Here is a 115,343-nt window from a genome sequence, read left to right on the forward strand (position 1 = left end):
TAATTTGAAAATAAGAAATAAAATTATTTATATTAAGAAAAACTAATCAAACATCTTCTAACTGCTCCCATAAAGTTATTAAGTTATTGAAAAATAAAAACTCCCTCATCTCATTAGAGTTTTTTTACCCATAGACAATCAACTAGATTCATATACATTTAACTGCGTTTGGAATGTTTATTTCACTGACATCGGGTGCGTAAATAAAGTGCTTAACCTTCTCTTAGGTAAAGATTTTTCAAAATGGCGCTTATTTTTGTACCAAAGACTCCTTAATTTATGGTGGTTATAATGAAAATCGTATTATCTTCATTTGTAGCAGCGGCACTCTCCTCATCATCAGTTTATGGAACAACACAATTTGGGAATGATTCATTTCTTGGTAAGCGATTAATTACAGATTCAAACTCTGTATATGTTAATAGCGAACAAGTTAATTCCAGTGATATAAGGCTTATACGAGATAAGCTCAGCAAAGGTTATACCCTAGTTATTGATAATAGTGATGCTTATAATGCTGATTCAGCGAAAGAAAATACCAGGAATATTTTAGGTGTTGGCTTTGCAAGTCCATTTGTATTGGCAAGAATGGTAAACGGCCAGCTTGATTTCGAAACCATCAATGTAGAGGGTGATGACTCGACACCGTATAACAATATCTTATCCTCAGCAGCAACCAAAAAAACCATTTCTGCTGCTGTTAATGAAGCAAGCAAGGAAAAATCAAGAGATTCAACCTACCAATTCGCTAAATCTTTGACACGAAATAGTGCTTCAGGTCCTATCGTTGGCTTACCTGAAGGGCAATCTGAGACAAATTCATACACGTTTACGGTGAAGGCTAAAAAATACAACATAAGATGTATAACGCCTTCATTAGAGTACAACTGGTGGAAGGGACATCATGAGTTTAGAGGGCCTGGAGAAGATGTGTGTGGAGGGAAAGCAAACTCGAACATCAGATATACCGTCGACTTAGTGAGATCTGAAGGTGTGAATGGCATCAGTGGCGTTGCTGAAAATAAAAAATATGTTCGTGTCTCAGTGCTTCCAGAGTCCGGCGGTACGGGAATACATTTGACTAATACGTTGCATGAGAAAACAGTAAACGTCTCACAGACTTTACTTTCTCCTTTTGCAGATAACTATTCGTTCTCGGTCGGAACAAACGATATTGATATCGAATTGATTGGACATACGCCCAGCCAAGCCAACCCTGATACAACTCGCAGCGAGACTAACGGATTTACGGTTGGCGTTTCTCTGAGTGCAGGTGCTAATGGAAGCGGTGGCAGTTCTGGAGGAAGTGGTGGTGGTGACGTTAGTGCGTCTGTCAACTACTCGTATACTCACCAGAGAACAATCACAGTAGTAACCAATGAATATACACTTGAAAACCAATCTGGGTATAAACCTGAAAGGGCTGCTTGGACATGGAACCGAAAGTACGGTCTCAACAAGTGCGATTGGTTGAAGAGGCGAGACCATGGCGTCATGTGTAAGTTTACAGGTGGCTTTTGGGAAAAAGGGGCGTTCAATTTAAAAATGTTCTCTGCGATTTCCCACAAAAACTTTGTTCCGGGTTTCAGCGCATCATTTGAAGCTAGCCCGGATAAAGAGGGAATATCTACTTTTGATATAGAGGGCTCCGTGGGGGTAATGTCTTTGCTTGCTACTTCGTACTACCCACTTCTTCGAGTAACTAAGATTACTGATGAACATGTAACAAACGTTGCGCTCAATACGTCTTTTGATATTGATTGGAACAAGGGTGTCTTCTCAGATGAGACCGTGACAGACTAAAGCAAAAAGCCGGGACTGCCCGGCTTTTTCGTTCACACGACATGACTGCAATTCAAGATGATTGCTTGGTATGTGTCTTAAATACCGAGAGTGAAGCAGTTTTCAGCTGATGTTCGATACCGATAATGGCTAACAGGTTTGCGTCAAACATTTTGAACATATGGGTTTCCAGTTCTTCACTTGCTTCTGTCAGCATCATCATTTTGCTTTTTGTCTGTTCGCCGGTGAGCTCTGTCAGCGCGGTCAGTCTGTTGGCAATGCTATCGAGCTTTCTTTTGTCTTTGATTAATGCAGCGTCATGGAGTTGGAAAATACGTTTCAATAACACCTTGCTCTGCAAGTTGACGGACTGGCAAGACGCTACGGCTTTATGCTCATAACGCAAGATTGCACGTTCAAGCCGGAACTGAGTCTCTTTACAGTCCATCCAACACTGCCAAAACAGGGTGTAGTCAAAGTAGTCGGTTTCCCTATACTCACCCAGCAGGTAAGGGTGAATGACCTCATCGATAATGTAAACCAGCTGCTCGTTAAGTTTTCGCGATGCGCCAAGCCATTTGTCACAGCTTTTGTCTTCAAGTTCATTGAGTGTAGTATGAATTCTCCCTCTTAGTACACGAAACATAAGTAACTGTCTTTTATGACAGTCCCTAATGAGCTTATTGCAGATTTTGAGCATACTCTTATACGCCAATCTGTGTTGTGCGTTGTTTCCTTCCTGCGGCAATTGAGAAAGTTCGTGAAGATTGATGAGGAGTTGTCTTAGACGTAACAGCTGCTTTTGTTGGACTTTCTGTTTGTCAGGTGCGTTGAGAGACTTCAGAAGGTTTGACACAGACCGTTTCAACCATGCTGAGAAAAGTGATTGCGTATTCATTGTCTTTATTCCTCATCAGAAAAACTAATGAGAAAGCAGCATGAACAGTGCCAAATTTAAGTCATTGAAAATGTGTAGCTTTCAATAACTAAGTCAGAAGTAAGGGGTGAAAATGGCGCAAAGATGCACCAGTATGGGAAAAAATGAAACGCACATAAAAAAGGAGCTCAGTTAGGCTCCTTTGTTTTTATCATCAAATCAGCGAATTACATCACTCGCATTCCTGCCTGAGCGCCTTCGTGTGGCTCAAGCAACCACAAATCTTTACCACCTGGGCCCGCAGCGAGAATCATTCCCTCTGACATACCAAATTTCATTTTACGAGGTTTCAGGTTAGCGACAACGACGGTGTATTTGCCGACCAAGTCTTCAGGTTGATAAGCGGATTTGATGCCAGAGAATACCTGACGTGTTTCACCGCCAATATCCAGCTGGAATTTGAGCAGTTTGTTGGCTTTTGGTACTGATTCACACGACACAATCTTAGCGATGCGTAAGTCGACTTTTGCAAAGTCATCGAATTCGATTTCATCTGCAATTGGTTCTGCTTCCAGAGGGCTTTTCGCACTTTCAGCGGCTTTCTCGGCAACTGCTTTTTCTGCTGCAGCATCTTCTTTCGATGCTTCAATCAACGCTTCCACATTTTTCGGGTCAATGCGGCTGAACAAGGCTTTGAACTTACTGATCTTGTGAGACGTCAGCGCGGTTGCGACACCATCCCAAGTCAACGTCTCGTTCAGAAACGCTTCTGAGCGCTCAGCCAGTTCAGGCATAACCGGTTTGAGGTAGGCCATTAATACGCGGAACAGGTTGATGCCCATAGAGCAGATGGCCTGCAACTCAGCGTCTTTGCCTTCTTCTTTAGCGATAACCCATGGTGCTTTTTCGTCAACGTATTGATTGGCCTTGTCAGCGAGCGCCATAATTTCACGAATAGCACGGCTGAATTCACGGTTCTCGAACAGCTCGCCAATACGGTCTGCGGCGCCGGCAAATTCAGCATAAAGAGCAGGCTCTGCAACATCTGCTGAAAGCTCACCATCAAAACGTTTGGTAATAAAACCAGCATTTCGAGAGGCAAGGTTTACCAGCTTGTTGACGATGTCTGAATTCACACGTTGAACAAAGTCATCAAGGTTCAGATCAAGATCGTCGATACGGTTATTGAGCTTGGCTGTGTAGTAATAGCGTAAGCACTCCGGGTCGAGGTGCTTAAGGTAGGTGCTCGCTTTAATAAAAGTGCCCTTTGATTTCGACATCTTTGCACCGTTAACGGTGACATAACCATGAACGAACACGTTGGTTGGTTTGCGGAATCCCGCACCTTCCAGCATTGCTGGCCAGAACAGGCTGTGGAAGTAGACGATATCTTTTCCGATGAAGTGGTAAAGTTCAGCATCGCTGTCTACTTTCCAGTATTCATCGAAATTGACGCCGTCGGTTTTGTCACAGTAGTTCTTGAATGAGCCCATATAGCCAATCGGAGCATCCAGCCAAACGTAAAAGTATTTGCCTGGCTCACCCGGAATTTCAAACCCGAAGTACGGCGCATCGCGAGAGATATCCCACTGCTGAAGGCCTGACTCGAACCATTCATTCATTTTGTTGGCCATTTCTTCTTGCAGTGCGCCAGATGTGGTCCACGCTTTCAGCATGTCTCCAAACTGTGGAAGATCGAAGAAGAAGTGCACAGAGTCTTTCATGACTGGTGTCGCGCCACTCACCGCTGATTTTGGATTCAGCAGATCGGTTGGGCTGTAAGTCTCACCGCAGTTGTCGCAGTTATCGCCATACTGGTCTTCGGCCTTACACTTCGGGCAGGTGCCTTTGACGAAACGGTCCGGCAGGAACATTTCCTTTTCTGGGTCAAACAGCTGAGAAATGGTACGACTGTTGATGTAGCCATTGTTTTTGAGCTGCGTATAGATGTGAGACGCCAGTTCGCGGTTTTCTTCGCTGTGAGTGCTATGGTAGTTGTTGTAACTGATGTCAAAACCCGCGAAATCAGTCTGATGCTCTTTTTGCATGTCTGCAATCATTGCTTCTGGCTCGATGCCCAATTGCTGGGCTTTCAGCATGATTGGGGTACCGTGTGCATCATCAGCACAGATGAAGTTTACGGTGTTGCCACGCAGGCGCTGGTAGCGGACCCACACGTCAGCTTGGATATGTTCCAACATGTGGCCGAGGTGGATAGAGCCATTTGCATAAGGCAGAGCACAGGTAACCAGAATTTTTCTAGGATTTGCAGCCATAATTCAGATAATTCGCTTTTGACAGGGTTAATCTAAGTAATCGTCGAATCTTACCTGATACAGGGTAGAATGCCTAGACGGAGTCAGTGAATCCTCTCTGTTTTCCGCCTGATAGCCGCAGTAGGGTGCAACTGCGAAAGAGATAAAGGAGTCGTCGCCGACCATGTTTTTTGGACGAAATAAAAACCAGCCAGTGGATCTTGCTGCCGTTACATCATCACTCAGAGAATTCCACCATCCGATGTTAGTGGAGGGATGGTCAGAGCAACCCGGTATTGTTTCTTTGAATGAAGATAAAAACATCGCCCAAGTCATTCTTCCTTTTGCCAGCCTCGATATCAGGTCGGAGCTGGCGCAATGGCTTGATGCCAACAACGCCGAATTCCCTGAGTCGTTGGTTTTTGAGGTCAGCCAAAAGGTGGCGACGCTAAAATCAGGGGAAAAAACCAAGATCCGTGGTGTGAAGAATATTATCGTGGTCAGCTCAGCCAAAGGCGGTGTGGGTAAATCGACGACCTCGGTGAACCTTGCATTGGCGCTCTTAGCGCAAGGTGCCAAAGTTGGCATTTTGGATGCGGATATCTATGGGCCGTCAGTGCCTCTGATGTTAGGTACCACGGGAAAACAGCCAATTTCCCATGACGGCAAGATGATGGAGCCAATTGAAGCGCACGGTTTGTTCTCTAATTCAATTGGATATTTAGTGCCTGAAGATAACGCTATGGTATGGCGTGGTCCTATGGCATCGAAAGCTTTCGGGCAGTTGATAAATGAAACGAACTGGCCATCACTGGATTATCTGGTTGTCGACATGCCACCGGGTACAGGTGATATCCAGCTCAGCCTTGCGCAGCAATTTCCTGTCACCGGTGCGATTGTAGTCACCACGCCTCAAGATCTTGCACTGGCGGATGCCAATAAAGGCATCATCATGTTTAACAAGGTCGAAGTGCCTGTCGTCGGTGTGATTGAAAATATGAGTTATCACGTTTGCAGCCAATGCGGTCATCAAGAAGACATTTTCGGTCATGGTGGTGCTGAGAAACTGGCGCAGGAGCAGGGAATCGCACTACTCGCCAAAATTCCTCTGCATGTATCGATAAGAGAAGACATTGATAATGGCAAGCCTACGGTCGCTGCGCGTGAAGACGATATTCACAGCCAAATTTATCGTGAACTCGCGCTCTCTGTTGCCAGCCGGCTATATTGGCAAGGAGAGACAGAGGCAGAACAAATAGCGGTGAAATTCACCGATTGAATATATTATTTGTCGAAGAAATATGTCTAAAATATGCACATCTGACAAAGATAATGTGCTCTAAGTCTTATTTTTGTGGCGAAAAGGAATTCAACTCCCTATAATCAGGCGGTTTTATTTTCTCCTCGCTACATATTTTCCGGGTATGCATTTATGAGTGACAATAGCCAGTGTGTGATTATCGGCATTGCAGGCGCTTCTGCTTCAGGTAAAAGCCTGATTGCAAGAACTATCTATCAGGAACTGAAAGAAAAAGTAGGCGATCACCAGATTGGTGTGATCACTGAAGACAGGTATTATCGCGATCAAAGCCATTTGAGCCTCGAAGAGCGCACTAAAACCAACTACGATCATCCACAGGCTTTTGACCACGATCTTCTGTGCCAGCACTTGTCTGAGTTAATGGAAGGAAAATCTGTAGAAGTCCCGCAGTATAGCTATGCTGAACACACGCGTATGGCAGATACCACGACGATGACACCGAAGAAAGTGATCATTCTTGAAGGTATCTTGTTGCTGACTGACCCGCGCCTGCGCGAATTAATGCATGCCACCATTTTTATGGACACACCGCTCGATATCTGTCTGCTTCGCCGGGTTAGCCGCGATGTGACAGAGCGGAGTCGAACCATGGAAACAGTATTAGAGCAATACCAAAAGACAGTTCGTCCCATGTTTCTTCAATTTATTGAACCGTCTAAACAGTATGCTGATATTATCGTGCCACGGGGCGGAAAAAACAGGATAGCAATCGATGTGTTGAAAGCACATATTGCCAAACTGCTCAAAGCATAATAAAAAGCCGGATTAATCCGGCTTTTTCTCTATTTACCTCTGGAACCGTCATCATTCTTCGTCAAAATAGTGTGCCAGCAGGTATCGATTTATATTTTTCAGGAGTTGCGCAATGAGATTATGCGACAGGCATATCGTAGAACACCTCGATCAGGGGAAGATCGTTATTGAGCCCCGCCCGGATGTGGCGTCTATTTCAGGTGTAACTGTGGATGTCTCTCTGGGTAATGAATTTCGCGTATTTAATGATCACGGTGCGCCATATATTGACCTCTCTGGTCCAAAAGAGCAGGTATCGGCACAGCTTGAAAAAGTCATGAGTGAAGAAATTCACGTCGATGACGGCGAGTCGTTTTATCTACATCCGGGGCAGTTAGCATTGGCGGTTACTCACGAATCTGTGACGTTACCCGCCGATATTGTTGGTTGGCTAGATGGTCGTTCATCATTGGCCCGTCTGGGATTGATGGTGCACGTCACAGCACACCGTATTGATCCGGGTTGGTCAGGTAAAATTGTTCTTGAGTTTTATAACAGTGGTCGTTTGCCGTTGGCACTGAGACCTAAAATGCCGATTGGCGCACTGAGCTTTGAGAAAATGTCTGGTGAAGCCGACCGCCCTTATAACAAGCGCGATAATGCCAAGTATAAGAATCAACAAGGTGCTGTTGCTTCTAAGATTAATGAAGATTAATTGAGACACAGGCAAGGCAAAAATGACGGTTGGCTGCGAGGTCAGCCGTTTTTTTATTTTTGGGAGAGTGCAGCACGTTTACTATCTGGTATGGTGAGAAAAATTTATCAGTTTCCATTATTAGCTTGCTGCTCTTTATTCGCAGCGAAAGGATGATTTTCTCGTCATGAAAAAAATACTATCAGTCATTGTCGGCTTGTTCGTTGCGCTTATTGTTGGCGTCGTGATTCTGGTTAATGTCATCAACCCGAATCAATTCAAGCCTCTGCTGGTCGAGCAGGTTAAAAATCAAATCAATCGTGATCTGGTGATTGAGGGAGACATCAGTTGGCGGTTCTGGCCAAGTCTCGGTTTCTCTATCGACAAGCTTGCCCTAAAAAATCCTCAGGGCTTTGCTGAGTCTGACTTGATCAGTATCGGTCACGCTGAAATGTCTGTGGCGGTAATGCCGTTGTTATCTGATACGTTAGAAGTCGGCCTTGTTAGCCTGAAAGATTCAAGGGTGTATATTCAGACGCTTGCCAACGGGGAAAGTAATTTTGATGGCATGAGCGCGACATCACCCTCTGCTTCCTCCACCGAAAGTGCGCAAAGCCCGACGAAGGAAAGCTCTAACACGGAAAATCAAGCTACTGAAAAGTCCCCAAGTAATGAGCCAGCTTTAGCGTGGAAAATCGAAGTCAAAGGTGTTGAGTTGCTCAATGCCAGCGCAGTCCTTCGTGACGATAAAGCGGCATCTCTTACTGAACTGTCGGACATGAACCTGACGATTGGCGAAGTGAAGTTTGGTGAGTGGGTACCTATTGCATTTGATATTCAGGGTAAGCAGAACACGATGCGTTTCGCCGCTAAAGGGGCCGTAGAGGCGAAACTTGCGCAAGAGATAATGGAAAGCCAGTTAAAAGATTTGACCTTTAATGCCGACCTAAATGATGCCGCTATGCGACTGGATAGCGCCAGTATTGATATTGATCAGCTCGCGCTAGGCTCTGTGTCCAAGACACGTTTTTCGGCAAAGGGTGAAGCCTCGGGTATGTCGTTTGACAGCGCAGGCGAGCTTTCTTTTAGCCTGAACTCAGCGATGACCCTCGTCAGTGCGACAGGCATCGAACTGAGTGCTGACTTGGCAGGTGATGCATTGCCGAAGAAAGCCATGAAAGTGGCATTCATGGGTGATGCGGCGTACGACCTTAACAAAAAAAGGGCAGACCTCAGTTCACTGTCACTAACGGCGGATAATATTGAGGTTAACGGTAATGCCAATGTGACACTTAACGATATTCCTGCCATTCGCTTTGCGCTCTCAAGCAACGATGTTGATTTGGATGCATTCTTGGGCCTCAAAAGTAAGTCTAGCGAAACACCACCTGTCTCGGACGAACAAGAAGGTCGTTCTGAAAACGATAGAGCCGAAGGCACCAAAGAGAGCGTCGCCAAAAAGCCAGTCTCTGACGTTGAGCCTGATTTGTCAGCTTTGAAAGGCCTAGACCTTGCCGGTCAATTTACGCTGGGCAAGCTGAAGGCAGCAAATGTTAAGGTTTCCGATGTCGCATTGGATCTGGCTGTAAATCGTGGCTTGGTATCTATTAAGCAGTTCAACGCGAAATTGTATGAGGGGACTGTGTTAGCCAAAGCGAAACTGGATGCCAGAAAAGCGATCGCAAGTCATAGCGTCAATTTCAGTGCCAAAAGCATTCAGATTCAACCTTTGCTGATGGATGCGGCTCAGCAAGATATCTTGGCGGGTAAAGGCAACGTCACGGCCAATGTTCGCGGTGTAGGTCTCTCGGAGAAAAAGCTGAGAAGTGGCATCACTGGCACTGTTGATCTGAATCTTGCTGATGGTGCGGTGAAAGGTATCAATGTGGCCGAAATGATTCGTGAAGCGAGAGCGGCGATAAAAGGACAAAAAGCCGACTACGTGAAAGAAGAGAGAAAAACAGATTTCAGCGGCCTAACAGCGACCTTTAAACTGGGTAAAGGTGTTGCTTCTACCAACAATGTCAAATTGGAAGCTCCGCTCGTCAGGGTGCGTAGTGAAGGGCAGACATCGCTGGTCAAAGAGACCCTCGATTTTGATGTGTTTGTGTCCGTTGTGGAGACAAGCAAAGGGCAGGGTGGTAAAGACATTGATGAGCTAAAAGACGTCACTATTCCGGTTAATGTGTTCGGCACATGGCAGGCGCCAGACTACAACATCGATTTCAAGACGCTTTTAAAAGCCAATGCCAGTAAAAAACTTGAGGATAAAGCCCGTAAAGAAGCCGAACGCGGTCTGAAGAAACTGCTCGGTGACAAGGTCGGTGAAGACGAAACGAAGGATCTTGCGGATAAGCTATTGAAAGGGCTGTTTAATTAATTCATAAACGCGCGTTTAAATACTGACAAGACTTCAAGCTGTCAGTACAATAACGCGCTTTGCTGAAACACAGGAAGTTACCCAGATATGGATTCAGTCACTCAGGCGGCACTCGGTGCCACTGTTGCCGGTGTCGTTGCAGGAAAAAAGTGTCGCCCTAAACACCTCCTCGCAGGGGCATTGTTAGGGACATTACCTGATATGGATGTGGTGCTTCAGCACGGCGATCCTATCAGTGACATGATTGGCCATCGCGGTTTTAGCCATTCGATTTTTGTTCTTGCGCCATTTTCAGCCGTTTTAGCGTGGCTTTGGAAACGGTTAACGGCGACGTCTTGGTCCTTGGGGCATGTCTTTGCATTTTGCCTGCTGATATTGACGACGCACCCGATGCTGGATGCGTTCACCAGTTACGGAACTCGTTTCTTCTGGCCTATCTTCCCCGAACCGATATCGGTATCGAGTATTTTCATTATTGACCCAGCTTATACATTACCCCTCCTGATTACGCTGGTGGGTGCGTTGATCTGGCGTAGCGTGCTGCCCGATTGTGCTCCGTGGGTTTGATTATTTCTTCTGCCTATTTGCTTTGGTCAGTGTTTGCGATGGAGACAATTCAGGAACAGGTCGAACAGGAGCTCGCAGGCACTGAAATGGCCGATAAGCCTATTTTTTTATCGCCAACACCTCTCAATACTGTGTTGTGGCGGGTGATTGTCCGTGATGATGAACAACAGTGGGAAGCCTTGGTTTCACTGCTAGATGACGACAAACGTATTAGTTGGATGAAGCAAAAGGCGGGTAAGTGGCCTTTATCTGATAAGCCATTACGGATTCAGAAATTTGAAGCATTTACTGATGGCTTTGTGCGTTATCAGGAGGAAGGCGATACATTAACGGCGACGGATATTAGGCTTGGTATGGCAATGTACCACCCGTTTCGCTTTGTCGTTGCTGATAAAGCGGCCGATGGTCAATGGCAGGAAGTACACCCCACTCAACTGGACCCAGGCATTATTGTGCCTCGTACGATTCCGGCGTTGTGGATGAGATTGTTAGGAAAACAAGATATAGATGCAAGACTCTGTAATCGATTTGATTGTTACGACTGAATAGGATCATGTCGATCCAAATAGTATTTAAAGACAAAAAAGGCTGCTTCGTGCAGCCCTTTTTATTAGGTAATACTTCAGTTACCAATCAATTCCCTTACGGGCTTTTACGCCTGATTCAAAGGCATGTTTGATACTGCGCACTTCAGAGACAGTATCTGCCAGTTCAACCAATGTACGGTGCGCGGCTCTTCCCGTAATGATGACAGACTGTTCTGCCGGGCGGTTATTTAAAGCCTCTACAACTTCGTCTAACGCGATATAGTCATAGGTCACCATATAAGTCAGCTCATCAAGCAGTATCACATCATAGGCAGGGTCGGAGAGCATTTTCTTACACTCCTGCCAGACAAGCTGTGCAGCATCTGTGTCGGCGGTCTTATCTTGTGTATCCCACGTAAAGCCTGTCGCCATAACGTGAAAATCCACTCCATTATTGGCTAACAGATTACGCTCACCGCATTCCCAGTTACCTTTGATGAATTGAGCAACACCACACTTTTGGCCGTGTCCGGTTGCACGGGCAACCATACCGAATCCAGAGGTTGATTTGCCTTTTCCATTACCTGTAATGACAAGCAGTAAGCCTTTTTCAATCTGAGCAGCGGCAACTTTTTCATCAACTTTTTCTTTGATTTTACTTTGGCGGGCTTTATAACGCTCATCACTCATGGGAGAACAAATCCTTTAAGTTCGGGGAATAATCAAAACAATGCTGAGCACATGATAACGGAGGTTACCTCGTAGGTGCCAGTAAGCGTTGTGTTCAGCGTGTCGATTTTGACATACTCGTTGTGATTCGATGTATTCGGACGATATGCAAGGTAAAATAAAACATAGAAGTGATAGGAAGGAAGCGAATCGATCATGGAAATCAAAACCCCGTCAGTGCTGGTTGTGTGCATGGGAAATATCTGTCGCTCACCGACAGGTGAGGCGGTTCTGAAAAAGCGGGCTGCAGAACGTGGTCTTGAGTTGATTGTGGATTCCGCCGGAACAATCAATTATCACGAGGGCAACGCGCCAGACCCGCGCTCGGTATTGGCGGGAGAGGGGCGAGGGTATAGTTTTAAGGGAATGAAATCGCGCCCTGTCGTTACAAAAGATTTCAGCCAGTTTGATATGATTCTGGCGGCAGACAAGGATAACCTGAAAGATCTACTGGCGATGTGCCCGCAAGAATCGAAGCATAAAGTCAGCTTATTTTTGAGCCATGGTAATGGGCATGTGGATGAGATCCCCGATCCTTACTTTGGTGGAAGTCGGGGTTTTGAGGATGTGCTTGACCTGATCGAAGAAGCGTCTGACTGTATTCTCAACAGACTGGAGAAGGATTGATCGTATTGTTGGTGGCAGATTAATGCGTATAAAATGTACGTCTACTGCTAACACGTAGGATTAACCCCTGTTTTTCCCTCATAATTGCTTGTTTGTGAGCCGTGCCTCTTATACTCTCAAAAGAAGCCGCTCTTTCTGGAACAAGAGGTAAGAGATTGAAACTGCAACAACTAAAATATTTGAAGGCGATTAAGGATAACAACCTCAATGTCTCTGCCGCCTCTCAGTCTATGTTTACGACCCAGCCCGGCGTTAGCAAGCAGGTTGGCTTGCTTGAGAAAGAGCTAGGTGTTCGTATCTTTGAACGTCGGGGCAAGAACCTCAGCGGTATCACGCCAATTGGTGAAAAGATTCTCGATCAGGTAGAACGCATGTTGGCGCTTGAGCAAAAGATTAAAGCGTTAGCGAATGAGCACCTTGACCCAAGCATAGGTACGCTGAACATCTACACCACGCATACCATTGCGCGGTATCTGCTACCAAGTAGCGTTTCGTACTTCACGCAGAAGTACCCGAACATTAACTTTCATCTGCATCCTACAATGCCTTTGCAAACCAAAGGTGTTATCAGTAAAGGCCATTCCGATTTCTCTATCGTGGCACATGATGTCGGTATGGATAATGATTTAGTGATGTTACCTGCGTACCTTTGGACGTTGGGGCTTGTCGTGCCTGAGGATCATCCGCTTGCTGAGATTGATCAACCGTCGCTAGAGCAGCTTTCAGAGTATCCAATACTGAGCTATGAGCCGAGTGCCACAGGCCGGCAGGTTCAGGATGCGGCATTTGCTGACGCAGGCGTTACGCCTAATTACTTTATGACGGTAATGGATGCTGATGTGATCAAGCGCTACGTTCAGCTTGGATTTGGTATCGGTATTATTTCCACGCTTGCCGCGAGAGATATCGATAACACAGGGTTGAAGTACATTAACCTCGATCATCTGTTTGAGCCGTGTAAAGCCTGGATTTGTTTCAGTAAAGACATACTGCTGCAAAACTACATGTATGATTTTCTATCCTCTTTTTCTCCTCATCTTACGAAAAGCCTGATGGAGAATGTACTGATGCAACAGCAGAGCAGTGAGAAGCTAGAACGCTTGTTTGATGGTATTGAGCTGCCTGTCTACTAACCGTCGAGTTAGATGTGTTTAATGAAAAATGCATCTAACTCACACCCACCTAATCAAGAAAAATATGCTATTTGCCACAATTAATATAATTGAGTGTTTTTTCTAATATCAGAATAAATTAATTATTAAATCGATAATAAAAATTAACTATTTTCTTGATGAAAAATGCATCTAATTCAAACCTATCTAAATAATGAAAAGTGATACTAGTTCCAAATAATGTAATTGAAATTTTGTTTTAATGTCTGAATAATATATTTGTCAATCACTAATAAAATAACTTATCAAATAATAAAAATTAACTATTTTCTTGATGAAAAATGCATCTAATTCAAACCTATCTAAATAATGAAAAGTGATACTAGTTCCAAATAATGTAATTGAAATTTTGTTTTAATGTCTGAATAAGATATTTATCAATCACTAATAAAATAACTTATCAAATAATAAAAATTCACCATTTCTATTGTTATTTAATAATCACTAAGTTAACCCAAGATGAATTATCTAAATGGAGTGAATTTATGAGTAGCACATTAGAAAGAGCGGGCTTTTACCAAAAAGATGCATCTAAGGTTAGCGAAAATACTTCTAGCAATGAACGAAACAATGGGAATAGCTCTTCAGAAAATACTGGAGGAAGAAGAAAAAAACGTCCATCAAGCACGCGAACGAAAACGCCAGACATGCTGAGACGGCCCACCGAGAAAATGAGAATAAAGCTAGGGCGGCTAGACAAGGAAAAAACCTCTGGCAAGAATCATCCAGCGGTCATCATCGCAACCCAATACTCTCAGCTGTACAAAATTCTATTGCTCAGAGTACCCAAAGTGGTGGAGGGCAAAACCACCTTCAGCTGACGCAAGGGATTAGTAATAGCCTCAATACCGTAAATAACGCACCTTTTGCAGTAGGTGTTTCTTCTGATTGGGCAAGGGGGAAAGGAGAGAACAAACCTCAGGGAGCCAACGTAAGGCATATTGCACGTCCTTTTGCTCAGATTAATGCAATCGGTAACACAGTCACTGCTTTTGCGGATCCCAACGCTTCTGGTACGGAACAAGCACAAAATACTCTATCGGCTCTTGGGCAAGGTTTTATTAATGGTTGGGCTGTGCAAGACGTCCACGACCAAATTCAAGCCAACCAAAGGGAGCCGGAAACGCCACCACCAAGACGACAGCCAAGTAGTAGTCCTAATCGAGCACCTTTGCAGCATGGGCAGATAACTCACGATCAATTTATGAATCCTCCTAGGGATAATAACAGACCGACGCAGCAAAGAGCCCAACCGTCACCAAGTAATAGTCCTAACCGAGCAAATAATTTGCAGTCTGGACGTATAAGCTACGGTCAATTTATGAATGATACTAGTCCTAATCGAGCACCTTTGCAGAATGGGCTGATAAATCACGATCAATTTACGAATCCTCCTACTAGGCCTAATAACATACCGCCGCAGCACAGAACCCCCCCGGTCCCTACACAAAAACCCACCAGTACTCTTAGGGGGGTTGCAAACGTTGCTGGCGTTGTAGGGCCAGCAGTACAGGGTGTTGCTTCAGGATTTGGTGCGTACAATGGCATTCAAAACTGGCATCAATCTGATCATTATCAACGAACTCAAACCGCACTAGATACAGCAAATACGGGAATTTGGCTAACAATTGCTGGAGCCGAAGCAGCGGCACTTGCTGGTTCAGCTGTCGCTAGTAGGATGGCTGGTCGTGCTTGGTCTCTTCTTGGCTTTACCTCTGGCATCGCTTCAGGTGCGCAGTTTGGAAAGGGAATATATGACATTACTCAAGGGCAAGGCTTTTCCGCAACTACTAACATCATCGGTGGCGTAGGCGGGTTGGTCGCAGGAGGGTTGGCTGTTAAGGGCAAGGTTGGCGCTGCGACGGCAATTGGAACAGCTGCAGCGGCGCTTCCTGCTGCCGCTGGCATTGCTAATGCTGTGCAAAATAACAAAACGCAATGGGGCGCGAATAATGCATCGGTTGTCGGCACAATTGAAAAACAGGTATTTGATGAAGCAGTAAAAGCGACGGGGAAGGACCAGAAAACAACATTTGAGTCAGTAGCCAATGAGTATGAACAAAGATTACCTTTTACCTTCGATAGTGTTTGGAATAACAGTCATCAGGCTGATTTTTTGGCAAATCAGAACAACAATACCCGTTTTGTCCCTCCACGTTACCATGAGGCTGTACTTGGGTCGCACCCACAAGCCGACCGATTTGGGGGGCATAGGCCAGTAGGTTCAGAAGATAGTTCGTAGATTTAGATCTTTCTAGTAACAGGCCTGCGGCAAAAGAGCGTCAGAGAGCTCCTGCCTATAAAGTATGGGGAAATTTATCAAATAACTTCAACTACAGGGGTGTTGAGTTCCAGAAGATTGATGAATTAGAGCTTAAAACCGAACGTGATTATGTAGGGCGAGGAAGGCAAAGTGCTCCGGGTAAACAAAAGGCAAATCTTGTTGTGATCAATGGCAATGATTGGCGACATCGTAACGTGTCGCGACCTGGCATACCGACTACGATCGGGGAAGGTGCGGCAGCTGAAAGGCGAATTGTGACTGACCCTACTAAACCCACAGTGATAATTGCGGGACGGGATTTTCACGATACACAGATACGTCTTCGTAACAAGGAAGATAGGGTTATCTTTAGAGAGCCACCGACTAAAAATATAAATATAATCAGTGACTACCCACCAAATATACAATTTGAATTTGAAGAGGGGAGGAGTGATGTTTCTATGAACTCAAAGAAAGATCAAATTGTTAGATGGTCTTCTAGAGATAATGATAATAGATTTCATGGAAGGGTAGGGCAAACTCACGATACATACTCCTTCAACAACGAGCCGCTAGTTAATGTTTACTATGATAACACGGTAACATAAATTAGACTGATGTTCGGCTAGGTTCGCCTGCTTACTTTGAGTAAGCAGGCTTCTTTGTCGTTACAGAGCCTCACACTCTTCAGCAGTAAGTTTCTTCTTTGCATTCTTTTGTGGCAAATACCACCGAGAGACACCTCGATATAATTTGGAAACAGCCATCTCGGGTGACATAGTTTTATTTATCACACCAATGCTGGTTTGCCAGATGTCTCTTTCCATTCTTGACAAGTGCTGAGCTGTACTACGAATAGTAGAATCGCACTCGTCACGCCATGACATCATCTCTTGCGCTATTGGGTCGCTTACGTCAAAGAAGTGATTGGACAGCGAGAAAAAGCCAGACATTTCGTTGGTGAGGATATTAGCGAACTCCGCAGTAGTCATCCACTCGAGGAAAATCTGAGCTGCCTCGGCGTTTTTACTTTTTGCATTCAGGCCCATACCCAAGTCTGTGTGATCACTGAAATAACAGGCATCGCCACGTTTTTCGACAGGCGGCTTAAATACTCCGAGATTGATCTTATCTTTGAACGTAAGAATATCCCAAGAGCCCGCTGGATAAACGGCTGCTTTTCCTTCGGCGAAGAGTGATATCGCATCTGCATAGGTGCGAGAACTATATCTATTACCAAGATATTTTGACCAGCGTTTAAGGTGATGAAAGGTGTTGAGATAGGCTTCACTATCGATGCGTTCTTTACCTTCAATCAAAGCGAAACGGCCATCTTCTCCTTTCCAAAAGTTAGGGCCAATATTTTGAAAGCCCATGGTTGCTGCTTCCCACTTATCTTTGGTACCCATTGCAAGGGGGACATAACCTTCTTGTTTTGCACGCTCAAGAACATTAAAGAATTCGTCGTTGGTTTCAGGTCTGGTGACACCAAGTTTTTTGAAGATGTCTTTGTTGTACATGAAGCCATGAATGACAGACGCCATGGGTAAGCAGAATGTTTGCGCACCGGAATCTGTTTGCCATGGTGCTTGTGCAAAACTCGGGAAGTTTTCGATCCCGTTCATCTCGGTGATTTCTTTCAGGTACCCTGCTTCGAAAAGAGGGAGAGAACCATCAAAAGGACGACAGGCAATCAAGTCGCCAGCTTTGCCGTTTTCGAATCTGCTTTTTAATTCGGAATCAAATTGAGCTGAGTCATCCGATGAACGATAAACAACGGTAATTTCCGGATGATGTTTATTGAACGCGGGAATGATCTTTTGTTCCCAAATTGCATCGTCTTTTCGCCATGAATCGACAGTAATAGTAGTTTGCGCCATGACTGGCGCAGCAATATTCAGTAACACTGAACCGAGCAGGCTTAGAGATAAATATTTCTTCATGTCATGTACCTCAGACACGGAATTTAGAGATGAGAGACTGTTGACCGACTGCGAGCTCGGACAACGAAGCACTGCTGCTTGCTGAGTCTTTGGCATCTCGCTCGGCATCAGTCGCAACAATTGCAATACCATGGATATGTTCTGCCACATCGGTACTGACTTTGATTTGTTCTTCCGTCGCTTGTGCTACGTGAATGGCCATTTCCTGAATCGCGGCCATACGCCCAGCAATATCTTGCAGCATATCATCTGTGATACGTGTCTGTTGCAGACAGTCAGACATTTGATCCTGACTATGGCTCATGGTTTCAGCCATATTGGTGGCATTGTTTTGCAGCTGACTGATCATCGACTTAATCTCTTCTGTCGATTGTTGTGTTCTGTTTGCTAATGCACGTACTTCATCAGCAACAACAGCAAAGCCTCGACCCTGAGAGCCGGCTCGCGCAGCTTCAATGGCAGCATTGAGTGCCAGCAGGTTGGTCTGCTCAGCAATCTCTTCGATGACATAGAGTACTGAACCGATATTTGACGAGTAATCCTTCAATTGCTTCATGTTGATAGCAGCTTGTTCAACATTTGCCGACAGAGACTCGGTTAGCTTACGACTCAATGTAACCTGCGCTCTGCCTTTATCTGCAGCATCATTAGCTCCATCAACCTCAGCGACTGCCATTTCTGTTGCGCGAGAGATCTCTTTGGCGCTGACTTCCATTTGCGCTATGGCAGCGGCAACTTGTTCTGTGCGTGAGCGCTGATCTTCAGCTCGCATCTGGGAGCTTTCGCTGACTGATGCTGAACGTTGAGCCTCATCAAGCACCTGTTTTGCACCAACATTAAACTCTGACAGCGTAGAAGCCATCGTATCTGCCATGCTGTCTATGGCGGTACTTAGCTCACCAAATTCATCATGACTGATGTAGTTGGTACGCTTTCTCATGTCGCCGTTTTTCAGCTCGTTGAGTACGCGTCTGATTTTAGATAACGGCTTCTGAATCTTTCTCGTTGTGCTTACAACGACAAATAACCCGATTACAGCAGCGATAAATGTCATCGACAATGTTGAGTAAAGTGCGTCATTGAGGGCCTCATCGGCCTCTATCATACTCTGCTCAGACTGCTGATTAGCATAAATGACATAGTCATTAAGTTTGTTACGAATGGTATTGAGCTGTGCCTGTGTTTGTTCGTTTGCTGTGGTCCAAACCTGTTGCTGCGATTTTTGCTGTGACAATATCGCAATAAGGCCATTCTCACCCAGAGTCAACTCGCTCATGCGATTCAGGTTTCGGGTAAACCGGGTTTTCACGTCCTCTGGAACAGAGATTCTTTCCAAGCGTTTGAAGGCGATTTCAATATCTTTTGTGAGCGTCTTTTTCAGAGTCTCCAAGTCGGTATTCCTGTCTGCACGCCTAAGGGCTTTTAAGTCACGTGCAATCCCGCTGGTAATAAGCTCGGCTCTGTTTCGCAAGGAACGTTTCACGGCGGCCTTTTGTAAGAGCAGATTAGCAGCCCAATTGTACGTGTCTTCAAGTCTCATAAACTGCAGCATCAATGTGTCTTGCTGGTTTTCGAGCTGGAGAAGGGTGGTCTTTACGGTGAGCAGTTGCTCTGCTCCTGAAAAATAGTCACCTGACGCGACTTCAATATCTCTCAAGGTACGTTGATCTCTTGGAGACTCAATTTTCACCGCAATGTTGTCTAAGGTCAGTTTGTACTGCTGATGCAGTTGTTGAAAGGCGCTTGTATCTTCAGGTTGACCTGAGCTGCCGTATGTTTGTACGAAAAGGTTGGTCTCGGCAAGTTTGTTAATAAGTTGCCCAGATGCGACAACAACGGGGGTAGATTTTTGAGTGATATGCTCGACCTTCTCTTGCATCGTCTTTGCGTTGAAAAAACTGACGCTGCTGATTAAGGCCATCAAACAAAACATCAACGCAAAACCGATAACGGTTCTCTGTACTACTGATATTTTCATGGCGTATGAGGTCCACCTGATTGAAATGATTGCTACGATGTCAAAATAACAATAATTTTATACGAAAAATAACTCTTTTGAATCGCGAATAATAATTGTGTAACACATCAATAAATGTACTTACTTCTACTTGATGAGTGACTTTTGCGATAAAAGTGCTGCTAATGTCACATATTATTTTTCGATATAAACTAACGCAATGGGGTTGGAGTGATTTTGAGTGAAAAGTCAAAAAAGCCTGTTAAACAGGCTTTAGAAGTGGAAGATAAGCTTAATATCAGTAACGTGTTACCACTTTTTCTTCGGTGCAAACAGCTCGTCAAGCTCTTCGTTTGATTCGTCCTTGGGTTTAGCTTCTTCAAAGCCTTTATTGAGGCTGTCAGTGATTTCCTGATACGCCTGAGTGAGACTTTCTTTTGCCTGCACGCAATAAGGGTCATTTTTGGCGCTGACCACATCAATCGCTTTTTTGAGTAGCTGCTGAGCGGTACCCATTTGGCCCTTGATTTTGGCCTCGTTGACACGCTTCATCACGTTTTCGACGTTAATCTTCATTTGCATTTGCTCAAGACGAGAATTTTCTGCAACAAACTCTTGGGTATGCATATGACCTTTGGTGTGCTCAGCTTTAATCACTGCACGAAGGCGTTTGACCAGTTTCAGCATAGATATTGCGTCGCGATCGTTATCCGGTACGCGGAAAGCTGTAGAGTCTTTATTTTGGTAACTCTGCTGAAGCTGATTAATCTGGGTTTGAACATCTGAGATGCGTTGTTGAACAGATTTGTCAGACGAATCTATCGAGTACATCGATTTCAATGCATCAAGGATCTTTTTGTTCAGGCAAACCATAAGCGCGCCGCTGTATGGCAAGTTGTGGGCATTACCCACCAGCTCTTCTGTCGCATCGACGACAGCAATATATTTTGCTAACTCCTGACGTTTGGAAGATTCGACACGTTGGCGCTGCTGGGCGATCATGTTGTAGCCCACGATGAGGCCGAGGAGGATGACGCACAGGCCGACAATTAAGATGATATTACTAGGCAATGTCCGGTTTCCCTGTAAAAACTAAAAGTGGCAGGAATGAAGTCCCACCGAATTATATACTTTATTTATACTACTTTCGATCTTAGCTAAAAACTGCCGTCCTGTCGGACTTTTATTGGCTTCTTTGTCTGCTACTTTAAGAATAATCAATAATTTGGAACACGCACTACGCAATGTGAATGAACCTGTAAAGCAGGGTAGGATTCGCCCATAGGGCTTTGTTCTGATTTTTTTCAAATGTCAGTGAATAATTTTGCTTTAGCGAGCTGACTTGAGCATCGTTCGTGACGGTTGCGATCTCTGTGCATTTCATTCATTTACGTGTATATACTTTCCACTTCTTGTTTTGTCCGTTATCAGCTAATTAGAAAATTTCACGGAGTATATCAGTGGAACCAGATGCGTGTCCTTTTGAAACTGGCTTTAAAGTGCTCGATCATTTTTTGAAACAGCATCAAACCTTGTGGAGGGAAAAGCCATTTGAAGCTGAGCGCTTGCTTTGGAGTGAATCTTATCCGGCCTTGTGTAATTGGCTTGATATGCAGACTCTTTCAGATCTCGCAGTTTGGAAACAGTCACCACGGCAGTTGAATGATGTGGTGTCTGAGATGGTTTCTGGGCTTGATAAAGTAAACGATATTATTGATTTACCTCGACGCCGCTTTACTAAAGAGCCAAAAGACTTAGGTAGGCTTTCTACAGGTATCCCCGGGCGGAAATGGTCTCAGATCCTAGCTTTTGATCAATCCCTAGAAGCAGGAGGAAGCCAATGGCTCGAGTGGTGCGGCGGAAAAGGGTACTTGGGCCGATTGCTAGCCGTAACTCGGGGCGCGGACGTACGACTCTGGAGTGGCAAGAGTCTCTTTGTCAGGCTGGTCAGGAATACGCTGATAAACATAGTTTGCCAATGAAATTTGTGCAGGGAGATGCTTTCTCCCCCAAAAGTGGCGACCACGTGTTGAAATGTGACCATGCTGTTGCCCTTCATGCCTGTGGAGATTTACACGTGAGACTAATACAACACGCTGTTAATGCGCGAACAGCGGCTGTGAGCATTTCTCCCTGTTGCTACCATTTGATTAATGATGAGTACTACATGCCTCTCTCATCAATAGCGAAAGCGTCACATCTGAAGCTGGACAAAGACAACCTCAAGTTACCTTTGCAAGAGTCAGTCACTGCAGGCCAAAGCGTCAGAAGCAAGCGATTTGTCGAGGTCAGTTTCCGGTTAGGCTTTGACTCTTTGCTGCGTGATCGCTTGGGGATTGCCTCATATGTACCAGTTCCAAGTATTCAGAAATCTCTATTGGGTGAGGGCTTTGAACGTTTTTGTATTTGGGCGGCAAAGATTAAAGGTATTACGTTACCCGAAGGAATCGACTATCACGGCTTCTTAGCTCATGGTGAGGAACGCTTCTTTCTTGTGGAGCAAATGGAAACTGTTCGGACGATTTTCCGCCGTCCATTAGAATTGTGGCTTGTTTTAGACAGAGTATTGTTTCTCAAAGAGCAAGGGTATGAGGTGTCGCTGGGAGAGTTCTGCGAGCGCGAACTTACGCCAAGAAATGTGCTGATTCAGGGAAAATTGGCGCAGTGACCACTGAAATTTTCGATTACCTATTTGTTGCTCTGCTTCTCTCTATTGGTGCCTTTATTCAGAGCCTAGTTGGGTTTGGATTGGCGATCGTTGTCGCCCCAGTTTTACTCATTATCGATTCGAGCCATGTTCCTAGTACGATTACTGTTGTTGCGTTGTATCTAGGTCTGATTAATGCCTGGCAGTATCGCGGACACCTATCTTTAGGTGGTTTGACGTGGGCTTTCTTGGGTCGTGTGCCAGGTAGCATCTTGGGTGGGGTAGTGCTTACCGTTTTTTCATTGACGGTTATTGAAATTACTCTGGCGTTGCTTGTGCTTTTTTCTGTCATGATCAGTCTGTCAAAAGTGAGTGTCAGACCTAGTAATCCAAACATGTTGATTGCTGGCTTTTTTTCAGGGTTGATGGGCACAACTACAAGTGTTGGCGGGCCACCAATGGCATTGGTCCTCCAAAATGCGAAAGCTCATCAACTTCGTGCCAATCTAGCTATATATCTTACCGTGAGCTGCCTTTTGTCGCTATGTGTGCTCGCTTATACAGGCCACTTCAATGTCAGACACCTACAATATGGTTTATTCAGCCTTCCCTTTGTACTGATCAGTACTGTCATCGCCTACAAAGTGGCTGATTCAATTAACCCGGCATGGATGAAAAAGGGCGTGCTCGTGTTATGCACCTTGGCTGCCATCGGCCTATTGAGTCATGCACTGAGTGCGTAAAAAAGCCAGCGGGGCTGCTGGCTCTATAATGTGTTCAAGTCGGTTTATGAGATGCTGCTTATCAGTTGAATTAGGATGATAAGAATGCCAATTAGCAGAGTTAGCATCAAAGACAAACTCCCCCCCCGCGACCTGGTACTTACCTTTATTGAGGCCTTTCATGCGTACTTTTCTTGCCATCAACACGGGTAATACAATACCCAACATTACCAACGCAATCGCCGCGTAACCCAATGCAGCAGCGAAACCTTGAGGAAAAAATAGGGCGATAACCATGGGGGGGACGAATGTGCACAAAGACGTTTGCAGACGCCCTGACAAAGAGTTTTGTCGGTTGAGTGCATCAGAGAGAAAGTCAAAGAGACCTAAACTGACACCAAGAAATGAGGTTGCCAGCGCAAGGTCTGCGAAAAGTGAAATCGTGCCAGCGACCGAGTCTGAGTGAACAACATTGCCAACGAGTTTTATAAATCCGGCAAGATTATCATTGGTAACCAGCTGTGCCTGCCCGATACTGCCTAGGCTGGCTGCTTGCCAGAAAATATAGATCAGTAGAGGTAAACCGGAACCAATGAACATGACCTTTCTTAGCGCTTTAACATCCAAACCAACGTAGGACACGACGGAAGGAATACTGCCGTGGAAACCGAAAGAGGTGAAGATTATCGGTATCGCTGACAGTAATAAGCCCTTTTCTAATGGCATTTCGACAAGGTGACCGGCAGAAATATGTGGCGTGAGTAGTGCTAGAGCCATGACTAACATCACGATTTTAAGCGCAAATAAGCCGCGGTTAATCAAGTCAACTTTGCTGGTACCTAGCCCAACGATCATGGCAATCAGAAGTGTGAACGAGATAATACCGACATAAGAGGGAAAGTCCGCCTGTATAAAGTCCGAGAGTTTTGCGTTAAGTTGACCTCCACCCCCTGCGATGTATGCTGCACAAAGCGCGTACAGAAGGAACATGGTTGCAATACTCGCAAGCCATTGACCACGCTTACCGAGAAAAAGAAAAGCCAGAGTGTTGAGCGTAGCGCCTGCTGGAGCATGTTGATGTACTTCCAGCATCAACATTGCGGTAAAAGTCATTAGCAACCACATTCCAACCATGATGATCACGGATAGACCGAGACCCAAGCCGGCAGAAGCAAGGGGAAGGGCGAGCATTCCTGCACCGATGGTTGTTCCGGCGATAATTAAGGCACTGCCAAATAATTTGTTTTGCATGCGAAAAACCTGAAGAGGGATGTGTTATCTGAGTCTTATTGTTGTGTGAGGTAGCGCAAAATCGACCTGTGCATCCTCCGAAAAGTGCTGTTACAAAAACGTGCGCTGTTCACCAGAGTGAGTGTAACAATAAAAGTACAGTGATCGTAATCATTTTTTTACGTGCAATTGTTGTTGAAGAGACACTATAAATAGAACCATAATCAACTAACTGGCTGTGATATAAGGAGAAATGAGGTGGAGCAGGCAATTAGGATTGCAATGATCAGTACGGGCGAAGAAGTACTCCATGGAGATATCGACGATACAAATGCGTCGTGGCTTTCCCGGAAATGCTTTGAGCAAGGTTTTCCGCTGCATCGCCGGATAACCGTTGGCGATTCCCTTGATGACCTTGCTGTTGAGTTTACCCGTTGCAGTCAAGTATCAGATGTTGTCATTGTGAATGGAGGGTTGGGACCGACCTCTGATGACCTGACAAGTCAGGCAATGGCTGCAGCAATGGATACAGAGCTGGAGCTCTATGCTGATTGGTTATCTGTTCTCAAAGCCAGATTCGAGCGTGATGGACGTGAAATGCCGAAAAGTAATCTCAAACAGGCAATGTTACCCGCCGGATCAGAATTGATTGATAATCCTATCGGCAGTGCCTGCGGCTATTCGGCGAAGCTCAATGACAGCCTCTTCTTTTTTACCCCGGGTGTCCCCAGTGAGTTCAAAATGATGTTCGATGAACAAATTTTGCCTCGACTGAAAGCAACCTTTCCTTACAACCAAGCGCGGGAGGTGAAGCGACTGTATACCTTTGGGTTATCAGAAGCGTCTCTTAACGACAGTTTTGAAGACGTCACTTTACCCGATAGTTTTGAAATCGGTTATCGCTCAGCGTTGCCATTTATTGAAATAAAGCTATTCGCTCCACGAGGTGCTGAGCAAATCCCTGACGTTTTGGACGAACTAAGAGCAAAACTGAGTGAGCATGTTGTTGGCGACGGCTTACCAATGATAGTTAATCTTGGTAATTTGCTGACTCAGCAAGCTATTACAGTTGCGCTTGCTGAACAATTTACGGGCGGATGGTTGGCAAATATGTTGAACAGCGACATGGAATGCCAGAGACAATTGATACAGGGCTGGACACTGTCAGAGAATGCAAGAGTGATGATGCAGAACAATATCCACTTGCAGCAGCAATCGCTATGGCTTCCGCAGCAAGGGAAAACGCAGGTGCATCAGCGGCCTTGTCATGTGGCAAGTTAATTGACGGTAAAGTCTCTCTGGCTTTATCCACGATTGAGGGAGACTGGGGAGTTCGGGTCGAAACTCGGAAGAACTTCTCTACGGAAGACTATCGTCATTATCTGGCGACATTGATGCTAGATCTTTTGCGTCGTTGGCTGGAGGGGAAGCCTATGTTCCCGGTAATCAGTGCATTGAATCTTGTTGAAGAGCAGCATATTACACGCTGATGTGAACGCGGTTGTTATTCATTCACCGCAATGGGTACAGAGGTAATCTGATAATCAAATGTCAGACTGACATCTGAAACTGGAACTGATTGGCATGTGAGAATTTCACCTGCCGCCACATAAGCCATTGCGTCTTTTTGGTTGACATGACCGCTTTCTAATTTACAACGGCAGGCACCACACACTCCATTTCTACATTGGTACTCAGGCATTAAGCCTGCACTTTCAAGCTGTTCTAGCAATTGCTGGTGGGAATTGCCCACCAGCTCTTGTCCGTTCACTGAGATCGTGATTCGGCTCATAGTTCAAATTCACCTAAGTCATCAATGTCGACATCATTATCAATTTGCCCCACCAGATACGAACTGATCTCCGCTTCCTGAGGAGCAACTTGGACGTTGTCAGACGACAGCCAAGCATTAATCCAAGGGATAGGGTTCTGAGACGCATTTGGGTATGGCGGCTTTAAACCAACCGCATTCATTCTGAGGTTGGTAATGTACTCGACATACTGGCAAAGAATATCTTTATTCAGTCCAATCATTGAACCGTCCTTGAACAAATACTCGGCCCATTCCTTTTCTTGTTCGGCAGCTTTCTTAAACAGCTCGAAACATTCATGCTCACACTCGGCTGCGATTTCTGCCATTTCTGGGTCGTCATCACCGCTTCGGAGTATGTTCACCATATGCTGTGTACTGGTGAGGTGTAGTGCTTCATCACGTGCGATCAGTTTGATTATCTTTGCGTTGCCTTCCATCAACTCACGCTCTGCAAAAGCGAATGAACATGCAAAGCTCACATAGAAACGAATAGCTTCTAGCGCGTTGACAGACATCAGGCAGACATAGAGTTTTTTCTTGAGCTCACGCAGAGACAAAGTAATAGTCTCGCCATTGATGTTGTGCTCACCTTCACCGAAACGGTGATAGTCGTTGGTTGCCTGAATCAGATCATCATAGTAATGGGCAATGTCAGCCGCTCGTTTGATGATTTGTTCATTACCGATAATGTCGTCAAACACCATACCTGGATCAGACACGATGTTTCTGATGATGTGAGTATAAGAGCGCGAGTGAATAGTCTCTGAAAACGACCAGGTTTCAATCCATGTTTCTAACTCTGGAATGGAAACTAGGGGTAACAGCGCTATGTTCGGACTTCTTCCCTGAATAGAGTCCAACAAAGTTTGGTATTTCAGATTACTGATAAAGATGTGTTTTTCATGTTCAGGGAGACGGTTGTAGTCGATACGGTCATTCGACACATCAACTTCTTCCGGTCGCCAAAAAAAACTCAGTTGCTTTTCAATCAGTTTCTCGAAAATCTCGTATTTTTGCTGGTCATAACGCGCCACGTTGACGGACTGTCCAAAGAACATAGGTTCTTTCAACGCGTTGTTCTTTTCTTTTGAGAAAGTGCTATAAGCCATTATCGTTCAGTTACCATTTTCGTGTTTAAGCATGGAAAGGGGAGTTGTCTCCCCCTTTCATCGATTAGATTTTACAAGCGCCGCCTGCACAGTCATCGTCTGCCAAGTCCTGCTGGTTGTCATCAGCACCATCACGTGTATTGTGGTAGTAGAGTGTTTTTACACCCAGTTTGTAGGCGCTAAGCAGATCTTTCAGGAGCAGTTTCATTGGTACTTTACCCGATGGCATCTTGCTTGGATCATAATTGGTGTTAGCTGAAATTGCTTGGTCAACGAACTTCTGCATGATACCAACAAGTTGCAGGTATCCGTCGTTGCTGCCTATGTTCCAAAGCAGTTCATAGTTATCTTTGTACTTGTGATACTCAGGTACAACTTGCTTCAATATGCCGTCTTTCGATGCTTTGATAGAAACGAAACCACGAGGTGGCTCAATGCCGTTAGTCGCATTAGAGATTTGCGACGATGTCTCAGATGGCATCAACGCTGAAAGTGTCGAGTTACGAAGACCGTGCTCTACAATCTCTTGTCTCAGTGTTTCCCAGTCATAGTGAAGTGGCTCTTCACAAATTTGATCAAGATCTTTCTTGTAGGTATCTATTGGCAGAATACCCTGAGCATAGGTCGTCTCGTTAAATGCTGGGCAAGCGCCTTGCTCTTTTGCCAGCTCAACAGATGCTTTCAGGAGGTAATACTGAATTGCCTCAAACGTTTTGTGAGTTAGCGCGTTAGCACTGCCATCTGAATAACGAGCGGCATTCTTCGCCAGATAGTAGGCATAGTTAATGACACCTACACCCAATGTGCGGCGGTTCATCGTCGCTTTACGTGCTGCTGGCAGCGGATAATCCTGATAATCAAGCAGCGCGTCAAGTGCACGAATTGTTAAATCTGCTAACTCTTCCAGCTCATCAAGTTCATTGATGGCACCCAAGTTAAATGCAGACAGTGTGCACAATGCAATTTCACCATTTTCATCTTCAACGTTATTTAATGGCTTCGTCGGCAGTGTAATTTCTAGGCACAGGTTCGATTGGCGAATAGGCGCGACTGCCGGGTCAAATGCGCTATGCGTATTACAGTGATCGACGTTTTGTATATAGATACGGCCTGTTGAAGCACGTTCTTGCATCATCAGAGAGAACAACTCAACGGCTTTAACCGTTTCACGCGGAATGGCCGAATCTTGTTCGTATTGAGTGTATAGACGTTCAAATTCTTCTTGATCAGCAAAGAATGCGTCATACAAGCCAGGCACGTCAGAAGGTGAGAACAAAGAAATATTTCCGCCTTTTATCAGACGGCTATACATCAGCTTGTTAATCTGAACACCGTAGTCCATGTGACGTACACGGTTTTCTTCAACACCGCGGTTGTTTTTCAGAACCAACAGGCTTTCAACTTCACGGTGCCAGATTGGGTAGAAAAGAGTTGCGGCACCACCACGCACGCCGCCTTGAGAGCAGCACTTCACAGCTGTCTGGAAGTACTTATAAAATGGGATGCAACCAGTATGGAATGCTTCACCTTCGCGTATTGGGCTACCCAGTGCACGAATACGCCCAGCATTAATGCCGATTCCAGCACGTTGGCTGACATAACGAACAATTGCGCTTGACGTTGCATTGATTGAGTCGAGGCTGTCGTCACATTCGATCAGTACACAAGAGCTGAATTGACGAGTCGGTGTACGCACCCCTGACATTATTGGTGTCGGCAAAGAAACCTTGAATAACGACACCGCGTCATAGAAGCGGCGGATGTAATCAAGACGTGTTTCTTTCGGATATTTTGCGAACAGGCACGCAGCGATCATTATGTATAAAAACTGCGCACTCTCATAGATTTCACCCGTAACACGGTTTTGTACTAAATATTTACCTTCCAACTGCTTTACAGCAGCATAGGAAAAGTTCATATCACGCCAATGGTCGATGTAGCTGTCGAGGATATTCAGCTCTTCGGTTGTATAGTCTTCGAGCAGGTGTTTATCGTACTTACCTGTTTCAACCATTTTGGCGACATGATCAACAAGCGTAGGTGGCTCAAATTGGCCGTAAGCTTTTTACGCAGGTGGAAAATAGCCAAACGCGCCGCAAGGTATTGGTAGTCAGGTGTCTGTTCTGAGATCAAATCTGCAGCAGCTTTGATAATCGTTTCATGGATATCTTCTGTTTTGATTCCATCATAAAACTGGATGTGTGAACGCAGCTCAACCTGCGAAACAGACACGTTATCTAAGTCTTTCGCTGCCCACTCGATGACTCGATGGATTTTGTCTAAATCAATACTTTCTTTACGACCACTACGTTTTTCAACAGTGATTTGTTGGTTCATTTATCTATTTCCCAGCGATTCTCGGCCTAGTGTCGTGTTTTTGCCACTTTTTGTATTGTTTCGTTCATCTTCTATACAAGATGAGCGGTGGAGTACAAAATAAAAACACTATATATAGGGGTTACCCTTAACTTGAGTAACAAGATAGTGTTACGTGGCCAATTTTGCAAGTTTGTGGAATTGCCGCAGAGTGTGGATATCTTGGGGATGAAAAACACAATGTTAGTGCTCACTAACCCAACTGTCCCTGCAACTCAATGAAGTAGAAAATTGCAAATGGTTTGGGGGCAAAAAACAAGGTGAAAATAAAATTTTTTGAGGTGCTTTCAGCGGTTATTTTGAAACCCCCTAAATGGTTGTTTTTCATACGTTCATATATGAAGCAGTTGTGACAAAGATCAGAATAATGACAGTATCTGCGTAGGGCTGTTAAAAATCTGATCAGGTTCCCAGTCTGAAATTTGTCCGTGGTCACTGATATAACCCCACTTAGCAACACCCGATTTCATATTTGCGGCTTTTGCTGCAACAACGTCACTTTTGACGTCTCCTACGTACAAGCAAGATTCAGGATGTGTGCCAAGCTGTTGTGCTGCGTACAAAAGTGGAGAGGGGTCTGGTTTGGCTACCGAGAGTGTATCGGGTGAAACGATGGTGTCTGCGGATTCCAGCCTTGGGTAGAAGCGTAGGAGCTGCTCAGTGAGGTCGCCTGGCTTGTTGGTAACAATGCCCCACTTGAGGCCTTTCTCGTCGAGCGCGTCGAGTAACGAAAGAATTCCGGGGTAGTATTGTGTCCCCCGGTTGATATCGGCCGAGTAAGCATCAAGAAACTGTTTTCGGGCTAGGGGCATGATGCCTTCGGGAATATCGCCGTTGAAGCCATCAAGCAGTAAACCTCTGGAGCCGAAACTGGAGCATTTACGCACTTGTTCGTCTGATAAAGGAGGTTGACCATGCAACTTAAGCACGATGTTCGCCGCCCGCCCCATATCAGGTGCTGTATCGAGTAACGTTCCGTCGAGGTCGAAAAGTACAGACTCAATGCCCACAGAAGCTTCCTTTATTGTTTAGATGTTTAAGGTTGAAAGACGGTGTGGACCATATAGTTCACGTCGACATTTTTATTTGATAGCCAGTAGCTCTCGGTCAACGGGTTGTAGTGAAGGCCCGTGATGTGCTCCTCAGTGAGTCCTGTTGTATCAATCATTCTCAGTAATTCCGAAGGGCGGATGAACTTTTTGTGGTCATGCGTGCCCTTGGGCACCATATTCAGCACATACTCAGCACCTACAATAGCCATCAGCCACGATTTGGTATTACGGTTTAACGTCGAAAAGAAGACATGCCCATTTGGCTTAACGAGCCTTGCGCATGATGCAATGACAGAAGCTGGGTCAGGCACATGCTCCAACATTTCCATACAGGTAACCACATCATACTTTTGCGGATACTCAGCAGCATGGTCCTCCACTGTACTCTGAACGTAAGTGAGCTCTGTTCCCGTCTCAAGTGCATGTAAGCGGGCAACAGAGAGGGGTTCAGCGCCCATGTCTAAGCCAATGACATTAGCGCCTTCTTTTGCCATACTTTCGGCCAGTATTCCTCCACCGCAGCTACGTCGAGTACCTCTTTACCGAAAATGCCATTGCTTCGTTCGAGAATATAATTGAGGCGAAGTGGGTTGATTTGATGCAGGGGCTTAAATTCTCCCTCCAGATCCCACCATTTGGATGCCAAGTCTTCAAATTTTTGAATTTCAGCGGGGTCGACGTTTTGATTACTGCTCATTGGTTCAGGGTTCCTTCGTTTTTTTTCATTATATCGTCATCAGTGTTCATGAAACAGAGGCCTGTTCATCGATAATCCGTATAGGTTGTTATGAAGACATGCTTTTCATTTTTTGAGTAATAATCGGCTATTTTCAAACGCAATAAATAGCAATTTCTCGTTGTAACGGCTTGAAGAAAAGGGAGTTGTCAGTGGTGAACAAACTCGTGTCCGAGTACTTATAAGACGCAAGTAGAATTTTTTCTTAAAATTTGGGTGGTTAATATGCCATCAGTTAACTTTTTTCATTGACTAAAATGACAACAATTCGTGATTTATCTCCCCTTTACTCTATGACTATGTCGGGCTTTTTATGGTAATATTACAGGTCTTGCACGTATTTAATTACGACAATCTTATCTGAGGGATATTGGCTCCATGAGCGATCTTGCTAAAGAGATCACGCCCGTAAATATTGAAGAAGAGCTCAAAAGCTCGTACCTCGACTACGCGATGTCTGTCATCGTTGGTCGTGCGCTTCCTGACGTGCGTGATGGCCTAAAACCTGTTCACCGTCGTGTCCTGTATGCAATGAATGTGCTGGGCAACGACTGGAACAAGGCCTATAAAAAATCTGCCCGTGTCGTTGGTGACGTGATTGGTAAATATCACCCGCACGGGGACAGTGCGGTATACGACACCATCGTTCGTATGGCTCAGCCATTCTCACTTCGGTATATGTTGGTTGATGGTCAGGGTAACTTCGGTTCGATTGATGGAGACTCAGCGGCAGCGATGCGTTACACAGAAGTTCGTATGTCGAAGATCGCACACGAACTTCTGGCGGACCTGGAAAAAGAGACTGTCGATTTTGTACCTAACTATGACGGTACAGAGAAGATTCCTGAAGTCATGCCGACACGCATCCCTAACCTTCTGGTTAATGGTGCGTCAGGCATCGCCGTTGGTATGGCGACAAACATTCCGCCGCATAACTTGACTGAAGTTATCAACGGCTGTCTGGCGTACATCGAGAATGAAGACATCACTATTGAAGAGTTGATGACGCATGTACCCGGCCCTGATTTCCCGACGGCTGCTCTTATCAATGGCAGAAAGGGTATTGAAGACGCGTATCGCACTGGTCGCGGTAAGATTTATCTCCGTTCTCGTGCTGAAATCGAAACTGACAAGAATGGTAAAGAGACCATTATCGTCAATGAGATTCCTTATCAGGTTAACAAAGCGCGCTTGATCGAAAAGATCGCTGAGTTGGTGAAAGACAAAAAAGTCGAAGGCATCAGCGCACTACGTGATGAGTCTGATAAAGACGGTATGCGTATTGTTATCGAGTGTAAACGTGATGCCGTCGGTGAGGTTATTCTGAATAACCTTTACGCACAGACTCAGCTTCAGACATCTTTCGGTTTCAACATGGTTGCGTTGGATAACAATCAGCCAAAACTGTTTGGCCTGAAAGAAATGCTCAAGTGCTTCGTCAACCACCGCCGTGAAGTGGTGACACGACGCACGATCTTCGAGTTACGAAAAGCGCGTGAACGTGCACACATCCTCGAAGGCTTGGCGATTGCACTGGCCAACATTGATGAGATCATTGAGCTAATTCGTGCCGCCCAGACTCCTGCCATTGCTCGCGAGCAACTGCAAGAACGTGGTTGGAACCTTGGCACCGTTGCAGCCATGCTGGAAGCAACTGGTGTTGATGCGGCACGCCCTGAATGGTTAGACGATGCATTTGGCGTTCGTGATGGACTTTACTATCTAACGGAACAACAAGCCCAGGCAATTCTCGATCTGCGTTTACATAAACTGACAGGCCTTGAGCACGAGAAGATCCTCGACGAATACAAAGAGCTGTTGGGATTGATTGGTGAGCTGATGCTGATTCTTTCAAACCCAGAACGCCTGATGGAAGTCATTCGCGAAGAGCTTGAAGCTATTCGTGATGGGTATGGTGATGAGCGTCGTACCGAAATCACTGCGGCAAGTGCAGATATCGATATCGAAGATCTGATTAATCAGGAAGACGTTGTTGTGACACTTTCACATGAAGGTTATGTGAAGTACCAACCTCTGACAGATTACGAAGCACAACGTCGTGGTGGTAAAGGTAAATCAGCAACGCGAATGAAAGATGAAGATTTCATTGAGCGTCTGCTGGTGGCTAATACCCACGACACAATTCTTTGCTTCTCAAGCCGCGGTCGTATGTACTGGATGAAGGTATATCAATTACCATTGGCCTCGCGAACTGCGAGAGGCAAGCCGATTGTTAACCTGCTGCCGCTTGAATCTGGTGAGCGAATTACTGCGATTTTGCCAGTCACGGAGTACGAAGAAGACAAGTTCGTCTTTATGGCGACGGGTAACGGTACCGTCAAGAAGACACCGCTGACTGATTTCAGTCGTCCACGCAGTGCAGGTATCATTGCAGTGAACCTGCGTGATGATGACTCATTGATTGGTGTGGATATCACTACGGGTGATAACGACATCATGCTGTTCTCTAAGTCGGGCAAAGTTGTTCGATTCAATGAAGAACAAGTGCGTGGCATGGGCCGTACAGCCGCAGGTGTTCGTGGTATCAAACTTTCTGACAATGATCAGGTCGTTTCACTTATTGTGCCGCATACGGAAGGCGACATCCTGACCGTGACCGAAAATGGCTACGGTAAACGAACTGAATTAGGTGAGTACCCAGCGAAGAGCCGAGCAACTCAAGGCGTGCTTTCTATCAAAGTCTCAGACCGTAATGGTTGTGTGGTAGGGGCAGTGCAGGTTGAGGAAGGTGATGAATTTATGATGATCACCAACGGCGGCACACTGGTGCGTACAAGAGCTTCTGAAGTTAGCCAAGTAGGCCGGAATACTCAGGGTGTAACGCTGATTCGTACCTGTGAAGGTGAAGAGGTCGTTGGTCTGCAACGTATCGAAGAGCCTGAAGAGGAAGTGTTACCTGAAGGTACAGAGGAAGGCGAGGCTGATGCGACTGCTGAGCAAGACTCTTCCGAAGGGCAAGCGCCTACAGGCGATGAAGCAGCGGCACCTGATGCCGAGTAAGTATTCATTTGAACGAAAAAACGCAGCTAAGGCTGCGTTTTTTTATGTCTTTGATTTGTATAAAGCGCCGTATTACGAGTTTTGCCTTTTCAAAAGGCGGTGAAAGGTGATACAACTAAAAACCTTGATGGCTGCTATATGCAATAGCTGACCGCGCTGGTGTCGCATTGGTTTACGCAGTACATTGTCTTTTTTAGAGGTTTAAGATCGCGATCGTTCGCAAGCAGGAGTATTCACTGATAATGGAAAAGGTATTTAATTTCTCGGCCGGTCCGGCCATGTTGCCACAGGATGTGATGGTGAAAGTTCAGGCCGAGCTGACTGACTGGAACAATATTGGCACATCAGTGATGGAAATTTCTCACCGCGGAAAAGAGTTTCTCGAAGTTGTTGCTGATGCAGAAAAAAATCTGCGTGATCTTCTATCGATTCCTGATAACTATCATGTGCTGTTCTGTCATGGTGGTGCACGTGGTCAGTTCTCTGCAGTACCAATGAACCTGTTGGGAAGCGGAACGATTGCAGACTATGTTGATGCGGGTTACTGGGCCCAGTCAGCGATAAAAGAAGCGAAAAAATACTGCACACCGAATACGGTCAGTGTTTTGACAGAAACTGATGGCTTGAAAGCGGTGCTGCCAGCGAAAGATTGGAAACTGAGCAAAGATGCTGAGTACGTTCACTTTTGTCCTAACGAAACCATTGATGGTATTGAGATCAGAGATCTTCCTCTGACAGACAAGCCAATTATCGCTGATATGTCATCAACGATTCTGTCAAGACCGATTGATGTTAGTCAATATGGTTTGATTTACGCTGGTGCACAGAAGAACATTGGCCCAGCGGGGATAACCCTTGTTATCGTCCGCGATGATTTGTTGGGCCGAGCTAAGGAGTACTTACCTGAAATTCTCAATTACTCTACCTTGGTTGAGAAAGAGTCGATGTTTAATACACCACCGACGTTTGCTTGGTATTTGGCTGGTGAAGTATTTAAATGGCTACTTGCCAAAGGTGGTTTAGAGGCAATGAAAGCGCACAATGAACAAAAAGCGGCGCTGCTTTATGACTACGTTGATGCATCACCTTTTTATAGCAATGGTGTTCACCCAGATAACCGTTCATTAATGAATGTTCCTTTCTTGCTGGCTAACCCAGAGTTAGATGCTACATTCCTTGAGCAGGCGCATGAAAGAGGCCTGCATGCTTTGAAAGGTCACAGAGCAGTTGGTGGAATGCGTGCGTCGATATACAACGCAATGCCCCTCGAAGGTGTTCAGACGTTGGTAGACTTCATGAAAGAGTTTGAAAAAGCACACGCTTAATCATTTACAGTTTACAACGAATATTAAAATGAAAGATCGCCACTAGGGGCGATCTTTTTTCTTGAACATATTGAACAAAAGCCGTTCATGGATGTTTTTCCATATCACTTTCCATTGCGTCAGAGGTTCGTTAGGTGCTCTTTGTAGCAAGTAATCGAAATCTATCATTTCAATGGGTGTCTCAGCCCCATGAGCAAGAATCACTTCTTTCGGACCTAACTGTCGTAACTTCTCAAGTGAACGTTTGTAACGGTTTGGGTATGAAACCGGTACAGGGGGAAAATACTTGTCTTTTACCTTCACAATAAGGTCTGCGATATAGATACGATCACTGGAAATATGGTGCAGTGATAAGTCACGGTCTGTATGGCCTTGTGTGAAATGGGCTGTCCACTCTTTGAAGCCTGGGATTTTCTCACCGTCTTCCAGTTTGATATCTGGGGATAATGTTCTTGCATACCAAATCCGGCTGAATGGCCTCTCTTTTCGTTTTGCCACGTATTGCGCGAGCGCAATGTCGGTCCAATGCATTATCGTGCCTGATACGCCGCCGTACCATTGGCCTGACACATTTGCAGCGGCAAGTTTGCACCCCGTTAACTTTCTGAAAAGGTTAGCGCCGCCGGCATGGTCAGGATGCATGTGAGTGACGACGACCAGTTTTAGATCTTCTTTTTTCCTGCCTAATGTTTGTTCAATGAAAGAGATAACAAGGCTGACATCAGGTCTTGAGCAACCGTCAAGCAACATGAAGCCGTCAGTATGTTCGGCAAGGAAGATAGATTGGATGTAGCCATCCAGTTTGTGAAGCGCAATAAGAGAATTCATTAAGTCCATCTAATGTTCTTATGAGGACTCTAGTATGTATGAAGCAGATCAGACCAGTCAAATCACCAATCACTGAAACAAATAAGCCAGCTCGGAAGCTGGCTTATGCTCTTGTGAATGTAAGAGTGAATTAGTTCGTTTTTGACATATCACCTGCTTTGATTAACGCAAAATCATCAACACTGACATATTTTCTGAACGCTTTGTTGAGGTCCTCGACAGTGAGTTTGGACATGGCTTGCTCAAACTCTTTGTCGAATGACATGTCGCGGTCAAGATAGAGATTCCAGGTAAGATCTGAAGCGAGTTCGTTGTCTTGTGAGCGACTGACTTTACGGCCCTGAAGCAGACCTGATTTCGCCATTTCCAATTCTTCGTTGGTGAAACCATCTTTAAGAAGTCTCGCTAGCTCTTCTTTAAAGCCTTTCTCAACTTTTGGTAAGTTTTGAGGAGCACAGATCGCGTAAGCACCCAGCGCTGCTTTCTGATCTTGGCTGTTCATATTGAGCCATGAGCCTGCACCGTAGCTGACACCATCTTGTTGGCGTAAACGAGATGCCAGTCGGCTATTCATAAACCCACCACCAAGGATATAGTTACCCAGTGTGAGAGCTGGTGCATCCGCATGTGTCTCGCCTACAGGTAACGTCATTGACGCGAAGAACATGGCATTTTCTTTATCAGGCGTGTTGAACTCAACCGACTCTGTTGGCAATTTGAAGTATGGCGTCACAATTCGTGAATACTTTTCACTACTTGCCCAGTCAGCAGTCAGCGTATTCAGAGCCTTGATAACAGCGTCTTTGTCAAAGTCACCGATAACAGAAATCTGCATTTGATCAGCACCGTAGAAGCGTTTGTAATACGCAGCGACATCTTCATATTTAACTGCCGCTAACTCTTCAAGTTGCTCTTCAAAGGTCGGTGTGTAGCGAGGATGACCTTTTTCATACGGAGAATGGAGTCTTCGCAGAGCCATTGATGCCAGAGCCTCAGGATCTTGCATCATTTGCTCGATAGCAACTCTCTGCTCTTCCTTATAGAGGTCGAACTCCTTTTTCGGGAAACTAGGGTTGCGCAAAACGTCCGTAATGACCTGCATTGCTGGGGTCAAGTTCGTCTTGGTCGTTTCGATATCACCAAAGAAGCTGCCATTTCCGCCACCAACGTAGTAAGCAGTTTCAAGTTGGTCCAAAGCCGTTTTTATTTCTTCGCGTGAGCGTGTTGTTGTTCCTTTCAACAGTAGCGCTCCTGCAGCACTACCGATTGCACTTTTGCCCTTTAAGCTCTCCAAATCACCCATCTGACCGCTGATTTGAATGACTACCGATTCACCACGCGTTTTCTTTTGGATCAACGCAACTTTGGCGCCTGATGCGAGTCTCAGGTTTTCTGTTCGGCGCTCGATGTTATCGAATGATGGCTCGAAGGCTTCACCTTGAGCAACTTGTTCACGCCCTTTGTACCCTTCGAGGGCTTTGCTCAAATCGGTGACTTTGGCGATTTCGACGCGTTCAGGTTCTGCAGCTGGGATGAAGCGGCCCAAGGTTCGGTTATTACGCACAAGATATTGCTGAGCCACACGCTGAACATCCTCGACAGTAACCTGCTCCAGGCGATCACGATTCAGGAACATTAGACGCCAGTCACCCATACCGATGAATTCACTCAGCTCAACAGAGATATATTCAGAAGAATTTAACGCTAGCTTGAAGTTTTTCAGCAAGGCTTGCTTTGCTGTCTCTAGCTCTTCTTGCGTAATTTTGTTTTCCTGAATATTTTCTACTGTTTTCAGGAATGCTTGCTCTGTAGCGTCAAGATTGGCATCTTTTGCGATCTGAGCACCGAAGAGTGTCACGCCCGGATCTTCGAGTGGAAGTGTAAGACCAAATGCAGAGGTTGCCAGTTTGTTCTCGACTAACTCCTTATGAAGTCGACCATTTGGCGTCGCGGTTAAAATTTGGCTTAGCACTTCTATTGCTGGATAGTCTTTGTGCCCCCCCGGTGGGATATGGTAAAGGCCGCCAACAATCTGCACGTCACCTACACGTCGGACAGTAAACTCACGCTCTCCATCCTTTGCGGGTTCGGAGGTATATGTTCTTTCCAATATGCGCTCTGGTTTCGGGATATTACCGAAAGTGTCGTCAATTTTTTCCAGTAACTCGTCAGGCTTAAACTTGCCTGCGACAACCAAGGTAGCATTGTCTGGTTGATAGTATTTTTTGTAAAAAGCTTTGAGACGCTCTATCGATACATTTTCAATATCAGAACGGGCACCGATGGTTGTTTTACCATAGTTGTGCCAATCATAAGCCGTCGCCATGATGCGTTTAAACATGATACTGAATGGGCTGTTTTCACCCATTTCAAATTCATTTCGAACAACCGTCATTTCGCTATCTAAATCTTTTTGCGCAATGAAAGAGTTAACCATACGGTCGGACTCCATACTCAGTGCCCAATCGATGTTTTCTTCCGTTGAAGCGAACGTTTCGAAATAATTGGTACGATCAAAAAAGGTTGTACCGTTGGGACGAGCACCATGTGCACTGAGTTCTGCAGGAATATTTTTGTGCTTTGGTGTGCCTTTGAACACCAAGTGCTCCAGAAGGTGCGCCATCCCTGTTTCGCCATAGCTCTCATGCTTGGAGCCTACGCGATACGTGACATTGACAGTGACGGTTTCTTTACTTGGGTCGGGAAAAAGAAGGACTTGGAGACCATTGTCGTAGCGATACTCCGTGATACCTTCGACTTCAGTAATTTTTTTGTAGTCAGCTAAAGCACTAAAAGAGGAAAAGCTTGCTGCCAGTGATAACGCTACCGCAGATAACTTCGTTCTTAGTTGCATTTTCATTAAGACTCCTGAGGGTTCAGACTTCTATTAGTAATATTTATGTGTGGTAAGAATACGTTAATAAGATAAAGTATCATTTGTAACTTGTTGATCAGCTCTTAAATTTTTATATTCGGATCAATTCGATAATTTTGATTATAAAGATGCAAAGTTTTGAATCAGGATCGTTATAGCGAGGTTGGTAAAAAAGGGATCTAAAACGAAAAAGGCCTCCCAATTTATGTTGAGAAGCCTTTTCCAAATATCTGTATTGTCGTGTAATTTAGGAAATCACAGATACTGCACAATCAGTGGGCAAAGCTTCGCACTGCTGTCTTTCATTTCCCATTTTGTATACAACGAGCGGACCGCCAATAAGTGTTGTTGCCAACAAAGCAGAAACCGGCACAGCAGTGATCACAATGAAGGACTGGAGCGCTTTGAGGCCACTTTCTCCCACTTGCAGAAGAACGCCTGCGACAAGCCCCATTGCAATTGCCCAGAAAAGTCGGTGTTGCTTCGTTGGCTCACTGTCACCTGATACCGATGCTGCAATCGAGTAGGCCATTGAGTCTCCCGTTGTTACGACGAAGGTGGTACTTAACAACATAAATGATGGCAACAAAATTGAGGCCAAAGGCAACTGTGAAAGTGACGCGATTAGCACTGCGGGTAAACCTGCGGCTGCAAGAGGGTCAGAGATACTTCCCGGTGTCTGCAATTCGAAAAAGATCCCCGTTCCACCAAGGACAGTAAACCAAAAATTGGTGACAACGGGTGCGCATATTGCAACAGCGCATACAAGCTCTCGGATAGTCCTACCCGATGATATTCGAGCAACGAAAATGGCGATAACGGGTGCGAAACCAATAAACCAACTCCAAAAAAACCACGTCCACCATTGATTCCACTCGGGGTTAGAGCCTGTGAGTGCGAGTTGCCCAAAGTGAAGCAGGTAGGTTGAGAAGCCTTGGCCAAACTGTTCAAGAATAAATGTTGTTGGTCCCAGAAACAGTACTGCTAACATAAGCAGTGATGCACCAATAACGTTGAATTTACTTAACCATTGTAAGCCTTTATCTACACCAGAAGCGGCTGAGAGTGAATAAACAGCGACAACAACAGCTAGGATACACAGCTGAACGAAAGGCGTATTTGCGATCCCGGTGACTGCTTCCAAACTGTATCCCATTTGAAGACAGAGGAACCCGATTGGCCCGATGGTGCCTGCCGCAACCGAAATAATTGAAAACGCGTCAATGATAGAACCCAGCCAATGGTTTTCGAGACGGCCTCCAAATAGGGGATAGAGCAGTGCGCGGGGGCGAAGTTTCAACCCGCCTTTGTAATGGGCATACATTAAAATAATTGCACTGAGTGTTCCTAACGCTGCCCAAGCAAGAAACCCCCAATGCAGAAAACTCTGTGCAAGCGCCGGGCCGACTGATTCAAAAGGTGTTTGGGGTTGAGAGTGAGAGAATGCAGGTGGAAGGGTCGTAAAGTGAAAAATTGGTTCAGCAGCGGACCAGAAAACGCCGCCTCCAGCGATCAATGTGCACATGATCATTGATAACCAACGAAAAGTACTTATATCTGGTTGTGAGCTATTACCTAACCGCAACTTACCAAACCGACTGACCGCAATAACGCTCGCGATAATAAAATTGAGCAAAAGCATCCATTGCCAAGCAGCACCCAACAACTGTGTCGAGAATTCGAAGAGCCCTTGAATGATCTGACTCAACCCTTGCATATCTAGGAGTGCCCAGAAAAGGAAGAGGGAAATGAATGAAATGGTGATCTGCGGAACAAGTTTATCGCCGTTATCAGGCGTTTTTGAAAGCATAAGTCTCTCACGTAGGGTGTGAGGGACGGCACTCTATCAGTGTGTAAAAGGAATAGCCAGAAAAATATGACAAGTGTCACATTTAAGTTGGTAAAATATTTATTTATTGCACTTAACTAAGATGTGAAATCATGCTCCGTGATTCATTGACTGAGAAGTGAAGGGAGGTTCCGAAACATGACGGAGGTTGTTGATCTGAACCATTTAGTCAGAGGCTTTTGAATGCTCTGGTGACATAAAAAACACGCCAACTATCTGAGCATTGTTAGGTATATGTTTTTGCAGGAGGTTGTGAGTATAAAGTGCGTCTTTATTAACGAATAAAATCAATGCTAGCTCTGATCACGTCTTTTCGTTACTCTGAAGGTACGAAAAATGAGAGGACCTCAACAATCAGATGGAGCAGTTGACACTTCAACCAATTACCAAAATCAATGGTACTGTAAACCTTCCCGGCTCAAAAAGCGTTTCTAACCGAGCATTACTGCTCGCCGCTCTGGCAGAAGGAAAAACTCGCCTTACAAATTTGCTCGACAGCGATGATATTCGGCACATGCTCAATGCATTAGCAAAGCTCGGTGTGTCTTATGAGCTTTCTAACAATAATACAGTGTGCGAAGTTTCAGGCTTAGGTGGGGCATTTAGCGTTGATCAAGCACAGGAGCTTTTCCTCGGCAATGCAGGCACAGCAATGCGTCCTCTTGCCGCTGCGCTGTGTTTAGGACAGGGAGACTTTTTACTCACTGGTGAGCCTAGAATGAAGGAGCGCCCGATCGGACATCTGGTTGATGCCCTTCGAACCGCTGGTGCCGATATCTCCTACGTGGAAAATGATGGCTTTCCTCCGTTAAAAATTCACGCAACGGGATTATCTGGTGGTGAAGTCGATATTGACGGAAGTATTTCGAGTCAGTTCCTTACCGCATTTCTCATGGCAGCACCGCTTGCCGAGTCTGACACCAAAATCAATATCATCGGCGATCTAGTTTCAAAGCCATATATCGACATAACGTTACATATCATGGCGCAATTTGGTGTTTCTGTTGAAAATCATGACTATAAGTCTTTTACTGTTAAAGCTGGTCAGACGTATCAGGCTCCTGGCGAGTTTCTCGTTGAAGGCGACGCATCCTCGGCCTCCTACTTTTTAGCTGCAGCAGCAATAAAAGGCGGTGAGGTAAAAGTGACAGGTATTGGTAAAAAGAGTATCCAAGGGGATATTCAGTTTGCTGATGCGCTGGAGAAAATGGGTGCAGAAATTGAGTGGGGTGATGACTACGTCATCTCTCGTCGCGGAGAGCTGAAAGCTGTAGATATGGATTTTAACCACATCCCGGATGCAGCGATGACAATAGCGACCGCCGCTTTGTTTGCCAAAGGTACGACAAGCATCCGTAACGTATATAACTGGCGAGTAAAAGAAACGGATCGTTTATCAGCGATGGCGACAGAGCTTCGTAAAGTAGGTGCCAGTGTTGAAGAAGGTGAAGACTATATCACCATCACTCCGCCATCAGTGTTGAACCATGCTGACATTGATACCTATGATGACCATAGAATGGCAATGTGCTTTTCACTTGTTGCACTGAGTGACACACCAGTGACAATTAACGATCCAGGCTGCACATCAAAGACGTTCCCGGACTATTTCGACAAACTTAATGGGCTGTCCCTGTGAGCGAGGTTGCTTGATAACAGAAGCACCTCGTTTCAAACGTAATGTTTGAATGTGTAGTCACGAAGTGAATGAATAAACAGACCAATTGCCAGTTGGTCTGTTTTTATTTGCATATTTTCCCTATAATACGCCGCAAAATTTTGGCTTTATTCCTGGTCCTGTTGGGTCAGATAATGTGCCAAGAGACTGATTTTGGAGATAGATATGTCAACCCAAGCGCCAATCATTACTGTTGATGGCCCGAGCGGTGCCGGAAAAGGCACTTTATGTATGTTGCTGGCAGCAGAGATGGGCTGGAATCTTCTTGATTCAGGTGCAATCTATCGTGTGCTTGCTTTGGCCGCGATTCATCATGGTGTAGACACAGAATCTGAAGATGCACTGGTGCCACTGGCTGCACATCTCGATGTTCAGTTCAAAGCTGAAGGTGATTTGGTCAAGGTCATTCTCGAAGGTGAAGATGTATCTGGAACACTGCGCACAGAAGAAGTAGGTAATGCTGCCTCCAAGGTCGCTGCACTGCCTCGCGTCCGCGAAGCATTATTGCGCCGTCAACGGGCATTTAGTGAGTCTCCGGGCCTGGTCGCAGATGGCCGAGATATGGGAACTGTCGTTTTCCCGCAAGCAGAGGCAAAAATCTTCCTTGATGCCAGTGCAGAAGAGCGTGCTAGACGCCGGCATAATCAGTTGCAACAAAAGGGGTTAGATGTTAACTTTGACCGCCTTTTGAGCGAAATTCAAGAACGTGATGATCGTGACCGTAACCGAGCGGTTGCACCATTGCGTCCTGCTGATGATGCTATCGTACTCGATTCAACGTCTCTTAACATTGAACAAGTGCTTGAGCAAGCATTGGCCTATATTAGAAGTAGAATTTCTGTCGCTTAGCGACAAAAAGCCGTTGGCTGCAAGGATGATAGCCGACTTTACTATCAACCCCACGCGGTAGGATGCCCGTGGACGTTTAAAATTGAAGATCAAATTAATGACTGAATCTTTTGCTCTACTCTTTGAAGAGTCACTGAAAGAAATCGAAACTCGCCCAGGCGCGATTGTTAAAGGTACTGTTGTTGCAATCGAGAACGGCTTCGTTCTGGTTGACGCTGGCCTGAAATCTGAGTCTGCTATCCCTGCTGAGCAATTCAAGAACGCTGCTGGCGAACTTGAAATCGAAGTAGGTGCAGAAGTAGACGTTGCTCTGGATGCGATCGAAGATGGCTTTGGTGAGACTCAACTTTCTCGTGAGAAAGCGAAGCGTCACGAAGCTTGGATCCAACTGGAGAAAGCTTACGAAGATGCTGAAACCGTTATTGGTATCATCAACGGTAAAGTTAAGGGTGGTTTCACTGTAGAACTTAACGGCATCCGTGCGTTCTTGCCAGGTTCACTGGTTGACGTACGTCCAGTACGTGACACTGCTCACCTGGAAGGTAAAGAGCTGGAGTTCAAAGTAATCAAGCTTGATCAGAAACGCAACAACGTTGTTGTTTCTCGCCGTGCTGTTATCGAATCAGAAAACAGTGTTGAGCGTGACGAGCTGCTTGCTTCTCTGCAAGAAGGTATGGAAGTTAAAGGTATCGTTAAGAACCTGACAGACTACGGTGCATTCGTAGATCTGGGCGGTGTAGACGGCCTGCTTCACATCACTGACATGGCTTGGAAACGTGTTAAGCACCCATCAGAAATCGTTAATGTTGGCGACGAAATCAACGTTAAAGTTCTGAAGTTCGACCGTGAGCGTACTCGCGTTTCACTAGGTCTGAAGCAACTGGGTGAAGATCCATGGGTAGCAATTGCTAACCGTTACCCAGAAGGTCACAAGCTGACTGGTCGTGTAACTAACCTGACTGACTACGGCTGCTTCGTTGAAATCGAAGAAGGCGTTGAAGGCTTGGTACACGTTTCTGAAATGGACTGGACTAACAAAAACATTCACCCATCTAAAGTTGTTAACGTGGGTGACGAAGTTGAAGTTATGGTTCTGGACATCGACGAAGAGCGTCGTCGCATCAGCCTGGGTCTGAAGCAATGTAAAGCTAACCCATGGCAGTCATTTGCTGAAATCCAGAACAAGGGCGACCGTGTAACTGGTAAGATCAAGTCTATCACTGACTTCGGTATCTTCATCGGTCTGGACGGTGGTATCGATGGTTTGGTTCACCTGTCTGACATTTCTTGGAATGTTGCAGGCGAAGACGCAGTTCGCGACTTCAAGAAAGGCGACGAGATCTCTGCAGTAGTTCTTCAGGTTGATGCTGAGCGTGAGCGTATCTCACTGGGTATCAAGCAGATGGAAGAAGACCCATTCAACAACTACCTTGCTGACAATAAGAAAGGTACTATTGTTAAGGGTAAAGTAACTGCAGTTGACGCTAAAGGCGCAACCGTTGAGCTGATTGAAGGCGTTGAAGGTTACCTACGTGCTTCTGAAGCGTCACGTGACCGTGTTGAAGATGCAACTCTGGTTATGGCAGTAGGTGATGAAGTGGAAGCTAAGTTCACTGGTGTGGACCGTAAGAACCGCGTGATCAACCTGTCTGTACGTGCTAAAGACGAAGCTGATGAGCAAGAAGCAATGGCTACTCTGAACAAAGCGGATGACGCTTCTTTCGGTAACGCTATGGCTGATGCTTTCAAAGCTGCGAAAAGCGAATAAATTAATGTAGGAAGAGGGGAAAAATTTCCTCTTCCCATTTATACTGTTGAGAAACATACTAAAAGCGGGGTGATCATGACGAAGTCTGAGTTAATCGAAAGACTGTGCAGTCAACAGACCCATCTTTCTGCCAAACAGGTAGAAGATGCCATCAAGGAAATCCTTGAGTACATGGCGACGACGCTCGAGGAAGGTGACAGAATCGAGATTCGTGGCTTCGGTAGTTTCTCTTTGCATTATCGCGCTCCGCGTGTCGGACGCAATCCTAAGACTGGTGACAAAGTTGAGCTCGACGGCAAGTACGTCCCTCACTTCAAACCTGGTAAGGAACTTCGTGATCGCGTGAACATCTACAGTTGATGTTACTCGTTCAAAAAAACGGCATACTAAACGTATGCCGTTTTTTTATGCCTTTTTCCATGGTCTGATGAGTTAAATTACTGCATAATCATAGCCTGTTATCCTTAGTACTTTTTAATATCACAACCAAAATTGAAAAAAGTGCTATCGAATAATTGAGAGGGAGAATTATGAGAATTATTGGGATCGTCATACTGATATTTAGTTTTTTGGTTGCATTAGCACTGGGTGCACAAAATCAGGGAATTGTTAACTTCAACTACTTGCTTGCCCAAGGTGAGTTTAAGCTTTCGATGCTGCTTGGTATTATTTTTGGACTCGGCTTTCTTTTGGGCTGGGTTGCATGCGGCACGCTCTATCTTAAAGCTCGTTTTTCAGCAAATTCACTGAAGAAAAAAGTAAACCGTCAGCAAAAAGAGTTGGATCAACTGCGAGTGGATCCAGTAAAGGAACACTAATCTATGATAGAGCTGTTGTTTCTGTTGTTACCGATTGCAGCCGGTTATGGCTGGTATATGGGCAACAGAAATGCTCGACATCAACGCCAGGACAAATCGCACCACCTTTCACGGCAATATGTTGCGGGTTTGAACCTACTTCTCTCTGATCAATCAGATAAAGCTGTCGACCTTTTTATCGACCTGCTTCAGGTCGATAACGATACCATCGATACCCACCTCGCGCTTGGTAACTTATTTCGGTCAAGAGGAGAGGTTGATCGTGCGATTCGTATTCATCAAAACCTCATTGCGCGCCCTAACCTGACCTTAGATCAAAGAAATTTGTCACTTCAACAACTTGCCAAAGATTACATGGTCGCAGGCTTTTTCGACCGCGCTGAAAAAATCTTTGAGCAGCTGACTGATGAGCCTGACTATAAAACTTTTGCGCTTGAGCAACTTCTGGCTATTTATCAACAAACCCGGGAGTGGGATAAAGCAATACCCGTCGCATCAAAACTCGTTAAGGGAGGTAAATCGTCTCTTAAAAACGATATTGCGCACTTTTATTGTGAGCTTGCGATGCAGTCAATGGCGGAGGAGGACGTCAAGTCAGCCCGACAATATCTAAAAAAAGCGCTAGCAACAGACAAGGCCTGCGTTCGTGCTTCGCTCATGTTGGCGAAAATGGATATAGAGATTGAGGAGTATCGCTTTGCGGTCAAAGCTCTAGAGAATGTTTTGGACCAAGATCCTGACTTCGTCAGCGAAGCACTCCCTATTTTGGCGAAGTGTTATGAACAGGATGAAAATGACATTGCTTTGGTTCGCTTTTTAAAAGAGTGCTTAGACAGAAAATCTGGTGTATCTGCTGAATTAATGATGGCCGACGTAATTAAGATGAGTGAGAGCACTGCAATGGCGCAGTCGTTTCTTACTCGTCAGCTCACTCGCAATCCGACAATGAAAGGTTTCCATAAGTTAATGGAGCTGCATGTCGAGGAGGCAGAAGAGGGGCGTGCTAAAACCAGCCTGAATACATTAAAAGAGCTGGTTGCTGAGCAATTAAAAATAAAGCCGCATTATCGTTGTCGAAAATGCGGCTTTTCCACCCACTCGCTTTACTGGCATTGCCCGTCATGTAAGGGGTGGGGATCGATAAAACCTATCCGTGGGCTAGATGGAGAGTAAAATGCAGGACCCAAAAGTTATAGTGGCATTAGATTACCCGAGTGTTGATCAGGCGCTGGCATTTGTAGATAGAATTGAGCCAGGTACGTGCCGCCTAAAAGTGGGTAAAGAGATGTTTACCTTGTTTGGTCCTGAATATGTTCGTCAGTTACATTCGCGTGGACACTCGGTTTTTCTTGACTTGAAATTTCATGATATCCCGAACACTTGCGCGCGTGCTGTCGCTGCCGCTGCAGAATTAGGTGTGTGGATGGTCAATGTTCACGCAAGCGGCGGTGAACGTATGATGGTGGCCGCGCGAGAGGCGTTGAATTCATATGGTGACGATAAGCCTCTGCTGATTGGTGTCACCGTGTTAACAAGTATGGAAGAATCTGACTTGGCGGGTGTTGGAATACAAAAAGCACCGCAAGATCACGTTGTGTCCCTGGCGGCCTTAACCAAAAATAGCGGTCTAGATGGTGTAGTTTGCTCGGCACACGAATCCAGCTTATTAAAAGAAGAACTGGGTCAGTCGTTTAAACTGGTTACACCGGGTATTCGCCCAGAAGGTTCAGATGCGGGTGACCAGCGCCGAATTATGACGCCGGAACAAGCGGTCTCAGCGGGCTCTGACTATTTGGTCATCGGCCGCCCAATTACTAAGGCTGAGGATCCTGCTGCTGTACTTGCGCAAATTAATGCGTCATTGAACTAAACGCTGAGATACTGACGTTTTTATTGAAATGCTGCCCAGTGGCAGCATTCTTTGTATCAATTATGCGGTATATCGTGCTTTTCTATCGAGAGAAGGCGCTGAGAAATGACTGTCTAAAAGCCGTTGTGTCAGAGGGTGCTCGGGGGCGGTAAAGATTTGCCCGGCCCGTCCAGTTTCGACGATAGTCCCTTCTTGCATCACCATCACATGGTCAGCAATGTGTTTTACGACTCCCATATGCTGAGACACGTAAATGTAAGAAAGAGCCATCTTTTCCTGAAGCTCCAGAAGCAAATTGATGATCTGAGAGCGCACAGACATATCAAGGCCTGTTAAGGCTTCATCTGCAACTATGACACTCGGTTGTAAAATAAGTGCGCGAGCGAGTGATACACGCTGTTTTTGACCTGTTGCAAGCATCTGAGGGTAAAAATAAGCATGCTCTGGCAACAACCCAACTTCCCGAAGTGTGCTTTTAATTCTTCTTTCTCTCTCACTCCCCGTCATATTGGTGTTTCTTTCCAAAGGGCTGTTAAGGATTTGTCCAACCTGTAGCCGAGGATTCAAAGAGGTATTCGGGTCTTGAAAGATCATTCGGATAAGCTTACAACGATTACTGAAATCGTGAGGTTTTAAGCGTTCACCGTTTACTCTAATAACCCCCGCTGTCGGCTCCACGACGCCGGCCAACATTTTCGCAAGTGTGGATTTTCCTGAGCCGTTTTCGCCGATTAATGCGAGCGTTTCTCCAGCTTCGAGTGAGAACGAAACGGGCTGTACCGCCTCAATCACTCTTTTAGTAAACAGCCCTGTTCTGTACTGGTAATGTTTGGTGAGACCATCGACTTCAAGCAGTGCGGTCATGTCTGATGTTCTCCATGTTTAGCGGGAAATGGCAGGCAAACTTATGGTTTTTGATTTTCTTGGAGTTTGGCACTTCTACGCATTTTCGTTGTGCGTAGGGGCATCTCGGCCCTAAGCGACAACCAATAGGTAGGTGCTGAAGCGGCGGTGTTGTTCCGGGTAAGGTTTCCAACCTTGATTTGTGCGGAATGTCTTTGCTGAAATCCGGCATCGCACGTAAGAGCGCATCGGTATAAGGATGATGTGGCGTCGTAAGGATTTGCTTGCGACTCCCTGATTCTACTGACTGACCACAGTACATCACAGTTATACGATCCGCCCATTGAGTGACGGTCGTTAAATCGTGACTGATGAGCAAGATTGTGGTGTTCGATAACTGATTTGTTCGACTAAGTAGCCTGAAAATTTGCGCCTGAGTGATGGGGTCAAGATCGTTTGTCGGTTCATCAGCAATGAGCAGACGTGGACGATTAGCAATGGCCATTGCAATCATCACCTTCTGACATTCTCCGTCGGTGAGTTCATAGGGGTAACTGCGCATTATTCGTTTGTGGTCTTTGATACCCACTTTGTGAAGCAAAGCAATAGAATGCTTACGCCGCCATGCTAATCGTTGCCACCAGTTGCCAGAAAACGCGTCGGAAGGAATCGCTTCTTCTAGCTGGTATCCCACATTTTCTGAGGGGTCAAGGCAAGTGGATGGCTCTTGAAAAACCATCGCAATTTCTTTACCGATAATATGGCGACGTTCTTTGATCGGAGTCGAGAGCAAGTCAATATTGCCAAGCCGTAATCGATCTGCAGTAACTCGCCAGCCGTCTTTTGTCACACCACAAATGGCCTTGGCAACCAGACTCTTACCTGAGCCTGACTCTCCAACAAGCCCGCGGATTTCACCTTCCTTTATGGTAAGGCTCATGCGATCAACGGCTTTTACCATGCCTTGCGGTGTTTCGATCTCTATGGTCAGATTTCTGATGTCTAATAATGGCATTACTCTGTCCCCGCATTGATAGCCTGACTTAGCCCATCGCCGACAAGATTTACGACCAATACGCTGAACATAATACAAAGGCCTGGCAAGTGAACGGTCCAAGACGCAGTGTATATAAGCTCAATAGAGTCTCGCAGCATAGCTCCCCACTCGGGAGATGGTGCCTGAGCACCAAGTTCTAAAAAGCCCATTGCTGCGATATCAAGAATGGCAACTGAAAGTGCTCGGGTAAACTCAGTCGATAATACTACTAATATGTTGGGCAAGATGGAGGTTTTCAAGAGGTAGAACCCTGACGCCCCATCAAGTTGCGCTGCAAGAATATATTCCTTTTTTACTTCATCATGCACGGCAGTATAAACGGCACGAATAAAGCGAGGGATCAATGCCAGCCAGACTGCAATCAGAATATTCAGTTCTCCCGGGCCGAGAAACGCAACAACGATAATAGCCAGAAGCAATGACGGGATGGATAGAATGGTATCCAGAAGGTGGTTGAGAAAGCTCGATTTAAGGCCTGATGTCATTCCTGCTAGCACACCGACTGCGATGCCTAGTACTCCAGCGGCAAGAGTGACCAAAATTGCGTAGCCAAAGGTAAGTTGGCTGCCCGCGACAAGGCGTGAAAGGATGTCTCTTGTGAGGTCATCGGTTCCGAGGAAGTAGTCGACTCTACCCGCCAAATCCCACGAAGGCGGTAATAGCAGCTCGCCTGTTTGGTATTGTGGGTCATAGGGGCTAAGCCACGGCGCGAAAATAGTAATAAGCACTAAGATACACAGGCACCAGAAGCCAAACATCGCTAGCGTGTTTTCCCTGAAATCAGCCCAAGAACGCTGAAGGTGAGTAGGGAACTTCTGCTCTAAGTAAACACTATTTGAGGGCATACCATTCCTTCCTTACCAGAGGGTTAATGATTGCGCTGGCAAGATCTGAAAATATGTTTGCAAGAAGGACAATTGAACCAACGGTCAATACGCCGGCCTGCACCGCGACGTAATCTTGCTGGCTTAATGCTGCCAGTAACCAACTGCCGATTCCTGGCCAATCAAAAATATATTCAGTAATAATTGCAAAGGTCATCATGGTAGAAATTTGCATACCAAACTTCGGGATGATGGGCGGCAATGCATTTTTCATTACGTGGCGTGTCACGATTTCCAGTTTTGAAAGCCCTTTGGTCGCGGCTGCCTTGATGTAATTTTGATTCATTACATCACTCACGGAGTCTCGAAGCAGCTTGATGACTTCTGTTGTTGGAGCGACAGCCAATACAGCGGTAGGCATGATGAGATGGCGAATGATATCGCGGAGAGCTTCATCACGCTGTGGATGCTCTGAGAGCAGAATATCAACTAATGCAAAACCTGATACTTCTGGAATCTCAAACAGCAGGTTGTACCTGCCGGACACTGGCAGCCAATTTGCCGATAAGGAGAGAAGAGTAATCATCAGTATTGCCATCCAGAAGATAGGCATTGAGAAAGTTAACAACGTCGCTGACGAGATAACGACATCGGTATAGCTTCCACGACGCAAGCCAGCCAGCGTGCCAAGTGGGATACCAATCAATAAGGCAATGGAGAAGGCAAGAAAACAAAGTTCTAATGTGGCAGGAATAACTTGTCCTAACGCTGTTGTTACAGGCTCGCCATTTCGGTCGATCCCTAAATCTCCGGCCATGAGGTGGCGTAAGTATTGAAACCATCCCGACCAAAAATCGTCATTGAGCCAGGTATGACTGGGGTCGATACGCAAGATGCTGAAACTGATCAAACTTAAAATGAGCAGAGTGATAATGAAAAGGTTGAGTCGCCTGATTGTATAAATCAGCATAAATCAGCGACCTCCGCGGGACACATTGGCAAAGGAGTTGTCTCCATACGGGGTGAGCGAAAAGCCTTTTAGATCAGCCTGCCTGGCTTGAAAATAAACGCCATGTGCAAGAGGTATGACCGGGAGTCTGTCTCTGAGTATCTGTTGGGCTTTGAAGTAGTCCGTTTTTCGTTCTGCGATATCCGAAGTAGATATCGCGGCATCGAGAAAACGATCAAAATAGCGGTTACACCAATTCGACATATTCCAACCTGTGAACTTCGCGTTGCAGGAAAGCAAAGGGCGTAAGAAGTTATCGGGGTCGCCGTTATCCGCTATCCAACCCGTAAGCACCATGTCATGCCCAGCAGGATCGTCCCGCAGTGACTGACGGTTAATTTCTTCTTGAGAGACGATATTGACTTTGACACCTATCTCTTTGAGATCAGCCTGTATGAGTTCCGCGGTTTTTCTCGGACTCGGGTTGTAGGGCTTTGCTAGTGTTGGGACCAGCAAATTGACCTCAAAGCCATTTCGATAACCCCCTTTGGCCATCAATGCCATTGCTAGTTGTGGGTCATAAGGCGTTTTGGCTGTGGTGTCATACGCCCAAGACATAGGAGGAAGCATACCTGTTGCGGCATTCCCCGTACCATAATAAACCGACTTGAGTAGAGCACTACGGTTGATGGCGTAATTGATCGCTTGCCGGACTTCGAGCTCTGACAACGCGGGGTGACGAGTATTTAGCGCAAGAAAGGCTACGTTCATTCCGGTTTGAGAAGACAGCACAAATTTTTTGTCACCCTCAATCACACTCAGCTGACTGGCGATCGGTGCAGACAGCACATCGCATTCATGCGTGATTAATTTGGCTAATCTACCTGTACCGCGCGACGAAATGTCAAATACGACTTGCTCCATCGGCGCGGCACCGTTCCAATAATCCCAGTGACGTTTTAGACGAATAAGCTCATTGGGTTTGTATTGTTCAAGATAAAATGGCCCGGTACCAACAGGGTAATGGTCTATTCGATCCTGTTGGTTATTCTTTACTAAAAGTGTCGCGTATTCGGCAGAATGAATGACGGCATAGGGGGTTGATAAGGTAGCGAGAAACGACACGTCCGGCCGGCTAAGCGTGAAAGCAACTGTATATTTATCAACAGCGTCAACGCTTTCAACAAGCCCTGAAAAATCGAGACTGTTGAACCATGGGTATTGTCCACCCGAAATACCAGAGTAAGCATTTTCGGGGTCGATGAGACGACGAAAACTGAACACAACATCTTCTGATGTCATCTCTCGTGTTGGGCTAAACCACGCCGTTGTGTGGAAGTGAACATTTTGACGAAGCTTGAACACATAACGTTTGCCATCTTCACTGACTGTCCAAGCTTTTGCCAGCATAGACACAGGTTTGTGGCTGTCAGGATCAAGCTGAAGCAAGCGGTCAAATAATTGATTTGATAAAACTTCAGCCGTCAACCCGCCGTCGGTGAGTTGTGGGTTAAAGGTGTTCGGTTGCCCCTGACCACAATAAACAAAACCACGGTTATTAATGAGAGTACGGTCTTCTGGGTCTTCGCAGGCATTGAGCGTCAAAAGGAAAACGCTCGCCATGACTAAGCGGATGATCACACGCATAAATAAGACAAATTTGCCATCATTGTAAGATGCATAATTTACCACTGAACGGACATGCCTACCAAGCCGAGATGGTGAATATACCTATAAAAACCAAGGAAAAAGACATCCATCGGTCGTAATTCATCCACTATTCGCTTTTTTCGTCACTTGCTAGGCTGTGTTTTTTCAGTAGTCCCCTAATCTGATGGTAGCTCAGACCTAGTAATTCTGCGGCCCGTCGCTGGTTGAATTTTGCTTCATCCAACGCTTTTATTACCACGTCTTTCTCTATGTCGTTTTGCCATTGCCGTAAATCAAATGGTAACGAAATATCGCGATTCATTGTGTGAGGGCCATGTTTGACATCACTGTCAGTCGAACTCTGCTCGTGCCATGGCGCGGTGAAAGGATCGAGATAGAGATCATCAATTGGTGCGTTTTCACCATCTTTTCGGTATACAGCGCGTTCAACAACATTCTTCAATTCCCGAATGTTTCCCGGCCAGCGGTAGTCAAGAAGCGTCTCTTTAGCCTCACGTGTAAACCCTGCGAAGTAACCGTATTCTAGCTCTCGACACATTTTCACAGCAAAGTTTTCAGCCAGAAGGAGTATGTCTTCTCTGCGTTCTCTTAATGGAGGGAGGTGGATAACGTCAAATGCCAGCCTATCAAGCAAGTCAGCACGAAACTTTCCATCTTCAACCATCTCTGGGAGATTTTCATTTGTGGCACATACAAGCCTGACGTCGGCGGAAAGTGGCTTAGAACCACCCACACGTTCATATTCACCGTATTCAATGACTCGCAGCAGCTTTTCCTGCACGCCGAGCGGTGTGGTGCCGAGCTCGTCGAGGAATAGAGTACCATTTTCAGCTCTCTCGAATCGACCGCTGTGCTTTCCTTTCGCGCCACTGAATGAGCCAGCTTCGTGTCCAAAGAGCTCTGAGTCGATTAACCCATCGCTGAGCGCTGCGCAGTTGAGTGAAACCAGTGGCGCATCCCAACGGCGAGAAAGATAATGTACCCGCTGTGCAATTAACTCTTTCCCTGTTCCCCGCTCTCCAATCACGAGCACTGGGCGGTTTAAAGGTGCCACTCTGGAAACATGATCGAGTACCGATAAAAAGTGGTCGGACTCACCGATAAGCGCATCAGTTTTTTCCATGGTTAAATTTACCAACTGTTAGTTTATTTCATCATACCTGTTTTGAGAGTAAATGCATGGATTCACTTAACATATTGAAAAATAAAGATATAAAAAGTTGGCACGCAGTTTGATATGTACAAGGTAATCTGATAGACAGACGATAATAAATGCAACGCACTCATAGAGTTAGATGACTAGAAGAAGGAGCTACACATGGGGATTTTTTCTCGATTTGCCGACATTGTAAATGCTAATGTCAACGCCTTGCTAGATAAAGCTGAAGACCCAAAAAAAATGGTGCGCCTGATTATTCAGGAAATGGAAGACACCTTGGTGGAAGTAAGAACGTCTTCTGCTCGCGCTTTGGCTGACAAAAAAGAACTGGCCAGAAAAATTGAAAGTGTTGAAAATCAGATGAACGACTGGCAGGAAAAAGCGACGCTTGCTCTGCAAAAAGAAGCGCGAAGATCTGGCCAGAGCCGCATTGATTGAAAAACAAAAGGTGCACGATGTTTTGTTGGCACTGAAAGAGGAATACAATCTTGTTGAAGAAACAATCAGCAAGTTATCAAATGAAATTGCCGAGCTGGAAACCAAACTGACAGAAACACGCGCTCGTCAGCAAGCGTTGGTTATCCGCCGTGAAGCAGCAGGAAACCGTCGCGATGTACGCCGTCAGCTTGATACGCGTAAAACAGATGAAGCACTTGCGAAGTTCGAGCATTATGAGCGTCGTATTGATGAGCTGGAAGCTGAGGCTGATAGCTACAGTTTAGGCCAAGGAAAAACGCTCGAGAATGAATTTGCTGACTTGCAGGCGCAAGACGACATTGAGAAAGAGCTGGAAAAAATGAAATCAGAACTCAAGGATAAAGACTAAGCCAGCTCATCACCCCGGACATATTTAAGGAGAAGATATGACATCGTTCTTTCTCATGATACCAATGGCAGCTTTTGTGGTATTCGTTTTACCGGTTTGGCTGGTACTTCACTACAAAAGCAAACGTCAGGTGGGGCAGGGGCTGAGTAACGAAGAGTTTGATACTCTTCACTCACTGACCAAAAAGGCAGAAGCACTGCAAACCAGAATTCATTCTCTGGAACGTATTCTGGATGTAGAGGCACCGGAATGGAGGGAGCGCCGATGAGTCGAACTCTTTATCGCGACACTGCTAACGGAAAACTGGGTGGTGTCTGTGCAGGTATGGCTGACTACTTCGGGATGGAAGTCTGGTTAGTGAGGGTTCTCACCATATCGGCGTTTCTGCTTGGATTTGGCGCGCTGATTTTGGTTCTCTATGTGGCAATGGTATTGATTTTGGACCCGATGCCTCAAGATCAGCATCAGAAAGCAAAACAGCATAGAGAGCACAATATCAAACAGAAGGCCTGGCAGTCTGGCAAGTCACCGAGAAGTCTTCTTTCAAACATCGAGCGAGAGCTCGAAGACATCGAAGATGCAATTGAAAGAATGGAAGCTTGCGTAACTTCAAAAGAGTTTGAGCTGAAACGCCAGTTCAGTAAGCTTTGATTACGACATCAAAAAGGCCTCCATTACCCGGTAATGGAGGCTTTATTTTTGCGGGGTGATTTCCATTTATGGATCGCGTAGAAAAAGTAAAGAATAAAGTAAATAGACTTGTTAATCGTGGCCTCGATAGAAATGTGCGTCTTGCTGTAACAGGCCTTTCGCGTGCAGGTAAAACAGCATTTATTACATCACTAATTAATCAGTTGTTGCACAGTGGAACCAACCCAAGACTGCCTCTTTTCTCGGCTGCAAGAAATGGTCAACTGTTGGGGGCCAGACGTGTACCACAAAGCCAACTTCATATTCCTGCTTTTGATTATGAGCAGGGTATTCACTCTCTGCGGTCGACACCGCCCGCTTGGCCTTCACCTACGCGTGATGTCAGTGAAATCCGGCTTGAGCTGCGTTTTAAACAACAGCGTGGCCCCCTAAAATTTGTCCGTGAAACGTCAACGCTATATCTGGATATCGTCGATTATCCGGGTGAGTGGCTGTTAGACCTGCCGCTACTGTCGATGAGCTTTGTAGAATGGTCGATGAAACAGCAAGGGGCACTCACAGGTCGCCGAAAAGAGCTGGCGCAGGAGTGGATTGCGGCTTTGCAAGGGCTGGATCTGTTGGCTGAGGCTGATGAAAAGCAGATCAGGCATATTTCGAAGCTCTACACCGATTACCTTCACAAATGTAAAGATGAAGCTGGCCTTCACTGGGTGCAGCCAGGCCGCTTTGTGTTGCCGGGTGAATATGCAGGTGCACCTGTTATCGAGTTTTTCCCGCTGGTGGACGTTGATTTTAACGAGCACGCATTAAACGGAGCCAGTGAAAACAGCCTTTTTGCGGTGTTGAAAAAGCGCTACGACTATTACTGCCAACACGTAGTGAAGGGGTTTTATAAAGAGCATTTTTCTCAGGTTGATCGGCAGATTGTGCTGGTGGATACCTTGCAGCCGCTGAATGCTGGGCCTGAATCGTTTAACGATATGAGGCAGGCGATTGAGCAATTGATGCAGAGTTTTCGTTATGGCAAAACGGGTATCATCAAACGCTTGTTTTCTCCACGAATCGATAAAATCTTATTCGCGGCGACAAAAGCGGATCATGTGACTCCCGATCAGCACCCGAATCTGGTGTCGCTGCTCCAGCAACTCATACACGAGGCTTGGCAGAGTGCTGCTTTTGAGGGGATTGATATGGAGTGTGTCAGTCTTTCATCGATTCAGGCGACTGAACCGGGGAATGTCGACCACCGAGGCCAAACATTGCCTGCATTGCGTGGCACACTCGAATCTGGCGACTCAATGCTGATGTACCGGGTGAAGTCCCATCTCGTTTACCAGGGGAGTCGTTCTGGAAAGAGCAGGGGTTTGACTTCAGGCAATTCAGGCCCATGCCAAGTGAGGCTGATGAACCTTTGCCGCATATTCGGGTTGATAAAGCGCTGGAGTATTTGCTGGGAGATAAGTTGAAATGACAGAAATAAAGAAAGCTATCGTCTTTGACGATCCTCAGTCACCAGATGAGAATGCCAACCCAGAGTTAACGGCGCAAATGCAGTTTGCAGAAAGCACAAGCTTTACGGCACCTGCGACAACTGATGAACAGTCACTGGACAGAGACGTTGAAAATGCATTTGTACCTGCCAAAAAGAGACGTTGGGGACTGATAAGCTTATTGGTCGCGGGTGTTGGTTTAGTTGGATGGCAAACTGTTGATCATGTTTTTTCAGCGTGGCAAAGCGGTGACTGGCTCTCTCTCGGTTGGAGTGGGTTTATTGCAGGTATTGCTGCCATGGGGGCTGGTGCTCTGGGCCGAGAATGGTTTGCATTAAGAAAGCTAAGACAGCGCCAAGATGTTCGAGAAACGGTGCAGGGCATAATTGATGTCGACGGCATAGGCAAAGCTAAGCCCCTCTGTCAGGAGCTTGCATCGTCAAGCAAAAGTTTGCTTACGCCGGGTTACGATAAGTGGAACAATGCACTGGCAGAAACACATAACGATAAAGAAGTGTTTGAACTTTATGACCATATGGTGCTGGCAGAGCAAGACAAACTTGCCAAGCAAGCTGTTACTCGATATGCGAGTGAAGCTGCCGTGATGGTCGCTGTGAGTCCCCTTGCTCTCGCTGATATGTTACTGGTTGCTTGGCGAAATTTTAAATTGTTGGAGTCAATTGCCAATATCTATGGGATTCAGCTTGGTTATTGGTCTCGTATCCGTTTGTTGAAACTGGTGCTGGCCAATATGGCTGCAGCGGGTGCATCTGAGGCGATTACTGATGTAGGAGTTGATCTGCTTTCAGTTGATTTAGCGGGTAAAGTTGCCACTCGCGCGGCGCAAGGCTTGGGGGTTGGCTTACTGACAGCAAGACTTGGATATAAAGCCATGTCATTAATGCGTCCACTTCCTTGGTTGGGTGAAGAACCCCCCAAGCTTTCTCAACTTCGCAAGCAACTTATCACGCGCTTGGTACCTGGACAAAACAAATCCTAATACGTAGCTGAACCGAATTACTTAAGTTGGGCAGCATCAATGGCTGCCCGTATCTCTCCAAAACGAACCTGTCTCATATTTGGTTATATTTTCACTTTGGTTGGTCATGAAAAAAGCGAATCGCATGGAATCGCACCAACTGGATAATGTGGATAGCAGTTTTTCCTTCTGTTGCTTGACTCTCCCTCTTTCACGGAGCAAACTTCTTCGTGCTGTCAGGAATAGTTGACACTTTTTCACAGAATAAATTGTGCGACTTTCGGCGTTTAGCCTTTTTGCTTAATTAATCAGTAACAGGACATCAAAGTGCGATTAAAGGTCTCATGTGAAGATCGTCTCGGTATGACCCGAGAGCTGCTTGATATTCTCACCCGGCGCAGTATTGATCTGCGGGGTATCGAAATCGACCAAACCGGTATTATCTATCTAAACTGTCCAGAAATTGAGTTCGATGAATTTCGTCAACTGATGTCAGAGATCCGCCTGATTCAAGGTGTTACCGATGTCAGAAAAATCCAATTTTTACCGGCAGAGCGTGAACATCGTGAGTTACGTGCACTGCTCGAAACACTGAGTGATCCAGTCTTCTCCTTAAACCTCAGTGGCACCATCGATATGGCTAACATGGCTGCTTCTCGGCTACTCGGCTCTGATGAGAAGGAGCTAATGGGGCAATCAGCCTCAGCTATCTTCCCTGATTTCAGTTTCAACCAATGGTTGGAAAAGGATAATGCAGAAAAGGTTTGCACACAGATTGTCATGTCTGGTCTCGACTTTTTGATGGAAGTAACGCCTGTTTATGTGTCTGAAGGCAAAGACGAACCCGTGTTGGTCAGTGTAGTGGTTCAGCTTAAACAGGTGTCAATGAACCATTTACCCACCACGCTTTACCGAACACCAGGTGAACATGGCTTTGATCATTTAGTCGGTCACTCAACACGATTCCGTAACCTTATTAATCAAGCCAAGAAGTTTGCGCTTCTTGACGCGCCGCTATTGATTCAGGGCGAAACAGGCACAGGCAAAGAGATGTTAGCCCGTGCGTGCCATCAACGTTCTCATCGTGCCCATGAACCCTTTATGCTTGTTAACTGCCTGTCTATGCCTGATGATGCAGCTGAAACGGAGCTTTTTGGGTGTGCGGCATCAGGGGACAGAGAAGCCAAAAAAGGGATTTTTGAACTGGGTGCAGGCGGTACGGTATTTCTCTATGAAGTGGGCGAAATGAGCGTTCACTTACAGGTAAAACTACTGCGATTTATGCAAGACGGTAAATTCCGTCGTGTCGGTGAAGAAGAAGAACTTAGCGTTGATGTTAGGGTCATTTGTTCGACGCAGAAAAATCTGTCTGAGTTGGTATCATCTGGAAAATTCCGTGAGGATCTGTATTACCGACTTAATGTGTTGATGCTGACAGTTCCGCCTTTGCGGGAGCGTCCTTCAGACATCATTCCGCTTACAGAGCTGTTCTTGAATCAATTTGCTGCGGAGTTGGGTCAGGACAGACCGATTCTCAGCAATCAACTTGCTGACTATATTTCACAGTATGCATGGCCAGGTAATGTACGACAGCTTCGCAACGTGCTTTTCCGCGCAATGACCCAAATGGACAGTGGCGTGCTTCGTGAAGAGGACATTCAGCTGCCAACAGTTGAAAATGCAAACTTCGTGACCGAAGAGACCTTGGATGGCTCGTTAGACGAAATCATGAAACGGTATGAGTCGGGTATTTTGTCGAATCTATATCGTAGCTATCCGTCTACGCGTAAGCTGGCGAAACGCCTCAATGTCTCACACACAGCTGTGGCGAATAAATTGAGAGAGTACGGAATCGGAAAAAAATAAGGTCTCACAAAGTCGCCCTGATACCCAATGTGTCAGGGCTAATTACTTTTGACTCTTTGACCAACTAACGGCTCTTGCTTTCTTTCCAGTGTGAGTAGCTGTTCGCGAATTTCCGCTCCATAATGATAATGTACTGATTGGCCGTTATTTCCTGTGATCCTGTGACACGGAATGATCAGGGGAATGGGGTTCACATTTGCAGCCATGGTAACGGCACATACTGCGTGCGAATTTCCTAAAAGTTTGGCAACATCGTGATAACTTCGGGTTTCACCGAACGGAATGTGATGAATCTGATCCCACACTTTATGTTGAAAGTCAGAACCGTCAGGCGCGAGAGGAAGATCAAATTGCTGTCTCTCTCCAGAGAGATATTCAATTAATTGTTCTCGATAGCGTGAAAGCTCATTAGGAGAATGCTCCCAGTCTAAACTTTGTTCAAAGGATGATGCACAGACAGTGTAAGCTGGCGCAAACCTGCTTCATCGGCAAGTAGGTGAATGGTTCCAATTTCTGACTTTAGCCAGTCATAAAACATAAAAATCCAACACCGGGCAGGAGGAATGTTGTCTTTAAAAATTATAAACCCTATCCCTCTGGTTCGTACAGATGAGCTGAACATCGGGACAATTTCGTTGTCTGACGTCGCAGCTATTACGGCTTACTTCCAGCAAAACCGCGTATTTCTGGAGCCTTGGGAGCCGAAAAGGAACGAGTCTTTTTTTACCTATGATGGTTGGGAGCGCCGGGTAACACAGTTAGTGGAACTCGCCCACCATAAAATGTGTTACTACTTTCTAATACGTGAAAACGGTGACCCTGATATTAAAGGGTTGATAACGTACAGTAATGTTTCCATGTACCCGTCTTTTTCTGCTGTCGTGGGTTACTCACTTGCCGAAAATGCACAGGGCAAAGGCATCATGAAGCGGTCACTTAAAGCAACCAATGACATGATGTTTGAAAGAGTCAACTTACACCGTATCTCCGCAGCTTACATGCCGCATAATATCAAGAGTCAGGCTGTTCTGGAGTCAGCAGGTTTTGAGCGTGAGGGGCTTGCTAAAAACTATTTGATGATTAATGGCAAGTGGCAGGACCATGTGTTGATGTCTATTACCAACCCTGATTGGTATAACCCCAACATAGAGTAATTTTGGCGTTAGAAAATAAAAGCCGCAATTTGCGGCTTTTATTTTTAGACCCAGTTTTGATTAATCAACGGTCAAAATACGCATAGTGTTAGTTGTTCCGACGCTGTCAACCATATCACCTTGAGTAAATATCACTCTGTCACCCTTATCTAACAGCCCCTGCGCCTTAAGAAGTTTCAAGGCTTTCGTGGCCACTTCTCGTCCAGCGCCTGTGTCACTTTCAAAGTGAACGGGCGTCACGCCACGATACAAGGCGAGACGACAAAGCGTTGATTCGTGTCGAGACATCGCAATAATTGGTTTACCCGAACTGATACGTGACATCATCAATGCAGTGCGTCCTGACTCTGTGAGTGTGATCATCGCTTTGACTTCTGACATATGGTTTGCTGCATACATCGTTGCCATTGACACTGCCTCTTCAACACGATCGAATTGCTCATTGAGCCTGTGGTTAGACACATTGATCGAAGGCATTTTTTCTGCGCCTTCACACACATTGGCCATCGCCAGTATGGTCTCTATAGGATATTCCCCAGCCGCCGTTTCAGCAGAGAGCATTACCGCATCTGTTCCGTCCAACACGGCATTAGCAACATCCATGACTTCTGCCCGGGTTGGCATCGGCGCTTTTATCATCGATTCCATCATTTGAGTTGCGGTAATTACGCAACGATTCATGGCTCGCGCGCGCCGGATGAGTTGTTTCTGAACACCAACAAGCTCCGCATCGCCAATTTCGACACCTAAGTCACCCCGGGCAACCATCACCACATCAGAATGCTCAATGATGTCATCGATGTTTTCTTCCGACGCGACTGTTTCTGCTCTTTCGACTTTGGCAACAAGCTTTGCTTTTAGGCCTGATGCCTCCGCGAGATAGCGAGCAAGCTTCATATCATCGCCATTTCTAGGGAACGAAATAGCAAGGTAATCGACTTTCAGTTTGGCAGCAGTCAGGATATCTTCGCGGTCTTTTTCAGTGAGAGCTGGTGCTGATAAACCACCGCCTTTTTTGTTAATACCTTTGTTGTTAGATAGGTAACCGCCAATGATGACCTTTGTGTGTATTCTGGGCCCGGATACCTTCTGCACTTCCAGTTGTACACGTCCATCATCAAGCAGTAAAACGTCCCCTTTGTTGACGTCCTGCGGGAGATCTTTGTAGTCCAGACCCACCACGTTTTTGTCACCTTCTCCGGCTTCGAGTTCGCTATCTAGAGCAAATTCATCGCCGACCTTAAGCATCACTTTGCCGTCCTTGAAGGTGGAAACGCGAATTTTCGGGCCTTGCAGATCACCGAGGATACCTATGTGGGTACCCATCTTCACGGCGAGCTCTCTGACTTGCTCGGCTCGTTTCATGTGATCTTCTGGTGTACCGTGCGAGAAGTTCATACGAACGACATTTGCTCCGGCTTCAATCAGTTGTTCCAGCACGCCCTCTTTGTCAGTGGCTGGGCCGAGTGTGGTGACAATTTTGGTTCTACGCATCGACTTGTTCATTGTGTTCTCCGTTTAACGCCCACTCACAAAGGTTTAAAGTTGGTGTAAATTGGCACAAAAAGTAACGCAATATTTTGTTGTTTATAGAGAAGTGTAGCTGAGCTAGCTGTAACAGGCATGGATATGCATGGCCAAAAGGAAGCATGGCCATGCAATAGGGTATTTTTCCGGGTGGCGAAGGTTAGTTCATGAATTCCTTATTAAAGCGAGAATCCTTGATCGCCTCTTTTACACGACGTAGGTTTTCACGGAAGCCCGGACCTCTTCTCAATGTAAAGCCGGTTGCTAATACGTCGATAACCGTCATCTGTACAACACGACTGGCCATCGGCATATAGACATCGGTATCTTCTGGCACATCGAGGTTTACCGTCAGGCTACATACCTTATCAAGAGGTGAACCTTTTTCTGTAATACCGATGACGGTAGCACCGTTATCTTTGGCGAGGTTTGCTACATCTACCAAGCTCTTGGTACGGCCAGTGTGAGATATGACAACGACTACATCGCCATCTGAGCAGTTAATGCATCCCATACGCTGCATCACGATATCGTTGAAGCATACAATTGGGATGTTAAAGCGGAAAAATTTATTCTGGGCGTCTTGTGCCACTGAAGCGGATGCCCCAAGGCCAAAGAATGAAATCTTCTTTGCTTGCGTCAGCAGATCAACAGCGCGGTTAATCTGTTGAGGATCAATGCTGTTTTTGGCAACATCCAAGCATGCCATTGTTGATTCGAAAATCTTAGCGGTGTAAGCATCCGGACTATCGTTTTCTTCGACGTTGCGGTTCACATAAGGTGTGCCGTTCGCGAGGCTTTGCGCCAGATGCAGTTTAAAATCGGGGAAGCCTTTGGTATCGAGGCGACGGCAAAAGCGGTTAACGGTAGGCTCACTGACGTCAGCCATCTTCGCCAGAGTCGCAATACTTGAATGGATAGCAGTTTGAGGCGATGAAATTATAACTTCAGCCACTTTTCGCTCTGATTTGCTGAAGGTTTCAATATTTTTTTGTATTTTTTCCAGGGTATTCATTGGGACTACCGCGTCATTTCCAGAATAAAAATACTGTCATACCCCGCGTATCCTTTTGGGGCTATCACAGCAACAGCACCGAGTTGTTGATAACCAAGGTGCTCACCATTGAAGAGTGTAACGGTTCGTTATGGCCATTAATATTTAACCCGACTTTTACGTGTTAAATTTATGCCATTATTCACGCTTTTGGTTGCTTAATTACAATACTAAGAGATTTTTTTTTCAGATTGCGGACTACACAGCACAAAAAAAAAGTCTGAAATTGATAGGGATTTATCATATGAAAGAAGGTTACAACAAAGAGTCAAAAACCTTGCCGAAAAAAATCACCATCATTGGTTGCGGGTGGTTTGGTCTTCCACTTGCATTATCTCTCAAGGAAAAAGGTTACGACGTTTTAGGAACAAAACGTACAAAGGAGGGAGCTGATTCCATTCAGTCACTCGGCATTCCTTGCAGAGTTTTTGACATTAGCAGTCGTCCTGAAAATGGTCAAGCTGACGAAATATTTAATGCGGATGTCGTTCTGATTAATGTGCCGTTAGGCAGGAAAAATTTCAAACCCGAGCTTTTTTTCCAGAATATTATATCTGTTTTCACGCAATGTAAGCAGTCGAAAGTTCGACAGGTTATCTTCATTAGTACAACCTCGGTCTACGGGAGTATTAAGGGGACCGTGACAGAAGAGACTCCCACAGAGCCTGATACATCATCGGGCGAGACACACAGCCAAATAGAGAATTATCTGCTCACTGAAATGAAAGAGCAGGGCTTAGTGATGAGATTCGCAGGCTTGGTTGGTGGCCGGCGCCACCCGGCAACTTTTTTGTCAGGACGTACGGGCATTACAAATGGCTTAGATTGTGTAAACCTCATTCATAGGGATGATTGTATTTCAGCGATAGAAGCGATTATTTCAAAGGGTATGACGAGTTCGGTGATGCACCTTTCGAGTCTGCAACATCCAACACGCGATGCGTTTTATACCTGGGCAGCGCAAGGGATGAAATTGCCACTACCAGAATTTAACAAAGAGGGTGGTAATGGCAAATGCATAGACGCGACTCAGACACTCAATGAGCTGGGTATCTCTTTGAAATACCCTTCGCCTTATGACATGCCATTGCCTGAGCCTTCTTGAAGAGTTGGCATTTATGCAATGAGTTGAGTTAGCGGACGAACAAGATCTGTCGACGCTTCTTTTGCTCTGGCGCTGATTTTTGAGAGATGGACAAACGCGTGCATGCAGTCATCAATGTGTTCATGAACGATGTCGACGCCAGCTTCTTTCATTCGTGAGGCCATTGCCTGGCCCTCGTCTCGCAGAGGGTCGTACTCAACGGTTAAAAGATAGGTTTTTGGAGCTTCTGCTAAGTTAGCCGTCAGAATTGGGCTGGCTAATAGGGTTTCAGCTTCATTCGGGGTATTCAGAAACGACTCGTAGAAGTAGGACATCAAGCCGCTGGTAAGCAGAAGGTCTTTGGTGTGAGTTTTATACGATTCTGTTTGCCCACGAGCATCTGTGATCGGATATAAAAGGTATTGAAAGTCAGGTTTGCGTTGAGTCGTGGTCGGTAATGTTGAATGCAAAGACGGTAAACCCACCGCAATGGACAAGTAACCACCGGCGCTGTCTCCACCAATGCCTATTTTTGCGGTTGATATTTTCAACGCCGCAGCATTGTCATTGATCCAATTCCAAGCGTCAATACAGTCAATGATGGCTGTGGGATATTTGTGTTCTGGAGCCAAGCGGTAATCAACTGCAACGATACTGATCCCGCACTCTAGAGCCAGTTTTCTGCATAAATTATCGTGAGAGTTAAGATCACCCAGAACAAAACCACCACCATGAAAGTACACCATGGTCGCTCCTGAAATTCTGTTTGTAGGTCGATAGACTCGGATACCAATATTTTGGCCCGGTGTTGAAGCCAATGGGATTGAGAGGTTGCTGACTGAATCGAGCCTTTGTTTTGGCAACCCGAAAAGCTTATCCATCAATAGCAAAAAGGGTCTGCTGAACTTGGGTGGAAGAATATTTATTTGGGGAGCTGCGCCAATTACCTTACCAATCCATCTTTGATTGCTTTCCAGAGTCATCCTTTGACTACCTATATTCTTTCGTTTAGATAGAAGTTAGGTGTTTTGCACTAGCGAGTGTGTGTCCTCTTTGAGACTTTTATATGAACCTTTGCTAAATACAACGTCTCTAAACGCTGGCGTGAGTAATGTCGCGTGTATATGAAAATGAATAGCTGACAACGGTTTTATAGTTAAGGCGTTGGACTATTGGCAAAAGCTCAGATAAAAGCGCTTTGTTTTCGGGCAAGAAAAAAGCCTGTGCAATCAGCACAGGCTTAAAGAATATCCGTTGTAGGGATTCGCAGGACACCCAAATAAATTTAGCAGTAACGGCGACCAGTGGCAGTGATGGCAGCTCCCGTAGCAAAAAGAGCGGCAAGTTTCTGGTCACATATAAATAGACCAGCCCGATCTAAAAGAGTTCCATTATTTTGTGATTTTTTTTGTTTTCAATGAAAGCAGCGGCAGGAAGAAGTCTGAGTGCCTGTTAAATATAAAAAAACCCGCAACCAGATTGGTGCGGGTCTAAGAAGATTAATACTTCAAAAAAGCAGTGGCACATATTGAGACCTCACTTTTTTGACATAGTTCAGTCGACTTCGAAAAAACCCTGACAAATTTCTCACTAGTGCAATCCACACTACGAGCTGTTTCGCACAAGAGACCTGTTAGAAACACTTGTTCGATTTGTTACAAGAATCTCCGTTTTTCCTTACCAATTTACTTGTTATTAACTGCGGCTAGGAGTAGAGTTAAACACATGTTTAATACGGGTGAATGAAAATGGCAAACAAAAGTGAAACCAAAGCGAAAATCCTCAACGCGGCGGAGCAACTCTTTGCTGAGCACGGTTTTAAGGATACTTCCCTGCGTACCATCACCGGAAAAGCAGGCGTCAACCTTGCCTCGGTCAACTACCACTTCGGCGATAAAAAGTCCTAGTGAGAGCAGTTTTAGCTCGCTACCTAGAACAATTTATGCCGCGCCTTGAAGCCGAGCTTGAAGCTTTGTTAGAGCAAAAAGACTTCGACATGGAGCAGGTTTTTGCTTGTGGAAAGCAGCCATTATTAGAACTTAACAATTACCGCAAACATGGCGCATCAATCTTTATGTTGTTGATTGGACGTGGTTACACCGATGTGCAAGGTCACTTGCGCTGGTTCATCACAACAAGATACGACAAGGTGCTTGCCCTAATCACAAAAGCGGTTCTGCGCGCCAACCCCAACTTGTCACCGGAACTCGTGTTCTGGCGCCTACACTTCACTTTAGGAACAGCGATTTTCACCATGGCCTCGAACGTGGCGTTCCGTGAAATTGCTGAAAATGATTTTGGAAAAAAGGTCTCGACAGAGGACATCGCCAACCAGCTGATTCCGTTTGTAGCTGCTGGTGTTGATGCTCCGGTTGAAACAGAAATTGAACTACTGCCACGCGAAGCGATCGGCGGATAAATAAACATACTAATAAAAGATGTAAAAGGACCTGAAATCATGAGCTCTCAAACCTCGCTAAGAAGACGTTACGTCAGTGATCCAGCGTTTAAGTTTTTCAAGAAGGTATTACCACCTCTGTCTGCAACCGAAAGAGAAGCAATGGAAGCGGGTAGTGTCTGGTGGGATGGCGAACTGTTTGCCGGCAGCCCAGACTGGAGCAAACTTCACAACTACCCGAAACCTGTTCTGACACAGGAAGAGCAATCGTTTATCGATAACGAGCTTGAAGAACTTCTTGCGATGCTGGATGACTTCGACATTGTTCAGCAGCGCAAAGACTTACCGCCAGAAGCATGGGAATTTCTGAAAACCAAGAAATTCTTTTCTCTGATCATTCCAAAATCTTTCGGCGGTCTAGAGTTTTCAGCAAACGCTAACTCTTACATCGTGAGCCGGATTGCGACACGCAGCCTGAGTGCAGCAGTTTGCGTCATGGTTCCTAATTCACTGGGCCCGGGTGAGCTTCTTACTCACTACGGCACCAAAGAACAACAAGACTATTGGCTACCACGCCTTGCAAACGGCCAAGACGTTCCGTGTTTCGCACTGACTGGCCCAGAAGCGGGTTCAGATGCAGGTAGCATCCCAGACCAGGGTGTTGTTTGCATGGGTGAGCACGAAGGCAAACAAGTGCTAGGCATCAGCCTGACTTGGGACAAGCGATATATCACATTGGCACCTGTTGCTACGTGTCTTGGTCTTGCATTCAAACTGAAAGATCCAGAAGGTCTGCTTGGCGACAAAAAAGAGCTGGGTATTACCTGTGCCCTGATCCCTGCGTCTCACAAAGGCGTTCAGATTGGTGATCGTCATAACCCAGTTAACCTGGCATTCATGAACGGTACAACCCGTGGTAAAGATGTCTTCATTCCAATGGACTGGGTTATCGGTGGCCAAGACTATGTAGGCCGTGGCTGGCGTATGTTGGTGGAATGTCTGTCTGCAGGACGTGGTATTTCTCTGCCAGCTTTAGGCACTTCAGTGGGTCACTTGACTGCACGTACAACGGGTGCTTATGCATATGTTCGTAAGCAGTTCGGAATGAGCATCGGTAAGTTTGAAGGTGTTGCAGAAGGTCTCGGTCGCATTGGTGGTTTCACCTACATGCTTGAAGCTGCACGTACACTCACAACAACTTCTCTGGATTTGAACGAGAAGCCGGGTATCGTAACGGCGATCGCCAAATACCACATGACTGAGTTGGCACGTACCATCCTGAATGATTCTATGGATATTCATGCCGGTCGCGCTATCCAGCTCGGTCCAATGAACTACATTGGTCACCATTACTTTGGTATGCCAGTTGCAATCACGGTGGAAGGCGCAAACATCCTTACCCGTAACCTGATGATCTTCGGTCAAGGTGCAACACGTTGTCACCCATATGTTCTCGCTGAAATGGAAGCCGCAGCTAACCCGGATCAGGAAAAAGCAGCAGCAGATTTTGATGTGTTATTGATGAAGCATATCAAGTTTGCAGTGAAGAACACGTTCGGTTCAATAGCTAATGCACTGACAGGCTCTCGCTTTAACAAGTCACCAGTGAGCGGGGAAACGGCAGACTACTACCGTCAGCTTTCACGCATCAGCCGTGCGCTTGCTGTAACCACTGACGTTTCCATGCTGACATTAGGCGGAGAACTCAAGCGTCGTGAAATGTTATCAGCGCGTCTGGGCGATGTACTCAGCCACCTGTATCTGGCATCAGCAACACTGAAGCGCTACGAGGATGACGGCCGTCAGCAAAGTGACCTGCCATTTGTACACTACGCACTTCAATACTGTTTGTTCAAGTGTGGTGAAGCATTTGACGGCGCATTCAACAACTTCCCACGCAAATATGTGGGTGGTAGTTTACGTGCATTGCTGTTCCCAGTAGGAATCAACTACGATGAGCCTAGCGATGAGCTGGCGACGGAAATTGCAGACCTGCTGATGACTCCAGGTGCACACCGTGACCGCTTGACCCACTTATGTTATGTAGGTGATAAAGAAAGCGATCCTGTGGCTATCATGGAGCGTGCATTCATGGCAATGCAAGGCGTACGCCCAATCGAGAAGAAAATGATTGTGGCAGCGAAAGAAGGCAAGATTCCTGCTAAGGGTCCACTTGCTGAACGTCTGGCTCTGGCTGTTGAGAAAGGTGTTATCACTGAACAAGAGGTCGAGCAGGTTAAAGAAGCCGATGCACTGCGTTCTCACGCGGTACAGGTTGATGACTTCAACCCATCTTGGTTCAACAACATTGCTAATGGAAAGGACGTAGCCGCCAGCAAAGGTAAAGCTGCCTAATACTCCTACCCGTTGGGTTGCAAAAACGACAAAACGCCGCAAATTGCGGCGTTTTTTCTTTGCACACCTCCAACCACTTGGCAGATCCGCGCAGAAACGACAAAAAAAAAGTACCAAATAAAAATGAAATACTTATCCTAAGTCCAGTTTTGAAAGGAAAGTAACTATGATCATCAAACCAAAAATTCGTGGATTTATCTGTACCACCACACACCCAACTGGCTGTGAAGCAAACGTAAAAGAACAAATCGAGTATGTAAAATCACAGGGTGCCATTACTAACGCGCCAAAGCGTGTACTGGTTATCGGTTCTTCAACGGGTTACGGTCTGGCTTCTCGCATCTCCGCAGCCTTTGGTGGCGGTGCAGCAACAATTGGCGTTTTCCTTGAAAAGCCTGGAACAGAAAAGAAAGCAGGTGCCGCAGGTTGGTATAATTCTGCGGCCTTTGACAAATTTGCCAAAGAAGAAGGCTTGTACAGTAAAAGTTTGAATGGCGATGCCTTCTCTAACGAAGCAAAGCAAAAAGCCATTGAACTGATTAAAGAAGATCTTGGCCAAGTAGACCTCGTTGTTTATTCATTGGCATCCCCAGTTCGCAGAGTACCTGAGACGGGTGAGTTGGTGCGTTCTTGCCTTAAGCCAATTGGTGAGACTTACCATGCGACCGCAGTCGATACCAATAAAGACCAAATCATTGAAGCGTCTGTTGAGCCAGCGACCGAGCAAGAGATTCGAGACACTGTTACCGTAATGGGCGGCGAAGACTGGGAAATGTGGGTTAACGCGCTGAACGATGCGGGTGTATTGGCTGAAGGTGCAAAAACCGTTGCTTATAGCTACATAGGTACTGAGCTTACATGGCCAATATACTGGGAAGGTGCGCTTGGTCGTGCAAAGATGGACCTCGATCGTGCTTCGCGGGCGCTCAACGATACGCTGTCAGCCAAAGGCGGCTCTGCGAATGTGGCTGTGCTGAAGAGCGTGATCACTCAAGCAAGCTCTGCAATCCCAGTCATGCCTCTATACATCGCAATGGTATTCAAGAAAATGCGTGAAGAAGGGGTGCATGAAGGATGCATTGAGCAAATCTACCGCATGCTTAGCCAACGCCTCTATAAAGAAGATGGCACGGCAGCAGAAGTAGACAGTGAAAATCGCCTACGTTTAGACGACTGGGAGCTGCGCGAAGACATCCAGAAACATTGCCGTGATCTGTGGCCACAAATCACCACAGAAAATCTCGCTGAACTGACTGACTACCGTGAATACAAAGAAGAGTTCATGAAGCTGTTCGGATTCTGCAGTGGTGCAGTCGATTACGAAGCGGATGTGAACACGGTTGTTGAGTTTGATGTTCGAGACATCTAATTCAAGATAGCTACGCGAAAAGCCGACAGACACTGTCGGCTTTTTCGTTTCAGATTCCAGATTAATCGAAAATAACCGAATATTCCGCTGAAAAAGAGGTGTAAACATCGCCAATATGGCTGATTTATATCACATTTGCTCGAAAAGAAAGCAATCAAACCAAAAGCCATAAATTAATACGTGACACACCGAAAAACTTATGTAGAATGCAATCTCACTTAGCCGAGAGGTGAAGTTGAAAGGCGCGTTGGCAGAGTGGCTATGCAGCGGATTGCAAATCCGTGGACCTCGGTTCGACTCCGGGACGCGCCTCCATATCATCAAACATCCCCCTTATAAGATAACTATAAACACTCTTTTGTTTTCCATCTCATGTAACCAGTTCAACCCACCACAAACGCTAAAATTCTCTACATTTGTTCAATCTTCGTTGCTCCAGTAAGGCAAATTTAGAGGACTCGTATAGAATAATCATGAATGAGTAAAATCAGTCTGTCAGGGATGGCGAATGACACTACCAACAAATGCATTAGACAAAACAGATATTGAAATCCTGCGAATTCTTCAGGAAAACGGACGCTTACCCGTGGTTGAACTGGCGAAACGGGTGAATTTGACAACGACACCATGTTCAGAACGTGTAAAGCGTCTTGAGCGTGAAGGTTACATTTCGGGCTACCGAGCAGAGTTATCGGCGGAAAAGCTGGGCTTTGAGGTCGTCGTTTTTATCCATATCAGATTGGATCAGACAAACTTTTCTATTTTTGAAAAATTCGCGCTTGCAGCAGAGCTGATGCCTGAGATTGAAGAGTGTTATTCACTGTCAGGTGATTTTGATACCATGATCAAAGTGCGTGTTAAAAATATCAAACAATATCAGCATTTTATGTCAGTGAAGCTAGCTCAATTACCTGGCATTATTCAGACTCGAAGTGAAATCGTTATCGATGAACATAAACGTGGTCACGGCCTAAACCCAGATTTACTCTCCGCAGGTTAATTCAAAAAGTGCTGGTGGTATAAGTCACTGGCACACCCCCTCTCTAGCCAGTGAATTTGCCTTTCTAAATATTATTTAACTGATTTTCTACCTACTCAGGAATGAAAACATCATGTTTTTTAGGTAAAAACTTAACAGTTTGATCGCTACAATGACAAAAAGATGTTGTAAAGTTGTTGGAGCATAAATGGTTGTTCAATTTAGCCAAGGTAGGCATTCGTCCCTTTATTCCCGCCCACATGTGGCGCATTCTGTTGTTATGGTACCCCCTGTTGATTTCGCTTTTAACTCAGAAGCCAGCGCTGATAATGAATTCCAGCATCGTTCGTTGTTACCTGTTGAGCAGGTAAGGCAGCAGGCGCTCAATGAATTTAGCCAAATGGTGAAAAGCTTGTCCGAACATCATGTTGATGTTGTGGTAATGGATTACCAACCGGACGAGAAGAGCACACCAGATGCAGTTTTCCCTAATAACTGGTTCAGCACAACGCCGCTTGGCGAAATTGTGCTTTACCCCATGGCTTGCGAAAATCGCCGTCGTGAAGTGAGAACAGAGCTCTTAAAAGAAACGCTGGGAGCATGTGGCTATGAAGTTAATAGCGTTCAGGAATTAACGGACCTGCGTTCACCAGATGTATTCTTGGAAAGTACGGGCGTGATGGTGATGGACCACGTAAACAAAACTGTTTATGCGGCATTATCGACTCGCTGTGATAAATCCTTACTAGAAAAGTGGGCTGTTCTAAATAACTACAAGGTTGAAAGCTTCGAAACGCAACTTTCATCGGGGAGCCCTGTTTATCACACCAACGTAATGATGGCTGTAGGCAATGAGTTTGCTGTAATTTGCGACGAAATCATTGGGCCTTTTGAAAGGCGAAGAGTGTTGGACAGCCTTTCAGCAACAAAAGAAGTGATCAGTATCAGCGAATCTCAGATGGGTGCATTCTGCGGGAACATTCTTCAGATCCAAAATACCCAAGGGGAAAGTCTGATCGCTATGTCTCAGTCAGCCTATGATGCTTTTTCCTCTGCTCAGAGAGCGATACTATCGAAGTATGGGAAGTTATTGCCTTTTGACGTTTCTACAATTGAAACCATCGGCGGGGGAAGTGTGAGATGTATGCTGGGAGAGAATTTCTTACCGAAGCTCTAGTCTATTCTTCTAAACTGCCATAAAAGAAAAAAGCTGAGATTCCTCAGCTTTTTCATTAGACATATCTGAGTAGCGCTTGGCTTAGGCGTTTTCAGTCACATCTTTCTTGATCAATGGCGATTTCTCAAACGTGACGCCTGACCAACCAGTAGACATAAAGTTACGGATATTCTGGTGATCGCTACCCGAAGGATTACCCAATACATCTTCACGATAATACTTTCCGAAGCACGCTAATGCTTGTTCCTGTGTCAGTTGATTTTCCTGAGCAAAAGCGAGAATTTTGCATGAACCTGAGTTCTGCCCTGCTTTATTGGTCAGATCACCGTTATTGAAACGGGTTGGAGAAAAATCGTACAGGCTATCGATTAGTGTGATGACTTCGTCAAACTCAACAGTTTCAGGAAAGGTGTTAAGTTTGCTCAGAAAGTTTTCTAGTTGCATGACGCTCCCGTTAGATGTCATTTAATGTGTCTTGTTCCTTCAGCCGTAGTTGTACCAAGATGAGGCTAATTTGTGAAGTGCCGCAGGGCAAACTTGTGTCCGAATGTTGAGTTATTCAAGTTGCGCCAATGAAAACTTGCTTTCCGGTTTGTGTGGCATCGCGCTGACTCTCGTAAGTTTTCAAGAGCTCTGGCATGTAATTATCTTGGATAGTGATTAGTCAATATGACTATTAATCAGCCACTTAAACAGACGTATGTTATTTTGGCCTTTACAACATTACGTAGGGTTATTATCATGCAGCCCACTTACGGAGAGATGGCTGAGTGGTTGAAAGCACCGGTCTTGAAAACCGGCATACGTTAATAGCGTATCTAGGGTTCAAATCCCTATCTCTCCGCCACATTAAAAAAGCCGCTGATTCTCAGCGGCTTTTTGCTTTTCTGGCAGATGTATCTGCAAAAGATTAGCCCTTAACGGCTGACACTATCTATCTTGCCTCTGGCTATTCCATCGAATTTCACACCATCAACACAAACAGGAAAACTGCTATGTGTGAATTTCCAAAATGATGGCATTAATTAGTATTAATCCTAATTCACTTAAAATTAGGCTATCTAAAATGGAAATAATATTTACTATTAAATATTTATGTGATTTAAATCGTTTTAATTTTTGTTATTTATGAAACGTTAAAAAAGTCTTAGAGACGTAAGAATCACTTTAACAGGTTAGCGATGACAGAATAAATCATAATAACTAGTAATAAGGCCAGCTATTTTTGCTATCCATCTATATTTAAAAGTGTCTAGAGACAATAAATCCTGTATCTATGCGATTGTAGTCACGATATATAACTTGACCAAATAATATTGCCATCAATTTCTATCGATAATAATCATTAAATTAAATATTTGTATAAATAATATTGTCACTAAAAATACATGAATTCTCCGTAGACTCGTCGCCGTTTCAAACAGTGAAACATATTAATAATTTTAAAGGATTTAAAATGTCTAAGAAAAATGCAGTGGCGATTGGCCTTGGCGCATTATTAATGGTCGCAGCTCCACTTGCGAACGCTTATATCTATAAAGATCCGGGCGTCGTGGAAAACCGTGCACGTTATGTGGAAAAACATAAGAAAATTAATAGTTCTTATCAGCATCGTAAGCAAAACACATGGATGTATGTTGACGATGTTGCAAAAGGTGCTGCAACTGGATTCTATCAAGCGGGCAACTGGCTGAAGCTTCACAACCGCAAATTTACAATCGGTGTAGGTTCTGTGGAGTTTGATTTTAATCCATCAAAATTGAATTGTACGCAAGGCTTTAACTTTAATTTGGAAGTGGGTGAAGACACCGTATCTTCATTCTCGCCTAGCTGTGACGATCTGCTTAATGCATCAGTTGAATATCCTATCTCTCACTATTTTGATCTGATTCCTGATTACTTCAAGCCAAAAGTAGAAGTTCCACTTGATCCAGTTGGCCTTTTCAAACTGGGCGTGAAATTTGGTGCTGGTGTTGAAGTGGGTGCCGATTTCAAAGCTGGTGGCGCTGTAGGTGCAGTACCAAGCGACAAGCCATTCCAGTTTGCTAATGGCGTTCGTAACCCTGACTATATCTTCGCACAGGTTGAACCGTACGTTGATGGCTTGGTGACATCAAGCGCCTACGGACAGTTTGGTCACGGTGTGGCTGAAGCAGGTGTTAAAGGTAAATTGAGCCTTTTGAAAGTGAAGGGTAAAGGGTATCTGGAAGCGGGTATTCGCCGCGTTGAAGCGGATGATGTAGCGGGCAAGATTAACGAAGAAGGCTACGTCAAAATGGAAGTCAAAGGCGAGATTTCTGGCGGTAAAGGCAAGATTGAAGCTTACTGTAAGAAACTGTTTGGTCTTATTGTATTAAAAGCAGATCTTTATAAGTGGGACCCAATTTGGAAAGTCTCACGTACTTTCTTCAAGCACGAAGATAAAGTGTGGCAATCGCTATAAATCAACATTGCCCCAGCGTTGCTGGGGCATTTATCTAAACCTGGATTATTTATGCGTAAGTTTCTGCTTTTTTCTCTCGTGCTCGTCGTTTTCTTTTCTTCTCTATATTTCACTCAGCTAGGAGATAAAGAAACTGTAATTACTGGCAAAGATATTAGTAATAATGCTCAAGAAATGAGCGAGCCAGTGACCAATTTAAATATTACACCCATATTTAATGAAGAAAATGAAGATGGGAAATATTCATATTCATTTTTAGTGGCATCTTCATTCTTCGATGATGGTGGTGAGCGATTATCTCATTCTGAGTTCAAGGGAGAACTGACCTTCTTTCCTGACTTTACCGATTCATCAAAATGGTATTCACTGGCACAAAGTATTTCTCTTAATAATGAGGGTAATCCAGAACCTGTGAGTGAAGCGCTGCCATTTATTACGTATTACCGCGATAATGTTTTTAGCGATACGGATTTACTCGGGCTACCCTCAGATAACCCGCTTTCTGCTTTTTCCTTCCTGTTGTCGCAATTAAGTTATCAGAGCAATGCAGAGTTACAGCTTCTGAGTGTATCCGGTGAACGCTGGTATCGCTTCTCTGAGGCAAAAGATAGTGTGGTTCGAAGATATCTTATGGACCATGAGCCTCAGTCAGAATTAGTAGAAATGGGGCTGCTTGGTGAACAAGATGATTGGCAGTTGAACGTGGATAGTAAAGGTTACCCCTTGTCGGTATCCGCATTAAACAGCCGTCAGTTCGGAAATGAACAAGGGCGTTTCACGCTGGAGCAAGCGGTCACTTTCAAACGCATCAACAAAGCCATTGCGTTTGATCTTGCCATGTTTGCTGATGGTGCCAACCAAGGACTTTTGATGGCAGAGAAAGCGGCACCATCACGAAAGATTGATGCATCATTTACCTTTGATGAAGCCCTGAAGACCTTAAAAGGCCAGTATGATGAAGCGCTTGCCGTTGAGGTGGGTTTCTATCTTCTCGATAACTTTACCGTCGAGGAAATGATTGCGCTGTTGGAAGACAAGCCTCACTTCGCTTCATTGCTGGTCTATGCCTTACAAAAAACGCAGGCGCCAGAAGCAGAAGTAGCGATGGTAGAGATGATAGGAGCTGAAGGTATCGATCAGCAAAATGAGCACCGCTTGTTGATTTCATTGGGTCGATTTGGAAATTCCTCACAGTTCGGTCTCGACTCTCTGAAAGCTCTGGCTGCTGATAAGGAAAGTCACCTGCAAAACACGGCGCTGTTGAGTGTTGGCAGTGTTGGAAAGTACACGGAGCACATGTCTGCGTCGGTGAATGATATTCTCAGGGAAAACCTCGAGAGTGGTGAAAATGTGGGTATGACGTTGTTGGCAGTGAAAAACTCCGCCAGCGATGAATTACTGGCAAAGGCAGAGCAATATTTGACATCCGATGATGAAGGCACTCAGGCTGCAGCAATAAAGTTGTTTGCTAGCAAACCTGAATACCAGGATACCTTGGTGAACGGGCTGGTCGGTAAGCCGAGTGCCAAGCTGTTCGATACCTTTGCCCGTCAGTTAAATGGACAGGATATTGAATTAGCCGCCCATAATCGCCAGCGACTGACGCAACTTTATAGTGCGATAGACCATCCTGTCGTTAAAAAGCGTTTGGAACAAGTGTTATTCCCCGATGAAGATGACACTATGTTAGCCGACGAGTTTTAACGTTCTCATTAGGTGAGGAGTTAAGATTTGTTATATATACATCAGGAGCCACTCTTCATGAGTGGCTTTTCACTTTTCTTTGCCCGTTTAAAACAAATCTGCCGAGGTCAGCTAGAGCCGCCCGGCAGTTTGGAAGTGATGGTCAATGACTCTCTGCTGTGTCGCTATTTACCAGATAGACAATTAACCTGCCTGTTGAACTGGCTTTGGCGATGTTTCATTTGGTGTGGCTTGCTCATTCGATGAATCAAAAGCTCCAGGGTAAGTATCAAGCACCCATCCGCCTACTTCATCTTCTGGTTTATTAAAGAAGTTTGCCATGTTCGGGATGATGGCAAACAGTGGAATGGTTAGCGCGGCAAGGCTGACACAGCCGAGGAGCACCGGCCATGCGCCGTAACTGTCTGTAAGAATACCTGATACGGTTACCCCAAATGGTGCTGCCAGTGCAGATAAAATACCCATAGATGACAGAATACGGCTTCTGAAATGGTCAGGTATTGCGACTGTCATTTGTGTTTGGATAAGGATGTTTACCCATAGCGAACCAACCATTGATAGTGTAAAGCCTGCCACTAAAAGCCAATAAGATTGCATGACTGCCGGAATAATCATCATGGCAACGATCACTACAATACCTAGAAGCAGAGCACGGTGGTTGGCGATTCGTTTTGTTACCAAAGATAAGGTCACTGACCCTATCAGCGCACCAATGGCAATGGCTGCCTCAATGATACCGACATAATAAGGGGAGAGCCCCAACGTCTCTTTGACAAGATAAGGCACCATAATGATCACGGGTAACAGCGCCATGTTGATTAGTGAAGCCGCGATGACCAAGACAAGTACGACCCGCACTTTAATCAATGCTCTGAAACCCAAGTAAATATCTCGGCTCCAATTTGCAATGGTCAACCCGTTGTTGTCTTCTCTTTTTGGTTTGGTGTTTTGGCTAATCAGAGAAATACCAATCACAGATGCGAAGAAAGACACAAGGTTCACCAGCACTGCACCTTTTATACCTATGGTGGCGACCATAGTGGCACCGAAGGCTCCGCCCAGTAGCATAGTGATGGCGTTTAAAGATTGAATACTCTGGTTGGCTTTTTGTAGTTGGTCTGCCTTAACCAGATTCGACACAATCGCCTCGCTGCCCGCAGTAAACAAACAGCCAAAAAAGCACCCGGAAATGGCTAATGCAATCAGCGCGGGGATTGTCATTGCCTCGTTGAAGAATAACCAAGCCATTGTAGATACAGTCACTATCTTTCCCGCATTGGCCCACAACATAATTTTTTTCCGGGCAAACCTGTCACCTAATGGGGCAAGCAGCGGACTGAAAATAATTTGGGCAATCATTGTGGGTACCAACACAGTGGCCATGCTGGCGGCAGAACCCGTCATTTCTAATACCCACCAGGCAATGGCCAAAGTTTGTGCCGATGTGCCTAAATCGGAAAGAAATTCACCGCCTCGATAGCACCAAAAGTCTTTACCTAGCCCTTTATTTTTATTGTTGTCTTTCCCTGACATTATTTGTTCTCCGCTCTACGTTTTTTTATAAGTGTCTGTTTTGTTTTGCAGTCTTACAATCAAAATCTTGCTCGGTATCCAATTCAGATACTTGTCGGTATCGCTTTTTGTAACTAGCAGAATTTAGCGCCGAATCTTTGCTCTTGAAGCGATACGAAGTGTGTTTGAGCAGAACCAAATAAAAGTCGTTCCAAAAAGATGGATGCAGAGAGAAACGCGAGTAAAAGCAGTGAAATTTGCATTAACTCAGGCAAAGAAGAAAACAGCATGGTCATTGCTGATACCAGTAGGCATAGAGTGACTCGACGTTTGCTTTTAGCGAAGGTTTTGACTGAATCTTTAACTGTTCTCATGTTGTTGCTCCTGACGTTGTCTCTGTAAGTTCAGGAGCAGTATTACCAATGAAATATCGCGGGTCTATTGATAGGTATTGGCGTATCCAGTGTCGATACTAATGGGTATCAGAAGCTGTTACTTAATGATAAATCGCCACTTGATTTAGATGGGTTCATGCACCATCAGTACGGACTTACTTCGAATGGATAAGTGCTTATTTTGTCAAAGTGACTTAGATTTCGACCTCCTAACCTCTTGTATAAGGCACTTCCTCTACGACGTTGGGAACGGGGAATAAAGGGCCAGTATCTTCATCATTGAAGTATGTAAAGTACATGTGTTGAGCTGTTGCATTTGGCTCGGGTGTTTTCAACCGTGGATGTGTCAACTTTGAATACTTTTGAAGCAGCTCAATGAACTCATCATGAAAAGAAGAGGCTTCCTGTTCCGTTAAGAGTTGTAATAGCACAATCTTATTCACCCCAGAATCCTTTCTAGATGCTGCTTTAATGATCCCTTCCTCTATCATTGTTGCTATTTCTTTGTGTGTGCTGTCGAGGTTTAATGGTATGGGGAAAACAAGCTCAATCTGTTGTTCATTAAGTTTCAGAAAACCGAGGTCTTCGAGTTGTCTTATGTAGAGGTATGTCGAAGGAATATTAATGCAGAAGCTTTTGAGACGGCTTTAATGTCCCTAGCGCCAAAAAGAATGCCGTGTAAAACAGAAAAAAAGGGCAGGTTGCTTGCTCAGTGCTTTCGCAATGTCATTAGACATTAAATTCACATCACTTTTCAAATTTGCTTGAAGTGTCGACACTTCGGCAATAGATGTATCTGCGGCAGCGAAGAGCGTCAGGAGTTGGTCTAAGGGAAGGTGAGGGCGGTTCATCAGGCGTTTCACTGTCAATTCGGTCATCCCTGCCCGTGATGCGAGGTATTTGTAAGTGATGCCCTTTGTCTTCAGAAAATCCTTAAACGTGGCCAAAAGTTGATGTGCCTGACTACTGCTCAATTGCCTTTTTCCTTAATAATCTGTCCCTTTGTTTGATTTTGAGGGAAAACTACCGATGCGGACACATTTCCCTCGGTAGTTTGGAAGTGAACAGCAATTTATTTTTGGTTTGGGTATATCGCGGACAGTATTTAGCTTACTTGCTCGGCAGGCTTAGCCTCGCTGGTCTCAGTTTCCCCATCGAAGGCATCGGGGTAGGTTTTATTCATCCATTCACCGACTTCTTCGGCAGGTGTGTTGAAGAACGTTGCTATGTTCGGAATCAATGCATAAAGTGGGACAACCAGCGCCGACAGAGCAGCAAGGGCAAAAAATGTTGACCATGCACCAAAGTGGTCTGTCAAGGGGCCTGCTAACGCAATTCCAACCGGTATTGCCAGCCCAGACACGATTCCGAGAGATGATAAGATTCGGCTTCTGAAATGGTCAGGTACTGCCACCGTGATTTGTGTTTGAATTAGAATATTAATCCAGATACAGCCTGCTGTTGAGATCATAAGACCGATTACTAACGCCCAATACGATTGCATCACGACAGGTATCAGCAACATCAACGCATTGAGAGTTATACCCAGAAAGAAAGTACGATAGTTAGTCATTCTCTTCGTCATAAAAGACAACGTCGTTGCACCCAGAATGGCGCCAATCGCAAGTGCTGATTCAAGGATGCCAACATAGTAAGGAGAGAGCCCCAGTGTTTCTTTAACTAGGTATGGGATCAACACAATCACCGGATAAGCCAGCGCGTTGGAGAGAAGTATCAGCACAAACAAAGCAAGCACGACACGTACCTTAGCTAACGCTCGGAAGCCCAGATAAATGTCTTCACTCCAGGTCTTTATCGTCAACGTCTCATCGGTTTCATTGTTCTCTCGTTTGGGTTTGGTATTTTGTTGAATAAGTGAAATACCGATTAAAGACGCAAAGAAAGAACCCAGATTGACCAGAACAGCACCTTCAATTCCAATCGTCGCAACCATGGTCGCGCCGAAAGCAGCGCCCAATAACCCGACAACTGAGTTTAAAGTTTGAATACTCTGGTTGGCTTTTTGTAGTTGTTCTGCCTTAACGAGGTTTGAAACAACAGCAGCACTACCAGCTTCGAATAAGCAGCCGAAAAAGGAGGAAGCGATACTGAGGGCGATGAGGAGGAACATTGTCATCCCGCCGATCAAAAATAACCATGCCATGGTCGATACAGTTAAAATCAGCCCTACGTTAGCCCACAGCATGATTTTCTTTCTGGAAAACCTGTCACCGAGAGGTGCAAGCAAGGGGCTAAAAACAAGAACAGAGAGAATGGTGGGAACGAGAACTGTTGCCATGCTGGCGGCAGAGCCTGTCGTTTCTAATATCCACCATGCAACCGCCAATGTTTGTGCTGAGGAGCCTAAATCTGATAGAAACTCACCCCCACGATACCACCAAAAATCACGACCTAGCCCTTCTTCTTTGTGATTGTCTTTTCCTGACATTGTTTGTTCTCCATACTCCGTTTTTTTGTTAGCTTCTACTTCGCGACTCCTTCATACAATCAATAAGTTATCAAGTAGCTGGCATGGCTACTTTAGGGTGCTTGGTATAGCTACCTAAAATGTCGCAGTGAGTGATGCCTCTCGCATGCTTCCGCTTGACGTGTGCTGGCTACACCAAACAGTAATGCTTCTAGAACAACAGAGAGAGAAACAACGGCAAGCAAAAGTAGAGGCAACTGCACTACCTCTGGTAAAGAAGCAAACGCAAAGGCGATTACAGCAACAATTACAATGAAGATGTAAAGATATTTTCTGTTGATACGGGTTTTTAGTGAGCCAGTAAGATGTTTCATGTTATTGCCCCCATTGATTTTTTTGTAAGTTCGGGGGCAGTATTTACAATGAGATGACAAGAGTCTATTAATAGATGCTGGCGTATCTATGGGCGATAACCGTTGGTATCACGATCTGTCACCGTGGCATGAGCAAAGCTTAATTGTTATAGATACTACACTTTATCAACAAGGTTTTTGACGGGGAAAAGCGGCGCATCGGCTTCAAAAAGGCCAAAGACAGCTCTGTATAGGTTCACATTCTCTTGAGGGTTACGGATATGGTTAAGACCAATTTTTCCAAACTCTTCATGCACTGCATTCAAACTTTCTTTATACCTTTTCAGTTCGCTCTCCGTGAATAGTCGCAAACCGAAATGGAATGTATCCTCATTTTCCTGCCCATTCCTATTTCCGCTTACATCCAGTTTTTGATTGAACACTTGCATAAAAGCGTCTCTATAAAGTGCGGACAGCTCCGGTGCATCTTCATAACTAAACGTCGTTGCCAGTGGGTATACAAGCTCTATATTGTCGCCCGATAACGTAATGAAGTTTAATTTCTCAAGCTCTCTTGCGTACAGATAAGCAGAAGGCCGATTGATCGAAAAGCTATCTGTAAGACTATCAATGGTTCTTTTCCCTGCCAGAACGGAGGCAAATACTTCAAATAGAGCTGGTTTTTCGAGATGTCCAGCGAGTTGTTCTTCAGACATGGCTGTATCAATTCGACTTTCAGCAAGCAGAACTAACTCAGACATTGGTGTCCCTACTGCATCACAAAGCTGAATCAGTTGATCTAGGCCGATGTGTGGGCGATTTAAAAGACGTTTGATGGTGACTTCGGTGAGATCGCAACGTGCAGCAAGGTCCCTGTATGTCAGTCCTTTAGATTTCAGCACACCTTTCAAGGCTTCCAGCATCCGATTTGCGTGACTTTCACTCATTTTGGCTTCCTAGGACCATCAAAACATCGTTTTATAGTAGGTTCAGGGTGGGAGATTTCACTCTGTTTGATTATGAATTGGGAGTAAATCCGCAAACTAAGATACCTCATTAAATTTCAGCCAATGTGGTGTTGTGTTTAGACTTCGTCAACCAGATTTTCGACAGGAAACAGTGGCTCAGTGCTTTCGAAGGTCGCATGAGTGTTCTGATATATTCTCGTCATATCAGAGGGTTTTCGAATGTGTTTTAGGGTGATTTGAGCAATCTCATCCTGAAGTACGGTGAATCGCTCTTTATAGGCGTTAAACTCAGCGTCGGTCAAAATTACCGTACCAAAGCTAATGTTCCCAAATGCTTTTTCCTTGCTACTGGCTTGCCTCTTAATTGCTTCAAGGCGAGCGTTGAAGAGCATTGAACTAAACTCTGGTGAGTCGTCAAAATCAGTATTTGCTGAAAGTGGATAGACCAGCTCAATGTTTTCGCCTGAGAGAGTGATGAAATTAAGTTTCTCCAGCTCACGAGCATAGATATAGGCAGAGGGCAGGTTGATGCCGAATTTATCTGACAGGGATTGGATTCGTCTGCTGCCAGCAACGATGGCGATGAAGACTTCCATCAACGCGGGCTTTTCAAGTTGCGCTTTGAGTTGCTCTCGTGACATTTCTGAGGTGTATTTGGAAATATCATTTTCCATCATCCACAGTATGTCGTTCATCGACGTATCTGCTGCCTCACAGAGCTGAATAAGCTGGTCCAGTGCAATGTGCGGTCGGTTGAGCAGGCGCTTAATAGTGACTTCGGTCATATCACAACGCTCAGCCAACTCTTTATAGGTTAACCCTTTTGATTTTAATACGCTCTTGAGTGTTTCCAGCATTCTGGTTGCTTGGCTGTGACCCATTAAATTTTCTCGCTAATTTGAACCTTGACCAAACATACTAGAGTGAAAATGAGGTCGTTCATTAATTTGGAGAGGGAGTTTAGAGCGGATTCTCATATGCATATGATGAAGAAAAATAAAAAGCAGCCTGAACGACTGCTTGATGTGAAAGGTTACTTCGCTTCAATGGCTTCCATCGCTTCACGGATGTGGCTGGGTAGGGTGGTTTTGCACTGGTTGGCAAAGTCGAACATTACTGTCTTTGCCGTTCCCTTGGTCGTCACCGCGCCTTGCGCCTTGCTGTAAGCAAGGTATTCCATATCAAATCGATCCTCACCAATGTTGGTGACTCTTGAGCCAATCAGTAGCGTGTCTGGGTAGGTGACGGGGCGGATATATTTGCAGGTGACTTCGCCCAGTACAGGGCCTTTTTTCGTTTTCGGAATATCTTCCATCATTGAAAAACGACTGAAGTACTCTAGCCTCGCGGTCTCAAAATAGCGTAAGTACACCGCGTTATTAACATGATTGAGAGCATCCATTTCACCCCAAGCGACGGATATTTCGGTGATCACTGGGTAATCCTTTAGCGCATCTATCATTCTTATTTCCCCCTTGTTAAACGCTTGTTTGAATAATGCTAGCACGAATTGACTGGGTATGAATATAAAATCTATAAACCTGATAACTCGTTGAAAAATTGATAGATACAAAGTAAAAAAGGTGCCTATAAAAGACACCTTGATATGCAAGTCGTGGATCTATTAAGCCATTGTTATCGCTAGGCCATCGGTGGTTGATGCAGACTTTGTACTCACTCTGTAATCTTCTGATTTTACGGTTGAGACAAAGTGCCAAACAGCGTCAACTTTTTCATGTGTTGCGTTGAGAGCCAGATAGCCCCTTTGCGACAAATCTGTGAATTGCAGGTCTTTAACAAGTTGTGGCATCACCATTTCAAACTGCTTAATCGCTGCGATATCCATGGCGAGATATTTCTCCATACCAGGAGAGCTGACGGAGCTTGTTGCAAACTCGACACCAATATTAGTACCTGAATGGTTTTGGAGTTGCCCTGCCCACGCATTATGGGTATCACCAGCAAGAGAGATTAACTGTTTATTGTGGTGCCCAAACTGAGCCAAAAGCCATTCCCGCTCTGCGTAGAATCCATCCCATGCATCCAAATTGTATGGAAGGTGAGGGACTGAAGATTTGTCTGCCAATTGCAGATAGCTCTGAATAGCTTGGTTAACGGCTGCCATGGCTTCAGCTTTTTTATCGGCCGGGGCATTTAGAAGGCCAAATATCGCCATTAATACTGTGTGAGGTAAGGCCATTTTAGTCATCAAGACCTGCTGGCCAAGCACGCTCCACTTTGCCTTATTCTGCGGCAGTTTTTCTGTCAGCCATTGCTTTTGGGACTCACCGAGAAGTTGTCGCTGAGGCGAATAAGATTCGGCAATGACTTTCTGTACTTCTGTTGGGTCACCTGATGACGGGTAGTGGAGAGGCTTATCGCGGCCAATGACTCGCGTATCCAACATATAAAGATCCAACAGATCGCCGAATTGAAAGTCACGGTAAATCAGCATATTGGAATCTGTATTTTCACGCACAGGTAGCCATTCTACCCAAGCCGCTGCCGCAGCAGCACGACGAGCGTCATAACTACCCTCTGTGACATCATCATGGTTTTCTGCGCCATTTTTCCATGCGTCGTTAGCGATCTCGTGGTCGTCCCACACTGCAATCATGGGGATATCTGCATGTAAAGCTTGTAAGTTCGGATCAGAGCGATACTGGGCATAACGTTTGCGATAGTCATCTAGCGTCAGGCACTCACTCCCTTTGCTTGGCAGTCGTCCCATTGCGGCTGCGTCTTCTGTCGCGTAACCATCAGAACCATATTCGTAGAGGTAATCGCCGAGGTGGATTACAGCATCAAAAGGGTTACTTTGGTGTTGGGTAACGATTTCTTTGTAGACGTTGAAGTGACCTGCTGGGTAGTTTGAGCATGAGACAACAGCTAGCGATGCGCTGTCTAGGGAGCCCTCCGCAAGGGTCTTTGTTTGGCCAATTGGGCTAAATTTGCCGTTACATTCGAAGCGGTAATAGTAACGCGTATTTGGTTGGAGTTTTTCTGCGTCGACTTTAACGGTGAAATCGCGATAGTTGCCAGTGACAAATTCACCTTGCTTGCTGACAGAAGTGAAATCTGCATCGGTTGCGATCTCCCACTTCACATTAACTTCGCTGGCTTCAGTCGTTACACGTGTCCACAAAATAATGGCGGTTTGGGTTGGGTCGCCGCTGGCGATGCCATGTTGAAAAGACACGGGTTCGTTATTGTTATTTTTGGATGAAACACAACCTGCGAGGCTTGTTGCGATAGCACCGCCCGAAACGGACTGAATAAAGTGACGTCTTGAAATTGGCATACATTGCTTCCTTGATAAACTGCATCAAACTGGACTGACCAGTCCGGAAGCTTTCCATTCTAATATTACATTTTTGTTTATCGGTACACTGTTCAATCAATAGCAGAACGAAATTTCGAGTAGCTTCAAGAATCTGCCTCGTAAACAAAAAAAAGCCTCTCGTGAGAGAGGCTTTTTTATAAACACTTTTAGCTAAAGCGATGGGCTTTTAAACACCATCATTTTGTCTCTTGTCATGTCGTGCATGGAGTATTGAATACCGCCCAGCCCCATGCCTGATGCGTCGCGGCCTCCAAATGGCATCCAGTCTACCCTAAATGCCGTATGGTCATTAACCATCACTGCTGTGGCATTGAGGCGGCTGCTTGTGTAAAGCGCATCCTCAAGGTTTTGCGTATACACGGCAGCCTGAAAAGCAAATGGCAGGCTATTGGCACGTTTAATCGCATCATCTTTGTCTGTGTATGAGTAAACGCAAACAACAGGGCCGAATATCTCTTGTTGTGACACGCGGGCCGTTTCCGACGGGTTGAGTATCACGGTCGGTGCGTAGCAGTGGTCAGATATTTTCTCGCCGCCACAAAGTATTTTCGCACCTTCTGCTTTGGCTTCTTCAACCCACGCGGATACACGGTTGACTTCTTGCGCAAGAATAAGCGGACCGACTTCTGTTTCCGGATCAAGCGGATCGCCTACCTTCAGTTTTCTGGCGCCTTCACTGATGCGTGTCGCTACTTCATCACAGATAGACTCGTGAACATAAACGCGTTGAACTGAGACACACACTTGCCCTGCGTGGTAGAAACCACCCTTGGTGAGTTCAGGGACAACAGCATCTAAATCTGCGCTTTCATCCACAATCACGGGCGCGGCACCACCATGCTCAAGTGCACAGCGCGTGCCGGGTGCGAGCAGAGAGCGCAGCATCCAGCCTACTTTTGCTGAACCGATAAACGACAAGAAGTTCACCCTTTCATCACTGACCAGTTTGCTTGCTGCGGTGTTGTCGCAAACCAATGCCTGACACCAGCCTTCTGGCAGACCTGCCTCTTTCAGGATCTCAACGAAACGTATGCATGACAGAGGTGTGGTGGTGGCAGGTTTAACAAGCACAGGACAACCCACTGCTATTGCTGGCACGGTTTGGTGAATGATCAGGTTCAAAGGATGGTTAAACGCACTGATTGATGATACGACACCGATAGCTCACGCTGGGTAAATGCCAGACGATTTGCCGACGATTGGGTGTGCCCCATAGGGATTTGCTCGCCCTTGATTTGTGGGATGTGTTCAATAGCGAGCTTGACGCCATTGATCGCACGCATGACTTCAACCTTAGAATCCATGTAAGGTTTTCCGCCTTCTTCAGCGGCAAGCTCCGTCAGCTCCTCAACCTGTGTTGACATGATTTCTGCGGTTTTTTCCAAAATGGCAACCCGCTGGTGGGCGGGAAGCCATGCATTGCGGTCTTGAAACAGCGCGTGAGCACGCGCTATCGCCTTGTCTACATCCTCTTCATTCTGTGTCGGGATGGACTTGATGAGTTTGCCGTCAAACGGGCGAAAAACCTGAAGTTCAGGCATGTGAGCGCTCCTTATCCTGACTATTTAATGTCTTTACTTTCTTTGATCAACACGTTGAGAATCGAGTGATTCAATGAGTAGTCAACAGGCAGGTCGATGAGGTGAACACCTTTGGTATTCAACGCATGCTTCAAAATAGACTGAAACTCATCATGGCTGTCTGGCCTGTGCCCGATAGCCCCGAAGCTATTGGCATATTTTACGAGGTCCGGATTATCGAAATCTAAGCCCCAATTTGCTAGACCTTGGCCTTCCTGTTTCCATTTGATCATGCCATAGGCGCTGTCATTGAGGATGATGACCACCATGTCCAGCCCCATTCTTACTGCCGTTTCCAGCTCCTGAGAATTCATCAGGAAACCGCCATCACCATTAACTGAAACCACTTTTTTCTGGGGATAAAGCTGTTTGGCTGCCATTGCAGACGGAAGACCTGCTCCCATGGTTGCTAATGCGTTATCAAGCAATAAGGTATTGTTGGTGTGGCATAAGTAGTTGCGGGCGAACCAGATTTTGTAGACACCATTGTCAAGCGTGACGATGTCTTCATCATCAAGGTTATCCCTGAGCACTTTCACCAAACGCTGCGGCAACATAGGAAAACGGCGGTCTTCAAAATACTTAGTGGTTTTCTCTGTTACGTATTGTTTAACGCGAGCGAAGTAGTCCATGTTTTGTTGAAGCTCGCCGACTTTATCTGTTAGACGTTCAACAGAAGCAGTAATATCGCCTACAACATTCACTTGTGGGAAATACACTTCATCAGTTCGTGCGCCAAAGAAATTCACATGGATAACTTTCGTTCCATCTCTTTCCATGAAAAACGGTGGCTTTTCTATAACATCATGACCGACGTTAAGAATCAGGTCAGCTTTCTCAATGGCACAGTGGAGGAAATCATGACTGGAAAGGGCCGCGGTGCCAATAAAGCGTTCGTGTCGCTCGTCAACAACGCCTTTACCCATTTGTGTATTAAAAAAGTAGATGCCTGTCTTGTCGATAAACTCAGTGAGTGCTGTACTAGCCCGCTTTCTGTTGGCACCCGCACCAATCAAAAGAAGGGGCATTTTCGCGTTTTTGATCATTTCCGCCGCTTGATTTAATGCTTTTTCATCAGCTTCAGGGCGTCGACTGTTCACAACGTCGAAAATCTCAGCTTTTGACTCTTCTGCTGCTATGTCCTCAGGCAACTCTAGGTATCCGGCTCCCGGTCTTTCTTCCATGCATTGACGGAACGATTCCCGCACCATGGCAGGCACGTTGTTACCATCGACGATTTGTTCTGAATACTTAGTGATGGGTTTCATCAGATTGACGACATCAACAATCTGGAAGCGGCCTTGTTTACTCTTTCTTATTGGTTTTTGGCCACCCAACATGATCATTGGCATCGCACCCAACTGCGCATAAGCAGCTGCGGTGACAAAGTTAGTTGCGCCCGGACCAAGCGTTGAAAGGCAGACACCCGGCTTACCGGTCAGTCGGCCGTATGTCGCTGCCATAAAGCCAGCGGCTTGTTCGTGACGTGTGAGGATGAGTTTGATTGGTGAGTCTTTAAGTGAGTCAAGAAAATCGAGATTTTCTTCCCCCGGGATCCCATATATATACTCAACACCCTCATTTTCTAATGCTTTTACAAAAAGATCTGATGTTTTCATTTCTTCATCTCACATCCGGAATTATTGACGGCGTGCGAAGTTCATAGCGATACAGCAGGCATTGTGAGAGCTATCTTTTCTCTCGCCAATTCACTGAGTCAGCGCGCGAGTATTTAACCTATCAATAAGACAGGTATTTTTATTCAGTGTAGACTCAGACCAGATAACGGGGAGAGAATTTCAGCAAGTCGGCAACACATCAACCGAATTTTCAAGCTATGTATGTCACGCATCTACTCGAAAAATCGTAACATTCACAAATGCGCATTTAGCGTCCAATATTCGGTAAACGCGGTAAAAGAAGAAGATTTAAGTAGGTAATTAGTGAATATCTTTCGTATTTATCACCATATTCACTCAAATAAAAATAGTCATGTCTGGGCTGATGCCTCTTTCATGTCTGACATTCTGCCGTAGACCTTCTTCTTCATTGCTTTCTGAAGCAGCGTGTAACTGATAGCAGCCTGCACAAATACGGTTGATACAGAAAGAAGCCATATCGTCGTGACCTCAAAGTTATCTTTTGAGACCAGATAGATAAGACACAGGCTAAATGTGCCTACACGAATAAAGGTGCTGGCGAGTGAGGGTAGGGTATTGCCAAAAGACTGAAACATACCTGAGGACGTCATCACAATCCCTGTTGGTACAAAGTTAAAGCCGATGAAGCTCAGGAAGGTTGCGGCGACGAGAATAACCTCTGGGTCGCTGCTGAAAGGCGTCAACATAATTTCGGGTGCAAAAATACAGGGCAGAGCTACCAGCGCCATCAAGGAGACTGTCATGACCATCGATATCTTGTAAGTCGCATGAACTCTCTCAAACTTTCCTGCAGCAAAGTTTTGTCCTGCAATTGCAGGCGTAGCAAATGCGATAGCCATTACAGGAAGGAAGAGTGACTGACTGATACGTGTACCTAAGCCAAACCCAGCCTGTTCGGCAGAGCCAAATTGACTCAGCGCCCAATAGATCATCGCCATGTAGAAGAACGTCAGCATAAATTCACTGCCTGCCGGGACCCCGACTTTGAGTAAACTTCGCAAGACTGGCCAGTTGGGGCGCACTTTTGATAGCTGAAGAGTCAGTGTTTTCGGGTTGTTGTACAGGTAGCCAATGGCAAGTAAAAGGACAAGTAGCGCAGATACGGAGCTTGCTAGCGCAGCGCCACTCACCTCCATTTGCGGGAAGAGCCCTCCCGCACCAGTAATGAGCAAAGGAGACAGAATTGCATTGGTAATGATGCCAACAACCTGAATAGCCATGAAGGGTTTCACTAATCCAGCTCCACGCATACTGGCAGTAATAACAACAAGGATGAACTGGAGTGCGAGAGAGGGTAAGAACCAGTTGAAATATTGTGACGCCAAAATCTGTACCTCGGCTGTACTCGCGAGTGCATCAAGATAGGTTCCACCAAACGAGTATCCTAGGAGACAAATGATGATGGTTGATGTGATGCCGTAAAACATGGCGTGGCTATAAACAGATTCTGCTTTTTCTCTGTCTTTCCGTCCCATTGCGTGTGCAACAAGTGTGGCACAGCCAACGTTCAGAATTTGCGTCAGTGCCATGTTAAAGAAAAACAGGTTTCCGGCTGCACTGACCCCTGCGAGAGCCGCATCTCCAAGTTGGCCGACGAAATATAGGTCGATAAGGAAATAAAGTGTTTGTATCAGTAACCCAGTCGCAATAGGCACAGCCATACTGATGATATGCCTGTGTATCGGGCCAGTTGTAAGGTCTTGCATCGGTTTTCCTAAAATGGGGAAGGGCGAGCAATGAGCTTGGCTCAGAGATGGTTGGTGAGGTTTAGAGATTCACCAAGGTGAAGAACACATGATCTGGCAAATATTGATAGCTTGCAACATATCCTGTTGTGATATTGCGTGGGAGTCTACGAAATCATTTTAAGTTGAAGACAAAGTACCGCTGAACTTAATCAACGACACTTTGAGTTTCTTTGTCACGCTAATTATTTAACCCCTGGAAGGACGGTATGGCCATGGACAAATTGGGAGAGGCCAAGTGGTCGTCACTTGTTGGGCTGGCTCAATAAAACCGAAGGCAATGAGAACATCAACCGGGAGTAAAGGAATCAGCCTACCTCCTGTAATTTCATCAGATTGCGCAATTGAAATTTCTTTCTTCATCAGTATTTCCTCATTAAAATCATTGTGTAAGTCATTGTTCGAGATGCAAACTGTCTTTGATATTTTTGGTTTAAAGCATACGAGTAAAGGCTTTGAAGAAAGGCTCAAACAGCCATTCGAAAAGAGAGACTTCAGGCCTCAAAATATCAGCATTGATGAGCATCCCAGTTTTGAAACCCTCGACGGGAAGCTGCTTCTTGCTGTTATTGGTATAAATTTCTATGTCTGCTTTGTAATAAAGAGAACGTCGGGGTAAGTCCACAATGAAGTCACTGTGTTTGTAAGTGGATGACGACATTTTGATGATTTTTCCCTGAAAGATACCGAATTCATCAACGGGAAAGGCATCAACCATGACGCTGACATCTTGCCCCACCTCTGTATTGTTGAGGATGTTGGTGGGAATGAAGATAACGGCGCGTTTCACAACTCCGTCGTCAATAGGAACAATTTCCATCACAGAGCGTCCATCAACAACCGTACTGTCACCCAATGAGACCTTGAGATTATTGACTGTGCCGTCACGTTCGGCATAGACATGGGTCGTCTGCTTTTCACTAATCTCAACCAGTTGTTTTTTAACCGCAGAGATTTTCATGGCTTCGTTGTTCAGCACAACTTCAATTTTATAATCAGACTTCTCTAACTCATTGTTAAGGCGCGCAATATCTGTTAGTAATGCGCTCTTACTCAACTCGTGATTTGCCAGTTCTTTCTCGGCATTGATCAAATTCAGCTGTTCACTCTCATATTGCGCCAGTGTCGCCAGTTTTTTCAGGTGAAGATCCCTAATACGCATGACGTGTTTTTTCATCAATGCGATGTGCTGCAACTGTTTATTGATGATTTTCTCCATGCTAATGCGTTGGGCTGATTTAGCCTGAATCTCGGTTTGTAGGGATTGCGTATTTTTTTGATGATCTAAGCGAAGGTAGGCCATGTTTTTCTCCAACCTTTCGATATCTTCTTCCAGTTGCTGTGTCACCTTCCTTCCCAACGGTGAGCTACCGTCGATGCTTTGCGTAGCTTCAAGAGTAAAAAGCAGATCGCCTTTTTCCACGTTATCACCCTCCTGAACCCTGACATCAACCACTTGACCTGACGAGGAAAGTTTCACATCGACTTTGTTCTCTTCTCCCAGTAAGTAACCAACCGCCGAATCGCTGGCTGTATAGTGGACATTAATCAGAATGAGGATTGCTGTGGCAAATACAGAGACAATGCAGTATGAGAAAAAACGCAGAATTGGCGGGGTTTCCACTCTGCCAGAAACGAATTTATCGAAATTACTTTTCATATCTTCCTCGACATGTTGAATATTCTGACGGCCATAGAAGGATTCAAGATCCAGCCAAAGTTGCCACTGCGTTACTCGGGCCGTCACTTTGTCCTGGAGGTCTGAATAAAGGATTTGGTTGAAGGGTCTCCTTTCAGCACACACAACGGATCGTTCACTTTGACCACAAAGCGAAGTGATATTGAGGTCAGCGTTTGGCCTGTTAATCAGAGAAAGTTGAGAACACACACTGAAGAAAGCTGCACTTTCGCTATGAGTATTGGCGAGTTCTTCAATCACCGCTGAGCCAATTACTTGTTTGGAAAATAGGTGAGTGTATTTGGCTTTTTTCTCTCCAAAGTTAATGTTGGACGACATCAGCATCATCAATTTTGATTCTGAGGCAATCAATGTAGCGAGCGTAATTTCGATATCTGAATCTGTGTTACACAGGATATGAATGTTGTGTGCCGGCAGTAGCCTAGACACAACATCCTTCAGGAAAAAGCGGTTGATGTGATGCTTACTATGACTGTCGAGAAGCAGAACAACCGTGCGATCTTCTGCAATGTGATTAACCAACGACAACATTATGCTCTGGAGACATCCAAAGGGATGGATGAACATGAAAATCTTACTTTCATTGTTTTCGAGAACACCTAGGGTTTGTACCTTATCAGCGTGCTTGAGTTGGTTTTTTAGCTTGCCAATACGTGTTTTTGGCAGTAACCGACGGCTCTGTTCACACTGAGCATGGAAACGGGAAAACTCCTGACTAAGTTCCGGTGCGTTGGACCGCTGATCTGGCATGATTAACACCAGATTCTCACTAAACTGACGCCTTGTTTTGCTGCTCTCGCGCTTAATCCGTTGCTTGATCGCGAAGACATATTTTAGGCAAACAGTTGGAAACAGACGAAAGAGTTGTAACCACACCGCGACACAGAAAGTGACCAGCTTCTGATGTTTTTCAAGCGTGACGTTAGCTGATGGCTCGCTCATCATTGACCTCCAGGGATTTTAATTTACGTAACCTGCCATTGTGAATGAGGTAGCTGGTGTCAAACCTGTCAACGATGGTTGTATCGTGGGTGATAACAATTAAGGTGCAGTGGACGTGCTTCATCACATTGTTGACCAGTTTCTGTGATGTTTTTGCATCCAGATTTGATGTGAATTCATCTAGGATCAAGCATTGCGGGTTCTTATAAAGCGCCCGAGCAATCAGTACACGCTGCTTTTGGCCCGCGGACAGGAAGCCGGAGTTTTCGGTCAGCAAGGTCTTATATTTGCTGGTCATTTGCTGGATATCATCGAAGATGAGGCTGAGTTTACAGACCCGGTCGAGTAAGCTGTAGTCTATGTCGTAGCTCGTAAGCGCGATATTTTCCTCAAGTGTGCCAGCAAAGATATAGTCATCCTGAGACAGGGTTGAGAAGTTCGCACGCTGATTAATCAGGTTAATGTCGTTTGTATTTCCACCATTAATTGTTAAATCACCTGATGACTGTCGATGAAGCCCTGAGATGATGTTAGTCAGTGTGGTTTTTCCAGACCCAGTCTTCCCAACAATGCAGATTTTTTCACCGGGTTGAATCGACAAGTTAATACTGTTCAGTATTTTTCGGTTTGCACCTAAAGGTGTGAATTCTAGATTTTTCGTTGTAATAGCGAGTCCGGGCTCGGGGTTGCTGTCCATCAAGTGAACTTTCTTTTGATGGTTTCCTTTTGCCGATAAATCTGCATTATGTTCAACATATTCGATTTCAGAGTCTTCGCTGACAATGTCGTTCACACGCTCCAAGTGCACACCGATAGAATCTTTTAAGATCAGTGCTTCAATCAAGGAGATAAACTTCTCTGTAAACATGTTTTTGTACATGATGAAAGCGAAAAGTGTCCCGACACTCATTTCGCCTTGAATAACGAAAAGGCCACCAGTAGTCACAATCAGCACAAGTTCACTATAGAGAAATAGTTGGCTCAGTGAGCCGATAGAAATATTGAGTTTTTGTCGTTTTAATGAAGCTGAAATAGCAGATGCGTACTGACTGCCCCACTGACTTTTTTTACTTTTTTCGTTTGAAAATGCTTTGACTGTTTTGACTGATTTTATGGTGTCTATGGCTATCGAATCTGACTTTGCAGATTCGGTAACAGCGAGTTTCTCAGCATCGACCACTTTCGATTTTACCGCGAACTTGGCCAGTCCAAATAACACCATCACGGCGGCAGATAATAAAGTGAGTGTAACATTGAAATAAAGCATGACACTCATTGTCAGTAAGACAATAATGCCAGAGGTTACAATGGTCAGCAAACCATCAATCATAAAGCTGGTGATCATTTCAGAAGATTTTAAACGCGCCAGACAATCACCAGTTCTTCGCCGTTTAAAATATTCGATGGGGAGATAGACCATTTTTGAAAAAATACTGGTTCCAAGCTTTTCGACCAACCTGAATTTTAAATTATTTTTAGCGAGCTCATTAATATGGTTAAAGAGTATTTCATGAATGAAAATTGCGGCGAATACGGTTGATAACACATAGAGGAGATCGATATTTCCTCGATTGACTGCTTCATCAACGACTTTCTGAACATATAAGGGTGATAAGAGCGAAATTAAGACTGTACAAAATGTCACTACAAGAATGAGGAATAGACTTTTACGAAACCCCGGCATCACTTTGGCTATATCAGAGAATGTAAGAGGAGTAATTTTATCTTTGTCGACCAGCTTGCTGACATCGACATCTTTCTTGATGTCTGGGACGAGTTCAAGCGCATATCCTGATGCGTACTCTTTAAATTCACTGTGGGAATACGTTCTTTTTCCTAATGCAGGGTCAAGAATAGTAATCAACTTTTCAGAAATAGACTCAAGTACCACAAAATGGTTGCTGCCCCAGTGAAGAATAGCAGGAAGTTCCAACTCTTCAGGGGTGGCCACATCGAACTTCACGGCAGATGTGTACATACCGATCAATTCGGCTGTTTCAGCTATTTGCCTGACTGAGACGCCACTGTCGATCGATGTTGGGTTGAGCTTACGCAGTTGTGGTAGGCCAATATCTATCCCATATTTACAAGCAATCATTGCGAGGCAGGCATTACCGCACTCAGCATTTTCCGACTGAAAAATAACGTTCATTACTAATATCTCTTGGTAGTTGGCCACTATCAAAGATGGTAAAAATAATAAGGAGGCCGATATTGACCTCCTTAAATATTACTGACACTTATGATGGCCTAAATGCACCTACAACTGAGCCTAGGGGACCTGCGACACCGCCTACTGCACCTACAAATCCACCAAGTGCGTTGAGGAAAGGCACCATTGCACCAAGGACTGTAAATAGACCGTCCCAAAACTCTTTTCCTCCGCCCATGATTTCATCGGCTTCATGACAAGTTATCTGTTGTTTCATAATTTGTTTCCTTAATTACGTTTTTCAACGTAATCTGACAGCAAGAAAAATAAAAAGTAGATTTATATTTAATTATTTTCTTTTATTACCTATTAGGTCCCAAATGGTAACGGCAAGACCAATACCTGCTGTAATTAGACCGATTCCTGCAGCAGCAGCACTTAGACCTGCACCAGCAATACCAATTATACCAATTGCGATTGTGAATGGGTCCATTCCGCCGGTAACCTGATCAGCTTCTTTTTTATTCATAACTTTTTTTCATTGTGTTTCTCCTTTTTATATATGTGAATTACTTTCCGAAATTTAAAATCGAAGTGATTAATTCAATATATTTTCATTGATGATTATGATGATGTAATTGTTTTATTTCTAATGTGAAACTCAATGCTGTTCCACTGACTGAATACAATATTATCTTTTAATTTATTTGTTAATGGCGTGATTGACAGTTGTGGAGCAATGTCAAATTTTTACCAATTATATTATCGAATGAGGATTGTTAGTGATTTTTTGTATTAATCTGGCCTTTATTTTGCTGTGTTTTGAATATTTTTTTATTTTTTATTTTTTACGAAATATAAATTTCATTTTTATAAAAATTTATTTATTAATATTAATACATTGGTTTCAAAATAAATAAAACCCATTGTTGATTATTTTAATTGGAATTTAAATAAGTCTATGAAATAAAAAAGCCTGCAGCATGCAGGCTTTTAAAAAAGGACAAGTTTGACTCAAAACATTCGGGTGAACGCTTTAAAGAAGGGTTCAAACAGCCATTCGAATAATGATATCTCTGGCTGTAAAATATCTGCACTGATCAGCATTCCCGTTTTGAATCCTTGCATCGGAAGGCTTTTCTTGGCCTTGCTGGTGTAGATTTCGATGTCTGCTTTGTAGTAGAGCGACCCTCTGGGTAAGTCAACAACAAAGTCACTGTGCTTGAAGCTTGAGGACGACATTTTGACGATTTTGCCATTGAAGCTACCAAATTCGTCAACAGGGAAGGCATCTACCATGACTCTGACATCTTGGCCTATCTCAGTATTGTTAAGAAAACTGGTAGGTATGAACAACACAGCATGTTTAACCGAACCCTGTTCCTCAGGTGTAATTTCCATTATGGGGCGTCCGTCAACCACTACGGTGTCACCCAATGAGAGTTTAAGGTTATTGACGATGCCTGAGCGCTCAGCGTTTACAGTAACAAGACGATCTTCGTTAAGCTCTGCAAGTTGTTTTTGAATACCTGAAATCTTCATTTCTTCATTGTTAAGAACCAGTTGAAGCTTAAACTCACTTTTGGCCTTTTCATTTTTCAGACGCTCAATATCGGTGAGCAGCCCTTTGCGCCTGAATTCGTAGTTAGCCAATTCTTTTTCAGCGTTAATGAGTTTGAGTTGTTCGCCTTCGTACTTTGCCTGCGGTGCAAGTTTTCTCTCATGAAGATCTTTTAGGCGATTAACTTGTTTGCGAAAAAGTCGTATGTGCTGATTTTGTTTGGCGATGATTTGATCAATGCTTTCAACCTGTTCGGTTTTGGCTGAGATATCTGAAGAAAGCAGTTTCCTATTCTGTTCGTGGTCAAGCTTGATGTATTCCATGTTTCTGTGCAGAGTTTCTATGTCTTGCCCCAGTTGTGCAGTAACAGTTTCACCAAGTGGTGAGTGCTTGTTGATTGAGCCGGATACTTTAAGTTTGAAGAGTAAATCGCCCATTTCGACATAGTCGCCTTCCTCCACATTGAGGTTGACCACCTGACCAGTATTGGCAATTTTGATTTCGGCTTTGTTATCAGCACCAAGCAAGTAGCCAACAGCGGTATCACTTGCTGCGTAATTAACATTCACAAGCACCACGGCTGCGGTGAAGAATATCGATAAGACACCGTAGGAGAAAAAGCGAAGAATCGGTGGTGTTTCTACACGGCCAGTAATAAAAGAATCAAAGTTGGTTTTCATTTCCTGTTCTACCTCTTTGAGTTGTTTGCGGCCATAGAAGGATTCAATGTCGAGCCAAAGATGCCAACCGGTGATTTGGTTTACGACAGCATCCTGTAAGTCAGCATAGATTTCATTGCTCCAAGAATAATCGGTATGGAAGCGCTGACTGGAGACTTTGGGCATCACTATCTTGGCTATCGAGAGCTGTTGTTTACTAGCTGTAAACAACGTCATGTTTGAATGAACGGTATAGACACTGTTACTTTCGCTTGTTTGATTGATCAGTGATTCTATCTTTTTAGAGGCAACAACTTTGCGGGAGAAGAGGTTGATGTAATTGCAGTCTTCTCCTTTTAGACAAAGTGTTGTCGGGAAAAAAATAGCGAGCTTTTTGTCCCCTTCGATCAGAGACGCGAGTTTTTCCTCAAGGGACGGGTCATCATTTCTTAGAACAAGCGTTTCGCCAGCAGGGTGAAGTGTTCTCAGTATGCCGTTTAGAATGACATTGCTGACGAAATGCCGACTGTATACATCCAGTATGATGACAGCCGTTCTGTCATTGGACACTCGGTTGACCAGGGAGAGCAAAATGCTCTGTAAGCAGCCAAACTGATGAATAGAAATGAACTGTACTTTCGCCTCGTCTCTGCACCATTCTGTCCCATTCTCGACACTGACTTCTGTCAGCATTTTTTTGATTGATCTCAGGCTGCTAAAAGGGAGCAGGCGTCGGCTTTTATCGATGCGATAAATGTTTTTTGTAAATTCGTGGCTTTTCTCGGGCAGATCAGCCAGTAAATCTGGCATCAGAGCTGTGACATTATCTTTGAATACATCACCTAATTTGTTGCGGGTTCTTTTGCCGATCCAGAACGTTCGATAAATGCCTGCCAGTAAAAAGGTGGGCATTAATCTGAAGACACCCAACCAAAAACGAATACCAAATTCAGCCCACTGTTTGTGTTTAGCTGACGCGGCTTTGAGAGAGAGTTGACTCATTGTTCCCCTCCAATGCTTTAAGTTTTCTTAGTCGCCCATTTCGAATCAGATAAGCGGTGTTGAACCTGTCGACAATCGACGTGTCATGTGTGATCACAATCAGGGTGCAGTGAACATCTTGCATGATGTTATCGACCAGTCTTTGTGAGGTTTTCGCATCAAGGTTGGACGTGAATTCATCGAGGACTAGACATTGCGGATTTTTGTAAAGGGCGCGGGCAATCAGAACACGCTGTTTTTGCCCCGCTGACAGGAAGCCTGAATTTTCTGTCAACATGGTTTTGTAGCCGCTGGTCATTTTCTGGATATCATCGTAAATCAGACTGAGATGGCAAACGTAATCGAGAAGCGCGTAGTCAACGTCATAACTGGTGAGCGCAATATTCTCTTCGAGTGTGCCAGCAAAGATGTAGTCATCCTGAGACAGGGTAGAGAAACAGGCACGTTGGTTAATGAGGTTGACTGACTCGGTACTGATATCGTTGATAACAAGGTTTCCGGATGACTGTTTGTGTAAGCCGGAAATGATATTCGTCAGTGTCGTTTTCCCTGAACCCGTTTTACCCACAATGCAGACTTTCTCACCTGAACGTATCGTGAGGTTGATATCGTCGAGTATCTTCCGGTTGGCGCCCAGCGGGGTAAACGACAGTGACTCGGTTTTAATTGATAGCCCAGCTGCGGATTGTCACCAAGAAGTCGAACCTTCTTGCTACCTGAATTCGCCTCGCCGACCAAGCGGGTGGACTTTTCTGCGATATTTTCTATCTCTGATTCTTCGCCAATCACATCGTTGACACGGTCTAAATGGACTTCAATAGAGTTTTTAAGGATCAACGATTCAATGAGAACGATGACCTGCTCGGTAAAGATATTTTTGTACATGATGAAGGCGAAAAGTGTGCCGAGACTCATTTCCCCTTCAATGACGAAGTAGCCGCCTGTGGTGACAATCAAAACCAGCTCACTGGAGAGGAAGAGTTTGCTCAGTGCACCCAGCACAATGTTGAGCTTTTGGCGCTTTAACGATGCAGCAATCGAGGTGGCATATTGACTGCTCCATTGGTTCTTTTTGCTTTTTTCATTCGAAAAGGCCTTAACTGTTTTCACTGACTTAATGGTATCAATGGCCATTGAATCAGCTTTAGCTGCTTCGTTTACCGCGAGCTTTTCAGCCTCGATAACACGACTCTTAAAGCGAACTTTGCTGTACCAAACAGTGCCATAACACCCATAGAGAGCAGAGCTAACATGGGATTGAAATAGAACATTACACTCATGGTGAGAACAATGATGATGCTAGCAGTAATGATGGCCAGCACGCCGTCGACCAGAAAACCGGCGACAACCTCTGTTGATTTGAGCCTTGCCAAGCAATCACCGGTTCTTCTGCGCTTGAAATAATCCATAGGCAGATAGATAAGCTTGGCAAACATGCTGGTTCCCAACTTTTCACCGAGTCGGAATTTCAGGCTGTTTGAGGCGAGACCTGTTAAATAGCCGAATACCATCTCATGGAAGAAGATGGCGGCGAAAATGGTTGAGAGAACAAAAAGTAAATCCAGGTTGCCCTTACTGATCGACTCGTCGACGACTTTCTGGACATAAAGAGGGGAAAACAGAGAGATGATGGCGGTACAAAATGTGACAATGAGGATCAGAGATAAACTGCCACGAAAGCCCGGCATCATTTTTCTTATGTCACCAAAACCCACCCCTCGTTTACCATCATCATTAATCAGGTCAGCACCTGAGACGCTTTTACTGAGATCAGGTGTCAACTCCAGCGCAAAGCCTGTTGCCATCTCCTGAAATTTGTCACGAGAGTAGGTGCGTTTTCCAAGTCCGGGGTCGAGTACTGTAATTTTGTCTTTTGACAACGAATCAAGCACAACAAAATGGTTGCCCCCCAGTGTAAAATACAAGGCAGGTCGAGCTCTTCTGGCTGGTTGGTATCGTATTTTACCGCTGAAGTATCTAGGCCCAGCATTTGGGCTGTTTCTGATATTTGCCGTATTGATACCCCCGCATCAATGGATGTCGGATTGAGCTTTCTTAACTGGGGTAAACTGACATCAATACCATACTTGTTGGCAATCATTGCCAGACAGGCGTTACCACACTCCGCATTTTCGGATTGAAGGATCACCTTAGTTTTTGCAGAACTCATGTACACCTCTGGCTTTCAAGAAAGAGAAAGAATGGCGATATCACCAGTGGTTCGTTTTTATAATTTTTTTGGATGAAAATATTGGGGCATAAAGCCCCAATATGTATTTCAGGTTACTTGCTTTTTGGTAGAGCATTAAGCAGTCCAGTTAATGCTGTGCCGACAGCGCCTAGTGCGCTAGCGAAGCCGCCTGCCGCAGAGAGAAATGGCTGAAGTGCGTTGAGGATAGTAAGAGCATCAGTCAGGTTATGTCCGCCTAAAACTTCATTGGTTTCCAGATTAGTCATTTGTGTTTTCATAGTAAATATACTCTGTAAAGTTAGTGATGCTGTCACTGTTTTGAGCACAGTAAAATAATTCTTCACTAAGAAAATATTTCCCGGTCAGCAGCGAATAAATGTAACAGCAAAAAAAGTTTTTAATAAAGTTTGTGACTATATATCTATATGATACAGATAATTTAATTATCAGCTTACCGCCGAATACTTAAATTATGCCATTTTAAATGGGATATAAGGGCATCTGCTTGTGCATAATTACCGTAATTATTGCTTTTATCGCAACAAAAAAACCATTTATGCTATGGCCGCCTAAAATCTCATTTGCTTCTTGGCACGTTATCTCTGTCTTCATAGTTAATTTACTCTATAAAGTTGTTGATGTAGTCACTTTATGATCTATGGTGAGTAAATGTAATATCAATTAAATCGATGATTTTAATAACGTCTTGTTATTACATTCTCCATCATTCGGTTCTTTGTGATTACAGGAATTTTCTTGCTTTATCAGCTTGATCGCCGAATACTTGGTTTACAGCTTGATAAAGACCGATACCCGCTGTCACTAGGCCAACTAATGCTGCTGCAGCGCTGAATGCAGCACCTGTCAGGCCAAACACAGCAGTTGCAACACCGATAGCTGTCATGATGCTCATCGTCGCTGCTGCACCACCGTTGATTTCATTTGATTCGTTAATGGTCATTTCTTTTTTCATGGTAAATCTCCTTTTTTCATGATTTGGAAGTTTCCTTCCGTTTGTACTCCGTTAGGAGTAATAATAAACAAATAGTAAGTATGTTTATTATTAATAAATCAAATCAGACATCAATTTGATTTATTAATAACATCCATTTGTAATATTTATTTAGAGATTTTTTACTTGTAGAAGATATAAGCTTATCTTCCTCTCTTATCATATATGGCTCTTTATTAAGCTCTATTCTCATTTAGCTATTCTTTTTCCTGTTGAGATAAAACATAAACATAAAATCTGATGAAATAAATATTTTTTTTTCGGAAAAAATGTAGTGTTTTTATTATGTATAAAGTGATACATAAATGATAATTAGATCTTAAGTGAGATTTATTTCTTGTGATTTCGCAATTTTATTGAACTAATATCACTTCATAATTGAGTGGTTTCTGATATCTGACTAGTTTCTTAAACGTTAAATCTATGTTTCATAACTATAAAAAAAGAATGTATTCAAAGTGAGAATTCGTCTCAAGATGGGAGGGGAGTCTTAATTCAGTTTTTATAATTTGTAATAGTAAGCGCCTGGTTGAATATATTAATAATTGATACTTCAACGCCTAACCTTTCTATTTATTTAGATAATAATATTTATATAAATGCATATATAAAGTAACAATGAATGAAGCGAGAGAGATGAAAGGCGTCGTCGGGACCCAGCTAATCTCGCTGTGTCCCGATATAGTGCTGGGTTAGAGCCACTTACTTTTGGCAGTGAAGCTGACAGATAACCAAGTATCGCCAATGAGCCTGACAATGCTGCTGTTGATGACTTCTCTGATTTGGTCCTGACGTTCAATGGGCCACTCATCAGGGTCGTCGATGAGTATGTTTACTTCAAGATCATAACGACGGCCTACTTTAACGAAATGGCAGCTGTAATCTTTGAAGTCGTGATGCTCCGCGATATTCAGCAGTGTGCGGTCTACGCGTTTTTTCGCCTTATTATTAGGCGTAATCAGCAACACCTCTTTCAGGTTCCTGCGTAACACACTGACTGGTAGCATGGCCGCAGCAAGTGAGAGAGCAGAAACGAGTATCGGGTCTATGTAATTGTTCCATTGTGAGTGGCCCAACCCATCCAGAGTGGCAACGGCGATAAAACCAATTAAGATGGTGGCGCTCAATATACCGTCAACTAGCCACTCCTGAGAATCAACCCGCACCAGTTCCGACTGAACTTCTTTGGATATATAACGCTCAGTAAAGAAAATACCAAAGCACAAGAAAGTTGAGAAAACGGCGTAACTCAGTGCTACATCCAATTCAACCTGTGTGCCCTCTGTAAATAGGGCAGTAATACCTGAATAGAATGCAAAACCACATATCATCAAAATAACCAGGCCATTGATGACAGTAATCAAGGGCTCTAGGTGCGTGTAGCCAAACTGAAATTGCTCGTCTTCCGGCCTACTCACCAGGTGAGCGGTATAGAGTGATAGACCAGTCATTCCCATACTTAACAGAGAAAACACGCCATCGAGCATGATGGCCTGCGAGTTCACTTGGATACCCACAATAAGGCCACAGGCAGCCATCAAGATTGTACCTGCAAGCGAAATTCGGAGTGAAAGTTTCTCCCTACTGATTCGAAGGCGGGATGCCAAGCTCACCTCCTGATTGAGGGTTTGTGTCATCGTTCTTTCCTATCTAATTGTGATTATTCGAAAACTTGTGGTTTCGGTTAACTTATGATGCTTTAACGATTTTTCTACGGAGGTTTTAAACCTGTTCATGGTAATGCGCGCGATGTTTAGTTCACCCAATAAGCAAGAAATGAAGGCGTTAGTGGATTGACTGAGTTGAGTGCTTTTTAGCCATTTTGCTCAGAGCCGCGGCAGTATATCTGCGGTTAAAAAAAAAGGAAGTATTATTTGGTAAGCCTATGTGTGTTTAACAATCAACAATGCTGTGGTTGTTACATAGGCCCGATGAACTCATAAAAGAAGAAAATTATACCTTGATGACTTTTGGACGTCTAGACTGTTAGCTTTCCATTTCTTGACTGTTTGAAGTATACTCGCCGCCCTAAAATTACGATCTATTTATCATTTTCGTGTGTATTGAACGATTTGCATTTCGTTAACTGATTTAAACCGTCTTATTCATCCACTGGAAATTTCGCGTTTATATAAACCTTTCGGCTAAGACCGTTGTTGTTGCTATTGGTGCCGCACTCTATGGCATTGGTGGACTACCCATGTTTTGTGTGCCTGTTTTTGCCAATACCACGCTCAAACCCGCGATGGCTGTGTTGTCATTATTTGCGGTTCTGTTTGGTCCTGTGGTGGTTTTTTTGGTCGGCTTTATCGGTCATTGGGTGACTGATCTCTTTGCGGGCTGGGGCGTTTGGCTAACCTGGTATTAGGTTCTGGTTTATTTGGCTTGATCATGGGGTGCTTTCCTGCACTTACCCGCTACTGGCTTGAAAAGAAAGGCGAGTTTAGTGCTTGGGACTTCATGGTTTTTGTCGCGCTCACCATCATTGGGAATTGAGTGGGATATGGCATATCGGCGCTTCTTGATACGTTTTTATACGCAGAGCCATTTATCAAAGTGTTTACTTCCTTGGTAATACTTGGTGTAGGTAACGCCCTGTTAATCGCAGTGGTCGGCAAATATATTCTCGATTCAGTTGCCAGGCGAAACAGTCAGAGTCGCAATCTTGTGGAGGCTTCGTCATGACGATCGAATTTACTAATTTCTCTTTTCGTTATGATTCACAGGTCAACCCGACGCTAAAAAATATCAACTTAACCATTCAGCAGGGCGAGAAGGTGCTGATTGTTGGACCAAGTGGTAGTGGTAAATCGACACTTGGTCAGTGCCTGAACGGCTTAATCCCTCATGTTATTAAAGGTGAAGCGAAGGGCTCTCTCAGCATTAATGGCAAAAATACAGCGTCAATGACGATGCATAATGTCACCGCGATGGTGGGGACGGTTTTGCAGGACACAGATAGTCAGTTTGTAGGGCTCAGTATTGGCGAAGACATCGCGTTTGCGCTGGAAAATCGGATGATGTCATTGAGATGTACCCGTTGGTTAAGTCGACAGCAAAATGGTTGACCTGCAAGATATGTTATCGCGTTCGCCCCACGATTTATCGGGTGGGCAAAAACAGCGTGTCTCACTGGCGGGCATTTTGGTGGACGATGTCGATGTATTGCTTTTTGATGAGCCGCTGGCAGCGTTAGATCCTAAAACAGGGAAACACACCGTCGAGATTATCGATGCGCTCCACCAGAAAACGAATAAAACCATCATTATTATCGAACACCGTCTGGAAGACGTTTTTCATCGTCATATTGACCGTGTGATATTGATGGATCGCGGAGAAATTATTGCCGACACCACGCCTGATGTGCTTCTGGCCTCTGATCTTTTATCAACACATGGTATACGTGAACCACTTTATCTTTCTGCGTTAAAGGCGGCGGGTAACACGATTGTTCCATCAGACAGGCCGTCAAACCTCGCAGGCATGTGTATTCAGCCATATCGTAGCAGTGTCAGTCGTTGGCTTGAGAATAACCACCGAGAACCTAGCAACGTAGAGAGTGATACGCTGCTTGAGTTAGAGGGACTCACATTCTCCTTTGATGGAGAGAAGAATGCGCTGGAGAATATTTCCTTTTCGGTCAAGAAGGGGGAGTTCGTCTCTATCTTGGGTAAAAACGGCTCGGGTAAATCGACGATCACACGTTTGATTATGGGCGTGCTGGAGCCGGACAAGGGCAGTATTCATCTTAGTGGTGACAACCTCGCTGATATGTCGATTTTTGAGCGCAGCCAAAAGGTGGGTGTGGTACTTCAAAACCCGAATTATATGATTTCTCACCATATGATTCTTGACGAAATCGCTTTTGGCTTGCGCAATAGAGGTATCGATGAAGGTATGGTGCAAGAGAAAGTAAATGCAGTTCTGGTGTTCTGTGGCTTGAGTAAATTCCGACATTGGCCAATTGATGCGCTCAGTTTCGGCCAGAGGAAACGTGTCACCATTGCTGCTATTTTGGTGTTGGAGCCTGAGTTATTGATTCTGGATGAGCCAACAGTTGGACAGGATCACAGAAACTATACCCACATGCTCTCTTTCATCCGTCGGTTAAATGTGGAATTAGGCATTACCGTTCTTATTATTTCCCATGACATGCATTTGGTCTTGGAGTACACAACACGTTCCATCGTTATTGCCGACAGCAAATTGATTGCGGATGCACCGATGACTGAGGTCTTCAGCAAACCTGAACTTCTTGATAGCGCGAATCTCACGACAACCAGTTTATACGACCTTGCGGAAAAGCTCGGTGTTGAGGATACCTCTGGTTTTATGCAGCAATTTATCGACAGTGAGGTATGTGCATGAAAGCCGCTAAAATGAAACTCGGCATCAGTTATATCGACACCAAGTCACCGTTACATACCCTAAATGGAATCACCAAGTTCGCTCTATTTATGGCCTGGGTTACCGTTGTTCTGACAACGTTTGACCTTAGGTTGATTATCACGGTGTTAGTTTCGGGGCTGGTATTGCTGAGGTTGACGGGTGTTCCGTTTAAGGTATATCAGCCACTTCTTTTAGGTACTTCTACAGTACTGACAATAAACGCACTATTTATGTTCTTACTCGCTCCACAGTAGGGGAGTGAGATTATAGGCAGCGTAACGCCGATATTGAATGTTGCGGGCGGCTACTCAGTGACGGCAGAGACACTGTTTTACCTGTTAGCAGTGACACTGAAGTATTTCAGCATGTTCCCCATTGCGCTGATCTTTGTCTTTACGACGCATCCGACAGAGTTTGCGGCCAGCCTGAATCGTATTGGGCTACCTTACAAAATCGCATATGCAGTCAGTCTGACGATTCGATATTTATCCGACGTACAAAAGGACTTCATCCATATCATGCATGCTACGCAGGCGAGGGGCGTTGAGCTCTCGGGGAATGCACCACTTTTGAAGAGAGTAAAAAATGTCTCTAAAATATTAGGTCCGTTGGTTTTCAGTAGTCTTGATCGGGCAGATGAGATTTCTAACGCCATGGTTCTGCGTGGCTTTGGGCGACATGTCTCTCGAACTTGGTATAGTCAGTAGGCACTCACTCGTACAGATGCTTTCTGGTTAATGGGTATCGCTATTGTTACCTTGCTTGCCTTGGTTAAGCATTTCTATGAGAGCCAATTGTTCTGGTATCCCTTTTCCTGAAGCATAAAATAATCAGATTGAAAAATAGACAACGGATGTCTGTCGCCGCGTAATTCTCTATAACTCAAGAAAGCCTTCTCTCAGCATTCGCATCTTCAATTCTCAACACCCTGTTTTACTTCTGTAATATTCCCTTAGCCTTTGGTAGATGAGAACACCCATGTGTCACTGATGGCACTTTGTTTCGAGTCAGAACCATAGGCTGAATCTATCGATGAGATAGAGTGAAACGAATATCCCTAGAAACTTTGTGCTGATAGCATTTAACCACTGAACGAAGAGACGTTATTGAGCGTGTTTACCTTTATTAAGGAGTGGTTATGAGCAGACAAATAAGTGTTTTGGGTCTCGATACTGAAAAGACAAAAGTGCTGGCTGAGCAGCTCAACGACCTGCTCTCACATTACCAAGTGCTTTATATGAATACACGAGGCTATCACTGGAATATTCGCGGTTCAGACTTCTTTGAGCTTCACCTAAAGTTTGAAGAGATCTATAACGATTTGCTGCTGAAGGTCGACGAAGTAGCAGAACGTATCCTAACACTCGCTTCACGCCAACGCACAGTTATAGTCAGTACCTCTCAGAAAGCAGTATCAAAGAACAGGAAAACGTCCATTCAGGTCGTGAGTCAGTTGAAGGTCTTGTAGACGGGTTCAGTGTTCTTATTCGCAAAGAGCGGGCGATACTTGCGGCAGCCAGTGATGCTAACGATGAAGGTACGGCAGCGCAGATGAGCGACTATATACGTGAGCAAGAAAAGCTGAGTTGGATGCTGACTGCTTATTTGCAGTAGTTTTATGCCTGCAAATCTGACTAGATAAATAAAGAGCCGGACAATCGTCCGGTTTTTTATTGCTGGTATTTTAACTGTGCCAGAAAACAAAAACCCCAGCCTAGGCCGGGGTTTCTTTAGAACTTGTAAACAGAATTACTTCTGGTTTTTCAGTTCTTTTTGCTTAGCAATAACTTCTTCAGCAACGTTTGCTGGGCAAGCCGCGTAGTGTGAGAACTCCATAGAGAACTGACCACGACCAGAAGTCATTGTGCGCAGGTGGCCGATGTAACCGAACATTTCTGAAAGCGGTACATCACCCTTGATGCGAACACCAGTAGTGCCAGCTTGCTGGTCTTTGATCATGCCGCGACGACGGTTCAGGTCACCGATAACATCACCAACGTGATCTTCTGGAGTGAACACGTCAACTTTCATGATTGGCTCAAGAAGCTGAGGACCTGCTTTTGGCATAGACTGACGGAAAGCACCTTTAGCAGCGATTTCGAACGCGATTGCAGATGAGTCAACTGCGTGGAAAGCACCGTCGTACAGCTCAACTTCAACGTCTAGCGTTGGGAAGCCAGCCAGTACACCTTGCTCCATCATGCCCGCAAAACCTTTCTCGATTGCTGGCCAGAATTCCTTAGGAACGTTACCACCAACAACAGAAGAAGAGAAAGTGAAGCCAGAGTTAGCTTCGCCTGGCTTGATGCGGTAATCAATCTTACCGTACTGACCAGAACCACCAGACTGTTTCTTGTGCGTGAAGCTGTCTTCTACTGGCGTAGTGATAGTTTCACGGTAAGCAACCTGTGGTTTACCAACGATCAGGTCAACACCGTAAGTACGCTTAAGGATGTCAACTTTGATGTCCAGGTGAAGTTCACCCATACCTCTAAGGATGGTTTCACCAGAATCTTCGTCAGTTTCAACCTGGAATGATGGATCTTCTGCAACCATTTTACCGATCGCAATACCCATTTTCTCAGAACCGCCTTTGTCTTTAGGAGCAACAGCGATAGAGATTACTGGTTCTGGGAAGATCATTGGTTCCAGAGTACATTCGTGTTTTGGATCACACAGAGTGTGACCAGTCTGAACGTTCTTCATACCAACAACGGCGATGATGTCACCTGCTTGCGCAGATGAAATCTCGTTACGCTCGTCAGCATGCATCTCAACCATACGGCCGATACGCTCAGTTTTGCCAGTTGCAGAGTTCAGTATTGTGTCACCTTTGTTCAGCACGCCAGAGTAGACGCGGATAAAGGTCAGAGCACCAAAACGGTCATCCATGATTTTGAATGCCAATGCACGCAGTGGCTCTTTAGGGTCAACAGTTGCAACTTCACCTGTTGGCTCACCAGTTTCTTTGTCAGTCAGAGGCTGAGCATCAACTTCAGTTGGTGATGGCAGGTAATCAACAACGGCGTTCAGCATAGGCTGCATACCTTTGTTTTTAAATGCTGAACCACAGTACGTTGGGAAGAACGCCAGCTCACGTGTACCTTTACGGATACACGCTTTGATCTGCTCCATAGTTGGCTCTTCGCCTTCCATGTAAGCCATCATCAGGTCGTCGTCTTGCTCAACAGCAGTTTCGATCAGCATTTCACGGTATTCAGCTGCTTTCTCAACCATGTCTTCTGGGATATCTACGATTTCGTAGTTTTCTGGCTGACCAGAATCGTCCCAAATCCATGCTTTTTGCTCAAGTACGTCTACAACGCCCTTGAAGTCATCTTCGATGCCGATTGGCAGAGTCATAACCAGTGGAGTTGCGCCCAGTACGTTTTTAACTTGGTCAACAACACGGTAGAAGTCTGCACCCATGCGGTCCAGCTTGTTTACGAAGATCAGACGTGATACGCGTGATTCGTCAGCATAGCGCCAGTTAGTTTCTGACTGAGGCTCAACACCGCCAGAACCACAGAATACACCAACACCGCCATCAAGAACTTTCAGTGAACGGTATACTTCAACAGTGAAGTCAACGTGTCCTGGAGTATCGATGATGTTCAGACGATGGTCATTCCAGAAACAGGTCGTTGCTGCTGACTGGATGGTAATACCACGCTCAGCTTCCTGCTCCATGAAGTCAGTAGTTGCTGCACCATCGTGTACCTCACCGGTACGGTGGATCTTACCAGTAAGTTTTAGGATACGTTCTGTAGAGGTAGTTTTACCCGCATCTACGTGCGCGAAAATACCAATGTTTCTGTATTTATTTAAATCGGTCATTGTTTTTCTCTATAAACAATTGGTGTGACGAATCAGGGTGGGGAGTATAGCAGGCGATCTTGGCTAAAGGAACAGATCGAAAAGCACCGATCGAGAGATTTTTTACTATCACTGTGGATATTTCAGAAAACCAAAGCGTTATTTGTGCATATTCTAACCGTATCTTTTGACAGGTCACTCATTTCAGCTGTTCTTCTTCGATAAGCACTCTTTGAAATAACATCAATTTGCCGTTTACTTTGCGATCTTCTGGGAATTTATTTTCTTTCGCTATGCCCCAAGAGCTATTTGAGCAATACATCATCATCAACTAAAGTTAATTAACCACTGGCTATATGTGGTTAATTAACTGACAACCTATGTCTTGCATCTAAGTCGTGTTTTTTCAGGAATGAAGAACAAATGAATACACGTGAAACACAGCTTGTAGCGAAAACGAAGCTAGAGATGTTGACTAAAATCATGCCGAAAAAACTGGTATTGATGACTCAGCATTGCCAGCAAGTTATCGACAACACGTCTCCAGACCCTTCGGTACAACTCATCGCTCTCTATCAGTTAATGAATGAGGTTTACGAGTTTATTGATAATTTCACACCCTGCCACAAAGGCTGTAATCACTGTTGCTGCTACGAAGTGTCTCTGTCAGAAATTGAAATTCGCTTTATCGAAGACAACACTGGAATTAAAAGGAAGCAAGATAGAGAAAACATTAAGTTAGGTAAAGGTGTCTTTCATGGTAAGCCGTGTCCGTTTCTCACAGAGGAAGGATGCGCGGTCTATCCTGTGAGGCCCTACGTTTGTCGTCGTCATGTTACCGTCGCGCCAGATAACACATGCTGCGATACCAATTTAAGCCAGACTGTGCTGCTTCCTGTTGTCAGGTTTGAACAAATAGATGAAGTATTTGGCGAAATCTGTAAGCGATACGGCCATACCGAGCGGATTGATATACGACAAGTTTTCGAACCGCTTTCCCGCTAATTCAGTGTCACTTCATGCTGAACAACATTTCCGACTACTGATGAAAGCCACTCAATAATTAGATTAGGCATGATTGATACGCGTGCTAGATATGCCTATTAAATTATGGGTAAAGAGCTTCTAACAAATTAGAGTAAAAATTCTTTTGTTGCTTGTTTCTGGCAATCGATTACGGATATACTCTTCCCCCGGCCAGAGCGGATGGGTTTTAGTCTTCTGAAACCTCACGTTCTACCTGCTTTCATCACGCTGTTACACGGAGTACCGCCCCACGGATAAGGCTCAGCCATTGTTAGCTCATAACTGGCAATCTCGCCGCTTCGTGGACGGTAACTAAAAAATTACACTTCAGGTGTTTGCCCCTTATTTCTCGTTACCTGCTCAGAGCGTCGTTGCGCCTAAAACTTCCGATTAAATAGCAAGGTAACCAAATGCAAATTCTACTCAGTATGGCCGGAATACTGGTCCTATTCGCATGCGCAGTCGCACTGTCAGAAAGCAGAAGTAAAATAAATTGGAGAACCGTCATCGGCGCATTTGGCCTGCAGGCTGGCCTTGCTGCTCTTGTTCTTTACAGTTCTATTGGACAGACTGTGTTGGGGGCGATGAGTAATGGTGTAGCGAAAGTTCTCTCATTTGCTGATCAAGGTATTGGCTTTGTGTTTGGAAGCTTAGCAACTGGCGATCTCATCTTTGCGGTTCGTGTTCTTCCTCTTATTATTTTTCTCTCTGCCATTATTTCCCTTCTTTATTATCTCGGTGTGATGAAATGGGTCATTAAACTCATTGGTGGTGGTATTCAGAAGTTTTTAGGAACCAGTCGCGCAGAATCCATTGTCGCGACAAGTAATATTTTCCTCTCTCAGGGAGAATCTCCGCTAGTCGTTCGTCCATTTTTGAAAGGCATGACGCGCTCTGAGTTGTTTGCGGTGATGGTCGGCGGAATGGCGTCTGTTGCAGGCAGTGTTTTGGGTGGATACGCAGCAATGGGTGTCGAACTCAAATACCTCATAGCCGCCAGCTTCATGGCTGCACCCGGTGGCCTGATGATGGCTAAAATCCTTATTCCTGAGCGTGAAACGCCAGTCAGCCAGGAAAAAATTTCTCTGAGTAAAAGTGAAGAAAGCAATGCGATTGATGCATTAGCAGCAGGGGCAATGAATGGTGTAAAAGTAGCGGTTGCTGTGGGCACCATGCTGATTGCATTTGTCAGTGTGATTGCGATGCAAATGCCGGGCTTGAAGGTATTGGGAATTTGTTGGGTTTTGAAGGTGTAACCCTTCAACATTTGTTTGGCTATGTGTTTTCGCCTTTGGCCTTTGTTATTGGTGTGCCAATGGATGAGGCCTTAAGTGTTGGTTCGTTGATTGGTCAAAAGATCATTTTGAATGAATTTGTCGCTTATCTTGATTTCGCCACGCTGAAAGACACATTGTCGATGAACAGCCAAGTGATTGTTACCTTCGCACTTTGCGGCTTTGCGAATATCGGCTCTATTGCTATCCAGCTTGGCTCAATTGGTGCCATGGCACCGGAGCGTCGTCAAGACGTCGCGCAAATGGGTATTCGAGCTGTTTTGGCGGCGACGCTGGCGAACCTGATGAGTGCGGCATTGGCGGGAATCTTTGTTTCACTGTAAATCACGCTGACTGGCGCAAAGAAAAAAGACCGCTCATGCAGCGGTCTTCTCCTCTCCTTTTTCTTCAGGCTTTCTGTTGCCGAGGCCACTCCGTTCTTACCATTTGCTCTAAGGCTTGTAGAGACATTTCTGCTTCTTGAACTACATCTTCGGCAATGATTAACGCTTGTTTCTGATCATTGTCTTCACAGGCCATTTCCAGCGTTTTACATAATTTGCTCAATAGAGCGTTGCCGTGGGTTTCTGCACTGCTAACAATCGAATGTGCTTCGAACTTTAGCTTGTCTAGATTCTGCTCATCGGTCGCTTGATAGATACTGTAAATTCTGTGCCTTGTATCTCTGGCGTAAACTTTGATGAGTTCTTCAATCATGTCGGGGTCAACGTCATTGCACAGATCATCAAGCCTCGACATATCGAGACGCTGATATGTTTTACTCTCGATGACTTCATCTTCAATCTGCAAAGGTGCTTTGAAGTTAGCGCTTTTATCCTGCCATTTGACGAGTGTTGTTAGCAGTGTTGTTCTGTCAATAGGCTTTGTAACGCAATCGTTCATTCCCGAATTGATAAATTTCTCCTGATCATTGGAGAGAGCGTGTGATGTTAGCGCGATGATGGAAACATCGTTTTTCGGCGATGGCATCTCCCTGATACTCTGCGTCGCTTCGATCCCGTTTACGCTTGGCATAGAGATATCCATCAAAATAATGTCGTAATCGTTTCGTTTCACGGCAGCAATGGCCTCAGCGCCATTATTGACGATATCGGCGGTGAGGTTATCGAGCTCCAACATACTTCTTATCACTAGTTGGTTAGCCACATTGTCTTCCGCCACCAGAATGCGGATATCTTTCCTGATCCGCTGGTGGAGTGTTTGATGAATAAGAGGCCGTGGTATTTGACTGCTTACGGTGCTGTGCGATGCGGGCGAAAGGCTGATATCGAACCGTACGCGTGTGCCGACGCCCGGTGTGCTGGAAATTTCAATATCTCCACCCATTAGCGTAATAAGCTGCTTACATATAAACAGTCCCAGTCCCGTGCTGTCGTTTTTGTAATGTCGTGCATTTTCTGCCGTTGAGAATTCATCAAATATTGTCGGTAATGATTCGGGCGAAATACCAATCCCCGTATCTGAAATTGTGCAGGTGAGGTTGCAAGAATCTGCTCTGTGGTTACTGTTGAACAAGCTGACATTGATCTCGCCGTATTCGGTATATTTGATCGCATTACCAATAAGATTAAGCAGAATTTGCCGAAGTCGGTCAGCATCTCCGCTGACATAACGCGGCACAGTGGCAGAGACATCGAGATTGAGTGTCAGTTTTTTTGATTGT

Annotated in this window: 89 protein-coding genes, 2 tRNA genes and 11 pseudogenes (1 of these 102 running past the window's edge); 49 read left to right on the forward strand and 53 right to left on the reverse strand. The window is 45.0% G+C overall.

Going from position 1 to position 115,343, the window contains the following annotated elements:
- The first annotated feature begins 291 nt into the window (after window positions 1–291).
- Entirely contained in the window at window positions 292–1,803 is a 1,512-nt protein-coding gene (locus CS022_RS07650) for a leukocidin family pore-forming toxin (protein ID WP_161569594.1), read from the forward strand.
- A gap of 52 nt (window positions 1,804–1,855) precedes the next feature.
- On the opposite strand, the gene CS022_RS07655 is transcribed toward CS022_RS07650, so the two are convergent.
- Together CS022_RS07655 and metG are read right to left on the reverse strand one after the other, a co-directional pair.
- A complete protein-coding gene (locus CS022_RS07655) occupies window positions 1,856–2,680 on the reverse strand; it encodes a hypothetical protein (protein ID WP_129121795.1) in 825 nt (274 codons plus the stop codon).
- 206 nt (window positions 2,681–2,886) lie between these two features.
- On the reverse strand, window positions 2,887–4,935 hold the full coding sequence (metG, locus tag CS022_RS07660; RefSeq protein WP_129121796.1) for a methionine--tRNA ligase: 2,049 nt from the start codon (window positions 4,933–4,935) through the stop codon (window positions 2,887–2,889).
- Between the two features lie 163 nt (window positions 4,936–5,098).
- Here metG and apbC point away from each other — a divergent pair, with 163 nt between their 5' ends.
- From apbC to CS022_RS27655, 6 genes are all read left to right on the forward strand, one after another.
- Complete coding sequence (apbC, locus tag CS022_RS07665) at window positions 5,099–6,193, forward strand: iron-sulfur cluster carrier protein ApbC (protein ID WP_129121797.1); 1,095 nt, start codon at window positions 5,099–5,101, stop codon at window positions 6,191–6,193.
- A 153-nt stretch (window positions 6,194–6,346) separates the two neighbouring features.
- Window positions 6,347–6,988 carry a uridine kinase gene (udk, locus tag CS022_RS07670; protein WP_129121798.1) on the forward strand — a complete coding sequence of 214 codons (642 nt, stop codon included), beginning with the start codon at window positions 6,347–6,349 and terminating at the stop codon, window positions 6,986–6,988.
- A 112-nt stretch (window positions 6,989–7,100) separates the two neighbouring features.
- Complete coding sequence (gene dcd, locus CS022_RS07675) at window positions 7,101–7,682, forward strand: dCTP deaminase (RefSeq protein WP_129121799.1); 582 nt, start codon at window positions 7,101–7,103, stop codon at window positions 7,680–7,682.
- 166 nt (window positions 7,683–7,848) lie between these two features.
- Window positions 7,849–10,041, forward strand: a complete 2,193-nt coding sequence (locus CS022_RS07680; protein WP_129121800.1) for an AsmA family protein — start codon at window positions 7,849–7,851, stop codon at window positions 10,039–10,041.
- Between the two features lie 87 nt (window positions 10,042–10,128).
- Window positions 10,129–10,608 (forward strand): metal-dependent hydrolase, encoded by a 480-nt coding sequence (locus CS022_RS27650; protein WP_328590331.1) that lies wholly within the window; start codon window positions 10,129–10,131, stop codon window positions 10,606–10,608.
- 38 nt (window positions 10,609–10,646) lie between these two features.
- The gene (locus CS022_RS27655) at window positions 10,647–11,153 is read left to right on the forward strand and encodes a hypothetical protein (RefSeq protein ID WP_328590332.1); all 507 of its coding nucleotides are present in this window, start codon (window positions 10,647–10,649) and stop codon (window positions 11,151–11,153) included.
- 81 nt (window positions 11,154–11,234) lie between these two features.
- Here the strand turns inward: CS022_RS27655 and cobO are convergent, their stop codons facing one another.
- Complete coding sequence (gene cobO, locus CS022_RS07690; RefSeq protein ID WP_129121801.1) at window positions 11,235–11,825, reverse strand: cob(I)yrinic acid a,c-diamide adenosyltransferase; 591 nt, start codon at window positions 11,823–11,825, stop codon at window positions 11,235–11,237.
- 195 nt (window positions 11,826–12,020) lie between these two features.
- On the opposite strand from cobO, the gene CS022_RS07695 reads away from it, so the two are divergent.
- The 4 genes from CS022_RS07695 to CS022_RS07710 all read left to right on the forward strand — a co-directional run bounded on the left by CS022_RS07695 (window position 12,021) and on the right by CS022_RS07710 (window position 15,905).
- The gene (locus CS022_RS07695) at window positions 12,021–12,491 is read left to right on the forward strand and encodes a low molecular weight protein-tyrosine-phosphatase (RefSeq protein ID WP_129121802.1); all 471 of its coding nucleotides are present in this window, start codon (window positions 12,021–12,023) and stop codon (window positions 12,489–12,491) included.
- A gap of 155 nt (window positions 12,492–12,646) precedes the next feature.
- Window positions 12,647–13,624 carry a LysR substrate-binding domain-containing protein gene (locus CS022_RS07700; RefSeq protein ID WP_129121803.1) on the forward strand — a complete coding sequence of 326 codons (978 nt, stop codon included), beginning with the start codon at window positions 12,647–12,649 and terminating at the stop codon, window positions 13,622–13,624.
- A 524-nt stretch (window positions 13,625–14,148) separates the two neighbouring features.
- Window positions 14,149–14,484: a hypothetical protein gene (locus tag CS022_RS07705; RefSeq protein ID WP_129121804.1), complete on the forward strand. Its 336-nt coding sequence runs from the start codon at window positions 14,149–14,151 to the stop codon at window positions 14,482–14,484.
- Window positions 14,485–14,984: 500 nt separating this feature from the next.
- Window positions 14,985–15,905, forward strand: coding sequence for a hypothetical protein (locus CS022_RS07710; RefSeq protein ID WP_129121805.1), 921 nt, complete (start codon window positions 14,985–14,987; stop codon window positions 15,903–15,905).
- A gap of 689 nt (window positions 15,906–16,594) precedes the next feature.
- Here the strand turns inward: CS022_RS07710 and CS022_RS07715 are convergent.
- From CS022_RS07715 to CS022_RS07725, 3 genes are all read right to left on the reverse strand, one after another.
- On the reverse strand, window positions 16,595–17,869 hold the full coding sequence (locus tag CS022_RS07715; protein WP_129121806.1) for an ABC transporter substrate-binding protein: 1,275 nt from the start codon (window positions 17,867–17,869) through the stop codon (window positions 16,595–16,597).
- A 10-nt stretch (window positions 17,870–17,879) separates the two neighbouring features.
- Window positions 17,880–19,847 (reverse strand): methyl-accepting chemotaxis protein, encoded by a 1,968-nt coding sequence (locus CS022_RS07720; protein WP_129121807.1) that lies wholly within the window; start codon window positions 19,845–19,847, stop codon window positions 17,880–17,882.
- 288 nt (window positions 19,848–20,135) lie between these two features.
- The gene (locus CS022_RS07725) at window positions 20,136–20,828 is read right to left on the reverse strand and encodes a DNA repair protein (RefSeq protein WP_235869328.1); all 693 of its coding nucleotides are present in this window, start codon (window positions 20,826–20,828) and stop codon (window positions 20,136–20,138) included.
- Window positions 20,829–21,286: 458 nt separating this feature from the next.
- Between CS022_RS07725 and CS022_RS26100 the strand changes: the two genes are divergently transcribed.
- From CS022_RS26100 to CS022_RS07735, 3 genes are read left to right on the forward strand one after another with little or no spacing between them, the layout of a single operon-like run.
- Window positions 21,287–21,808, forward strand: coding sequence for a hypothetical protein (locus CS022_RS26100; protein ID WP_235869319.1), 522 nt, complete (start codon window positions 21,287–21,289; stop codon window positions 21,806–21,808).
- On the forward strand, window positions 21,742–22,494 hold the full coding sequence (locus tag CS022_RS26105; RefSeq protein WP_328590335.1) for a methyltransferase: 753 nt from the start codon (window positions 21,742–21,744) through the stop codon (window positions 22,492–22,494). Before CS022_RS26100 ends, CS022_RS26105 begins: the two co-directional genes overlap by 67 nt.
- A complete protein-coding gene (locus CS022_RS07735) occupies window positions 22,491–23,216 on the forward strand; it encodes a sulfite exporter TauE/SafE family protein (RefSeq protein ID WP_129121809.1) in 726 nt (241 codons plus the stop codon). Before CS022_RS26105 ends, CS022_RS07735 begins: the two co-directional genes overlap by 4 nt.
- A gap of 44 nt (window positions 23,217–23,260) precedes the next feature.
- On the opposite strand, the pseudogene CS022_RS07740 reads toward CS022_RS07735, so the two are convergent.
- Window positions 23,261–24,446, reverse strand: a pseudogene (locus CS022_RS07740) (aromatic amino acid transport family protein).
- 237 nt (window positions 24,447–24,683) lie between these two features.
- On the opposite strand from CS022_RS07740, the gene CS022_RS07745 reads away from it, so the two are divergent.
- Entirely contained in the window at window positions 24,684–25,706 is a 1,023-nt protein-coding gene (locus tag CS022_RS07745) for a CinA family nicotinamide mononucleotide deamidase-related protein (RefSeq protein WP_235869321.1), read from the forward strand.
- Window positions 25,646–25,915, forward strand: a complete 270-nt coding sequence (locus tag CS022_RS26110) for a hypothetical protein (protein WP_235869322.1) — start codon at window positions 25,646–25,648, stop codon at window positions 25,913–25,915. Before CS022_RS07745 ends, CS022_RS26110 begins: the two co-directional genes overlap by 61 nt.
- A 14-nt stretch (window positions 25,916–25,929) precedes the next feature.
- On the opposite strand, the gene CS022_RS07750 is transcribed toward CS022_RS26110, so the two are convergent.
- From CS022_RS07750 to ubiG, 5 genes and pseudogenes are all read right to left on the reverse strand, one after another.
- Complete coding sequence (locus CS022_RS07750; RefSeq protein WP_129121810.1) at window positions 25,930–26,217, reverse strand: 2Fe-2S iron-sulfur cluster-binding protein; 288 nt, start codon at window positions 26,215–26,217, stop codon at window positions 25,930–25,932.
- A complete protein-coding gene (gene nrdB / locus CS022_RS07755; RefSeq protein WP_129121811.1) occupies window positions 26,214–27,347 on the reverse strand; it encodes a class Ia ribonucleoside-diphosphate reductase subunit beta in 1,134 nt (377 codons plus the stop codon). Before nrdB ends, CS022_RS07750 begins: the two co-directional genes overlap by 4 nt.
- 64 nt (window positions 27,348–27,411) lie before the next feature.
- Window positions 27,412–29,684 (reverse strand): annotated as a pseudogene (nrdA, locus tag CS022_RS07760) (class 1a ribonucleoside-diphosphate reductase subunit alpha).
- Window positions 29,685–30,082: 398 nt separating this feature from the next.
- On the reverse strand, window positions 30,083–30,733 hold the full coding sequence (locus CS022_RS07765; RefSeq protein ID WP_129121812.1) for an HAD family hydrolase: 651 nt from the start codon (window positions 30,731–30,733) through the stop codon (window positions 30,083–30,085).
- A gap of 26 nt (window positions 30,734–30,759) precedes the next feature.
- Window positions 30,760–31,472, reverse strand: a pseudogene (ubiG, locus tag CS022_RS07770) (bifunctional 2-polyprenyl-6-hydroxyphenol methylase/3-demethylubiquinol 3-O-methyltransferase UbiG).
- A 417-nt stretch (window positions 31,473–31,889) separates the two neighbouring features.
- Here ubiG and gyrA point away from each other — a divergent pair.
- Both gyrA and serC read left to right on the forward strand, forming a co-directional pair.
- Window positions 31,890–34,532, forward strand: coding sequence for a DNA topoisomerase (ATP-hydrolyzing) subunit A (gyrA, locus tag CS022_RS07775; protein WP_129121813.1), 2,643 nt, complete (start codon window positions 31,890–31,892; stop codon window positions 34,530–34,532).
- 242 nt (window positions 34,533–34,774) lie between these two features.
- The gene (gene serC / locus CS022_RS07780; protein WP_129121814.1) at window positions 34,775–35,857 is read left to right on the forward strand and encodes a 3-phosphoserine/phosphohydroxythreonine transaminase; all 1,083 of its coding nucleotides are present in this window, start codon (window positions 34,775–34,777) and stop codon (window positions 35,855–35,857) included.
- Window positions 35,858–35,899: 42 nt separating this feature from the next.
- Here the strand turns inward: serC and CS022_RS07785 are convergent, their stop codons facing one another.
- From CS022_RS07785 to CS022_RS07795, 3 genes are all read right to left on the reverse strand, one after another.
- Window positions 35,900–36,694 carry an MBL fold metallo-hydrolase gene (locus CS022_RS07785; protein WP_235869323.1) on the reverse strand — a complete coding sequence of 265 codons (795 nt, stop codon included), beginning with the start codon at window positions 36,692–36,694 and terminating at the stop codon, window positions 35,900–35,902.
- A 121-nt stretch (window positions 36,695–36,815) separates the two neighbouring features.
- Entirely contained in the window at window positions 36,816–39,545 is a 2,730-nt protein-coding gene (locus tag CS022_RS07790) for a M16 family metallopeptidase (RefSeq protein ID WP_129121815.1), read from the reverse strand.
- 262 nt (window positions 39,546–39,807) lie between these two features.
- Entirely contained in the window at window positions 39,808–41,370 is a 1,563-nt protein-coding gene (locus CS022_RS07795; protein ID WP_129121816.1) for a BCCT family transporter, read from the reverse strand.
- Window positions 41,371–41,767: 397 nt separating this feature from the next.
- Here CS022_RS07795 and aroA point away from each other — a divergent pair, with 397 nt between their 5' ends.
- From aroA to pyrF, 7 genes are all read left to right on the forward strand, one after another.
- Window positions 41,768–43,048 (forward strand): 3-phosphoshikimate 1-carboxyvinyltransferase, encoded by a 1,281-nt coding sequence (gene aroA, locus CS022_RS07800; RefSeq protein WP_129121817.1) that lies wholly within the window; start codon window positions 41,768–41,770, stop codon window positions 43,046–43,048.
- Between the two features lie 204 nt (window positions 43,049–43,252).
- The gene (cmk, locus tag CS022_RS07805) at window positions 43,253–43,936 is read left to right on the forward strand and encodes a (d)CMP kinase (RefSeq protein ID WP_129121818.1); all 684 of its coding nucleotides are present in this window, start codon (window positions 43,253–43,255) and stop codon (window positions 43,934–43,936) included.
- Window positions 43,937–44,033: 97 nt separating this feature from the next.
- On the forward strand, window positions 44,034–45,704 hold the full coding sequence (rpsA, locus tag CS022_RS07810; protein ID WP_129121819.1) for a 30S ribosomal protein S1: 1,671 nt from the start codon (window positions 44,034–44,036) through the stop codon (window positions 45,702–45,704).
- Window positions 45,705–45,779: 75 nt separating this feature from the next.
- On the forward strand, window positions 45,780–46,064 hold the full coding sequence (ihfB, locus tag CS022_RS07815; protein ID WP_129121820.1) for an integration host factor subunit beta: 285 nt from the start codon (window positions 45,780–45,782) through the stop codon (window positions 46,062–46,064).
- A gap of 170 nt (window positions 46,065–46,234) precedes the next feature.
- Window positions 46,235–46,522 carry a LapA family protein gene (locus tag CS022_RS07820; protein ID WP_129121821.1) on the forward strand — a complete coding sequence of 96 codons (288 nt, stop codon included), beginning with the start codon at window positions 46,235–46,237 and terminating at the stop codon, window positions 46,520–46,522.
- A gap of 3 nt (window positions 46,523–46,525) precedes the next feature.
- Window positions 46,526–47,695 (forward strand): lipopolysaccharide assembly protein LapB, encoded by a 1,170-nt coding sequence (lapB, locus tag CS022_RS07825; protein WP_129121822.1) that lies wholly within the window; start codon window positions 46,526–46,528, stop codon window positions 47,693–47,695.
- Window position 47,696: 1 nt separating this feature from the next.
- Complete coding sequence (gene pyrF, locus CS022_RS07830; RefSeq protein WP_129121823.1) at window positions 47,697–48,392, forward strand: orotidine-5'-phosphate decarboxylase; 696 nt, start codon at window positions 47,697–47,699, stop codon at window positions 48,390–48,392.
- Between the two features lie 60 nt (window positions 48,393–48,452).
- On the opposite strand, the gene CS022_RS07835 is transcribed toward pyrF, so the two are convergent.
- The 6 genes from CS022_RS07835 to pspF form a co-directional block, all read right to left on the reverse strand.
- Complete coding sequence (locus tag CS022_RS07835; RefSeq protein WP_129121824.1) at window positions 48,453–49,256, reverse strand: peptide ABC transporter ATP-binding protein; 804 nt, start codon at window positions 49,254–49,256, stop codon at window positions 48,453–48,455.
- Complete coding sequence (locus CS022_RS07840) at window positions 49,240–50,250, reverse strand: peptide ABC transporter ATP-binding protein (protein WP_129121825.1); 1,011 nt, start codon at window positions 50,248–50,250, stop codon at window positions 49,240–49,242. Before CS022_RS07840 ends, CS022_RS07835 begins: the two co-directional genes overlap by 17 nt.
- Window positions 50,250–51,137: a putrescine export ABC transporter permease SapC gene (gene sapC, locus CS022_RS07845; protein ID WP_129121826.1), complete on the reverse strand. Its 888-nt coding sequence runs from the start codon at window positions 51,135–51,137 to the stop codon at window positions 50,250–50,252. Before sapC ends, CS022_RS07840 begins: the two co-directional genes overlap by 1 nt.
- Window positions 51,124–52,086, reverse strand: a complete 963-nt coding sequence (locus CS022_RS07850; protein WP_129121827.1) for an ABC transporter permease — start codon at window positions 52,084–52,086, stop codon at window positions 51,124–51,126. The genes sapC and CS022_RS07850 overlap by 14 nt, the downstream gene beginning before the upstream one ends.
- A gap of 3 nt (window positions 52,087–52,089) precedes the next feature.
- The gene (gene sapA, locus CS022_RS07855; protein ID WP_129121901.1) at window positions 52,090–53,712 is read right to left on the reverse strand and encodes an ABC transporter substrate-binding protein SapA; all 1,623 of its coding nucleotides are present in this window, start codon (window positions 53,710–53,712) and stop codon (window positions 52,090–52,092) included.
- Between the two features lie 130 nt (window positions 53,713–53,842).
- Window positions 53,843–54,859 (reverse strand): phage shock protein operon transcriptional activator, encoded by a 1,017-nt coding sequence (pspF, locus tag CS022_RS07860; RefSeq protein ID WP_129121828.1) that lies wholly within the window; start codon window positions 54,857–54,859, stop codon window positions 53,843–53,845.
- Window positions 54,860–55,054: 195 nt separating this feature from the next.
- On the opposite strand from pspF, the pseudogene pspA reads away from it, so the two are divergent.
- The 6 genes and pseudogenes from pspA (at window position 55,055) to tyrR (ending at window position 60,707) form a co-directional block, all read left to right on the forward strand.
- A pseudogene (gene pspA, locus CS022_RS07865) lies at window positions 55,055–55,721 on the forward strand (phage shock protein PspA).
- Between the two features lie 37 nt (window positions 55,722–55,758).
- On the forward strand, window positions 55,759–55,989 hold the full coding sequence (gene pspB / locus CS022_RS07870; protein ID WP_129121829.1) for an envelope stress response membrane protein PspB: 231 nt from the start codon (window positions 55,759–55,761) through the stop codon (window positions 55,987–55,989).
- Complete coding sequence (gene pspC, locus CS022_RS07875; RefSeq protein ID WP_129121830.1) at window positions 55,986–56,372, forward strand: envelope stress response membrane protein PspC; 387 nt, start codon at window positions 55,986–55,988, stop codon at window positions 56,370–56,372. The genes pspB and pspC overlap by 4 nt, the downstream gene beginning before the upstream one ends.
- A 68-nt stretch (window positions 56,373–56,440) precedes the next feature.
- Window positions 56,441–57,843: pseudogene (locus tag CS022_RS07880) on the forward strand (YcjX family protein).
- Complete coding sequence (locus CS022_RS07885) at window positions 57,840–58,862, forward strand: YcjF family protein (RefSeq protein ID WP_129121831.1); 1,023 nt, start codon at window positions 57,840–57,842, stop codon at window positions 58,860–58,862. The pseudogene CS022_RS07880 and the gene CS022_RS07885 overlap by 4 nt, the downstream one beginning before the upstream one ends.
- A gap of 306 nt (window positions 58,863–59,168) precedes the next feature.
- A complete protein-coding gene (gene tyrR, locus CS022_RS07890) occupies window positions 59,169–60,707 on the forward strand; it encodes a transcriptional regulator TyrR (protein ID WP_129121832.1) in 1,539 nt (512 codons plus the stop codon).
- Between the two features lie 38 nt (window positions 60,708–60,745).
- Here tyrR and CS022_RS26115 read toward each other — a convergent pair whose 3' ends face one another.
- Entirely contained in the window at window positions 60,746–61,012 is a 267-nt protein-coding gene (locus CS022_RS26115; protein ID WP_235869324.1) for a methylated-DNA--[protein]-cysteine S-methyltransferase, read from the reverse strand.
- 258 nt (window positions 61,013–61,270) lie between these two features.
- Between CS022_RS26115 and CS022_RS07900 the strand changes: the two genes are divergently transcribed.
- Entirely contained in the window at window positions 61,271–61,861 is a 591-nt protein-coding gene (locus tag CS022_RS07900) for a GNAT family N-acetyltransferase (protein ID WP_201746238.1), read from the forward strand.
- A gap of 60 nt (window positions 61,862–61,921) precedes the next feature.
- Here the strand turns inward: CS022_RS07900 and pyk are convergent, their stop codons facing one another.
- Window positions 61,922–63,367, reverse strand: coding sequence for a pyruvate kinase (gene pyk / locus CS022_RS07905; RefSeq protein ID WP_129121834.1), 1,446 nt, complete (start codon window positions 63,365–63,367; stop codon window positions 61,922–61,924).
- Between the two features lie 181 nt (window positions 63,368–63,548).
- A complete protein-coding gene (locus tag CS022_RS07910) occupies window positions 63,549–64,403 on the reverse strand; it encodes a MurR/RpiR family transcriptional regulator (protein ID WP_129121835.1) in 855 nt (284 codons plus the stop codon).
- 283 nt (window positions 64,404–64,686) lie between these two features.
- On the opposite strand from CS022_RS07910, the gene CS022_RS07915 reads away from it, so the two are divergent.
- Window positions 64,687–65,547: an NAD-dependent epimerase/dehydratase family protein gene (locus CS022_RS07915; protein ID WP_129121836.1), complete on the forward strand. Its 861-nt coding sequence runs from the start codon at window positions 64,687–64,689 to the stop codon at window positions 65,545–65,547.
- An 11-nt stretch (window positions 65,548–65,558) separates the two neighbouring features.
- Here the strand turns inward: CS022_RS07915 and CS022_RS07920 are convergent, their stop codons facing one another.
- Window positions 65,559–66,509, reverse strand: coding sequence for an alpha/beta hydrolase (locus CS022_RS07920; RefSeq protein WP_129121837.1), 951 nt, complete (start codon window positions 66,507–66,509; stop codon window positions 65,559–65,561).
- A 765-nt stretch (window positions 66,510–67,274) separates the two neighbouring features.
- On the opposite strand from CS022_RS07920, the pseudogene CS022_RS07925 reads away from it, so the two are divergent.
- The 6 genes and pseudogenes from CS022_RS07925 to CS022_RS07950 all read left to right on the forward strand — a co-directional run bounded on the left by CS022_RS07925 (window position 67,275) and on the right by CS022_RS07950 (window position 73,804).
- Window positions 67,275–67,945 (forward strand): annotated as a pseudogene (locus CS022_RS07925) (TetR/AcrR family transcriptional regulator).
- Window positions 67,946–67,984: 39 nt separating this feature from the next.
- A complete protein-coding gene (locus CS022_RS07930) occupies window positions 67,985–70,279 on the forward strand; it encodes an acyl-CoA dehydrogenase (RefSeq protein WP_129121838.1) in 2,295 nt (764 codons plus the stop codon).
- Between the two features lie 166 nt (window positions 70,280–70,445).
- Window positions 70,446–71,648 carry an enoyl-ACP reductase FabV gene (fabV, locus tag CS022_RS07935; RefSeq protein ID WP_129121839.1) on the forward strand — a complete coding sequence of 401 codons (1,203 nt, stop codon included), beginning with the start codon at window positions 70,446–70,448 and terminating at the stop codon, window positions 71,646–71,648.
- 241 nt (window positions 71,649–71,889) lie between these two features.
- A tRNA-Cys gene (locus CS022_RS07940) sits at window positions 71,890–71,963 on the forward strand.
- Window positions 71,964–72,156: 193 nt separating this feature from the next.
- Window positions 72,157–72,648 (forward strand): Lrp/AsnC family transcriptional regulator, encoded by a 492-nt coding sequence (locus CS022_RS07945; RefSeq protein WP_129121840.1) that lies wholly within the window; start codon window positions 72,157–72,159, stop codon window positions 72,646–72,648.
- Between the two features lie 187 nt (window positions 72,649–72,835).
- The gene (locus CS022_RS07950) at window positions 72,836–73,804 is read left to right on the forward strand and encodes an arginine deiminase-related protein (protein ID WP_129121841.1); all 969 of its coding nucleotides are present in this window, start codon (window positions 72,836–72,838) and stop codon (window positions 73,802–73,804) included.
- A gap of 81 nt (window positions 73,805–73,885) precedes the next feature.
- Here CS022_RS07950 and CS022_RS07955 read toward each other — a convergent pair whose 3' ends face one another.
- On the reverse strand, window positions 73,886–74,248 hold the full coding sequence (locus CS022_RS07955) for a HopJ type III effector protein (RefSeq protein WP_129121902.1): 363 nt from the start codon (window positions 74,246–74,248) through the stop codon (window positions 73,886–73,888).
- 312 nt (window positions 74,249–74,560) lie between these two features.
- Between CS022_RS07955 and CS022_RS07960 the strand changes: the two genes are divergently transcribed.
- The 3 genes from CS022_RS07960 to CS022_RS07970 all read left to right on the forward strand — a co-directional run bounded on the left by CS022_RS07960 (window position 74,561) and on the right by CS022_RS07970 (window position 77,951).
- Window positions 74,561–74,651 (forward strand) — tRNA-Ser (locus CS022_RS07960).
- A 609-nt stretch (window positions 74,652–75,260) separates the two neighbouring features.
- Window positions 75,261–76,247 carry a hypothetical protein gene (locus tag CS022_RS07965; protein WP_129121842.1) on the forward strand — a complete coding sequence of 329 codons (987 nt, stop codon included), beginning with the start codon at window positions 75,261–75,263 and terminating at the stop codon, window positions 76,245–76,247.
- 51 nt (window positions 76,248–76,298) lie between these two features.
- Entirely contained in the window at window positions 76,299–77,951 is a 1,653-nt protein-coding gene (locus CS022_RS07970; protein ID WP_129121843.1) for a hypothetical protein, read from the forward strand.
- Between the two features lie 183 nt (window positions 77,952–78,134).
- Here CS022_RS07970 and CS022_RS07975 read toward each other — a convergent pair whose 3' ends face one another.
- The 25 genes and pseudogenes from CS022_RS07975 to CS022_RS08095 form a co-directional block, all read right to left on the reverse strand.
- Window positions 78,135–79,484, reverse strand: coding sequence for an MFS transporter (locus CS022_RS07975; RefSeq protein ID WP_129121844.1), 1,350 nt, complete (start codon window positions 79,482–79,484; stop codon window positions 78,135–78,137).
- Between the two features lie 113 nt (window positions 79,485–79,597).
- Window positions 79,598–79,837, reverse strand: a complete 240-nt coding sequence (locus tag CS022_RS07980) for a hypothetical protein (protein WP_129121845.1) — start codon at window positions 79,835–79,837, stop codon at window positions 79,598–79,600.
- A gap of 230 nt (window positions 79,838–80,067) precedes the next feature.
- A complete protein-coding gene (locus CS022_RS07985; protein ID WP_129121846.1) occupies window positions 80,068–80,349 on the reverse strand; it encodes a hypothetical protein in 282 nt (93 codons plus the stop codon).
- A 165-nt stretch (window positions 80,350–80,514) separates the two neighbouring features.
- Window positions 80,515–80,832: a helix-turn-helix domain-containing protein gene (locus CS022_RS07990; protein ID WP_129121847.1), complete on the reverse strand. Its 318-nt coding sequence runs from the start codon at window positions 80,830–80,832 to the stop codon at window positions 80,515–80,517.
- Window positions 80,833–80,963: 131 nt separating this feature from the next.
- Entirely contained in the window at window positions 80,964–82,307 is a 1,344-nt protein-coding gene (locus CS022_RS07995) for an MFS transporter (protein WP_129121848.1), read from the reverse strand.
- Between the two features lie 110 nt (window positions 82,308–82,417).
- A complete protein-coding gene (locus CS022_RS08000; RefSeq protein WP_129121849.1) occupies window positions 82,418–82,660 on the reverse strand; it encodes a hypothetical protein in 243 nt (80 codons plus the stop codon).
- 155 nt (window positions 82,661–82,815) lie between these two features.
- A complete protein-coding gene (locus CS022_RS08005) occupies window positions 82,816–83,586 on the reverse strand; it encodes a helix-turn-helix domain-containing protein (RefSeq protein ID WP_129121850.1) in 771 nt (256 codons plus the stop codon).
- A gap of 137 nt (window positions 83,587–83,723) precedes the next feature.
- A complete protein-coding gene (locus tag CS022_RS08010) occupies window positions 83,724–84,488 on the reverse strand; it encodes a helix-turn-helix domain-containing protein (protein ID WP_129121851.1) in 765 nt (254 codons plus the stop codon).
- A 152-nt stretch (window positions 84,489–84,640) separates the two neighbouring features.
- Window positions 84,641–85,069: an acyl-CoA thioesterase gene (locus CS022_RS08015; protein WP_129121852.1), complete on the reverse strand. Its 429-nt coding sequence runs from the start codon at window positions 85,067–85,069 to the stop codon at window positions 84,641–84,643.
- Window positions 85,070–85,231: 162 nt separating this feature from the next.
- Entirely contained in the window at window positions 85,232–86,908 is a 1,677-nt protein-coding gene (locus CS022_RS08020) for an alkaline phosphatase D family protein (protein ID WP_129121853.1), read from the reverse strand.
- Window positions 86,909–87,100: 192 nt separating this feature from the next.
- Window positions 87,101–88,072: an aldehyde dehydrogenase family protein gene (locus CS022_RS08025; RefSeq protein ID WP_268967880.1), complete on the reverse strand. Its 972-nt coding sequence runs from the start codon at window positions 88,070–88,072 to the stop codon at window positions 87,101–87,103.
- Window positions 88,069–88,491, reverse strand: coding sequence for an aldehyde dehydrogenase family protein (locus tag CS022_RS27235; RefSeq protein ID WP_268967881.1), 423 nt, complete (start codon window positions 88,489–88,491; stop codon window positions 88,069–88,071). Before CS022_RS27235 ends, CS022_RS08025 begins: the two co-directional genes overlap by 4 nt.
- 20 nt (window positions 88,492–88,511) lie before the next feature.
- Window positions 88,512–90,149, reverse strand: a complete 1,638-nt coding sequence (locus CS022_RS08030; RefSeq protein ID WP_129121854.1) for an acetolactate synthase large subunit — start codon at window positions 90,147–90,149, stop codon at window positions 88,512–88,514.
- 371 nt (window positions 90,150–90,520) lie between these two features.
- Window positions 90,521–91,897, reverse strand: a complete 1,377-nt coding sequence (locus CS022_RS08035) for an MATE family efflux transporter (RefSeq protein WP_129121855.1) — start codon at window positions 91,895–91,897, stop codon at window positions 90,521–90,523.
- Window positions 91,898–92,125: 228 nt separating this feature from the next.
- Window positions 92,126–92,299, reverse strand: a complete 174-nt coding sequence (locus tag CS022_RS24835; RefSeq protein WP_161569595.1) for a hypothetical protein — start codon at window positions 92,297–92,299, stop codon at window positions 92,126–92,128.
- A 70-nt stretch (window positions 92,300–92,369) separates the two neighbouring features.
- On the reverse strand, window positions 92,370–94,580 hold the full coding sequence (locus CS022_RS08040) for an HlyD family secretion protein (protein WP_129121856.1): 2,211 nt from the start codon (window positions 94,578–94,580) through the stop codon (window positions 92,370–92,372).
- Entirely contained in the window at window positions 94,558–96,729 is a 2,172-nt protein-coding gene (locus tag CS022_RS08045) for a peptidase domain-containing ABC transporter (protein WP_129121857.1), read from the reverse strand. Before CS022_RS08045 ends, CS022_RS08040 begins: the two co-directional genes overlap by 23 nt.
- An 88-nt stretch (window positions 96,730–96,817) precedes the next feature.
- Window positions 96,818–97,006: a hypothetical protein gene (locus CS022_RS08050; protein ID WP_129121858.1), complete on the reverse strand. Its 189-nt coding sequence runs from the start codon at window positions 97,004–97,006 to the stop codon at window positions 96,818–96,820.
- A gap of 72 nt (window positions 97,007–97,078) precedes the next feature.
- Window positions 97,079–97,258 (reverse strand): hypothetical protein, encoded by a 180-nt coding sequence (locus CS022_RS08055; protein ID WP_129121859.1) that lies wholly within the window; start codon window positions 97,256–97,258, stop codon window positions 97,079–97,081.
- Between the two features lie 485 nt (window positions 97,259–97,743).
- The gene (locus tag CS022_RS08060; protein WP_129121860.1) at window positions 97,744–99,951 is read right to left on the reverse strand and encodes a putative HlyD family type I secretion protein; all 2,208 of its coding nucleotides are present in this window, start codon (window positions 99,949–99,951) and stop codon (window positions 97,744–97,746) included.
- Window positions 99,917–100,519, reverse strand: coding sequence for an ATP-binding cassette domain-containing protein (locus tag CS022_RS08065; RefSeq protein WP_201746239.1), 603 nt, complete (start codon window positions 100,517–100,519; stop codon window positions 99,917–99,919). Before CS022_RS08065 ends, CS022_RS08060 begins: the two co-directional genes overlap by 35 nt.
- Window positions 100,486–102,121: pseudogene (locus CS022_RS28030) on the reverse strand (ABC transporter transmembrane domain-containing protein). Before CS022_RS28030 ends, CS022_RS08065 begins: the two are co-directional and overlap by 34 nt.
- Before the next feature lie 113 nt (window positions 102,122–102,234).
- Window positions 102,235–102,420 (reverse strand): hypothetical protein, encoded by a 186-nt coding sequence (locus CS022_RS08085; protein ID WP_129121865.1) that lies wholly within the window; start codon window positions 102,418–102,420, stop codon window positions 102,235–102,237.
- Between the two features lie 464 nt (window positions 102,421–102,884).
- Entirely contained in the window at window positions 102,885–103,115 is a 231-nt protein-coding gene (locus tag CS022_RS08090) for a hypothetical protein (protein WP_129121866.1), read from the reverse strand.
- A 731-nt stretch (window positions 103,116–103,846) separates the two neighbouring features.
- Entirely contained in the window at window positions 103,847–104,791 is a 945-nt protein-coding gene (locus tag CS022_RS08095; RefSeq protein WP_129121867.1) for a cation diffusion facilitator family transporter, read from the reverse strand.
- A gap of 494 nt (window positions 104,792–105,285) precedes the next feature.
- Here CS022_RS08095 and CS022_RS08100 point away from each other — a divergent pair.
- The 5 genes and pseudogenes from CS022_RS08100 to CS022_RS08115 all read left to right on the forward strand — a co-directional run bounded on the left by CS022_RS08100 (window position 105,286) and on the right by CS022_RS08115 (window position 109,157).
- Window positions 105,286–105,839 (forward strand): annotated as a pseudogene (locus tag CS022_RS08100) (ECF-type riboflavin transporter substrate-binding protein).
- Window positions 105,836–106,222 (forward strand): ABC transporter ATP-binding protein, encoded by a 387-nt coding sequence (locus CS022_RS28035; protein ID WP_148669329.1) that lies wholly within the window; start codon window positions 105,836–105,838, stop codon window positions 106,220–106,222. Before CS022_RS08100 ends, CS022_RS28035 begins: the two are co-directional and overlap by 4 nt.
- Window positions 106,223–106,232: 10 nt before the next feature.
- The gene (locus CS022_RS26125; protein WP_408057228.1) at window positions 106,233–107,522 is read left to right on the forward strand and encodes an ABC transporter ATP-binding protein; all 1,290 of its coding nucleotides are present in this window, start codon (window positions 106,233–106,235) and stop codon (window positions 107,520–107,522) included.
- A pseudogene (locus tag CS022_RS08110) lies at window positions 107,519–108,361 on the forward strand (energy-coupling factor transporter transmembrane component T family protein). Before CS022_RS26125 ends, CS022_RS08110 begins: the two are co-directional and overlap by 4 nt.
- Before the next feature lie 320 nt (window positions 108,362–108,681).
- A pseudogene (locus CS022_RS08115) lies at window positions 108,682–109,157 on the forward strand (Dps family protein).
- Between the two features lie 135 nt (window positions 109,158–109,292).
- Here the strand turns inward: CS022_RS08115 and fusA are convergent.
- On the reverse strand, window positions 109,293–111,380 hold the full coding sequence (fusA, locus tag CS022_RS08120; RefSeq protein WP_129121868.1) for an elongation factor G: 2,088 nt from the start codon (window positions 111,378–111,380) through the stop codon (window positions 109,293–109,295).
- 402 nt (window positions 111,381–111,782) lie between these two features.
- Here fusA and CS022_RS08125 point away from each other — a divergent pair, with 402 nt between their 5' ends.
- Window positions 111,783–112,364 (forward strand): YkgJ family cysteine cluster protein, encoded by a 582-nt coding sequence (locus CS022_RS08125; RefSeq protein ID WP_129121869.1) that lies wholly within the window; start codon window positions 111,783–111,785, stop codon window positions 112,362–112,364.
- A gap of 431 nt (window positions 112,365–112,795) precedes the next feature.
- A pseudogene (locus CS022_RS08130) lies at window positions 112,796–114,003 on the forward strand (NupC/NupG family nucleoside CNT transporter).
- Between the two features lie 64 nt (window positions 114,004–114,067).
- On the opposite strand, the gene CS022_RS08135 reads toward CS022_RS08130, so the two are convergent.
- Window positions 114,068–115,343 carry the 3' portion of a PAS domain S-box protein gene (locus tag CS022_RS08135; protein WP_129121870.1) on the reverse strand. The gene runs 1,739 nt beyond the window's last position, so 1,276 of the gene's 3,015 nt are visible here — the last part of the coding sequence; its start codon lies off the right edge, out of view; its stop codon occupies window positions 114,068–114,070.

It is taken from the genome of Veronia nyctiphanis (genome assembly GCF_004116385.1).
Lineage (GTDB): Bacteria > Pseudomonadota > Gammaproteobacteria > Enterobacterales > Vibrionaceae > Veronia > Veronia nyctiphanis.

What these genes read in the sequence shown, in the direction of transcription:
- CS022_RS07650 (WP_161569594.1), top strand. Translation starts at nt 292, where the DNA reads ATGAAAATCGTATTATCTTCATTTGTAGCAGCGGCACTCTCCTCATCA.
- CS022_RS07655 (WP_129121795.1), bottom strand. Translation starts at nt 2,680, where the DNA reads ATGAATACGCAATCACTTTTCTCAGCATGGTTGAAACGGTCTGTGTCA.
- metG (WP_129121796.1), bottom strand. Translation starts at nt 4,935, where the DNA reads ATGGCTGCAAATCCTAGAAAAATTCTGGTTACCTGTGCTCTGCCTTAT.
- apbC (WP_129121797.1), top strand. Translation starts at nt 5,099, where the DNA reads ATGTTTTTTGGACGAAATAAAAACCAGCCAGTGGATCTTGCTGCCGTT.
- udk (WP_129121798.1), top strand. Translation starts at nt 6,347, where the DNA reads ATGAGTGACAATAGCCAGTGTGTGATTATCGGCATTGCAGGCGCTTCT.
- dcd (WP_129121799.1), top strand. Translation starts at nt 7,101, where the DNA reads ATGAGATTATGCGACAGGCATATCGTAGAACACCTCGATCAGGGGAAG.
- CS022_RS07680 (WP_129121800.1), top strand. Translation starts at nt 7,849, where the DNA reads ATGAAAAAAATACTATCAGTCATTGTCGGCTTGTTCGTTGCGCTTATT.
- CS022_RS27650 (WP_328590331.1), top strand. Translation starts at nt 10,129, where the DNA reads ATGGATTCAGTCACTCAGGCGGCACTCGGTGCCACTGTTGCCGGTGTC.
- CS022_RS27655 (WP_328590332.1), top strand. Translation starts at nt 10,647, where the DNA reads ATGGAGACAATTCAGGAACAGGTCGAACAGGAGCTCGCAGGCACTGAA.
- cobO (WP_129121801.1), bottom strand. Translation starts at nt 11,825, where the DNA reads ATGAGTGATGAGCGTTATAAAGCCCGCCAAAGTAAAATCAAAGAAAAA.
- CS022_RS07695 (WP_129121802.1), top strand. Translation starts at nt 12,021, where the DNA reads ATGGAAATCAAAACCCCGTCAGTGCTGGTTGTGTGCATGGGAAATATC.
- CS022_RS07705 (WP_129121804.1), top strand. Translation starts at nt 14,149, where the DNA reads ATGAGTAGCACATTAGAAAGAGCGGGCTTTTACCAAAAAGATGCATCT.
- CS022_RS07710 (WP_129121805.1), top strand. Translation starts at nt 14,985, where the DNA reads ATGAATGATACTAGTCCTAATCGAGCACCTTTGCAGAATGGGCTGATA.
- CS022_RS07715 (WP_129121806.1), bottom strand. Translation starts at nt 17,869, where the DNA reads ATGAAGAAATATTTATCTCTAAGCCTGCTCGGTTCAGTGTTACTGAAT.
- CS022_RS07720 (WP_129121807.1), bottom strand. Translation starts at nt 19,847, where the DNA reads ATGAAAATATCAGTAGTACAGAGAACCGTTATCGGTTTTGCGTTGATG.
- CS022_RS07725 (WP_235869328.1), bottom strand. Translation starts at nt 20,828, where the DNA reads ATGATCGCCCAGCAGCGCCAACGTGTCGAATCTTCCAAACGTCAGGAG.
- CS022_RS26110 (WP_235869322.1), top strand. Translation starts at nt 25,646, where the DNA reads ATGGCTTCCGCAGCAAGGGAAAACGCAGGTGCATCAGCGGCCTTGTCA.
- CS022_RS07750 (WP_129121810.1), bottom strand. Translation starts at nt 26,217, where the DNA reads ATGAGCCGAATCACGATCTCAGTGAACGGACAAGAGCTGGTGGGCAAT.
- nrdB (WP_129121811.1), bottom strand. Translation starts at nt 27,347, where the DNA reads ATGGCTTATAGCACTTTCTCAAAAGAAAAGAACAACGCGTTGAAAGAA.
- gyrA (WP_129121813.1), top strand. Translation starts at nt 31,890, where the DNA reads ATGAGCGATCTTGCTAAAGAGATCACGCCCGTAAATATTGAAGAAGAG.
- serC (WP_129121814.1), top strand. Translation starts at nt 34,775, where the DNA reads ATGGAAAAGGTATTTAATTTCTCGGCCGGTCCGGCCATGTTGCCACAG.
- CS022_RS07785 (WP_235869323.1), bottom strand. Translation starts at nt 36,694, where the DNA reads ATGGACTTAATGAATTCTCTTATTGCGCTTCACAAACTGGATGGCTAC.
- CS022_RS07790 (WP_129121815.1), bottom strand. Translation starts at nt 39,545, where the DNA reads ATGAAAATGCAACTAAGAACGAAGTTATCTGCGGTAGCGTTATCACTG.
- CS022_RS07795 (WP_129121816.1), bottom strand. Translation starts at nt 41,370, where the DNA reads ATGCTTTCAAAAACGCCTGATAACGGCGATAAACTTGTTCCGCAGATC.
- aroA (WP_129121817.1), top strand. Translation starts at nt 41,768, where the DNA reads ATGGAGCAGTTGACACTTCAACCAATTACCAAAATCAATGGTACTGTA.
- cmk (WP_129121818.1), top strand. Translation starts at nt 43,253, where the DNA reads ATGTCAACCCAAGCGCCAATCATTACTGTTGATGGCCCGAGCGGTGCC.
- rpsA (WP_129121819.1), top strand. Translation starts at nt 44,034, where the DNA reads ATGACTGAATCTTTTGCTCTACTCTTTGAAGAGTCACTGAAAGAAATC.
- ihfB (WP_129121820.1), top strand. Translation starts at nt 45,780, where the DNA reads ATGACGAAGTCTGAGTTAATCGAAAGACTGTGCAGTCAACAGACCCAT.
- CS022_RS07820 (WP_129121821.1), top strand. Translation starts at nt 46,235, where the DNA reads ATGAGAATTATTGGGATCGTCATACTGATATTTAGTTTTTTGGTTGCA.
- lapB (WP_129121822.1), top strand. Translation starts at nt 46,526, where the DNA reads ATGATAGAGCTGTTGTTTCTGTTGTTACCGATTGCAGCCGGTTATGGC.
- pyrF (WP_129121823.1), top strand. Translation starts at nt 47,697, where the DNA reads ATGCAGGACCCAAAAGTTATAGTGGCATTAGATTACCCGAGTGTTGAT.
- CS022_RS07835 (WP_129121824.1), bottom strand. Translation starts at nt 49,256, where the DNA reads ATGACCGCACTGCTTGAAGTCGATGGTCTCACCAAACATTACCAGTAC.
- CS022_RS07840 (WP_129121825.1), bottom strand. Translation starts at nt 50,250, where the DNA reads ATGCCATTATTAGACATCAGAAATCTGACCATAGAGATCGAAACACCG.
- sapC (WP_129121826.1), bottom strand. Translation starts at nt 51,137, where the DNA reads ATGCCCTCAAATAGTGTTTACTTAGAGCAGAAGTTCCCTACTCACCTT.
- CS022_RS07850 (WP_129121827.1), bottom strand. Translation starts at nt 52,086, where the DNA reads ATGCTGATTTATACAATCAGGCGACTCAACCTTTTCATTATCACTCTG.
- sapA (WP_129121901.1), bottom strand. Translation starts at nt 53,712, where the DNA reads ATGCGTGTGATCATCCGCTTAGTCATGGCGAGCGTTTTCCTTTTGACG.
- pspF (WP_129121828.1), bottom strand. Translation starts at nt 54,859, where the DNA reads ATGGAAAAAACTGATGCGCTTATCGGTGAGTCCGACCACTTTTTATCG.
- pspB (WP_129121829.1), top strand. Translation starts at nt 55,759, where the DNA reads ATGACATCGTTCTTTCTCATGATACCAATGGCAGCTTTTGTGGTATTC.
- pspC (WP_129121830.1), top strand. Translation starts at nt 55,986, where the DNA reads ATGAGTCGAACTCTTTATCGCGACACTGCTAACGGAAAACTGGGTGGT.
- CS022_RS07885 (WP_129121831.1), top strand. Translation starts at nt 57,840, where the DNA reads ATGACAGAAATAAAGAAAGCTATCGTCTTTGACGATCCTCAGTCACCA.
- CS022_RS07900 (WP_201746238.1), top strand. Translation starts at nt 61,271, where the DNA reads ATGTTGTCTTTAAAAATTATAAACCCTATCCCTCTGGTTCGTACAGAT.
- pyk (WP_129121834.1), bottom strand. Translation starts at nt 63,367, where the DNA reads ATGAACAAGTCGATGCGTAGAACCAAAATTGTCACCACACTCGGCCCA.
- CS022_RS07910 (WP_129121835.1), bottom strand. Translation starts at nt 64,403, where the DNA reads ATGAATACCCTGGAAAAAATACAAAAAAATATTGAAACCTTCAGCAAA.
- CS022_RS07915 (WP_129121836.1), top strand. Translation starts at nt 64,687, where the DNA reads ATGAAAGAAGGTTACAACAAAGAGTCAAAAACCTTGCCGAAAAAAATC.
- CS022_RS07920 (WP_129121837.1), bottom strand. Translation starts at nt 66,509, where the DNA reads ATGACTCTGGAAAGCAATCAAAGATGGATTGGTAAGGTAATTGGCGCA.
- CS022_RS07930 (WP_129121838.1), top strand. Translation starts at nt 67,985, where the DNA reads ATGAGCTCTCAAACCTCGCTAAGAAGACGTTACGTCAGTGATCCAGCG.
- fabV (WP_129121839.1), top strand. Translation starts at nt 70,446, where the DNA reads ATGATCATCAAACCAAAAATTCGTGGATTTATCTGTACCACCACACAC.
- CS022_RS07945 (WP_129121840.1), top strand. Translation starts at nt 72,157, where the DNA reads ATGACACTACCAACAAATGCATTAGACAAAACAGATATTGAAATCCTG.
- CS022_RS07950 (WP_129121841.1), top strand. Translation starts at nt 72,836, where the DNA reads ATGGTTGTTCAATTTAGCCAAGGTAGGCATTCGTCCCTTTATTCCCGC.
- CS022_RS07955 (WP_129121902.1), bottom strand. Translation starts at nt 74,248, where the DNA reads ATGCAACTAGAAAACTTTCTGAGCAAACTTAACACCTTTCCTGAAACT.
- CS022_RS07965 (WP_129121842.1), top strand. Translation starts at nt 75,261, where the DNA reads ATGTCTAAGAAAAATGCAGTGGCGATTGGCCTTGGCGCATTATTAATG.
- CS022_RS07970 (WP_129121843.1), top strand. Translation starts at nt 76,299, where the DNA reads ATGCGTAAGTTTCTGCTTTTTTCTCTCGTGCTCGTCGTTTTCTTTTCT.
- CS022_RS07975 (WP_129121844.1), bottom strand. Translation starts at nt 79,484, where the DNA reads ATGTCAGGGAAAGACAACAATAAAAATAAAGGGCTAGGTAAAGACTTT.
- CS022_RS07980 (WP_129121845.1), bottom strand. Translation starts at nt 79,837, where the DNA reads ATGAGAACAGTTAAAGATTCAGTCAAAACCTTCGCTAAAAGCAAACGT.
- CS022_RS07985 (WP_129121846.1), bottom strand. Translation starts at nt 80,349, where the DNA reads ATGATAGAGGAAGGGATCATTAAAGCAGCATCTAGAAAGGATTCTGGG.
- CS022_RS07995 (WP_129121848.1), bottom strand. Translation starts at nt 82,307, where the DNA reads ATGTCAGGAAAAGACAATCACAAAGAAGAAGGGCTAGGTCGTGATTTT.
- CS022_RS08000 (WP_129121849.1), bottom strand. Translation starts at nt 82,660, where the DNA reads ATGAAACATCTTACTGGCTCACTAAAAACCCGTATCAACAGAAAATAT.
- CS022_RS08005 (WP_129121850.1), bottom strand. Translation starts at nt 83,586, where the DNA reads ATGAGTGAAAGTCACGCAAATCGGATGCTGGAAGCCTTGAAAGGTGTG.
- CS022_RS08010 (WP_129121851.1), bottom strand. Translation starts at nt 84,488, where the DNA reads ATGGGTCACAGCCAAGCAACCAGAATGCTGGAAACACTCAAGAGCGTA.
- CS022_RS08015 (WP_129121852.1), bottom strand. Translation starts at nt 85,069, where the DNA reads ATGATAGATGCGCTAAAGGATTACCCAGTGATCACCGAAATATCCGTC.
- CS022_RS08020 (WP_129121853.1), bottom strand. Translation starts at nt 86,908, where the DNA reads ATGCCAATTTCAAGACGTCACTTTATTCAGTCCGTTTCGGGCGGTGCT.
- CS022_RS27235 (WP_268967881.1), bottom strand. Translation starts at nt 88,491, where the DNA reads ATGCCTGAACTTCAGGTTTTTCGCCCGTTTGACGGCAAACTCATCAAG.
- CS022_RS08030 (WP_129121854.1), bottom strand. Translation starts at nt 90,149, where the DNA reads ATGAAAACATCAGATCTTTTTGTAAAAGCATTAGAAAATGAGGGTGTT.
- CS022_RS08035 (WP_129121855.1), bottom strand. Translation starts at nt 91,897, where the DNA reads ATGCAAGACCTTACAACTGGCCCGATACACAGGCATATCATCAGTATG.
- CS022_RS24835 (WP_161569595.1), bottom strand. Translation starts at nt 92,299, where the DNA reads ATGAAGAAAGAAATTTCAATTGCGCAATCTGATGAAATTACAGGAGGT.
- CS022_RS08040 (WP_129121856.1), bottom strand. Translation starts at nt 94,580, where the DNA reads ATGATGAGCGAGCCATCAGCTAACGTCACGCTTGAAAAACATCAGAAG.
- CS022_RS08045 (WP_129121857.1), bottom strand. Translation starts at nt 96,729, where the DNA reads ATGAACGTTATTTTTCAGTCGGAAAATGCTGAGTGCGGTAATGCCTGC.
- CS022_RS08050 (WP_129121858.1), bottom strand. Translation starts at nt 97,006, where the DNA reads ATGAAACAACAGATAACTTGTCATGAAGCCGATGAAATCATGGGCGGA.
- CS022_RS08055 (WP_129121859.1), bottom strand. Translation starts at nt 97,258, where the DNA reads ATGAATAAAAAAGAAGCTGATCAGGTTACCGGCGGAATGGACCCATTC.
- CS022_RS08060 (WP_129121860.1), bottom strand. Translation starts at nt 99,951, where the DNA reads ATGAGTCAACTCTCTCTCAAAGCCGCGTCAGCTAAACACAAACAGTGG.
- CS022_RS08085 (WP_129121865.1), bottom strand. Translation starts at nt 102,420, where the DNA reads ATGAAAACACAAATGACTAATCTGGAAACCAATGAAGTTTTAGGCGGA.
- CS022_RS08090 (WP_129121866.1), bottom strand. Translation starts at nt 103,115, where the DNA reads ATGAAAAAAGAAATGACCATTAACGAATCAAATGAAATCAACGGTGGT.
- CS022_RS08095 (WP_129121867.1), bottom strand. Translation starts at nt 104,791, where the DNA reads ATGACACAAACCCTCAATCAGGAGGTGAGCTTGGCATCCCGCCTTCGA.
- CS022_RS28035 (WP_148669329.1), top strand. Translation starts at nt 105,836, where the DNA reads ATGACGATCGAATTTACTAATTTCTCTTTTCGTTATGATTCACAGGTC.
- CS022_RS26125 (WP_408057228.1), top strand. Translation starts at nt 106,233, where the DNA reads ATGTTATCGCGTTCGCCCCACGATTTATCGGGTGGGCAAAAACAGCGT.
- fusA (WP_129121868.1), bottom strand. Translation starts at nt 111,380, where the DNA reads ATGACCGATTTAAATAAATACAGAAACATTGGTATTTTCGCGCACGTA.
- CS022_RS08125 (WP_129121869.1), top strand. Translation starts at nt 111,783, where the DNA reads ATGAATACACGTGAAACACAGCTTGTAGCGAAAACGAAGCTAGAGATG.